This is a genomic window from Streptomyces sp. NPDC079141 (genome assembly GCF_040686775.1).
In the GTDB taxonomy this organism is placed as follows: Bacteria; Actinomycetota; Actinomycetes; order Streptomycetales; family Streptomycetaceae; genus Streptomyces.
In genome coordinates this window covers 444,104-559,446 of sequence record NZ_JBFBLP010000003.1, presented here as the reverse complement: position 1 = coordinate 559,446, position 115,343 = coordinate 444,104, and the positions used below count along the sequence as shown (strand labels likewise).

At 72.3% G+C, this 115,343-nt stretch carries 93 protein-coding genes and 1 tRNA gene (2 of these 94 running past the window's edge); 51 read left to right on the top strand and 43 right to left on the bottom strand.

The genetic code is table 11. The features are described from left to right. From AB0Q90_RS12220 to AB0Q90_RS12205, 4 genes are all read right to left on the bottom strand, one after another. Positions 1-2,270: the 5' portion of an ABC transporter permease gene (locus tag AB0Q90_RS12220; RefSeq protein WP_363160613.1), read on the bottom strand. The gene continues 292 nt to the left of window position 1, outside the view; only the first 2,270 of its 2,562 coding nucleotides appear in the window; the start codon lies at positions 2,268-2,270; its stop codon lies beyond the left edge, outside the window. Continuing rightward, on the bottom strand, positions 2,267-3,016 hold the full coding sequence (locus AB0Q90_RS12215) for an ABC transporter ATP-binding protein (RefSeq protein ID WP_363160612.1): 750 nt from the start codon (positions 3,014-3,016) through the stop codon (positions 2,267-2,269). The genes AB0Q90_RS12220 and AB0Q90_RS12215 overlap by 4 nt, the downstream gene beginning before the upstream one ends. After that, positions 3,013-3,294: an SHOCT domain-containing protein gene (locus AB0Q90_RS12210; RefSeq protein ID WP_363160611.1), complete on the bottom strand. Its 282-nt coding sequence runs from the start codon at positions 3,292-3,294 to the stop codon at positions 3,013-3,015. The genes AB0Q90_RS12215 and AB0Q90_RS12210 overlap by 4 nt, the downstream gene beginning before the upstream one ends. Positions 3,295-3,452: 158 nt before the next feature. Further along, positions 3,453-4,637: an MFS transporter gene (locus tag AB0Q90_RS12205; protein WP_363160610.1), complete on the bottom strand. Its 1,185-nt coding sequence runs from the start codon at positions 4,635-4,637 to the stop codon at positions 3,453-3,455. A gap of 99 nt (positions 4,638-4,736) precedes the next feature. On the opposite strand from AB0Q90_RS12205, the gene AB0Q90_RS12200 reads away from it, so the two are divergent. The 3 genes from AB0Q90_RS12200 (at position 4,737) to AB0Q90_RS12190 (ending at position 7,283) form a co-directional block, all read left to right on the top strand. Next, the gene (locus AB0Q90_RS12200; RefSeq protein WP_363160609.1) at positions 4,737-5,822 is read left to right on the top strand and encodes a DUF5937 family protein; all 1,086 of its coding nucleotides are present in this window, start codon (positions 4,737-4,739) and stop codon (positions 5,820-5,822) included. Between the two features lie 196 nt (positions 5,823-6,018). After that, positions 6,019-6,204: a DUF1272 domain-containing protein gene (locus AB0Q90_RS12195; RefSeq protein WP_363160608.1), complete on the top strand. Its 186-nt coding sequence runs from the start codon at positions 6,019-6,021 to the stop codon at positions 6,202-6,204. Further along, on the top strand, positions 6,201-7,283 hold the full coding sequence (locus AB0Q90_RS12190) for a DUF2332 domain-containing protein (RefSeq protein ID WP_363160607.1): 1,083 nt from the start codon (positions 6,201-6,203) through the stop codon (positions 7,281-7,283). The genes AB0Q90_RS12195 and AB0Q90_RS12190 overlap by 4 nt, the downstream gene beginning before the upstream one ends. A 30-nt stretch (positions 7,284-7,313) precedes the next feature. Here AB0Q90_RS12190 and AB0Q90_RS12185 read toward each other — a convergent pair whose 3' ends face one another. Further along, positions 7,314-8,546: a GNAT family N-acetyltransferase gene (locus AB0Q90_RS12185; protein ID WP_363160606.1), complete on the bottom strand. Its 1,233-nt coding sequence runs from the start codon at positions 8,544-8,546 to the stop codon at positions 7,314-7,316. A gap of 120 nt (positions 8,547-8,666) precedes the next feature. Continuing rightward, positions 8,667-10,139, bottom strand: a complete 1,473-nt coding sequence (locus AB0Q90_RS12180; RefSeq protein ID WP_363160605.1) for a ketol-acid reductoisomerase — start codon at positions 10,137-10,139, stop codon at positions 8,667-8,669. Between the two features lie 83 nt (positions 10,140-10,222). On the opposite strand from AB0Q90_RS12180, the gene ilvY reads away from it, so the two are divergent. Continuing rightward, complete coding sequence (gene ilvY, locus AB0Q90_RS12175) at positions 10,223-11,137, top strand: HTH-type transcriptional activator IlvY (protein WP_363160604.1); 915 nt, start codon at positions 10,223-10,225, stop codon at positions 11,135-11,137. On the opposite strand, the gene AB0Q90_RS12170 is transcribed toward ilvY, so the two are convergent. Then, the gene (locus AB0Q90_RS12170; protein ID WP_363160603.1) at positions 11,104-11,811 is read right to left on the bottom strand and encodes an SDR family NAD(P)-dependent oxidoreductase; all 708 of its coding nucleotides are present in this window, start codon (positions 11,809-11,811) and stop codon (positions 11,104-11,106) included. The genes ilvY and AB0Q90_RS12170 overlap by 34 nt on opposite strands. Positions 11,812-11,913: 102 nt before the next feature. Here AB0Q90_RS12170 and AB0Q90_RS12165 point away from each other — a divergent pair, with 102 nt between their 5' ends. After that, on the top strand, positions 11,914-12,762 hold the full coding sequence (locus AB0Q90_RS12165; protein ID WP_363160601.1) for a helix-turn-helix transcriptional regulator: 849 nt from the start codon (positions 11,914-11,916) through the stop codon (positions 12,760-12,762). Between the two features lie 7 nt (positions 12,763-12,769). On the opposite strand, the gene AB0Q90_RS12160 is transcribed toward AB0Q90_RS12165, so the two are convergent. The 6 genes from AB0Q90_RS12160 to AB0Q90_RS12135 are packed head-to-tail and all read right to left on the bottom strand — an operon-like array spanning position 12,770 to position 17,858. Further along, the gene (locus tag AB0Q90_RS12160; protein WP_363160600.1) at positions 12,770-14,014 is read right to left on the bottom strand and encodes an ROK family protein; all 1,245 of its coding nucleotides are present in this window, start codon (positions 14,012-14,014) and stop codon (positions 12,770-12,772) included. Between the two features lie 36 nt (positions 14,015-14,050). Beyond that, complete coding sequence (locus AB0Q90_RS12155) at positions 14,051-14,692, bottom strand: alpha-ketoglutarate-dependent dioxygenase AlkB (RefSeq protein WP_363160599.1); 642 nt, start codon at positions 14,690-14,692, stop codon at positions 14,051-14,053. Positions 14,693-14,709: 17 nt separating this feature from the next. Continuing rightward, positions 14,710-15,315, bottom strand: a complete 606-nt coding sequence (locus tag AB0Q90_RS12150; RefSeq protein ID WP_363160598.1) for a DUF6879 family protein — start codon at positions 15,313-15,315, stop codon at positions 14,710-14,712. 19 nt (positions 15,316-15,334) lie between these two features. Further along, a complete protein-coding gene (locus tag AB0Q90_RS12145; RefSeq protein ID WP_363160597.1) occupies positions 15,335-16,552 on the bottom strand; it encodes a site-2 protease family protein in 1,218 nt (405 codons plus the stop codon). Beyond that, positions 16,549-16,689 (bottom strand): hypothetical protein, encoded by a 141-nt coding sequence (locus AB0Q90_RS12140; RefSeq protein ID WP_363160596.1) that lies wholly within the window; start codon positions 16,687-16,689, stop codon positions 16,549-16,551. Before AB0Q90_RS12140 ends, AB0Q90_RS12145 begins: the two co-directional genes overlap by 4 nt. Beyond that, the gene (locus tag AB0Q90_RS12135; protein WP_363160595.1) at positions 16,686-17,858 is read right to left on the bottom strand and encodes a ThiF family adenylyltransferase; all 1,173 of its coding nucleotides are present in this window, start codon (positions 17,856-17,858) and stop codon (positions 16,686-16,688) included. The genes AB0Q90_RS12140 and AB0Q90_RS12135 overlap by 4 nt, the downstream gene beginning before the upstream one ends. A 282-nt stretch (positions 17,859-18,140) precedes the next feature. On the opposite strand from AB0Q90_RS12135, the gene AB0Q90_RS12130 reads away from it, so the two are divergent. After that, on the top strand, positions 18,141-19,274 hold the full coding sequence (locus AB0Q90_RS12130) for a methyltransferase (RefSeq protein WP_363160594.1): 1,134 nt from the start codon (positions 18,141-18,143) through the stop codon (positions 19,272-19,274). Positions 19,275-19,294: 20 nt separating this feature from the next. Here AB0Q90_RS12130 and AB0Q90_RS12125 read toward each other — a convergent pair whose 3' ends face one another. Further along, entirely contained in the window at positions 19,295-20,149 is an 855-nt protein-coding gene (locus tag AB0Q90_RS12125) for a class II fructose-bisphosphate aldolase (protein ID WP_363160593.1), read from the bottom strand. A 20-nt stretch (positions 20,150-20,169) separates the two neighbouring features. Beyond that, positions 20,170-21,051 carry an SIS domain-containing protein gene (locus AB0Q90_RS12120; protein ID WP_363160592.1) on the bottom strand — a complete coding sequence of 294 codons (882 nt, stop codon included), beginning with the start codon at positions 21,049-21,051 and terminating at the stop codon, positions 20,170-20,172. A gap of 123 nt (positions 21,052-21,174) precedes the next feature. On the opposite strand from AB0Q90_RS12120, the gene AB0Q90_RS12115 reads away from it, so the two are divergent. Next, positions 21,175-21,954: a DeoR/GlpR family DNA-binding transcription regulator gene (locus tag AB0Q90_RS12115; protein WP_363160591.1), complete on the top strand. Its 780-nt coding sequence runs from the start codon at positions 21,175-21,177 to the stop codon at positions 21,952-21,954. 79 nt (positions 21,955-22,033) lie between these two features. Further along, on the top strand, positions 22,034-23,869 hold the full coding sequence (locus AB0Q90_RS12110) for a glycoside hydrolase family 15 protein (RefSeq protein ID WP_363160590.1): 1,836 nt from the start codon (positions 22,034-22,036) through the stop codon (positions 23,867-23,869). Positions 23,870-23,926: 57 nt separating this feature from the next. Here the strand turns inward: AB0Q90_RS12110 and AB0Q90_RS12105 are convergent, their stop codons facing one another. After that, complete coding sequence (locus AB0Q90_RS12105; RefSeq protein WP_363160589.1) at positions 23,927-24,895, bottom strand: hypothetical protein; 969 nt, start codon at positions 24,893-24,895, stop codon at positions 23,927-23,929. A gap of 186 nt (positions 24,896-25,081) precedes the next feature. Between AB0Q90_RS12105 and AB0Q90_RS12100 the strand changes: the two genes are divergently transcribed. The 3 genes from AB0Q90_RS12100 to AB0Q90_RS12090 all read left to right on the top strand — a co-directional run bounded on the left by AB0Q90_RS12100 (position 25,082) and on the right by AB0Q90_RS12090 (position 28,965). Further along, positions 25,082-25,384, top strand: coding sequence for a heavy-metal-associated domain-containing protein (locus AB0Q90_RS12100; RefSeq protein WP_363160588.1), 303 nt, complete (start codon positions 25,082-25,084; stop codon positions 25,382-25,384). 72 nt (positions 25,385-25,456) lie between these two features. Next, a complete protein-coding gene (locus tag AB0Q90_RS12095) occupies positions 25,457-27,715 on the top strand; it encodes a heavy metal translocating P-type ATPase (RefSeq protein WP_363160587.1) in 2,259 nt (752 codons plus the stop codon). A gap of 194 nt (positions 27,716-27,909) precedes the next feature. Continuing rightward, positions 27,910-28,965, top strand: coding sequence for a glycerophosphodiester phosphodiesterase family protein (locus AB0Q90_RS12090; RefSeq protein ID WP_363160586.1), 1,056 nt, complete (start codon positions 27,910-27,912; stop codon positions 28,963-28,965). A gap of 15 nt (positions 28,966-28,980) precedes the next feature. Here AB0Q90_RS12090 and AB0Q90_RS12085 read toward each other — a convergent pair whose 3' ends face one another. The 5 genes from AB0Q90_RS12085 to AB0Q90_RS12065 form a co-directional block, all read right to left on the bottom strand. Continuing rightward, entirely contained in the window at positions 28,981-29,679 is a 699-nt protein-coding gene (locus AB0Q90_RS12085; RefSeq protein WP_363160657.1) for a cupin, read from the bottom strand. A gap of 95 nt (positions 29,680-29,774) precedes the next feature. Beyond that, entirely contained in the window at positions 29,775-30,686 is a 912-nt protein-coding gene (locus AB0Q90_RS12080; RefSeq protein ID WP_363160584.1) for a PmoA family protein, read from the bottom strand. After that, complete coding sequence (locus AB0Q90_RS12075) at positions 30,683-31,807, bottom strand: Gfo/Idh/MocA family oxidoreductase (RefSeq protein WP_363160583.1); 1,125 nt, start codon at positions 31,805-31,807, stop codon at positions 30,683-30,685. Before AB0Q90_RS12075 ends, AB0Q90_RS12080 begins: the two co-directional genes overlap by 4 nt. A 169-nt stretch (positions 31,808-31,976) precedes the next feature. Further along, positions 31,977-33,206 carry a DegT/DnrJ/EryC1/StrS family aminotransferase gene (locus AB0Q90_RS12070; protein WP_363160582.1) on the bottom strand — a complete coding sequence of 410 codons (1,230 nt, stop codon included), beginning with the start codon at positions 33,204-33,206 and terminating at the stop codon, positions 31,977-31,979. Between the two features lie 84 nt (positions 33,207-33,290). Further along, entirely contained in the window at positions 33,291-34,400 is a 1,110-nt protein-coding gene (locus tag AB0Q90_RS12065; protein ID WP_363160581.1) for a GNAT family N-acetyltransferase, read from the bottom strand. Between the two features lie 272 nt (positions 34,401-34,672). On the opposite strand from AB0Q90_RS12065, the gene AB0Q90_RS12060 reads away from it, so the two are divergent. Then, positions 34,673-36,892 (top strand): glycosyl hydrolase, encoded by a 2,220-nt coding sequence (locus tag AB0Q90_RS12060; RefSeq protein WP_363160580.1) that lies wholly within the window; start codon positions 34,673-34,675, stop codon positions 36,890-36,892. On the opposite strand, the gene AB0Q90_RS12055 is transcribed toward AB0Q90_RS12060, so the two are convergent. After that, positions 36,871-38,967 carry a glycoside hydrolase family 36 protein gene (locus tag AB0Q90_RS12055; protein ID WP_363160579.1) on the bottom strand — a complete coding sequence of 699 codons (2,097 nt, stop codon included), beginning with the start codon at positions 38,965-38,967 and terminating at the stop codon, positions 36,871-36,873. The two genes, AB0Q90_RS12060 and AB0Q90_RS12055, sit on opposite strands and share 22 nt — an antisense overlap. Before the next feature lie 70 nt (positions 38,968-39,037). Here AB0Q90_RS12055 and AB0Q90_RS12050 point away from each other — a divergent pair, with 70 nt between their 5' ends. The 5 genes from AB0Q90_RS12050 (at position 39,038) to AB0Q90_RS12030 (ending at position 45,756) form a co-directional block, all read left to right on the top strand. Next, on the top strand, positions 39,038-40,069 hold the full coding sequence (locus AB0Q90_RS12050; protein WP_363160578.1) for a LacI family DNA-binding transcriptional regulator: 1,032 nt from the start codon (positions 39,038-39,040) through the stop codon (positions 40,067-40,069). 54 nt (positions 40,070-40,123) lie between these two features. Further along, entirely contained in the window at positions 40,124-41,449 is a 1,326-nt protein-coding gene (locus AB0Q90_RS12045) for an ABC transporter substrate-binding protein (protein ID WP_363160577.1), read from the top strand. Positions 41,450-41,451: 2 nt separating this feature from the next. Next, on the top strand, positions 41,452-42,372 hold the full coding sequence (locus AB0Q90_RS12040) for a sugar ABC transporter permease (protein ID WP_363160576.1): 921 nt from the start codon (positions 41,452-41,454) through the stop codon (positions 42,370-42,372). Continuing rightward, positions 42,369-43,193 (top strand): carbohydrate ABC transporter permease, encoded by an 825-nt coding sequence (locus tag AB0Q90_RS12035; RefSeq protein WP_363160575.1) that lies wholly within the window; start codon positions 42,369-42,371, stop codon positions 43,191-43,193. Before AB0Q90_RS12040 ends, AB0Q90_RS12035 begins: the two co-directional genes overlap by 4 nt. A gap of 88 nt (positions 43,194-43,281) precedes the next feature. Continuing rightward, positions 43,282-45,756, top strand: coding sequence for a CBM35 domain-containing protein (locus AB0Q90_RS12030; protein ID WP_363160574.1), 2,475 nt, complete (start codon positions 43,282-43,284; stop codon positions 45,754-45,756). Positions 45,757-45,774: 18 nt separating this feature from the next. Here the strand turns inward: AB0Q90_RS12030 and AB0Q90_RS12025 are convergent, their stop codons facing one another. Both AB0Q90_RS12025 and AB0Q90_RS12020 read right to left on the bottom strand, forming a co-directional pair. Beyond that, the gene (locus AB0Q90_RS12025; RefSeq protein ID WP_363160573.1) at positions 45,775-47,403 is read right to left on the bottom strand and encodes a thiamine pyrophosphate-binding protein; all 1,629 of its coding nucleotides are present in this window, start codon (positions 47,401-47,403) and stop codon (positions 45,775-45,777) included. Further along, a complete protein-coding gene (locus tag AB0Q90_RS12020) occupies positions 47,400-48,185 on the bottom strand; it encodes a cyclase family protein (protein WP_363160572.1) in 786 nt (261 codons plus the stop codon). Before AB0Q90_RS12020 ends, AB0Q90_RS12025 begins: the two co-directional genes overlap by 4 nt. Before the next feature lie 98 nt (positions 48,186-48,283). Between AB0Q90_RS12020 and AB0Q90_RS12015 the strand changes: the two genes are divergently transcribed. Beyond that, complete coding sequence (locus AB0Q90_RS12015) at positions 48,284-48,817, top strand: hypothetical protein (protein WP_363160571.1); 534 nt, start codon at positions 48,284-48,286, stop codon at positions 48,815-48,817. 94 nt (positions 48,818-48,911) lie between these two features. Further along, complete coding sequence (locus AB0Q90_RS12010) at positions 48,912-49,421, top strand: hypothetical protein (protein WP_363160570.1); 510 nt, start codon at positions 48,912-48,914, stop codon at positions 49,419-49,421. Here the strand turns inward: AB0Q90_RS12010 and AB0Q90_RS12005 are convergent. From AB0Q90_RS12005 to AB0Q90_RS11980, 6 genes are all read right to left on the bottom strand, one after another. Further along, positions 49,418-50,017: a TetR family transcriptional regulator C-terminal domain-containing protein gene (locus tag AB0Q90_RS12005; RefSeq protein ID WP_363160569.1), complete on the bottom strand. Its 600-nt coding sequence runs from the start codon at positions 50,015-50,017 to the stop codon at positions 49,418-49,420. The two genes, AB0Q90_RS12010 and AB0Q90_RS12005, sit on opposite strands and share 4 nt — an antisense overlap. Positions 50,018-50,042: 25 nt before the next feature. Further along, the gene (locus tag AB0Q90_RS12000; RefSeq protein WP_363160568.1) at positions 50,043-52,100 is read right to left on the bottom strand and encodes a discoidin domain-containing protein; all 2,058 of its coding nucleotides are present in this window, start codon (positions 52,098-52,100) and stop codon (positions 50,043-50,045) included. 94 nt (positions 52,101-52,194) lie between these two features. Further along, positions 52,195-52,971 (bottom strand): class I SAM-dependent methyltransferase, encoded by a 777-nt coding sequence (locus tag AB0Q90_RS11995; RefSeq protein WP_363160567.1) that lies wholly within the window; start codon positions 52,969-52,971, stop codon positions 52,195-52,197. 25 nt (positions 52,972-52,996) lie between these two features. Continuing rightward, complete coding sequence (locus tag AB0Q90_RS11990; protein ID WP_363160566.1) at positions 52,997-56,116, bottom strand: amidohydrolase family protein; 3,120 nt, start codon at positions 56,114-56,116, stop codon at positions 52,997-52,999. Positions 56,117-56,226: 110 nt separating this feature from the next. After that, the gene (locus AB0Q90_RS11985) at positions 56,227-56,868 is read right to left on the bottom strand and encodes a Rid family hydrolase (RefSeq protein WP_363160565.1); all 642 of its coding nucleotides are present in this window, start codon (positions 56,866-56,868) and stop codon (positions 56,227-56,229) included. Continuing rightward, complete coding sequence (locus AB0Q90_RS11980; protein ID WP_363160564.1) at positions 56,865-58,475, bottom strand: flavin monoamine oxidase family protein; 1,611 nt, start codon at positions 58,473-58,475, stop codon at positions 56,865-56,867. The genes AB0Q90_RS11985 and AB0Q90_RS11980 overlap by 4 nt, the downstream gene beginning before the upstream one ends. A 176-nt stretch (positions 58,476-58,651) precedes the next feature. On the opposite strand from AB0Q90_RS11980, the gene AB0Q90_RS11975 reads away from it, so the two are divergent. From AB0Q90_RS11975 to AB0Q90_RS11945, 7 genes are all read left to right on the top strand, one after another. Continuing rightward, a complete protein-coding gene (locus AB0Q90_RS11975; protein WP_363160563.1) occupies positions 58,652-59,191 on the top strand; it encodes a hypothetical protein in 540 nt (179 codons plus the stop codon). 77 nt (positions 59,192-59,268) lie between these two features. Further along, positions 59,269-59,841, top strand: a complete 573-nt coding sequence (locus AB0Q90_RS11970; protein WP_363160562.1) for a hypothetical protein — start codon at positions 59,269-59,271, stop codon at positions 59,839-59,841. Positions 59,842-59,853: 12 nt separating this feature from the next. Continuing rightward, positions 59,854-62,283, top strand: a complete 2,430-nt coding sequence (gene fdnG, locus AB0Q90_RS11965; protein ID WP_363160561.1) for a formate dehydrogenase-N subunit alpha — start codon at positions 59,854-59,856, stop codon at positions 62,281-62,283. Further along, complete coding sequence (gene fdhE, locus AB0Q90_RS11960; protein WP_363160560.1) at positions 62,283-63,074, top strand: formate dehydrogenase accessory protein FdhE; 792 nt, start codon at positions 62,283-62,285, stop codon at positions 63,072-63,074. Before fdnG ends, fdhE begins: the two co-directional genes overlap by 1 nt. 1 nt (position 63,075) lies before the next feature. After that, positions 63,076-63,906, top strand: a complete 831-nt coding sequence (locus tag AB0Q90_RS11955) for a 4Fe-4S dicluster domain-containing protein (RefSeq protein WP_363160559.1) — start codon at positions 63,076-63,078, stop codon at positions 63,904-63,906. Then, positions 63,906-64,847, top strand: coding sequence for an NrfD/PsrC family molybdoenzyme membrane anchor subunit (nrfD, locus tag AB0Q90_RS11950; protein WP_363160656.1), 942 nt, complete (start codon positions 63,906-63,908; stop codon positions 64,845-64,847). Before AB0Q90_RS11955 ends, nrfD begins: the two co-directional genes overlap by 1 nt. Before the next feature lie 2 nt (positions 64,848-64,849). After that, a complete protein-coding gene (locus AB0Q90_RS11945; RefSeq protein WP_363160558.1) occupies positions 64,850-66,001 on the top strand; it encodes an Mrp/NBP35 family ATP-binding protein in 1,152 nt (383 codons plus the stop codon). Here the strand turns inward: AB0Q90_RS11945 and AB0Q90_RS11940 are convergent. Beyond that, positions 65,988-66,584: a TlpA disulfide reductase family protein gene (locus tag AB0Q90_RS11940; protein ID WP_363160557.1), complete on the bottom strand. Its 597-nt coding sequence runs from the start codon at positions 66,582-66,584 to the stop codon at positions 65,988-65,990. The genes AB0Q90_RS11945 and AB0Q90_RS11940 overlap by 14 nt on opposite strands. A gap of 109 nt (positions 66,585-66,693) precedes the next feature. Here AB0Q90_RS11940 and AB0Q90_RS11935 point away from each other — a divergent pair. From AB0Q90_RS11935 to AB0Q90_RS11875, 13 genes are all read left to right on the top strand, one after another. Next, positions 66,694-66,789: transfer RNA gene (locus AB0Q90_RS11935), tRNA-Sec, on the top strand. A 22-nt stretch (positions 66,790-66,811) separates the two neighbouring features. After that, positions 66,812-68,110 carry an L-seryl-tRNA(Sec) selenium transferase gene (selA, locus tag AB0Q90_RS11930; protein WP_363160556.1) on the top strand — a complete coding sequence of 433 codons (1,299 nt, stop codon included), beginning with the start codon at positions 66,812-66,814 and terminating at the stop codon, positions 68,108-68,110. A 1-nt stretch (position 68,111) separates the two neighbouring features. Then, positions 68,112-69,872 carry a selenocysteine-specific translation elongation factor gene (gene selB / locus AB0Q90_RS11925; protein ID WP_363160555.1) on the top strand — a complete coding sequence of 587 codons (1,761 nt, stop codon included), beginning with the start codon at positions 68,112-68,114 and terminating at the stop codon, positions 69,870-69,872. Beyond that, on the top strand, positions 69,869-70,858 hold the full coding sequence (selD, locus tag AB0Q90_RS11920; protein WP_363160554.1) for a selenide, water dikinase SelD: 990 nt from the start codon (positions 69,869-69,871) through the stop codon (positions 70,856-70,858). Before selB ends, selD begins: the two co-directional genes overlap by 4 nt. 180 nt (positions 70,859-71,038) lie before the next feature. After that, complete coding sequence (locus tag AB0Q90_RS11915) at positions 71,039-73,699, top strand: DUF6603 domain-containing protein (protein ID WP_363160553.1); 2,661 nt, start codon at positions 71,039-71,041, stop codon at positions 73,697-73,699. Then, complete coding sequence (locus AB0Q90_RS11910) at positions 73,696-77,169, top strand: hypothetical protein (protein WP_363160552.1); 3,474 nt, start codon at positions 73,696-73,698, stop codon at positions 77,167-77,169. The genes AB0Q90_RS11915 and AB0Q90_RS11910 overlap by 4 nt, the downstream gene beginning before the upstream one ends. 13 nt (positions 77,170-77,182) lie before the next feature. Next, complete coding sequence (locus AB0Q90_RS11905) at positions 77,183-81,733, top strand: hypothetical protein (protein ID WP_363160551.1); 4,551 nt, start codon at positions 77,183-77,185, stop codon at positions 81,731-81,733. 2 nt (positions 81,734-81,735) lie between these two features. Next, entirely contained in the window at positions 81,736-83,439 is a 1,704-nt protein-coding gene (locus AB0Q90_RS11900; RefSeq protein ID WP_363160550.1) for a hypothetical protein, read from the top strand. Next, positions 83,436-84,398 carry a WD40 repeat domain-containing protein gene (locus AB0Q90_RS11895; protein ID WP_363160549.1) on the top strand — a complete coding sequence of 321 codons (963 nt, stop codon included), beginning with the start codon at positions 83,436-83,438 and terminating at the stop codon, positions 84,396-84,398. Before AB0Q90_RS11900 ends, AB0Q90_RS11895 begins: the two co-directional genes overlap by 4 nt. Positions 84,399-84,426: 28 nt before the next feature. Beyond that, positions 84,427-86,646, top strand: a complete 2,220-nt coding sequence (locus AB0Q90_RS11890; protein ID WP_363160548.1) for a peptidoglycan-binding protein — start codon at positions 84,427-84,429, stop codon at positions 86,644-86,646. A gap of 15 nt (positions 86,647-86,661) precedes the next feature. Then, on the top strand, positions 86,662-88,518 hold the full coding sequence (locus tag AB0Q90_RS11885) for a M64 family metallopeptidase (RefSeq protein ID WP_363160547.1): 1,857 nt from the start codon (positions 86,662-86,664) through the stop codon (positions 88,516-88,518). 61 nt (positions 88,519-88,579) lie between these two features. Beyond that, entirely contained in the window at positions 88,580-88,879 is a 300-nt protein-coding gene (locus AB0Q90_RS11880) for a hypothetical protein (RefSeq protein ID WP_363160546.1), read from the top strand. A 14-nt stretch (positions 88,880-88,893) separates the two neighbouring features. Further along, positions 88,894-89,187 carry a hypothetical protein gene (locus tag AB0Q90_RS11875; RefSeq protein WP_363160545.1) on the top strand — a complete coding sequence of 98 codons (294 nt, stop codon included), beginning with the start codon at positions 88,894-88,896 and terminating at the stop codon, positions 89,185-89,187. Positions 89,188-89,414: 227 nt separating this feature from the next. Here AB0Q90_RS11875 and AB0Q90_RS11870 read toward each other — a convergent pair whose 3' ends face one another. Beyond that, entirely contained in the window at positions 89,415-89,978 is a 564-nt protein-coding gene (locus AB0Q90_RS11870) for a hypothetical protein (RefSeq protein ID WP_363160544.1), read from the bottom strand. Between the two features lie 4 nt (positions 89,979-89,982). Further along, on the bottom strand, positions 89,983-90,138 hold the full coding sequence (locus tag AB0Q90_RS11865) for a hypothetical protein (RefSeq protein WP_363160543.1): 156 nt from the start codon (positions 90,136-90,138) through the stop codon (positions 89,983-89,985). Positions 90,139-90,289: 151 nt separating this feature from the next. On the opposite strand from AB0Q90_RS11865, the gene AB0Q90_RS11860 reads away from it, so the two are divergent. The 3 genes from AB0Q90_RS11860 to AB0Q90_RS11850 all read left to right on the top strand — a co-directional run bounded on the left by AB0Q90_RS11860 (position 90,290) and on the right by AB0Q90_RS11850 (position 94,716). After that, a complete protein-coding gene (locus AB0Q90_RS11860; protein ID WP_363160542.1) occupies positions 90,290-91,462 on the top strand; it encodes a histidine kinase in 1,173 nt (390 codons plus the stop codon). Next, positions 91,459-92,061 (top strand): response regulator transcription factor, encoded by a 603-nt coding sequence (locus tag AB0Q90_RS11855; RefSeq protein WP_363160541.1) that lies wholly within the window; start codon positions 91,459-91,461, stop codon positions 92,059-92,061. The genes AB0Q90_RS11860 and AB0Q90_RS11855 overlap by 4 nt, the downstream gene beginning before the upstream one ends. 84 nt (positions 92,062-92,145) lie before the next feature. Next, positions 92,146-94,716: an NACHT domain-containing protein gene (locus AB0Q90_RS11850; protein WP_363160540.1), complete on the top strand. Its 2,571-nt coding sequence runs from the start codon at positions 92,146-92,148 to the stop codon at positions 94,714-94,716. Here the strand turns inward: AB0Q90_RS11850 and AB0Q90_RS11845 are convergent. The 5 genes from AB0Q90_RS11845 to AB0Q90_RS11825 form a co-directional block, all read right to left on the bottom strand. Beyond that, positions 94,655-98,065, bottom strand: a complete 3,411-nt coding sequence (locus AB0Q90_RS11845; protein WP_363160539.1) for an SAV_2336 N-terminal domain-related protein — start codon at positions 98,063-98,065, stop codon at positions 94,655-94,657. The two genes, AB0Q90_RS11850 and AB0Q90_RS11845, sit on opposite strands and share 62 nt — an antisense overlap. A gap of 4 nt (positions 98,066-98,069) precedes the next feature. Further along, entirely contained in the window at positions 98,070-99,170 is a 1,101-nt protein-coding gene (locus tag AB0Q90_RS11840) for a MoxR family ATPase (RefSeq protein WP_363160538.1), read from the bottom strand. Next, positions 99,167-100,789, bottom strand: coding sequence for a hypothetical protein (locus tag AB0Q90_RS11835; RefSeq protein WP_363160537.1), 1,623 nt, complete (start codon positions 100,787-100,789; stop codon positions 99,167-99,169). Before AB0Q90_RS11835 ends, AB0Q90_RS11840 begins: the two co-directional genes overlap by 4 nt. Then, positions 100,786-101,802 (bottom strand): alpha/beta fold hydrolase, encoded by a 1,017-nt coding sequence (locus AB0Q90_RS11830; RefSeq protein WP_363160536.1) that lies wholly within the window; start codon positions 101,800-101,802, stop codon positions 100,786-100,788. The genes AB0Q90_RS11835 and AB0Q90_RS11830 overlap by 4 nt, the downstream gene beginning before the upstream one ends. 90 nt (positions 101,803-101,892) lie before the next feature. Further along, positions 101,893-102,324: a helix-turn-helix domain-containing protein gene (locus tag AB0Q90_RS11825; protein ID WP_363160535.1), complete on the bottom strand. Its 432-nt coding sequence runs from the start codon at positions 102,322-102,324 to the stop codon at positions 101,893-101,895. A gap of 83 nt (positions 102,325-102,407) precedes the next feature. Here AB0Q90_RS11825 and AB0Q90_RS11820 point away from each other — a divergent pair, with 83 nt between their 5' ends. Then, on the top strand, positions 102,408-103,244 hold the full coding sequence (locus tag AB0Q90_RS11820; RefSeq protein ID WP_363160534.1) for a methyltransferase domain-containing protein: 837 nt from the start codon (positions 102,408-102,410) through the stop codon (positions 103,242-103,244). Between the two features lie 9 nt (positions 103,245-103,253). Here AB0Q90_RS11820 and AB0Q90_RS11815 read toward each other — a convergent pair whose 3' ends face one another. Next, positions 103,254-104,177 (bottom strand): expansin EXLX1 family cellulose-binding protein, encoded by a 924-nt coding sequence (locus AB0Q90_RS11815; protein ID WP_363160533.1) that lies wholly within the window; start codon positions 104,175-104,177, stop codon positions 103,254-103,256. Between the two features lie 113 nt (positions 104,178-104,290). Beyond that, the gene (locus AB0Q90_RS11810; protein ID WP_363160532.1) at positions 104,291-105,769 is read right to left on the bottom strand and encodes a glutamate--cysteine ligase; all 1,479 of its coding nucleotides are present in this window, start codon (positions 105,767-105,769) and stop codon (positions 104,291-104,293) included. Between the two features lie 280 nt (positions 105,770-106,049). Between AB0Q90_RS11810 and AB0Q90_RS11805 the strand changes: the two genes are divergently transcribed. The 5 genes from AB0Q90_RS11805 (at position 106,050) to AB0Q90_RS11785 (ending at position 109,613) form a co-directional block, all read left to right on the top strand. Beyond that, entirely contained in the window at positions 106,050-106,703 is a 654-nt protein-coding gene (locus AB0Q90_RS11805; RefSeq protein WP_363160531.1) for a RusA family crossover junction endodeoxyribonuclease, read from the top strand. Positions 106,704-106,930: 227 nt separating this feature from the next. Further along, positions 106,931-107,905, top strand: a complete 975-nt coding sequence (locus AB0Q90_RS11800) for a GNAT family N-acetyltransferase (RefSeq protein ID WP_363160530.1) — start codon at positions 106,931-106,933, stop codon at positions 107,903-107,905. 93 nt (positions 107,906-107,998) lie between these two features. Then, the gene (locus AB0Q90_RS11795) at positions 107,999-108,583 is read left to right on the top strand and encodes a hypothetical protein (protein ID WP_363160529.1); all 585 of its coding nucleotides are present in this window, start codon (positions 107,999-108,001) and stop codon (positions 108,581-108,583) included. Positions 108,584-108,780: 197 nt separating this feature from the next. Beyond that, complete coding sequence (locus tag AB0Q90_RS11790) at positions 108,781-109,248, top strand: hypothetical protein (protein ID WP_363160528.1); 468 nt, start codon at positions 108,781-108,783, stop codon at positions 109,246-109,248. A 98-nt stretch (positions 109,249-109,346) separates the two neighbouring features. Next, on the top strand, positions 109,347-109,613 hold the full coding sequence (locus AB0Q90_RS11785; protein WP_363160527.1) for a hypothetical protein: 267 nt from the start codon (positions 109,347-109,349) through the stop codon (positions 109,611-109,613). A gap of 122 nt (positions 109,614-109,735) precedes the next feature. Here the strand turns inward: AB0Q90_RS11785 and AB0Q90_RS11780 are convergent, their stop codons facing one another. After that, on the bottom strand, positions 109,736-110,674 hold the full coding sequence (locus AB0Q90_RS11780) for a MerR family transcriptional regulator (protein WP_363160526.1): 939 nt from the start codon (positions 110,672-110,674) through the stop codon (positions 109,736-109,738). 421 nt (positions 110,675-111,095) lie between these two features. Here AB0Q90_RS11780 and AB0Q90_RS11775 point away from each other — a divergent pair, with 421 nt between their 5' ends. Beyond that, on the top strand, positions 111,096-112,271 hold the full coding sequence (locus AB0Q90_RS11775) for an MFS transporter (RefSeq protein WP_363160525.1): 1,176 nt from the start codon (positions 111,096-111,098) through the stop codon (positions 112,269-112,271). A 49-nt stretch (positions 112,272-112,320) separates the two neighbouring features. Here AB0Q90_RS11775 and AB0Q90_RS11770 read toward each other — a convergent pair whose 3' ends face one another. Further along, complete coding sequence (locus tag AB0Q90_RS11770) at positions 112,321-112,866, bottom strand: DM13 domain-containing protein (protein ID WP_363160523.1); 546 nt, start codon at positions 112,864-112,866, stop codon at positions 112,321-112,323. Between the two features lie 137 nt (positions 112,867-113,003). Between AB0Q90_RS11770 and AB0Q90_RS11765 the strand changes: the two genes are divergently transcribed. After that, a complete protein-coding gene (locus AB0Q90_RS11765; RefSeq protein ID WP_363160522.1) occupies positions 113,004-113,738 on the top strand; it encodes a maleylpyruvate isomerase family mycothiol-dependent enzyme in 735 nt (244 codons plus the stop codon). Between the two features lie 39 nt (positions 113,739-113,777). On the opposite strand, the gene AB0Q90_RS11760 is transcribed toward AB0Q90_RS11765, so the two are convergent. Beyond that, the gene (locus tag AB0Q90_RS11760) at positions 113,778-114,155 is read right to left on the bottom strand and encodes a MarR family transcriptional regulator (RefSeq protein WP_363160521.1); all 378 of its coding nucleotides are present in this window, start codon (positions 114,153-114,155) and stop codon (positions 113,778-113,780) included. A gap of 85 nt (positions 114,156-114,240) precedes the next feature. Between AB0Q90_RS11760 and AB0Q90_RS11755 the strand changes: the two genes are divergently transcribed. Next, positions 114,241-115,343, top strand: partial view of an MFS transporter gene (locus tag AB0Q90_RS11755; protein ID WP_363160520.1) — the 5' portion only. The gene runs 388 nt beyond the window's last position; the window shows 1,103 of its 1,491 coding nt (coding positions 1-1,103); it begins with the start codon at positions 114,241-114,243; its stop codon lies off the right edge, out of view.

Below are 115,343 nucleotides of genomic sequence, written 5' to 3'. Positions count from 1 at the left end.
AGGCCGAGTTCTCGGGTGCGTTCGTGGATCGCCAGGGTCAGGGTGTTGGCGATGCCGAGGAGCGCGATGAGCACGGCGAGGGCGAGCAGGGCGTAGACGAGTGTGAGCATCATGTCGATGGCGCCGGCCGAGGACTCGGCGTACTCGTCGCGGGTCTGGACCTCGGGGTCTCCGTACTGCGCGGCCGTCTTTTCCACTGCGGCCTTGCCCGCGTCCGCGCTCACCCCGTCCTTGAAGGAGACGGCGACCAGGGTGTCGGCGTCCTGGGTGCGGTGGGGGGCCCAGGCGGCGCGGGTGATGACGTAGTCACCGGCGAGTTCCGACTGGCCGTAGACCGCGCGGACCGTGAAGGTCTGCTGCTCGCCGTCGGTGAAGGTGAGCCGGGTTCGGTCGCCTGTGGTCAGGCCTTGGTCCTCGGCTTCGTTCTCGGTGATGGCGATGCCGTCGGTGCCCAGGTCGCTCAGCGAACCCTGGACGGTGCCGAGATCGAAGGTGCGCTCCAGGGCGAGTGGGTCGGTGACGGTCAACGCCCGTCCCTTGCCGTCCACTTCGGCGACTCCGCGGCCGAGTCCTACGGCCGTGTCCACCTCGGGCAGTTGCTGGACCGCGTCGGCGAGCCGGGGGCTCAGTCCGCTGCCGCCCGCGCCGAAGGACGGTGCGCTCACGGCGACGTCGCCCGCGAAGGAGCGGGAGACGGTCTGGTCCATGGTGGCCTTGAGGGATGCGCCGAACACCGTGAACAGGGAGACCACGGCTACGCCGATCATCAGGGCGCTGGCGGTGGCCGCCGTGCGCTTCGGGCTGCGCAGGGCGTTACGGCGGGCGAGTCCTCCGGTGACGCCGCGCAGCCGGTCCAGGGGGCCGCCGAGGATTTGTACGGCCGTTGAGGAGGCGACCGGGCCGAGGACCACGAACGCGGCGAGGGCCAGGACGGCGCCGAAGCCCGCCATCCAGACGGACGGTGAGGCGAGGACGCCGGTGAGGGTCACCCCGATGGCGAGGGCGCCGAGGCCCAGGCCGGTGACGGCGCGGGCGCGGGAGGCGCCGGAGGTGTCGACGGCCGTTTCGCGCAGCGCGGCCAGGGGTGCGGTGCGGCCGGCGCGGACGGCGGGCAGCAGGGCGGAGCCGAGGCAGACCACGACGCCGACCGCGAGCGGCAGTGTCATCGACAGTGCGCTGATCACCAACTCGCCCTCGGGGAAGGGGAATCCGATCGCCGGGAACAGGGCCTGGAGGCCGGCCGCGATGCCGATGCCGCCGGCCAGGCCGGCCAGTGAGGCGAGGACGGCCACGGCGCTCGCCTCGACGAGGGTGGCGGCGGTGACCTGGCGGCGCGAGGCGCCGAGGGCACGCAACAGGGCGTTCTCGCGGGTGCGTTGGGCCACGACGATGGCGAAGGTGTTGTGGATGGAGAACGTGGCGACGAGCAGGGCGATGCCGGAGAAGACCAGGAGGAAGGTGGTGAACAGGGTCAGGAACTGGCCGGAGATCATCTCGGTGTTCTCCTCGGCCGACTCCTGGCCGGTGATGGCCTCGACGCCGCCGGGCAGGACGGATGCCAGGCTGTCGACCAGTTCCTGCTGACTGACTCCGGGTCCGGCCCGCACCTGGATGCTCGCGGCTTCGCCCGGGCGGGCGGTGAGGTACTTCTCGGCGTCGGCCTGGGTCATGCCGGTGAAGGTCACCTGCGCCATGCCGTCCTCGCCGCCGAAGGTCGCGAGGCCGACGATGGTCACCTGGACCGGGTCCGGGGTACGCAGGGTGGTCGTGTCGCCGATCTTCAGGTCGCCGAGTTCGGCGGTTCCGCGGTTGACGACGACCTCGCCGGACTTCTGCGGGGCGCGGCCCTCGGCCAGGCGGTAGGGGTTGAGTTCGGGGTCGCCGATCCAGTTGCCGGCGAGGGTGGGCGGGCCCTGGCCGCCGATGGGGTCGCCGTTCTTGCCGACGAGTTGGCCCGCGCCCTCGATGTTGGGAGCCGCGGCGGCGACGCCGGGGACCTGTTCGACGGTGCTCACCAGGTCCGTGTCGACCGGTTCGCGCACGCCCTCGCTCTCGCCGGGCGTGGTGATGGCGTCGGCGCTGCGGACGACGGCGTCCGTGCCGCTCGTCGCGTTGCCGAACATGGTGTCGAAGCTGGCGCGCAGGGTGTCGCCCATGACGAGCGTCCCGGCCAGGAACGCGACGCCGAGGAACACGGCGGCGAACGTGCCGGCGAACCGGCGCCGGTGGGCGCGCAGGGAGGACAGGCTGAGCCGTACGGAGGTGTTCATGACGACACCTCGAAGGCCTTCATCCGGTCCAGGACCTTGTCGGCGGTCGGGGCGGCCATACGGTCGACGAGGCGTCCGTCGGCGAGGAAGACGACCTCGTCGGCGTGGGCGGCGGCCACCGGGTCGTGGGTGACCATGACGACCGTACGGCCCGTGCGGCGCACCGTCCGGCCGAGCAGGCCGAGGACCTCCTCGCCGGAGCGGGAGTCGAGGTTGCCGGTCGGTTCGTCGGCGAAGACGACCTCCGGCCGGCCGGCGAACGCCCGTGCCACGGCGACGCGTTGCTGCTGTCCGCCGGAGAGTTCGGCGGGCCGGTGGTGGAGGCGGTCGCGCAGGCCTACGACGTCGATGAGGGCGTCGAGCCAGTCCTGGTCGCCCTTGCCGCCCGCCAGGTCCAGGGGCAGCGTGATGTTCTCCGCGACGGTGAGCGTCGGCACCAGGTTGAACGCCTGGAAGACGAAGCCCACGCGGTCGCGGCGCAGCAGGGTCAGTCGGCGGTCGTCGAGGGTGCTGAGGTCGGTGTCGCCGATGTGCGCGGCGCCCGAGCTGAGGGTGTCGAGGCCGGCCGCGCAGTGCATGAGGGTGGACTTGCCGGAGCCCGAGGGCCCCATGATCGCGGTGAAGCGGCCGGCCGGGAAGTCGACGCTCACCCCGTCCAGGGCCCGTACGGTGGTGTCTCCGGTGCCGTACACCTTCACGGCGTCGACGACCCGGGCGGCCGTCCGGGTGGTGGTCGTGACGGTCATGCCGCACCGCCCTTGCCCGTGCGGCCGAACTGCTCGTCCAGGACGGACAGTCGGCGCCAGTACTCGTCCTCGTCGATCTCGCCGGAGGCGAAGCGGTGGCCGAGGACGGAGATCGGCGAGTTGTCGTCGACGACGGGCCGGCGGGGGCCGCCGCGTCCGCGCCACACGGTGCGGCGCAGCAGCGTGACGCCGCCGATCACGACGGCTGCCCAGATCAGCGGGAAGAACAGGATCCACGGGCCGGGCCCGCCGTCGCCGAAGTGCGCGAGGGTCTGCATGTCGAGTCATCTCCCGAGACGGTTCGAAATTGCTCGTGCGGTGATGTCTCGACCTTCGCTCCGGAGGGGGGTCCGGGTCGTCGTACGGGCAGCGGCAGTGGGCGTACCTCCGCGGGAGTAGGTGGGTGGGTTTCGGGGTCTCCTTGTGCCGCAGAGTCCTAGTGGGCGACGGCGGCGGCAGCGAGGAGTGTCGCCGCGGCCAGGCTGCCCCAGAGGGCGGTCGGGCCGTGGGGGGCGAGAGAGGTGATGACCGCCGGGGAGACGGCGAGGCCGAAGCCGGTGGAGAGTTCGAAGCGGGCGAGGGCGCGGCCCAGGGCGTGGGCCGGGGCGAGGTGGGTGACGAGTGCGGTGGCGCTGCCGGCGTAGATGATCTCGCCGAGGGTGCAGACGACGGACACGGCTGCGACGGCCGGGGCGGCCCAGCCGTGTCCCAGTGAGGTGGCCGCGAGGAATCCGAGGTAGGACGCGGTGAGGACTGTGCCGGCGAGGGTCAGCACGGTGGGCCGGGAGTAGCGGGACATCAGGACGGTCACCGGGACCTGCAGGGTGACCACCAGCACGGTGTTGGCCACGAAGATGGCGGCCGACCACACCGGGGATGCGTGCAGTTGGGTCACCAGGACCAGGGGAAGCGCGATTTCGGGAACGTTGAGGCAGAAGACGTAGATCACGTTGGCGGCCAGCAGCGCGCCCATCCGCGGTGCGGGGCCGTCGTCCCCGTTCTTGGCCGGGGCAGCTGCCGGGTGGGCGCGGAGGTGGACGGACCACGCCAGGGCCGCGGCTGTGAGATAGGCGAGCCCGGTGACGGCCGCCAGTGCCTGCAGGGCGGTGGTGCCGCCGGCCAGGCATGCGGTGGCGATGAGCGCGCCCGTGCCCAGGCCCGCGTTGCGCAGGGCGCGGCCTGCCGCGAGAGCGGCGTCGCGTTCCCGGCCGTGGGCGACGGTGGCCACCAGTGCTGCGTGGGCGGCCGGCCATGCCTGGTTGCCGATGCCGAGGAAGAGTGCCGCCGTGGCGAACAGCCAGACGTGCCCCGTCGGGGTGGCCAGCAGCAGGGCCACGCCCAGTACCCGCACCAGCATCGACGCCGCGACGACCGTGCTGCGTGCGCCTCGGTCCAGCCATCGGCCCACCGCGGGCATGCACAGCAGGCCGGCGACGATGGCGACCGTCATGGCGATGCCGGTGACCGGCGCGGACAGGCTGAGCACGGTCACCCCGTAGAGCAGCAGGAAGGGCCGCAGCAGGCCGGTGCCGAGGGCGTCCACGGCCAGGGCGGCGGCATAGCGGGGGCCTCCGGAGGCACGGACTAGGGCACGCGGCCGGATCTTGGTGGTCGTCGTCATGGCTCAAACGGTGCGTTCGGCCGCCGGGCCGGCCACGTGGGTTGACGGATAACGTCAACCCACGCCTGGGGCGGCCGTCGGGTGGGTGATCATGACGGGATGACGTTGAGGATCGACATCAGCGGTCTGCCGTCCGGGCAACTGCGGTTCGCCGCCTCGCCGCTGGCCGAGCTGACCGCGATGCTGCACGTGCTGGCCGAGCCCGGGCATCATCCGCAGCTCGCCGGGTGGGCCGGGGACGTCTGGGCCGGGCTGCGGCCGGAGCTGGCCGAGCGGTTGCGGGAGGCGGATTTCCTCTGGCGTTCCTCGCAGGCCGACTTCCTGATCCCCGGCAGGCCCCGGCAGACCCTCGCCGAGGAGTTGGACGACGTGGACCGGATCGACGACGAGCGGTACGTGACCGCCGCGCTCGTCACCTCGTGCGGCAGCAACCGGGTCCGCTTCGCCGCGCCGTCGCCGTTGACGGACTCGACCGCGCGCGAGTGGGCGCTGGACCTGGCCCAGGCCCGCGGCGCGCGGCAAGAGGCCTTCGCGGAACGGCTGCTCGCCGACCCGGCCGCGGTCCGGGCGCGGGTGCGCGACACCCTCGAACAGTGCGCCGAGGCCTTCTTCGACGCCGCCTGGGCGGGTGTCGCCGGGGAGCTCGCCGCCGATCTGCGGCTGAAGAACGACCTGTTGAAGCGCCAGGGCATCGCGGCGGCGCTCGCCTCGGTCTCCGGGGCGGTCGAACTGGCGCCGGACGGCGACTTCATCATCGTGGACAAGCTGCAGGACAAGGCGGCCTCCGCCCGCGGCTCCGGGGTCACCTTCATCCCGAGTGTCTTCGGCCGCCCGCACCTGGTCGCGGTCCACACATCCGGGTGGCAGCCGGTGGTGCAGTACCCCGTGGCCGAACCGGGTCCGTCGGAACCGGTGTCGCTGGAGACGGTCACGCTGCGGCTGGAGGCCCTCGCGCATCCGGTACGGCTGCGGCTGCTGCGCACCCTGGCCCGCGGCCCGCACACCACCCGTGAGCTGGCCCACGCCTGGGAACTCTCGCCCCCGGAGGTCTCCCGCCACCTCGCTGTCCTGCGCCGCGCGGGCTTGCTCACAACGCGGCGGCACGGCCGTTACGTCCGCTACACCCTCAATCTGCCCGGCCTGACGGCGCTGGGCACCGATCTGCTGGCGGCCGTGCTGCGCTGAGGGGATGCGGTCTGCCGGAACGGAGCTGGGGGGATGCGGTCTGCCGGAACCGAGCTGAGCGGCTCCGGTCCGACGGAACGTGCCGTGGCCCGATCTTGCTGATCTTTGTCCCGCCCGCACGGTTTCGGCCGGGCCGGGCGCACGGAGGATGGAGAACGACAGGTCACGGCACCCGAGTTCGAGGAGAGACGAGGACATGGCACTGGAGATGCGCGACCGCTGCGAGCGCTGCGAGACGGCTACGCTGCCGATGGACGCACCGGCCCGCATCTGCTCCTACGAGTGCACCTTCTGCGTGCCGTGCAGCGACGCCATGAACGATGTCTGCCCCAACTGCGGCGGGGAGCTGGTCCCCAGGCCCCGGCGCACGGTGCAGGCGTGAGGGGAGTAACGATCGCACGCGGGGCCCGCACGCTCGCTCAGGTGTACCGCGACTTCGGCGAGACCGATGCCGCCGAGACGTCACCGTTGTACGCGCGTGTCGCCCTCGCCCTGAGTGAGTCCGGGGAGGCGCTGCGTGCCGTAGAGGCGGCGCCGGCGCGCAGGCGGCACCCCACCGTGATCCTCGCCGCGCTGCACGACCTCGCCCTGGCCGGACGCGCCCCGGAGCTTGCCGCGGCCTATGCCGCCGCGGACGGCGACGCCGCCGCCGGTGCGGCGATCGACACGCTGCTGCGCATGACCGACTCGGTCGTGGCCGTGGCCGCGCGCCGGCCGCCGCGGGCCGACGAGACCGGACGCTGCGCCGTGCTGTATCCGGCCGTCGCGGAGGCGGCGCGCCGGGTGGGCGCGGATACGGTCGGGTTGATCGACGTGGGCTGTTCGGCCGGGCTCAATCTCACTGTCGATCGCGTCGGTATCACGTACAGCAATGGGCAGTTGCTGGGCGACCCGTCCTCTCCCGTGCAGCTGACGGCTTCGATCGTGGGTGAACGGCCCGTCCCGGTGCGGGCGATGCCCGAGGTCGTCGCACGGATCGGTGTCGACGTCGCTCCGTTCGACGTGACCGACGCCGATGACGCCCGATGGCTGCGCGCCTGTCTGTGGCCGGAGCAGCGGGAGCGGATCGCGAGGCTCGAAGCGGAGATGGCGTTGGCGGCGACGGCCCCTCCCCTGCTGTTGCAGGGTGACGTCGTCGACGTGCTGCCCGACGCCTTCGCCCGGGTGCCCGCCGACGCCCTGCCTGTCGTCACCACGACATGGGCGCTGTCGCGGCTCTCTCCCGAGGGCCGGCTGCGCTTCCTGCACCGCCTCGGCGAAGCGGCGGCCGACCGGGCGGTGGCGTGGGTGTCGGCGGAGGGGGTCGGCGTCGCGCCGACGGTGCCGACGCTCGGCGACCGCCGAGCCTCCGGCCACAGCATCCTCGGCGTCACGGTGCTCGACGGGGTCACCGTGCACGCCGAGGCCGTTGGCCGCTGCTGGTCGCGGGGGCGTTTGCTTGCGTGGCTGGCCGGCTCCTAGTCCACCGGCAGGGCGTGGGAGCCTGCGCGGTCAGAACCAGTGCAGGCAGTGCGGGGAGCGCTCGGTGCGGAAGAGAGCGTCAGCGAGGGCGGCCGCGTCCGGGTGGTGGGCCCTGATGTGTCCGGCGCGCACGAGCGTGCTCGGGGTGGTGCCGCCGAGGTAGACCGAGCCCAGGTCGCGCACGTCCAGGGACAGGTCGGGCTCGCGGTCCGTGGGGACGCAGTCGGCCTTGCTGTCCCGGACGGTCAACAGGTAGCGGCCGTGCTCGCCGAGGAACGGGTCCTCGACATCGAGGACGAGCTCGCCGTCGGCGAACCAGCCGCGCGCGGTCAGCGCGCGCGGGACGTCCAGCAGCCGCACCCAGAGCCAGTCCGTCTCGTCGCCCACCTCGCCGGCCCGGAAGTCCGCGAGCTGCCAGCGCAGCGGGTGCCGGGGCGGGACGTGCTCGAACACGACCTTGGTGGCCAGGTCGTGTCCGAGCACGAACCGGGCCAGGGCCGTGAAGGCGGCGCCGTCGGTGGCGATGGTCTCGTCGACCTTCAAGGTCTGGCCCTCGCCCATCGAGTAGCTGGCGTACCCGTCCGGGACGCCGTCGGCGTCGCGGTGGACGGCGATGTAGCGCGGTGCGGGCGAGATCGGGGGCTGTCCCGCGCGCAGGGCCCACCAGCGGTGGGGCCGGGACAGCGCGCCGGGCTGGGCGCGGCGATACCGGTCGTAGATCTCTTCCAGGAGCTCGCCGCACTCGGCGCGCCGCAGCACCTCGACCGAGCCGTTGTCCGGGCCGGTTGCCGGTGCGTCGGCCGTTTCGCGCGCCCGGGGAGGCGTGAGGGCGGCCCGGTGGCGCTGCACCGTCAGCCGCTGGGTGTAGGTCGCCGGTCCGTAGCCGAACCTGCCGTAGATCGAGGCCTCGGTGCACAGCAGTACGGAGAGGAACTCCCCGCGGGCCCGCAGCTCGGCGAGCTGATGCCGCATCATCGCGCTGAGCACGCCCTGGCGCCGGTGCGAGGGCAGGACGCCGACGGCGGTCACCCCGGCGGCCGGGACGAGGGTTTCACCGGGCAGGGTGAGCTCGAAGGAGTGCGCGGCGGCGGTGCCGACGGGCCGCCCGTCCGCCGTCAGGGCGAGCAGGCCGCGGTCCATTTCGAGCGCCGACCACCACAGCCCGCCGCCCTCGACCGGGGTTTCCGGGAAGCGCCCGAACGCGGCATGGACCGTGTCGACGAAGACGTCGAGATCCTCTTCGGTCGTGGGACGGATCTCCATGGCCGGCGCTGCCTCCTCGGGATACCGGCACCACGCGACGTGGTGTCCGGCCACAGTGCAGCGTCGACCCGTTGCCCGGTCAAACGAATTACGGCCCGGGCCGCAGCCGGTCGCCCAGCCCTAGGCCACGGAGATGTCCACGGACGGCCTCAGCTTCGCCGCCGCGGCCAGGGCAGTGTGTGCGGGGTGGGTGTCGAAGGACGCCAACAGAGCTTTGTCCGCGGGGAGTTCGGAGGCGGGGTAGGCGATCTGCTCGTAGGCGGACTGGAAGCGCGGGCCCCAGCGGCGGGCGCCGAGGCGGGCCGTGCGGGAGCAGTTGTCGACCATGTGGGCCACGTCGCGTGCGTGCATGTACGGCAGCAGGGAGTCGACGGCCTCGATGACCGACTCGTTGACGATCTCCGACCAGGGGTGGCCGCGCTCGGCGAACTCGTCGATCTGTGCCGTCATCGTGGCGACGAAGACACCGGCGGTGAACGGCTCGACGGGCAGGGCGCGTTCGGAGCGCCGGGCGCGGACCCGGTCGCCGACGGACCACATCGGGGCACCGCCGATCCCGCTCATCGGGCGGCTGCCCAGGCGGCGTTCGGCCAGGATCACGCTGCGCAGCTCGGTGCCGTCGGCGACCTCGTCGTAGATCTCGGCGATGATCTCCCGGGCGGGCTCGTACGTGGCCGTGTACGCGCGGTCGAAGATCTCGCGCCCGGCCGGGTCGAGGCCTTCGCGGACCGCGCGCAGGCCGGCGCGCGAGATGGTGCGGGCGATGGGGCCGGTGATGTTCTCGCAGGACTTCTCGTACGCCGTCACCTCGTCGTCGCCTGCGAGCCGGTACCGCGTGAACAGGCTCTCCACGATGCCATGGACGGCGCCGAGCAGGATGGCGCGCTCGCCGACGATGTCGGAGCGGTACTCGCTGTCGAGGGTGGTGCGGAAGGTGTACGGCGAGCCGAGCGCGACCGACCAGCCGAGGGCGAGGTCGACGGCCCGGCCGTCGGGGTCGGCGTGTGCGGCGAAACTGCTGTTGATTCCGGCGCCGTTGATCTCGGCACCCTGCTCGTACAGGCGCCGCACCGAGTCGCCCATGCCCTTGGGGCACACCGCGATCACCGGGTGCCCGGCGGGGAAGTCGCCGCCGGTCTCCCGGAGATGGCCGAGCAGGAAGCCGTGCGAGAGGCCGATCGCGGCGCCGGGCTTGAGGGCCGCGAAGATCTCGCGGTGGTGGGCGGCGAGCGCGGCGTCGGCGATCAGCAGGATGACGAGGTCGCTCTCGGCCGCCACGGTCAGCCAGTCGCCGAGCGTGCCGTCGTCCTCCGTGAAGCCGTGGGCGCGGGCGTCGGCGGCCGACGGTGAGCCGGGGCGCAGTCCGACGGCCACCCGGATGCCGGTGCCGGCGAGGGAGTCACGGAGGTTGCGGGCCTGGGCGCGGCCCTGCGGGCCCCAGCCGAGCACGCCGATCCGGTGCACGCCGGCGAAGGCCTTCGGCAGCAGCGGGAAGAGGTGCCGGCCGCCGCGCAGGACGGTCTCCGTGCCGCCGGGCACGTCCATGGTTTCGAGCGGGAAGACGCGGGAGGTGTACACCGTGGTCGAGGTCATGGGTGAGTTGTAGGCTCCGCACGAGCATTGCAGCAAGCGCAACTTTCGCAGCGCACTGTTGCAGCTGGCGAAAGGTGCAGGTCATGCGGGACGATCACCGGGAGCTGCGGCTCTTCCTCCATCTCGCGCAGTCCCTGAACTTCGGGCGGACCAGTCTCGACTGCCATGTCAGTCCGGCGACCCTGACCCGAACCGTGCAGCGACTGGAGGCGGATCTGGGCCATCGGCTGTTCGACCGCGGGCCGCGCGGGGTGTCACTGACGGCCGAGGGGCATCGCTTCCGTGAATACGCCGTGCAGGCACTGGAGTTGTGGCGCGCCTACCGCGAGGAGCATCCCGATCCGGCCGAACTCACCGGCCGACTGGCCGTGTTCGCCACCGTGACGGCCTGCCAGGCGCTGCTGCCGGACCTGTTGGCGCCGTTCCGCGCCGCCCATCCGCAGGTACGGCTGGATCTACGCACCGGCGACGCGGCGGCGGCGCTGGCGCGGCTGGACGAGGGCGAGGTCGACGTGGCCGTCGCGGGGATCCCGGCGCGGTTGCCGGAGCCGTTGGTGAGCCGGACGGTCGCGGTGACGGAGCTGGCGTTCGTCACGGCCCGGGACCGGATGGATCCCGGACTGGACGGCCCGTTCGTGCTGCCGCACCGGGGGCTGGTCCGGGAGGCCGCTGATCGGTGGTTCCGCGGCCGTGGCACCGTGCCCGAGCTGGCGTGCGAGCCGGACGGGCACGAGGGGCTGCTGACCCTGGTGGCCCTGGGCTGCGGCACCGGTGTGGTGCCCCGGCTCGTGCTGGAGCACAGCGCCGTCCGGGACCGGTTGTCGGTGCTCCCGGTGGATCCGCCGCCGGAGCCGTTCCCGATCGGGTTGTGCGTCCGGCGGGCGGATCTGCGCCGCCCGCTGGTGGCGGCCCTGTGGAGCCTCACGGACCACCAGCGCGTCACCGGCCACGAGCGCCTCACGGGCTACCAGGGCAGCGCGCCGTCCGCCGAGAAGTAGCCGCCGGTCAGCCCCTCCGTCCCCACCTGCGCCATGCGGACGATGATCTCGGCGCCTTCCTCGACGGTCTGGGTGCCGGTGCGGCCGTTGAGGTCGGTCGCGGTGAAGCCGGGCTCGACGGCGTTGATCCGCATCCGCGGGAACGCCTTCGCGTACTGGACGGTGAGCATGTTGACGGCCGTCTTCGAGGCCGGATAGGCGAGGCCCGGGTAGAAGTGCGCCGGCGAGGCCGGGTCGGACAGTCCGGCGAGGGAGGCGAGGCCGCTGCTGACGTTCACCACGACGGGGGCGGCGGACCGCTGGAGCAGCGGCAGGAAGGCGTGGGTGACGCGGACGACGCCGTAGACGTTCGTCTCGAACACGGTCCGCAGGTCGGCGGCCGTGGTGTCCGCGGGGCCGAGGACGCTGTTGTTCTCGGCCCGGCCCTCGATGCCCGCGTTGTTGATCAGTACGTCCAGTCCGCCCTCGGCCTCGATCGTCCTGGCGGCCGCCGTCACGGACGTGTCGTCGGTGACGTCGATGCGGACGAACCGTGCGCCCAGTTGCTCGGCGGCCCGGCGTCCGCGTTCCTCGTCGCGGCTGCCGACGTAGACGGTGTGGCCCGCGGCGAGGAGGCGGCGGGCGGTCTCGTGGCCCAGGCCCTTGTTGGCTCCGGTGATGAGTGTGGTCGTCATGTCCTCAAGGCTGCGGCGCGGCGGCGCGGGCAGCCAGCAGCCTGTGCTTCCTGGGACTGCGGGTACCAGGCAGCGGCCCGGCGGACCGTGTTCACTGGGGGCATGACGGCAACGGAGCTCGGGCAGGCGCTGCGGCGCTGGCGCGACCGTGCCTCGCCCGGTGCGGCCGGACTGCCCGCGGGCGGGCAGCGGCGGGCGGCCGGGCTGCGCCGCGAGGAGCTGGCCCTGCTGGCCGGGATCTCCGTCGACTACGTCACCCGCCTCGAACAGGGCCGGGCGGTCAACCCGTCGGCGCAGGTCGTGGAGGCGCTGGCCCGGGCACTGCGGCTGTCGGGCGACGAGCGCGCGTATCTGTTCCGGCTGGCCGGACTGGTGCCGCCGGGGCCCGAGACCGTGCCCGCGTATCTCACACCCAGCGTGCAGCGGCTGCTGGACCGGCTCGCCGGGACTCCCGTCGCGGTGTACGACGCGGCCTGGACGCTGCTGATGGCCAACCCGATGTACGCGGCGCTGATGGGCGATCCGTCGGGGTGGCGGGGCTTCGAACGCAACGGTGTGTGGCGCAACTTCCTCGGTCCGGGCAGCCGGGCCCGGCAAACCCCAAAGGAGCGGCGGGAGTTCCGGGCAGCCCTGGTGGCCGATCTGCGCACGACCGCGGCCCGCTATCCGGCGGACCGGCAACTGCGGCTCCTGATCGCGGAGTTGCGGGCGAAGAGCGAGCGCTTCGCCGAGCTGTGGGACACGGGCGTGGTGGGGACGAACCCGGGCGGGCACAAGACGATCGAGCATCCGCAGGTGGGCCCGCTGACCCTGGACTGCGACATCCTCACCGTGATGGGCAGCGACCTGCGGATCATGGTCTACACGGCCGAGCCGGGCACACGGGACGCCGAACGGCTCGCGCTGCTCGGCGTCCTGGGCACGCAGTCTCTCGTCGACCAGAGCCCCTAGCGGGTCGTCATCCCCCGCCCAGCGCCCCCAGCGGATCGTCCAGCACCGGCTGCCATGCCAGTTCCGCCGCTCCGACCAGGCTGTTGTGGTCCAGGGTGCAGGCCAGGATGGGCACGCCGCCGCTCTGCCCCCACAGGCTGCGGTCCGCGACGACGGCGCGCAGCCGCTCCGGGTCGGCGTCCAGGAGGGTGCGGTGCAGTCCGCCGAGGATGATCCGGTCGGGGTTGAGGATGTTGACCAGACCGGCCAGGCCCAGGCCCAGGCGGTCGATCAAGGCCTCGGCCGCATGGCGCACGCCCGGGTCGGCGTAGTGGTTGCGGACGAGGTCGTTGGCCTGCTGGAGCAGGGAGACCTCCGGGCCGGGCTCGCGGCCCGCGGAGGTGAGCAGGGCCAGCGGGTCGGCCTCGACGTCGAGGCAGCCGCGGCTGCCGCAGTGGCAGGGGCGGCCCTCGGGGTTGACGGTGAGGTGGCCGACCTCCAGGGCCAGGCCCGAACTGCCGGTGTGCAGACGGCCGTCCAGTACCAGCGCGCCGCCCACGCCCCGGTGCCCGGTGGCCACGCACAGCAGGTCCCGCGCGCCGCGTCCGGCGCCGTGCCGGTGCTCGGCGAGCGCGGCGAGGTTGACGTCGTTGGCGGCGAACGCCGGTCCGGTGATCCCGGCCGCGCGCACGCACTCGGCGAAGATGCGGCGGACGGGCGCGCCCACCGGCCACGCCAGGTGCAGGGGGTTCAGGGCCAGCCCGTCGGGTTCGGCGACCGCGGACGGGACGGCGAGCCCGGCGCCGACGCAGCGCCGCCCGGTGCTGCGCAGCAGTTCGGCACCGGCTTCCACGACGGAGCCGAGGACCTTCGCCGGGTCGGCGTCGATGGTCTCGCAGCCCGGCGCGGTGGCGACGATCCGCCCGCCGAGGCCGACCAGCGCCGCCCGGAATCCGTCGGAGTGCACCTGGGCGGCGAGGACGACGGGTCCGTCCTCGGCGACCGACAGCCGGTGCGAGGGCCGGCCCTGGGATCCGGCCGCCGCGCCGGGCCGGGCGTCGACCCGGATCAGCCCGAGCGCCTCCAGCTCGGCGGCGACCGCGCCGGCCGTGGCCCGGGTCACGCCGAGCTCGGCCGTCAGCACGGCCCGCGTCGGGGCACGGCCGGTGTGCACGAGCTCCAACGCGGGCCCGAGCGCACCACGTCCCCGGTCCAACCGCGTCCTTGAGGTGGTCCCTTCCCCCGCCGGCCGGGGGTCAGCCTTGCCGCTCATGTGGGCGAGTCTCCCATGATCCGCTGGTGGACCGGTCTACAGGCCGCTCACCCGGAGCGTGATGTTCAGCCGCCCGGTGAGCCGCAACTCGGGCGGGGCGGTGCCCGGATGCACCCGGGGCACCCCGTGGTAGGCGAGTCTGGACGGTCCGCCGAACACGAACAGGTCGCCGCTGCGCAGCTCGACATCGGTCCAGGGGCGGGTGCGGGTCTCGCTGTTGCCGAACCGGAAGACACAGGTGTCGCCCAGGCTCAGCGACACCACCGGCGCGTCCGACTTCTCGTCGCTGTCGCGGTGCATGCCCATGCGGGCGTCGCCGTCGTAGAAGTTGATCAGTGCGATGTCGTACGGCGGTGTCGTCGTCCCCAGCGCGTCGCGCACCGCGCGCCGGCCCAGCTCCCCCAGCCAGTCGGGGAACGGCTTGACCGGGGCGCCGTCGCCGTCGACGACGGTGCGGGCGTAGGCGTACGGGTACCAGTGCCAGCCGAGGCAGACCTGGCGGGCGGTCATGGTGCCGCCGCCGGGGGTGCGGACCGTACGCAGTCCGGCGGGCGGGCGTGCCCACTGCCGACAGGCCTCCACCAGCTTGCGCTGCCGTTCCGCGTCGAGCCAGTCCGGCACATGGACGGCGCCCGGCGCGAACTCGGTACGGGTTCTGGGGAACAGCTCGGCGGCCATGGGGCCATGCTGCCCGACTACCGGGGAACGGGCAGGCCCGCGACCTCGCGGGGGAAGTAGGTCTCCAGGTCCTCACCGGCCGAGTGCAGGCGGCGGACCAGATCGCGGGCCCGGGTCACGGTGGCCGCGTCGGTGTGGCGGACCGCGCCGTTCGGCACGCCGGACGGGCTGTAGTCGAGGACGTACACCGCCTCGTCGCCCAGGACGCACAGTTCCGGCAGCCGGTCCCGCTCCTCGTGACGCGCGGCCTCCTCGGCGTCGAGCACCGAGACCCGCTCCCCGTAGGCGCGCTTGAGCCGCAGGAGGTTCAGCTCCCACTGGATGTACGGCACGAGCGGCCGCTCCACGACACGGACCCGGTGCAGCACGAACCCCGCGGCGTCGATCTTGCCGTAGTACTCCTGGAACTCGGGGCGCAAGCCCTCGATCAGCCGCAGGGACTCCTCCCACTCACCCCTGCGCAGCGCCTGCCAGCTCGGGAAGTCGCCCTCGTCGTAGCTCTGCATCCGTTCCAGCTTCCAGAAGCCCTCGTCGCCGATGTGCCAGAACCTCCGGTCGAAGTCGGCGATGTAGGCGTCCTGGTCGAGGCGCGTCCCCGCGTCGCCGGGGAACAGGTCTGTCATACGTCGAACACCTTCCGGTTCAGCTTCGGCGGCGGGACTGGCGGTTGCGCCAGCGGGTGGTGAACCACAGTGCGTGGACCGTGGCGAGTGAGGCAAGGGTCAGCAGGGCGTCGGCGAGGTCGAGGCCGGTGGGTGCCGTGCGCAGGTCTCCTACGGCGGTGGCGACCAGGCGGAGTTCGGCCGGGACGGTGTAGGCGGCCAGTGCGGCCAGGCACAGCGTGGTGCCGACGACCAGGATCAGACTGTAGATCCGCACCGCGCGCCGCTCGGTCGGCGGCAGCGCCAGGCTCGGGTCGGCGGCGCCGGTGTGCCGGCGCAGCAGGCGCGCGGCCAGGTGGCGGGCGTAGGCGCGGCCGTCGCCGTACAGGTCACGGCAGCCGGTGAGGTCCTGGAGGACGAAGTACACGTCCGTGCGCATGAACATCATCAGCTGGAAGGTGAGCGGCAGCACCGCCCACAGGACCGTCGCCGCGAGCAGCCGGTGTGGCGCCGAGCCGGGCGCTGTGACCGTGAGGAGCAGGAAGGCCGTGGCGCCCACGCAGAGGTTGACGCCGATCCCGGCGAGGTAGGCCGTCAGCCGGTGTCTGCGGGGTGCGAGTTCGATGCCGCTGATGTCGGTCTGGGCGACCAGGAACTGCAGCCGGGTGCCGAACCCGATCCGTCCGGGGACGCCTGCCGCGCGGGCCACGGCGAGGTGCGCCAGCTCGTGCAGCAGGACGATGGACCACCCCACCACGGCGCCGGAGACGATCACCACGCTGCCCCGCTCGCTCCACAGCATGCTGCGGTACGTGGGGACGAGGTCGGGGCGCAGGACGAGCGCGACCAGCGCGCCGGCGACCAGGACGGCCGGGAGCAGCGGCAGCAGCGGGCTCAGCAGGAAGCGGACGTGTTCCGGCCGCAGCCGCGGCAGCGTGGGCGGCCGTACCGGGCCCGACTCCACCGGGCGGCCTTCCGCCCGGGCCACGAAGCCCAGGTCCATGAGGTCGTGGACGAACTCGGCCAGGTCGAGTTCCTCGCCGGTCTCGGCCAGCAGGCGTTTCTCGGCCTCCGCCACGCTCAGGCCCTGGTCGAGGAGCCGGATGGCCGTGATGCCCGCCTCGGGCATCGCGACGAAGGTCCGCGACTCCGGGCGGCCGACGATCCACTCGGCGCCGTCCTCCCGCCAGGTCAGGCCGTGCAGCTGGACCCGGGAGGCCGGCCCGACCGTGACCGTCGCCCGGTCGGTGCCGGTCACGGGGCGACTCCGGCGCAGGCCGGGCACGTGTCCCGGCGGGGGTAGCGGTTCAGGTCCGGCTCGCCCGGTGTCATCAGGTTGATGCCGTGCCGGTAGCCCAGCTCGACCGTGACCGTCGCCCGGTCGGTGCCGGTCACGGGGCGAGTCCGGCGCAGGCCGGGCACGTGTCCCGGCGGGGGTAGCGGTTCAGGTCCGGCTCGCCCGGTGTCATCAGGTTGATGCCGTGCCGGTAGCCCGGCTCGACCGGCGGGACCCCCGTCAGTGCGCTGATCGCGGCATGCACGAGCAGCCCTGCGGAGAGGGTGGCGGTGGCGGCGTTGACCGGCCCCCACTCCATCCGTGGCGACACGGACTCCTCGTCCTGGCCCGGCGCGAGCCGCAGGTCCCGGGCCGCGGCGTCCTGGTCCCGGTGGCATTCGAAGCAGGCACCGCGGCCCGGGACGTAGACGCCGACCGTGATGTGCGGTCCCCGGTAGCCGCCCTCGACCCAGGGGGTGCGGGTGGCGAGGCAGGCCCGGTTGGCCCAGCGGCGCAGGGCGGCCGGACGGTCCGCGCTCAGCACGAGCAGGTCGTGGGCGGCGTCCTGCTCCTGTGCCGGCGTCCGTCGCAGGAGCCGCTCCAGATCCTCGGGGCCGCGGATCTCCTGGCGCGCGCCGGTGACTTCCACGTCGGTGTTCAGGGCCCGCAGCGATTCCAGCGCGGCGTCGACCTTCGGCCGGCCGATGTCCTGCTCCCGGTAGAGGAGCTGCCGGTTGAGGTTGGACAGTTCCACCACGTCGGGATCCACGCAGTGCAGCCGGCCGACTCCGGAGGCGACGAGGCCCTGCGCGGCGATGCCTCCGGCGCCGCCCAGGCCGATCAGGAGCACACGGGCCTTCGCGAGCCTCAGTTGCAGCTCCCAGCTGTCCGCCCGGGGCGAGCGGTCCATCCAGCGCAGCAGGGCGACTCCGCGGCCGTAGCGTTCCGTCTCGCGCTCGGTGAACGCCTCGGGCACCGTGGCGGCCGCGTCCTCCAGGAACCCGGCCTCGGCGAGATCGGCCATCGCCCGCAGGACGTCGGCGGCGGTGAGCTCGGGGTGCGCGGCGGCGATCTCCCCGGCGGTCCGGGTCGGGGTGCGGGTGCCGTCCAGTGCCTGGACGAGGGCCCAGACCCAGCCGTCGGGGTCCTCGATCTCGGCGCCGATGCCGTGGATGACGCTCCCGATACGCACATGGCCGTCGACGGTCAGATACGGACGATGCTCGGGCTTGACCCTGGGACGGCGCAGCGGCACCGCGCCCCGGTCCCGGACAGCAGGATCCCCCACCTCATCAACTCCCGTTACTCAGAGACCACTTGACATCCTGAACAACTGCTGAATCCTTGGCAAGGCCGTATCCGTTGTCCACCCGGAGGCACCGATGATGAAGAAGATCACCATTCGGCCGCTCGACAAGAAGGAAACGACGAGCGACAGCGCGGGAACGAGCAACTGACACAGCTCCGTCGTACGCACCTCTCCGTGAGGGGGGCGGGGACGCCTGGCGTCCCCGCCCCGACACGGCATGACCTGCGGCTCCGCTAGCCTTGACGCACGATGAACGACCGTATGACGACTCCCTGGGGCAAGCTCGCGCTGGCCCGTTTTCCCGCGGACCCGCGTGACAGGCTGCGCGCCTGGGACGCCTCCGACGAATACCTCCTGAGGTATCTCGCGGAGGAGGGGACCCCGCTGTCCGGCACGGTCGTGGTCGTCGGGGACCGCTGGGGCGCGCTGGTCACGGCGCTGGCCGCGCACCGGCCGGTGCAGATCACCGACTCCCACCTCTCGCAGGAGGCGACCCGCGCGAACCTGGAGCGGGCGGGTGTGGAGCCGGGTGCCGTGCGGCTGCTGACCACCCAGGATCCGCCGCCCGCCCGGATCGACGTCCTGCTGGTGCGGATCCCGAAGAGCCTGGCCCTGCTGGAGGACCAGCTGCTGCGCCTTGCGCCCGCCGTGCACGCGGACACGGTCGTCGTCGGCACGGGCATGGTGAAGGAGATCCACACCTCGACGCTGAAGCTGTTCGAGCGGATCATCGGGCCGACGCGGACCTCGCTGGCCGAGAAGAAGGCGCGGCTGGTCTTCTGCACGCCGGATCCCGCGCTCAAGCGCGAGGACAACCCCTGGCCCTACCGGTATGCGCTGCCCGAGGGCGTGGGTGCGGTGTCGGGGCGTACGGTCGTCAATCACGCGGGGGTGTTCTGCGCCGACCGGCTGGACATCGGCACCCGGTTCTTCCTGGAGCATCTGCCGGGCAGCCGGGGCGCTCAGCGGGTGGTGGACCTCGGCTGCGGCAACGGCGTGGTGGGTACGGCCGTGGCGCTGGCCAATCCGCAGGCCGAGGTGCTGTTCGTCGACGAGTCGTTCCAGGCGGTGGCCTCGGCGGAGGCGACCTACCGGGCGAACGGGGTGCCGGGGCATGCCGAGTTCCGGGTCGGGGACGGGCTGGCCGGGGTGCCGGCCGGCAGTGTGGACCTGGTGCTGAACAATCCGCCGTTCCACTCGCACCAGGCGACGACCGACGCCACCGCGTGGCGGATGTTCACCGGGGCCAAGCGGGCGCTGAAGCCGGGCGGTGAGCTGTGGGTGATCGGCAACCGTCATCTGGGCTACCACGTGAAGCTGCGGCGGCTGTTCGGCAACAGCCGCCTGGTGGCCAGTGATCCGAAGTTCGTGGTGCTGAAGGCCGTCAAGCGGTAGGTCAGGGTTGGGGCCGGCGGTCAGGGAGCGCCGAGGACGCGGATGATCGCGGCGACCGCGTGCACCATCGCCTCGCGGCCGACGCTGAGGTACTTGCGTGAGTCGACCGCTTCCGGGTGGGCGGCGAGGAAGGTGCGGATCGCGCCGGTCATGGCGATGTTGAGGGCGGTGCCGACGTTGACCTTGGCGATGCCGCCGGTGACCGCCGCGCTGAGTTCGTCGTCCGGCACGCCGGAGGAGCCGTGCAGGACGAGCGGTACGTCCAGGGTGGCGGACAGCCGTTTGAGGCGCTCGTGGTCGAGGGCGGCGGTGCGGGTGGTCATGGCGTGGGTGCTGCCGATGGCGACGGCGAGGGCGTCCACGCCGGAGTCGGTGACGAAGGCGCGGGCCTGGGCGGGGTCGGTGCGGGCGCCGGGGGCGTGGGCGTCGAGGGCCTGTTGTCCGGCCTTGCCGCCGATCTGGCCCAACTCGGCCTCGATCCAAAGACCTTGGGCGTGGGCCCAGTCGGCGGCGGCCTTGGTGGCGGCGAGGTTCTGGTGGTACGGCAGGCGGGCGGCGTCGTACATCACGGAGCTGAAGCCGGCGCCGGCCGCCTGGCGCAGCAGGTCGTCGCTCTGGACGTGGTCGAGGTGCAGGGCCACGGGCACGTCGGCGCGTTCGGCGGAGGCGACGGCGGCGCGGGCGAGCGGGAGCAGGCGGCCGTAGCGGAACTTGACGGCGTTCTCACTGACTTGGAGGACGACGGCCGTGCGCACGGACTCGGCGCCCGCGATGACGGCCTCGATGTGTTCCAGCGTGATGATGTTGAAGGCGGCTACGGCGGAGTGCTGTGCGGCGGCGCGGGTGACGAGCTCGCCGGTGGTGACGAGGGGCACGGCGGGTCCTTCCGTGGGCGTCAGTCGGCGAGGATGACCGAGCGGGTGAGGTGGCGCGGCCGGTCCGGGTCGAGGCCGCGGGCCCGGGCGACGGCGACCGCGAGGCGCTGGGCGCGGACGAGGTCGGCGAGCGGGTCGAGGGTGCCCGCCACCCAGGTGCCGCCGGTGGCGAGGACCTGCTCGGCCAGGCCTTCGGGCGCCTCGCCGAGCATCCAGGTGGCGGTGTTGCGGGTGGTGATGCTGATGGGGCCGTGCCGGTACTCCATCGCCGGGTAGGACTCGGTCCAGGCCTGTGCGGCCTCCCGCATCTTCAGCGCGGCCTCGTGGGCGAGCCCGACCGTCCAGCCGCGCCCGAGGAAGGTGAACTGGGCGTGCTCGACGAGGTCTTGGGGCAGCGGGGCGTGCAGGGCGGTGCGGGCGTCGGCGAGGACGGCGTCGGTGTGCAGGCCGAGGTGGGCGCGGAGCAGGGTGAGCGCGGTGGTCGCGAACCGGGTCTGCACCACGGAGCGTTCGTCGGCGTAGTCGAGGACGACGACGTCGTCGGCGGCGGCCATCACGGGGGTGGCCGGGTCGGCGGTGACGGCGGTGGTGCGGGTGCGGCCGCGCAACTCCCCCAGCAGGGCGAGCACTTCGGTCGTGGTGCCGGAGCGGCTGAGGGCGACGACCCGGTCGTAGGCGCGGCCGCGGGGGAACTCCGAGGCGGCGAAGGCGTCCGTCTCCCCCTGGCCTGCGGCCTCGCGCAGCGCTGCGGCGGACTGCGCCATGAAGTACGAGGTGCCGCAGCCGACGATCGCGACCCGCTCCCCCGGCGCCGGCAGGACCTCGCCGTGCGCGGTCGCCTCCGTCGCGGCCCGCGCCCAGCACTCGGGCTGTGCGGCCAGTTCCTCTTCGACGTGGGTCATGCCCACCCCTCCCCTGGTTTGATTTTTCTTGCAAGATACTGCGAGCTTTCGAGCAGAATCAAGCATTCGAGGAGAGAGGTGGGTGCGCTAAGGTCGCGGAAGATCGAGGAACGGAGGGTGCGGATGTCGCGCGACGCCCGCTGGAAGACGCTGCTGGAGCTGCTCGTCGAGCGCGGCCGGCTGGACGTCGAGGAGGCGGCCGCCGAGCTGGCGGTCTCGGCCGCCACGATCCGGCGTGACTTCGACCAGCTGGCCGAGCAGCAGATGCTGGTGCGCACCCGGGGCGGCGCGGTCGTGCACGGGGTCTCCTACGAACTGCCGCTGCGCTACAAGACGGCCCGGCACGCCTCGGAGAAGGAACGCATCGCCAAGGCGGTGGCGGCGCTGGTCGCGCCCGGCGAGGCGGTGGGGCTGACCGGCGGCACCACGACGACCGAGGTGGCCCGCGCGCTGGCCGTGCGCGGCGATCTGTCGTCCGGCTCGCCCGCGCTGACCGTCGTCACCAACGCGCTGAACATCGCCAACGAGCTCGCCGTACGCCCCCAGTTCAAGATCGTGGTGACCGGCGGGGTCGCCCGCCCGCAGTCCTACGAACTCATCGGGCCGCTCGCGGACGGTGTGCTGGGGCAGATCACGCTCGATGTCGCGGTGCTCGGCGTCGTCGCCTTCGACGTCACGCACGGCGCGGCGGCCAACGACGAGGCGGAGGCGGCGATCAACCGGCTGCTGTGCGAGCGCGCCGGGCGCGTGGTCGTGGCGGCGGACTCCAGCAAGCTGGGCCGGCGGGCGTTCGCCCGGATCTGCGCGGCCGAGACGGTGGACACGCTCGTCACCGACACCGCCGCCGGCCCGGAGACGGTCCGGCGCTTCGAGGAGGCGGGCATCGAGGTCGTCACGGTCTGAGGCGGTTCCCGGCCCGGGGGTGTCCGTTCCGGCCTAGTCTGGGATTCCAGGCGCATGTCGGGGGCCACGGGAGGCTGCGATGAGCACAGCACCGAGCGACCGGGAGATTCCGGGGGATACGCGGTATCTGCCGATCGCGGAGCACGGACTGATCGGCGATCTGCGCAGCGTGGCCCTGGTGGGCACCGACGGCACGATCGACTGGTACTGCTGCCCGTCCTTCGACGCGCCGAGCGTCTTCGCCGCGATCCTGGACGCCGAGCGCGGCGGCTGCTTCGAGCTGGCCGCCGCCGTCCCGGCCCGCACGAAGCAGTTCTACTTTCCCGACACCAACGTTCTGATCACCCGGTTCTTCACCGAGGACGGCGTCGGCGAGGTGCAGGACTTCATGCCGGTCGACGGCAACCCGGTGGAGAGCGAACGCCATCGGCTGATCCGGCGGGTGCTGTGCGTACGCGGCTCCATCCCGTTCCGCACCCGGGTCGCCCCGCGCTTCGAGTACGGCAGCCAGCGGCACAGCGTCCGGATGGTCGGCGACGTCGCCGTGTTCGAGTCCGCCAAGCTGTCGCTCGGGCTGACGGCGACCGTGCCGCTGGAGGTCGACGGCCCGGACGTACGGGCCGAGTTCAAGCTCGCCGAGGGCGAGTCCGCGGTGTTCGCGCTCGACCAGGTGGGCGGCGAGGTGTCGCCGCGCCGCTGCCCGAGGGCGGAGGCCGAGGAGCAGTTCAACTCCACGGTGGCGTACTGGCGGCGCTGGCTGTCCGCCTCCAAGTACCGAGGCCGCTGGCGGGAGATGGTGCACCGCTCGGCACTCACCCTGAAGCTGCTGACGTACGCGCCCACCGGGGCGATCGTCGCCGCGCCGACGACCAGCCTGCCCGAGGAGCTCGGCGGCGAACGCAACTGGGACTACCGGTACGTGTGGGTGCGCGACGCCGCCTTCTGCGTGTACGCGCTGCTGCGGCTGGGGTTCACCGGCGAGGCCGAGGCGTTCATGAAGTTCGTGACCCGGCACATCAGCCCCGGCGACGGCAAGCCCTCGGGGCCCCTGCAGATCATGTACGGCATCGACGGCCGCACCGATCTGACCGAGCGCGAACTCGACCACCTGGAGGGCCACCACGGCTCCGCGCCGGTACGCATCGGCAACGCCGCCGCCGACCAGCTCCAACTCGACATCTACGGCGCCCTGATCGACTCGATCTACCTCTACGACAAGTGGGCGCAGCCCATCTCCAGCGACCAGTGGGACGACGTGTGCGCGCTGGTCGACTGGGTCTGCGAGCACTGGGACCAGCCGGACGAGGGCATCTGGGAGACCCGGGGCGGGCGCAAGAACTTCCTGTACTCGCGGCTGATGTGCTGGGTGGCGATCGAGCGGGCCATCCGCATGGCCAACCGGCGCGGACTGCCGGCCGACATCGTGCGCTGGCGCAACTGCCGGGACACCATCTACCGGCGGATCATGAGCAAGGGCTGGTCCGAGACGCGTCAGGCGTTCGTCCAGCACGAGGACGACGACGTGCTCGACGCGGCCGTACTGATGATGCCGCTGACGAAGTTCGTCGCGCCCACCGACCCCAAGTGGCTGTCCACACTGGACGCCCTGACCGCCGACCTGGTCTCCGACTCGCTGGTCTACCGCTACGACCCGCAGGCGAGCCCCGACGGGCTGCACGGCGACGAGGGCACGTTCTCGATCTGCTCGTTCTGGTACGTCGAGGCCATGGTGCACGCCGGACGCGTCGACGAAGCCCGGCTGGCCTTCGAGAAGATGCTCACCTACGCCAACCATCTCGGCCTCTACGCCGAGGAGATCAGCCACACCGGTGAGCAACAGGGCAACTTCCCACAGGCGTTCACCCATCTGGCCCTGATCAGCGCCGCGTTCAACCTGGACCGGGCGCTGGGCTGAGAGACCGGGCCGGCAGGGGCTGCCTGCCGGCCCGTCGGGTCGCCCGGGGGCGGGCCATCAGTGCCCGTGGCCCGAGTCGTGCGTGGCCTCCTGCGACGGGGCGGAGGGTGCCGGCGCCGCCGTCCCGGCCCGGACCGTGAAGGCCGCCGTGTGGACCTCGCCATCGTGCTTGAAGTCGAGGAAGAGCCGGTAGCTGCCGCCGCTCGGCGCGGTGGCGCCGAAGGAGACGTCCGGACCGGGCTTCGTCCTGCCGTCGCCGGGTTCGCCGTTGGGGTGGACGTGCAGGTAGGCGAGGTCGCCGGAGCGCAGGGCGACGAGGTGGCCGTAGGCGCCGAGGTAGGGCTGGAGGTCGGTGACGGGCTTGCCGTCGCGCGAGACCCTCAGCTTTACCTCGCTCTCCGCGCCGGGGCGCAGAGCGCCGTCCAGGCTGACCTGGTAGCCGTCGACCTCGGCGGTGGCCTCCTGCTTGGGCAGTCGCTGCGGCTCGTACCGTCCGGATACGGCGAGGTCGGCACCGAGGGTGAGGTTCTCGGCGCCCTTCTTCGCCGGGGTGAAGTCGGCGAAGACCCGGTAGCCGCCCGCGCGGGGCAGGTCGACGGGGGTGCTCCAGGTTCCGTCGGCGGCGCGGGTGGGGTGCAGATGCCGGTAGGTGACCAGGTCGCGTGAGGCGACGATGAGGTGGAGCTCCTTGTCGTGCTCGCGCTCGTAGGCGGTGACCGCGCGGCCCTTTGCGTCGCGTATGACGAAGCTCAGGTCGCTGCGCTCGCGGGCCGTGACGGCCTGGGTGCGCAGGTCGAGGGTGTAGCCGCCCTCGGAGATCTGGAGCCCGCCGGCCGGGGACTGTGCAGCGGCGGCCGGGGCCCGCTCGCTCCCCTCGGCCGCCGGTGAGGCCTCGCCGTGGCTCTCGTGGCGGGCGGGCGCGGGGTCATCCGCGACCGGTCCCACGCCCTGGCCGACTCCGTAGGCGGTGCCGAATGTGGCGGCCAGGCCGGCGGCGAACGCGGTGATCTTCAGTCCGGCATGCATGGCGGTCTCCCGGGTGTCAGGGCCTCCCTACGAGGCCTTCCATGCCGCTCACCATACCCCTAGGGGGTATAAAGTCAACTCGAATCCGGGCTTGCCTTCGTTACCCCCCAGGGGTATACATGAACTCGGCAAGGATACCCCCGACGGGTATCCAGGCCCTATCGACCCACACTCGGGAGGAACCCCATGTCCACGTCCACGTCCGCACCCACGTCCTGCTGCTCCCCCTCCGGCACCTGCTCGACCACGTCCGCCGCCCCCGCGCAGACCACCGCCGGCATCACCACGACCTACGCCGTCGCCGGCATGACCTGCGGCCACTGCAAGGCCACGCTCACCAAGGTCATCGGCGAGCTGGACGGCGTGACCGGTGTCGACGTCGACCTCGACACCGGCCTGGTCACGGTCACCAGCGCCACGGAACCGAACGACGTCCTCGTGGCCGGGGTCGTCGACGAGGCCGGCTACGAGCTGACCGGCCGGGCCTGACCGCACTTCCCGCACCCGCCGGGACCCGGCTCACCCCGGGTCCCGGCCTCCCGTCCCGTATGAGGAGCAGACATGACCACCGCGACTACCGCATCCACCGCGTCCGCCGATATAGAGCTCGCCATCGGGGGCATGACCTGCGCCTCGTGCGCCGCGCGTATCGAGAAGAAGCTGAACCGGATGGAGGGGGTCGAGGCCACCGTCAACTACGCCACGGAGAAGGCGAAGGTCACCTACGGCGCGGACGTTGATGTCCAGGACCTCATCGCGACGGTGGAGGCGACCGGGTACACGGCACAGGCGCCCTCGCCGGAGCCGGAGGCCGAGGCGGCCGTCGAGACGTCCGACGAACTGCGGCCGCTGCGGGAGCGGTTGGTCACGGCGGTGGTGCTGGCGGTGCCCGTCATCGCGATGGCGATGGTGCCGGCGCTGCAGTTCGAGTACTGGCAGTGGCTGTCGCTGACGCTGGCGGCGCCGGTGGTGACGTATGCGGCCTGGCCCTTCCACAAGGCGGCCGTCACCAACGCCCGGCACGGCGCGGCCACCATGGACACGCTGATCTCGGTGGGCACTGCGGCGGCGTTCCTGTGGTCGCTGTGGGCGCTGTTCTTCGGCACGGCCGGTGAGCCGGGGATGACGCACCCCTTCGAGTTGACCATCGCCCGCACTGACGGGGCCGGGAACATCTATCTGGAGGCCGCCGCCGGAGTCACCGCGTTCATCCTGGCCGGGCGCTACTTCGAGGCGCGCTCCAAGCGCAAGGCCGGGGCGGCGCTGAAGGCGCTGCTGGAGCTGGGCGCGAAGGACGTCACCGTACTGCGGGACGGCCGTGAAGTGCGCATCGCGGTGAGCGAGTTGGCGGTGGGCGACCGGTTCCTGGTGCGGCCCGGCGAGAAGATCGCCACCGACGGTGTGGTGGTGGAGGGTTCGTCCGCGGTGGACGCCTCCATGCTCACCGGCGAGTCCGTGCCGGTCGAGGTCGGCGTCGGGGACACCGTCACCGGCGCCACCCTCAACGCCGGCGGCCGCCTGGTCGTCGAGGCCACCCGGATCGGCGCCGACACCCAACTCTCCCGCATGGCGAAGCTGGTGGAGGACGCGCAGAACGGCAAGGCAGCCGCCCAGCGGCTCGCCGACAGGATCTCCGCGGTGTTCGTGCCGGTGGTGATCGCCCTCGCGCTGGGCACCCTGGGCTTCTGGCTCGGCAACGGCGCCGGCCTGACGGCCGCGTTCACCGCCGCGGTCGCGGTGCTGATCATCGCCTGCCCGTGCGCCCTGGGTCTGGCCACCCCGACCGCGCTGCTGGTCGGCACCGGTCGCGGCGCCCAGCTCGGCATCCTCATCAAGGGCCCGGAAGTCCTGGAGTCCACCCGCCGCGTCGACACCATCGTGCTGGACAAGACCGGCACCGTCACCACCGGCCGCATGACCCTCCTGGCCGTGCACACCACCGACAACGCCGAGGAGGCGGAGGTGCTGCGGCTGGCCGGCGCGCTGGAGCACGCCTCCGAGCACCCCATCGCCCGCGCCGTCGCCGACGCCGCCCTGACCAAGCTCACCACCCTGCCCACCCCGGAGGACTTCGCGAACATCACCGGGCTCGGCGTGCAGGGCATCGTCGACGGCCACGCGGTCCTCGTCGGCCGCGAGCAGCTGCTCGACGAGTGGGCGATCCAGCTGCCCGTGGAGCTGGCCCGCGCCAAGGCCGACGCCGAGGCGGCCGGGCGTACCGCCATCGCGGTGGCCTGGGACGGCGAGGCACGGGCGGTCCTGGAGGTCGCCGACGCGGTGAAGGACACCAGCCCCGAGGCGATCAAGAGGCTGCGCGCGCTCGGTCTGACCCCGATCCTGCTCACCGGCGACAACCAGGCCGTGGCCGAGTCCGTGGCCCGCCAGGTCGGCATCGCGCCCGAGCACGTCATCGCCGAGGTCCTGCCCCAGGACAAGGTCGACGTCATCAAGCGCCTGCAGGGCGAGGGCCGTTCGGTCGCCATGGTCGGCGACGGCGTCAACGACGCCGCCGCCCTCGCCCAGGCCGACCTCGGCCTGGCCATGGGCACCGGCACCGACGCCGCCATCGAAGCCGGCGACCTCACCCTGGTCCGCGGCGACCTGCGCGCCGCGGCCGACGCCATCCGCCTGGCCCGCCGCACCCTGTCAACCATCCGCTCCAACCTGTTCTGGGCCTTCGCCTACAACATCGCCGCCCTCCCCCTGGCCGCCGCCGGACTCCTCAACCCCATGCTCGCCGGAGCGGCCATGGCCTTCTCCTCCGTCTTCGTCGTCGGCAACAGCCTCCGACTGCGCGGATTCCAGCCCATCGACCGGTGAAGACACCGACACAGAGCGGCTGGCTCCGTCAGCCCCCTTCGCGGGCGGCCGACGGGGTCGGCCGCCGGGCTTCTGCCGTGAACGAGCGGGCGTTCGCCCGGCGTTCACGGCTCCCTCATGTCGGAGGGGGTTGATCGCGACCGCCGCGGGACTAACGTCTTGTGGTCGCCCCAACCCACACGATCGAGGTTGCGATGTCCTCACGACATGTCCTCGCCGGCCTGGCGCTGGTGCCGCTGCTCCTGTCGCCGGTGGCCGCCCATGCCACGACCGGCACGCTGCCGCAGAAGACCCAGTTCGACCTCCAGGCCCACCGCGGCGGGCTCGGGATGACCACCGAGTCGTCCCTGGAGGGCTTCGCCAAGGCCCTGCGCCTCGGCGTGTCCACGCTGGAGCTGGACACGCAGATCACCAAGGACGAGAAGGTCGTCGTCACCCACGACCGGCAGGTCAGCGCCGCCAAGTGCCGGGACACCGCGCCCCTCGTGCCGGGCGACCCGATGTACCCGTACGTCGGCAAGTTCATCAAGGATCTGACGCTGGCCCAGATCAGAACCATGAACTGCGGCTACCAGCAGCTGCCCGGCCACCCCGAGCAGGAGCAGATCGACGGCCTGCGGATGATCGAGCTGACGGACGTGCTGAACCTGGTCAAGCGCTACAAGGCGCGCCAGGTCACCCTCAACGTCGAGACGAAGGTCGAGGCGGGCGCGCCCGAACAGACCGCGCCGCGCGAGCTGTTCGTGCGCCGGGTCTACGAGGAGATCCACGCCTCCGGGATCGAGAAGCAGGTCACCATCCAGTCCTTCGACTGGGGCGCGCTGAAGGCGATGCACCAACTGGCGCCCCGCTGGCCGCTGGTGGCGCTCACCAACTACGACTTCCTCCAGGTCGGCAAGCCCGGCGCCTCCCCGTGGCTCGGCGGCATCGACGCCGACGACTACGACGGCGACTTCGTGAAGGCGGCCGCCGCCCTCCCCGGCGTCACCACCCTCTCCCCCAACTACGGCTTCCCGCAGAACGGCAAGGTCGGCGACCCCGGCTTCCGGTTCTACGCCGACGCGGCCATGGTGGAGGCGGCACACGCCCGCGGCCTGAAGGTCGTCCCGTGGACCTGCGACGACCCGGCGACCGTGGCGGCGCTGATGGACGCGGGCGTCGACGGCATCATCACCAACTACCCCGACCGGGTGCGGCAGATCATGGCCGACCGCGGGATGCGCCTGCCCAAGGCGTACGAGCCGCGCTGATCGGCAGCGGCGCTCCTACGGCAGGCTGTACTCGTCGCGTCGGCCGCACATGCCGTAGCCGCCGATCCGGGTGGGCGTGGTCCGGTGAGCGGTCGCCTCTTCGAGATACGAGGGCTCTCCGGCGGCCAGGGCGTCGAGCTGGGAGCCGGTGCGCTCGGCGGCGGCCAGCGCACCGGCGCGCCACAGCTCGCGCCAGGCCGGGACCTTGTCCCGCACCAGCCGGGCCGCGGCGCGCTGGAACTCCCGGTACGGCCCGTCGTCGCCCGCGACGAGGGCCTCGCGCAGGGCGAGGTAGCCCTCGACGGCGAGGTCCCTGCGGCGCCGGGCGGCCGCGGCCGTGTCGGCGCCCGTGCCGGGCGGCAGGGTGGCCGCGGCCGCGTACCGCTCGGGGTCGGCCAGCACCTCGGGCGGGAACGTGAACACCGCGTCCCCGGCCTCGGGCAGGCCGCTGTTCTGCATCAGGACGGTGATGCGCAGACCGCCGTCCTGCACCATGCGGTGCACGGTGCCGGGCGTGAACCAGGCCACCGAGCCCGCCTCCAGCGGGATGTCCCGGTAGCCGTCGGGGCTCAGGGTCTGCACGGCGCCCCGGCCACCGGTGACGACGTACGCCTCGGTGCACACCAGATGCAGATGTGGGCTGCCACCGCACACGCCGTCGGCGGCCTCCCAGTCGTAGGCGCTGAGGTGGGACAGACCGACGGCGCCGGGCAGCGGGTGGAGCGGGCCGCCGGGCGTCACCGCCGCGGGCTCTGCGGGTGCATCCCCACCCGACACCGCCGCGGGCTCCGCGGGCACATCCCCACCCGTCACCACGCCAGCCCCGCCAGATGCGCGTCCACCCGCTCCTGGTCCCACGCCCCGTCGGCGATCACCACCCGGTAGCGGTAGTCGAAGGACTCGCCCGGCGGCAGCGCGAACTCCTCGAAGAAGGCCCAGGAGAACGCGACCGTCGGGAACGGCTCGGAGCGCACGAACCAGTGGGATTCGTGAATCGCCTTCTCGTTCTCCGGCGCATGTGCGAACACGACCGTGGAGTGCGCGTCGACGTCGTCGTGCTCGGCGGTGAAAGCGAGCCAGGGGCTCTGCGAACCCATCAGCTTCTCGGCGTCGGTGCCGGGCGCGAAGACCGTGCCGCCGGTGAAGTCGCGCGGGCCGCGCCACTGCAAGCCCGTGTACCCGGCCATCTCCCGGCCGGCGGTGGTCGGGGAGCCGAACGCCAGCGGCTCGTCGCGGATGTTGGTGAGCCGGATCGACCAGTCCAGGGCCCAGGCGCCGGCCTCCTCGTCGACCGAGTGGACGGTGATGCCGCGCTCTTCGCGGGCCCATTCCCGGCCGTCGTTGGCGACCCAGGTGAGGTCCTCCGCGACGGTGAGACGGTCCTCGTCCGCGGCGACCAGCGGGAAGCCGTCGTGCCGCATCGAGCCGACCCGTTCGGGCAGGCGCAGATAGCCCTGGCCGTGGACGTAGCAGTTGCCGCCCCAGAAGTTCTGGCCGGACAGATGGCTCGCGGTCATCTGCAGGCCCTTGTGCCAGCGGTGGTCGTTGGGGCGGTATCCGGTCACCGTGCGCCCTCCGAGGGTGCGCAGCGGGTGGGCGTAGGGCTTGCGGGACTCGAAGGCGTCCGGGTCGGGGCGGTAGACGTAGCGGAGGATCTCCGTGCCGTCGGCCGTCGCGACCGCGATGTGCTCGCCGTGCGCATGGCTGACTCGGATGCTCATGCGCGCTCCTTGGGGGCCCAGTCGGGGTGGTCGCCGTGCATCGCCGCATAGAAAGGATCACCCGGGCGGATCTCGCCGGAGCGGACCGGCAGGCCGGTGAACGCCGACTTGTACAGGGCGGCCGCGAATTCGAGCGTGGCGCGGGCCTCCGGGCCGCTGCCGGGCGGCCGTACGCCGGCGTCGTACGCGTCGAGCAGGGCGCCGAGCTGGGCGGTGTGCGAGCTGGGCACGTCGGTGGCGGGGATGCCCCAGGAGGCGGCGCGGGCGGCGGCGACGTGCGGGGCCGGGGTGTAGACCCAGTCGGTGTTGCGGTGGCCGTACAGGTGGGTCAGCTCGACCGTCGCGTCGGCGCAGTCGATGCGGATGCGGCTGACCTCGTCCGGGGACAGGACGCTGTTGACGACGGTGGCGAGGGCGCCGTTCGCGAACCGCACCAGGGCGGTGGAGACGTCCTCGCTCTCGGTGTCGTGGACCAGGCGCCCGGCCATGGCGCGGATCTCGTCCCACTCGCCGAGCAGGTGCAGCAGCAGGTCGTACTGGTGGATGCCGTGTCCCATGGTCGGCCCGCCGCCCTCGCTGGCCCACCGGCCGCGCCACGGCACCGCGTAGTACGCGGCGTCGCGGTGCCAGGTGGTCTGGCAGTGCGCGACCAGCGGGGCGCCCAGCTCGCCGCCCGTGATCAGCTCGCGGGCGTGCACGGCCCCGGAGCCGTACCGGTGCTGGAAGATCACGGACGCGTACCCGCCGGATGCCTGCTCGGCCGCCGCGATCTCGTCGTACTCGGCGAGGGACAGCGTGAGCGGCTTCTCGCACAGCACCCAGGCGCCCGCCTTGAGCGCGGCCACCGTCTGCTCCCGGTGCAGGGACGGCGGGGTGCCGATGAGCACCAGGTCGGGGCGTACGGCGTCGAGCATGGACTCGACGGAGGTGTACCCGGTCACGTGCTCGCCCGCGAGCTCCCGGAAGGCGTCGAGGCGCTCCTGGTCGACATCGACGGCGGCGACCAGTTCCGTCCGGTCGGCGTGCGCGGTGAGCGCGGACAGGTGGCTGCCGCTGACGATGGCGCCGGTGCCGACGACGGCGACGCGGCGGCGGACGGGGGGCCCAGGGGGCAGGGACATGCGGCGCTCCTCGAACGGCCGTCGGACATGCCAGCAGAAAGCGCTTGCCTTCGAAGGCTGACCCTAAGGCGCCGAAGAATGTCCGAACAACCCCCCGCAGGGACATTGACGAGGCTTTTTTCTCACGTCAGGGGCCCTGAGGGGGGTTACGAGGGCTGCTTGCCCGTCGCTACTGGCCCAGCGGCGCCGGAGGCGCGGTGTCCCGGACGGGGGCCGGGAACGCGGGGCGCGCGGTCGCCACCCGTTCCTTCGTCAGGGCGGCGACGACCCGGCGGGCGAGCAGCGGGTCGGCCGGCAGGACGTGGGAGGCGAACCAGCGGGCGGGCGCCGGATCGGGGGACGGTTCGACGAACTCGGCGCCCGCGTAGTCGTCGAGCGGGGGGTCGTAGACATAGCCGCACACCATGCCGTGGTCGACCAGGCGGTCCAGGAGGGCGTCGCGGCCGTGGACCAGGAGCGGGACCCGGAAGAGCGGGAGCGGTCCGTGGTGGACCGTGCGCTCGTGCAGCGGCGCGGAGGCCCAGGCGGTGCCCGACAGCAGCAGCACGCCGGCCCGGCGCCGGGCGAGGTCCTCGTCGAGGCGGGCCATCCGCAGGCCCAGCTGTCCGCGGACGAAGGAGCCGTGGCGGCTGCGGAAGCCGTGCAGATCGACGCGGACCCACGGCTCGTAGGCGGTCAGGCTGGGGGCCGAGCGGGCGCAGCCGGACAGACGCGGCGCATGCAGCTCCATGCGGAAGTCGTCGCGCTCCAGCAGCCCGAGGCGCTGCATCGTGCGCCACACGGGGCGCACCAGGCGCAGGGTGCGGACGGTGGAGCGGGCGAGGGGGCGCAGGGTGACGGTCAGGTCCTCGCGCAGCCGGCGCGGGGCCAGCAGGTCGTCGCGCAGCAGCTCCAGCTCGCGGCGGGTGCGCGCGTCCTCGACCGCGAGGAAGCCGCCGGCCATCGCCGCCACATGCTTGGAGAGGCTGAACGCGGCCGCCGTCCCGAAGGTCCCGATGGGCTGCCCGTCGACATGGGTGCCGATGGCGTGCGCGGCGTCCTCGATGAGCGGGATGCCCAGCTGGTCGCAGCGGTGGCGCAGTTCCACCACACGGTCGGGTATGCCGTAGAGGTTGGTGGTCAGGACGGCGTCGACCTCGCGCCAGGTGGAGTCGGGGACGGCGGCCGGGTCGATGTTGCCGTCCCACACGGAGACGGGGGCCATGACCGGGCGCAGTCCGGCGGCCAGGACCACGAAGAGGATCACGTCGTCGTTCACCGGCGACATCAAGACGCGTGCGCCCGGCCGGCACCAGCGCCGCAGGGCGAGGTACAGGGCCAGGCGCGCCGAGGGGGTGTAGACGCATTCGCGTCCGAGCCGCTTTGTCATCGTCGCGGCCAGCCGCGATCCGTACGGCATCGTCAGTTCTTCCGTTCTTCCGGCGAGGAGTGGGACGGACACGGCGCGGTGGAGCACGCCGAGGGGAGCCGTGCGGCTGTCTGCTCAGGCCCGGCGCGCGGAGCGCAGCGTGCCGACCGTCCTCAGTAACCGGTCGGCCGGCTCCCGCAGGGCGGGATGGGCCAGCACCGTGTTCCGCAGCCCGCGGACGGGTCTGCGCCACATGCGGTGTGCCGCGGCCACCGGGTGGGGGCGGACCGCGAACCCCTCGCCCACGCGCAGTTCGCGCGTCTTGAGCCAGTCCTTGTACTCCTTGTCGCCGCGCCCGAGGTCCACGACCCGCACGCCGTTGCGGGCCGCCGCCTCCGCGGTGCGCAGGTGCATCATCAGCCCGGGCGAGTAGTAGTGGAACGCGGGGTCGTAGGCGGTGAACCAGGCCGCGAGCACGGTGCGGGAGCGGGGCCCGAAGTGCGCGGCGACCGGGCGGTCCCCGGCGTAGAGGACGGAGAGCACGCCGGTGAAGTGCTCCTCCTGGAGCCGGAAGAGGTCCTCCACCAGGTGGACGATCCAGGGCCGGGCGAACCGGTCCATGCGTCCGGTCCTGCGGTACTGGGCGGACTTCCACTCCATGAGGCGGCGCAGCACCTGCGGGTCGCGTTCGTCGAAGACGAACCGCACCTCGCCGAAGTCGCGGGCGAGCCGGCGTTCCTTCTTCAGCGTCGTCTTGGCCTGGCCGGGGTAGGTGGCGCGCAGCCAGGTCGCGTAGTCGCCGTCGCCGGGCCTGAGGTCGATCACCGGTGAGGCGAACATCCCGGTGACATGGCGGCCGAACGGTTTCTGCTCCTCGACGAGATGGTCGAACTCGAAGCTGGCGAGCCCGCAGGCGCGCAGCAGTTCCTCGGTGTCCCAGATGATCCCGGGCCGGTGCACGAGGGCCTGGCAGTCGGAGAGTCCGAGGCCGACGGCCCGGCCGATGCCGAGGAGGTTGCGTTCGTAGGGCAGGAAGCCGACGGCCTCGCCGTGTTCGCGCAGGACCGCGATCTGCACGCCGCCGCGGTGTCTGCCGACGCCGGCGGCGAACTCCGGCGACAGGAACGGGTTGGCGTATTCGGGCGATTCGTCCATCGCCCGGTGCCAGGCCGCGCGCTGTGCGGGGCTCAGGTCGTCGGGTCTGTGGATGCTGATGTCCGTTCCGGTGCTGCTCATGGATCGCATGGGCGATCGCTCCCCCCAGTTCCCCCCGTGACGCCGTACCGCGTCACGCCCCTCTTCCGTCGGCTCGGATGTGTGAACACGGGCCGCCATCCGAACAGTTCGGCAGGGATCAAACGTGGCGAAAGGTCACGCACACTGTCAAGGGTGCCGGTCGTAACGGAAGCGCAGGTTTCGGATATCCACCCCCGGCATCGGACGCACCCTTCTGCTCAACTCACCTCTCCCGTACCGTCGTTGCGGATTGTCGCGGCCATGACTACGAAGGGGTTCTCATGGGCAGAGGTCTGCTGTCGCTGGTGCTCGCCACGGTCACCGGAGCCGCGCTGCTCGCGGCGCCGGCGTCCGCGGCGCCGCCGCCTCCGCCGTCGGACGTGTACCGGCCGGTGCGCGGGCCGGCCGCGCCGGCGGAGTACCGCTATCTGCAGAAGACCCTGCCGGGCGAGTCGATACCCCGGCACGCCCATGACCTCGCCGCGGCCGAGGCACGGGAACTGCCCACCGTGGGCAACCGCTGGAAGAGCGTCGGCCCCACCAACATCGGCGGCCGGATCGTGTCGCTCGCGCTCGACCCGAAGCGCGCCGACACCCTGTACGCGGCGGCGGCCAGCGGCGGCCTGTGGCGCAGCACCGACGCCGGGTCGACCTTCCACTCGGTGTGGCCCGACAGCTGGACCCAGGCCATGGGCGCGGTGGCCACCGCCCCGGACGGCACCCTGTACGTCGGCACCGGCGAGCCCAATCCGGGCGGCGGCAGCATCACCTACGAGGGGACGGGCCTGTACCGCAGCAAGGACGGCGGCAGGAGCTGGCAGCCGCTCGGACTGCGCGACTCGGGCGCGATCAGCGCGATCACCATCGACCCGGCCGACCCCCGCCGCATCTATGTGGCGGCGTCAGGTTCGCTCTACAACGGCGGCGGCGACCGCGGTGTCTACCGCACCGAGGACGGCGGAGCCACCTGGGAGCGGATCCTCACCGGCGCCAATGAGTTCACCGGCGCCACCGAGATCATCAAGGACGGCGACCGGCTGTACGCCGTCATGTGGGACCACCGCCGACGGCCCGACCTGAGGACCTACGGCGGTGTCGGCTCGGGCGTCTTCCGCAGCGACGACGACGGCGAGACCTGGCAGCGGCTGGGCGGCGGACTGCCCGCCCAGGGCCCGGACGTGGGCCGGATCGGGCTGGCCGTGGCGGGCGACAGGCTCTATGCGATCGTCAACAAGACCAGCGGCCCCTTCGAGGGCTTCTACGCCTCCTCCGACGGCGGCGACAGCTGGACCCGCTCGCCGGACAACGCCGCGCTCACCTCCTCCCAGTCCAGCTTCGGCTGGTGGTTCGGCAAGGTGTGGATCGACCCCCGCGACTCCGACCATGTGCATGTGGCCGGCGTCGCCCTGCTGACCACGAAGGACGGCGGAGGGACCTGGTCGGCGGACGACACCAGCATCCACGTCGACCACCACGCCATGGTGTGGGACCCACGGCACCCGGGCCGGGTCTACCTCGGCAACGACGGCGGCGTCTACCGCTCCGACGCCGACGGTGACGGCGGCTGGGTCAAGGCCCGCCACGAGCCCTACACCCAGCTCTACAGCGCCGCCATCAGCCCGCAGGACGTCACCCGGATCTCCGGCGGCGCCCAGGACAACGGCTCGCTGCGCTCCTGGGGCGGGGACGGGTTCAACGAGTACCTCGGCGGCGACGGCGAGGAGAACCTGATCAACCCGACCGACGTGAACAACGTCTTCGCCTGCTACCAGTACGGCAACTGCTTCCGCTCCACCGACGGCGGCGACACGCTCACGTACTTCGCGAACGCCACGACGTTCAAGCGCCGCAACTGGTTCACCCCGGTGGCCTTCGACCCGCGCGACCCGAAGATCCTCTACTACGGCTCCGAGGTCCTCAACCGCTCCACGGACGGCGGCGTGACCTGGCAGTCCATCAGCCCCGACCTGACCGGCGGCCCGGGCGCCGACCCGATCTACACCAACTTCGGCACGATCACCTCGATCGCCCCGGCCTCCGACGGACGCACCGTGTACGTCGGCACGGACGACGGCCGCGTCTGGGTCACCAAGGACCTCGGCGCGACCTGGACCAAACTCGCCGAGGGCCGCCCCTGGGTCACCCGCGTGGTCGTCGACCCGAAGAACCCCGACCGGGTCTGGACGACCCACTCCGCCTACCGCGCCGGCTCCCCGCTGCCCCACGTCTACGGCAGCACCGACGGCGGCGCCCACTGGCGCGACCTGTCGGGCAACCTCCCCTCGGCCCCCGTCAACGACCTGGTCGTCGCCCGCGGCGGCGCCCTCCATGTCGCCACCGACCAGGGCGTGTTCACCAGCCTCACCGGCGGCCGCCACTGGCTCCGCCTCGGCCGCGGCATGCCTGCCGTCCCGGTCGACGACATCGAGTACGACGCGGGCCACCAGCGGCTGGTGGCGGCGACGTTCGGGAGGGGGTTCTACGAGCTGACGGTGAGCTGAATCAGCAGCACCCCGGGCGTGTGCGGCACGGACACCCGCAGCCCCTCCCCGTCCCAGGCGACCGAACCGGCGTCGGGGCGGGAGGGGTGCAGGATCTCCGGCCGCACCGTGCGGCCTGCCAGATGAGGGACGAGCAGCCGGATGTCGGCCGGGCCACCCCGGCGCCAGACGGAGAGGTAGGCGGTGGCGTCGGTGCGAAGCCCCAGCGCCAGCCACTCGTCCGTCCAGCCGGGCAGGCCGAGCGGCCAGAAGGGCACTGACCGGGCCAGGTCGCCGCGGATCGTCCGGTAGGTCGCCACGGCCTCGCGAACCAGGGCGAGTTGGGGCTCCGTCATCCGGTCGAGGTGCCCGGAGAGGTGGATACGGCCCAGCAGTGCGCTGCCCAGCGTGAAGGCGATCAGGTCGTCGTCGTACTCGGGCTGCGGGTAGGCCCACACCGCACCCTGTTCCGGCGGCACCGCCGTCGGTGCGGCGGCGGCGATCGGCGGGTAGCGCAGGGGGTCCTGCTGGTCGCTGGTGGACTGGAGCTGGGCGACGGCGAGCGTGGCGCCGTCCATGCGCAGGCCGCCCGAGGCGCAGTTCTCGATCACCAGCCCCGGGTGGCGGTCCAGTACGTCGGACAGCCAGTCCAGGTAGGCGTGGGCGTGGCCGAGCAGTCCGGCGCCCGGGGCGAGGTCGTCCGGGGCGCAGGTGCCGGGGTCGACGGCGATGTTGTAGTCCAGCTTGAGATAGCCCACGCCCCAGTCGCCGACGATCCGGTCCACCGTCTTGTCGAGGTGGGCGCGGGCCGCGGGGTGCCGCAAGTCCAGCTGGTGGCGGCCCTGTTCGGTGAGGCGGACGCCGTCGCGCCGGAAGAAGGCCTCCGGCGGCAGGGCGGCGGCGACGGGGCTGCGCACGCCGACCACCTCCGGTTCCAGCCACAGTCCGGGCACCATGCCGCGCTCCCGGATCCGGTCCAGGACAGCCCGGATCCCGCCGTCGGGAAAGCGCCGCGCGGACGGCTGCCACTCGCCGACACTGTCCCACCAGCCCTCGGTGTCGTCGTCGTACCAGCCCGAGTCGATACAGAAGTACTCCGCCCCCGCCTTGGCGGCGGCGTCGATCAGGGGCAGCAGCTTCGCGGTGGTCGGGTCGCCCATCAGCGTGTTCATGTAGTCGTTGAAGACGACCGGCAGCCGCGTGTGGTCCGGGTGCGGGCGGCGCACCGCCCGGCGGTACGAGGTCATCGCGCCGAGCGCCTCGTCGAACCCGGAGCCGAGCGCGAGCGCCGCCGGCACGGTGGTGAACTCCTCGCCCGGCGCCAGCCGGACCCGCCACTGGTGCTCGGCGTCCGTGGGGCCGTTCAGCGCGAGACACGTGCCGTGCGCCCGCTCGCCGAGGTCCCAGCGCCAGCCGGCCGGGGACTCGATCTGCCACAGCCAAGTCGCCCCGCTCGTACGGTCGGTGACCGCCCCCATGGCCAGATGGCCGTCGGTGGGCCAGCTGCCGCGCCCGGTGAGGGCGAGGGCGGCCCGACTGTCGTGCTGGTGGGCGTCGACGTTGATGTCGGCGACGGTGGAGCGCAGCGGCTCGGTCCACCAACGGCACTCCGCCAGCCAGTCGTTGCGCGCCCGGTGGACGTCGAGGGCGTCCGGGGAGGGCAGGCCGGCCAGCAGCAGGCTGGTGACGGACTGGACGACGAGGGGCTCGTCGCCGTCGTTGCGCAGCCGTACCCGGGAACGCAGGACGGCGGTCCCGACCGGGGAGGACAGCTCGGCGAACGCCGTCAACCGGGTGGCCGGGTCGTGGAGTTCGGCCGTCAGCCACGCCCAGTCGCCGCGTCTGCCGGTGCGGTGGCCACGGTATTTCAGGCGTGCGCCGAGGGCCGTGCCGGTGAAGCGCGGGCCGGACCATCCGCTGCCGTGACCGAGGGCGGTGAGCTCCACGAGGGGCAAGGCACCCTCCGGGTCCGCGGGCGCGGTGTCGCCCAGCCGGACCAGCCGCAGCGTCCCGTCCGAGGCCACGGCGAACTCGGCGTGACCCCAAGTGAACGTCCCCTGCGTGTCGTTGAGATCCGCGTCCGCGCTACCGGCCAAGGTGCTCCCCCTCGTGAATCCCTCGTTACGGTCTCTTGACGACCCCTGTGTGACCGGTCACAATCCTGGCATGAATGTGACCGGTCACACAAGGCGCCCGGCGAGCATCAGGGACGTCGCCACCGCTGCCGGCGTCTCCTACCAGACCGTCTCCCGGGTGATCAACGGCCACCCCAGCGTCAAGCCGTCCACCCGGGAACGCGTCCTCGCCGCCATCGACGAGCTGGGCTTCCGGCGCAACGCCACCGCGCTCGCCCTGGCCAGCGGGCGCAGCCGGGCCGTGACCGTGCTCACCGCCAACACCACCCACTACGGCTACGCCTCCATCCTCCAGGGCATCGAGGAGGCCGCCCGTGCCGCGTCCTACGCGGTCGGGATCGGTGTGCTGGAGTCGGCCGATCAGGCGGCCGTCACCGCCGAGGTGCAGCGCGCGGCGGACGCCGGCGGCGGACTGATCGTGATCGCCTACGACCCGGCCGGAGTACGGGCGTTGGCCTCCGTACCCGCCGAACTGCCGGTCGTGGGCGTGGTGGAGACGCCCGCGAGCCCGCCCGGCGGCGACCGCCCGTGGGTGTGGACCGACGACCGCCAGGCCGCCTACGAGGCGACCCGCCATCTGCTCTCCCTCGGCCACGAGACCGTGCACTACGTCGCCATCCCCTCCAGCACCCGCCGGACCAGCGCCCGCACCAGCGGCTGGCGCCAGGCCCTCAAAGAGGCCGGAGCCCCCGAACCCCGCCCGGTACAGGGCAGTTGGGGTCCGGCGGGCGGTCACGCGGCGGGCCGCAGGCTCGCCAAGGACCCGGCGGTCACCGCGATCCTGTGCGGCAACGACGATCTCGCGCTCGGTGTGCTCCGCGCCCTGCACGAGGCCGGCCGCACGGTGCCGGGCGAGGTCAGCGTGGCCGGCTTCGACGACGCCCCGCACGCCGCCTATCTCACCCCGTCCCTGACGACCGTACGCCTGGACTTCACCGGCCTCGGCCGCGCCGCGTTCGCCCTGCTGCACGGGGCGGTGGAGGAGTCGGCGCAGGTCGCCCCGCACCCGGTCTCCGTGCCGGAGCTGGTGGTGCGGGAGAGCTCGGGGCCGTCCCCTTCGTGAGCACAGCCGTTCCGCGTCCTGCCCCCTGAACTCCCGTTCTGCGAAAGGCACGTGATGAAGACAAGCGCTCTGCCCGCCCTGGCCCTGATCTGCGCCCTGGGCCTCGCCGCCACCGCGTGCAGCGACCCCACCGCCGACGACTCCGGTGCGGACACCGGACAGGGTGCGCCGGTCGATCCGAACGCCCGGCTGGACGGCGTGAAGCTGACCATGTGGACGGCGCAGAACACGGTGAACGCGCCGAAGCAGGTCATCGACGCCTTCGAGAAGGCCACCGGCGCCGAGGTGGAGACCCAGGCGATCCCGGACCTCTACGAACAGAACGTGCCCACCAAGCTGGCCTCGGGCGACCGGCCCGACCTGATGTTCTGGCAGCCCTCCGTCTCCACGCTGCCGTTCGTCCAGCCGCGGCAGAACCTCCTCACTCTTGACGACGAGGAGTGGGTCGGCAGACTCGGCGACACCGAGAAGTCGCTCGGCGTCATCGACGGCAAGCGGTACGCGGCGATCGTCACCAGCCCGGCCATGCTCGGCGTCTACTACAACAAGGACGTCTTCAAGAAGGCGGGCCTGAGCGAGAAGGACTTCCCCAAGTCCTACGACGACCTCCTGGCCCTGGGCCACAAGGTCGTCGACGGTAGCGACGCCGCCGGCTTCTACGAGGCCGGCGGCGACAAGTGGCCATTGCAGTGGCAGATGCAGGTCCAGCTCACCGATCTCGACCAGCAGTGGTGGGACGGGCTCAACGAGAACAAGGAGAAGTGGACCGACCCGGTCGTGGTCGCCGCGGTCAAGAAGTACAAGGAGAAGCTGCTCGACGCGGGGCTGGCCCAGAAGAACTACCGGACGGGCACGTTCACCGGGCAGGCCGACGCGCTGTGGAAGGGCGAGGTCGGCATGGTCCTCAACGTCACCTCCTTCCAGAGCCAGTTGCAGGCCAAGTACTCCACCGCCGAGATCGACGAGAGGATCGGCTGGTTCCCGGTCGCCAACTCCTCGGCCGCGGGCCTGTACTCCCCCGACCAGACCAACGGCGTGGTCGCCTTCAAGACCGGTGACGAGAAGCGGCAGAACGCGGCCCGGCAGTTCCTCGCCTTCTGGCTCGGCCCGGACTACGCCGACTACATCAAGACGATGAAGATCCCGTCCGTGCAGCCGTCCGTGCCCACCCCCGACGGTCTGCCGCAGACGTCCAAGGACCAGGTGGCGGCCCTGCCCAAGGCCATCGGCGTCTTCCAGGCCAAGGCGATCGTCGCCCCGGACACCCACCTCTACCTCGCCGACATGATCTTCGGCAAGAAGGATCCGCAGCAGGTCGCGCAGGCCATCCAGGACCAGTTCGCCCAGGTCGCCAAGGCGCAGGGCGCGCCCGGGTTCTGACGATGGCGGACACGGTCGTACGTACCCAGCCCGCGCCCGTGACGGGCGCGCCGAAGCGAGTGGGGCGGCTGCCGCGCGCGGCCGTGCACCATCCGTGGTGGTTCGCGCTGCCCGCGATCGCCGTCTTCGCGGGCTTCTTCCTGGTCCCCAACCTGCTCAACTTCTACTACCCGTTCACCAATTGGTCCTCCTACCACCCCGACATCGCCTTCACCGGCCTGGACAACTTCCGCACGATCGCCGACGACGGCTCGCTGCTGCGGGCGATCCGCACGACCTTGCTGTACGCGCTGCTGGCGGCCCTGTTCCAGAACGGCTTCGGGCTGGGGCTGGCGCTGCTGCTGGAGGCCGACACCCGTTTCAACCGGTTCTTCCGCGCGGTCTTCTTCCTGCCGGTGCTGATCTCGGCGCTCGCCACGGGCTACGTCTTCCAGGCCCTGCTCGACCAGGACGGTGCCGTCAACTCCCTTCTGGGGACGGACGTTCCCTGGCTGGGCTCGACGACGTGGACGCTGGTCGTGGTGACCGTGATCCACGGCTGGAAGTGGATGGGCCTGGCCATGCTGATCTATCTGGCAGGGCTGAAGGGCGTGCCCGGCGACATGCTGGAGGCCGCCCGGATGGACGGCGCGGGACCCTGGCGGACCTTCTGGTCGGTGCGCTGGCCGATGCTGGCGCCGGCCGTCACCTTCAACGTCACCACGGCGCTGATCGGCTCGATGAACACCTTCGACATCGTGCAGGCCACCACCGGCGGCGGGCCGGCGGCCTCCACCGAGGTCTTCAACATCTATATGTTCCGGATCTTCGGACAGGGCCTGTACGCCCAGGCCTCCGCGATGAGCCTGGTCCTGTTCCTGGTCGTGGTCGCCGTGGCGATTCCCCTGGTCGTCGGGCTCAGGCGCAGGGAGCAGCTGCTGTGACCGCGGCATGGCGGTACGGCCGCCCGACCCTCGTCGTCCTGCTCGCCGGGCTCGCCGTCGGCGTCCCGCTGTGGCTGGTCGCCGTCACCTCGGCCAAGCCGCAGGCGGAGGCGGTCAGGCCCAATCTCGACCTGCCCCGGCACTGGCAGCCCGGCGGCAACTACGCCGACGCCGTCAGCGAGGGCGAGATGCTGCGCGGGTTCGTCAACTCCCTGCTCGTCGTGGTGCCTTCGGTGGTCCTGGTCCTGCTCCTCGGGGCAGGAGCGGCCTGGGTCTTCGCCCGCCGAAAGTCCAGGCTGGTCTCGGCGGCGTACGCGCTGTGCATCAGCGGGCTGCTGCTGCCGCCCGCCGTCATCACCATCGTGATGGAGCTGCGGCAGCTGGGCCTGGCGAACTCCCGGCCCGGAATGATCGCCGTGTACACCGGCATGTACCTCTCGACGTCGATCTTCTTCATGACCGGTTTCATCCGCGCCATCCCCATGGAGCTGGAGGAGGCGGCCCGGATCGACGGGGCGCCGCCGTGGCGGATCTTCGCGCGGATCGTCCTGCCCCTGCTCCGGCCGGTGATCGCCACCGCGACGATCATGGTGATGCTCTACGCCTGGAGCGACATCTTCTACGCCTTCTTCGTCCTCGGCGGCGGGGATCGGGCGACCCTGCCGCTGAACCTCTACCAGGTGGCCAGTGCCCAGCTCTACCTCAACAACTGGCATCTCGTCTTCGCGTACGTCGTGGTGATGAGCCTGCCGATGGTGGCCGTGTTCCTCGTCGGCCAGCGAAAGATCGTGTCCGGAATCACCAGTGGAGCCGTCAAATGACCGGAGGTCCAACAGCGTGATCGCCCTCACCCGCACGAGGTCCCGTTTCAGAACCGCCCTGCTCACCGCCGCACTTGGAGTAGCCGCCATGGCAGCCACCCTGCCCGCCGCCGGACCGGCGACCGCCGCCGATCCGCAGCGCCTCACCGTCGACCTCGCCGCCTCCGAAGGCCCGGTGATGCTCGGCGCCAACGGCGCGCTGTACGGCCTCGGCGACGACGGCGTGCCCGGCGACGCCGCCCTGGAACCGCTGAAGATCACCAGCATCTCGCAGAAGCCGGACGGCGGCGCCCAGCACCCCAACGGCGACGCGATCGCGGTCTCCAAGTCGTTCTTCCGCAACGGCGGCGGCGAGATCAACGTGATGATGCAGGACATCTACGCCAAGTGGCCGTACGAGAACCTCGGCATCGACGACTACCTCCCCAAGGTCGACAAGATCGTCAAGGAGATATCGGCGGACCCGAACAGCGACCGCTTCGTCTACATCCCGTTCAACGAGCCGGACTTCATCTGGTACAAGCTCAACGGCCCCCAGGCGGAGTACGAGGTCGAACGCGACCGGTTCCTGGCGCACTGGAAGCTGGCCTACGAACGGATCCGGGCCATCGACCCGGACGCGGTCATCGCCGGCCCCAACGAGACCGGCTACTACCCGCGCTTCCTGCGGGACTTCCTCACCTTCGCCAAGCGCGAGAACGTCCTCCCCCAGATCATGACCTGGCACGAGCTGGGCTCCGGCTCACTGCGCGACTTCCAGGGACACTACGACAACTACCGTGCTCTGGAGCGCGAGTTGGGCATCGGCCCGCTGAAGATCAACATCGACGAGTACGCCAACCGCCGCGATCTGTCGGTGCCGGGGCAGCTCGTGCAGTGGGTCTCGATGTTCGAGCGGAACAAGGTGTACGCGAACATGGCGTACTGGGACGCCGCCGGCAACTTCAGCGGCCATGTCGTACGCACCGGCATCCCCAACGGCGGCTGGTGGTTCTTCCGCTGGTACGCGGGCATGACCGGTGACACCGTGCAGGTGACCCCGGCGCAGCCGAACACCATCGACACCCTCCAGGGCCTCGCCTCCCTGGACACCTCCCGCCGCCAGGCCCAGGTGCTGCTCGGCGGCTCCGCGGGCGACTCCGACGTCGTGGTGAAGAACGTGTCCCGGTCCGTCTTCGGCCGTACGGTCACGGCGACGGTCGCCGAGGCGGAGTGGTCCGGCTACGAGGGCCGGCACGCGGCGCCGCGCGTCCTGGCGCGCACCAAGGTCACCGTGGCGGACGACGGCTCGGTGACGGTCCCGCTGCGCGGCATGGACAAGATGTCCGCGTACCGCATCGTCCTCACGCCCGGCGGCGCGGGCACGCCGTCCGCCGCGCACGTCCCGTGGACGGCGTCGTACGAGGCCGAGGAGGCGGCCGTCACCGACGGCAAGGTCTACACCCAGGGCACGGTGACCAACGCCAACGGCTACGCGGCCTCCGGCACCAAGGACGTCGGCTCGCTCAACCAGCCCACCAGCAAGGTCGACTTCACGGTGACGGTCCCGAAGGACGGCACATACGACCTGGCGGTCCTGTACGGCAACCAGTCCGGCGCCCCCGCGACACAGAAGCTGTCGGTCGACGGCGGCGACCCGGTCACGGTCTCCTACCCCTCCACGGAGAACTGGACCTACCGCGCGAAGAAGGACCTGTCCGTCGAACTCACGGCAGGCACCCACGTGTTGACCCTGTCGAAGGGCGACGCGGAGGTCACCCTCGACCGCATCGACCTCACCGCCCGTACCGGCACGCCGTCCGCGTCGTACGAGGCCACGCTCGCGGACGTCGGCGGCAGCCCGTCGTACGACTACACCTCGTCGGCCGGAGTGGGCACGGGCGCGCTGGTGCTGCGCTCGGGCGACAAGGCCGTCTTCGACGTGTACGCCCCGCGCGACGGCTACTACACGGTGGTGCCGCGGGCCTCGGTGGCGGTGAAGCTCGCGCTGCACGGCGAGACGGTGTGGGCCGCTCCCGGCCGTCCCCAGCGCCTGTACCTCGCGGCGGGCAACAACCGCGTCACGATGACCGCCGCGCACGCCACCGTGCGTTCCCTGGACGTCTCGGGGACCGGTTCGGCCACCGGTGCGCTGTCCTACGAGGCCGCGTCGGCGGCGCTCGCGGGCGGCGCCGAGCTCGTCGACTCCGCGCACGCCTCGGCCGGTTCCTACATCGGCCGGCTCGGCAACAGCCCCTCCAGCACGGCCGAGTTCACGGTGAACGCGCCCGCGGCGGGCCGCTACCTGCTGGTCGTGCACTACGCGCACAACGAGCGGCGCGACAACGGCCACGCCTACAACACCGACATCATGTCCCGCACCGCGGACATCACGGTCGACGGCGGTGCGCCGCAGAAGGCCACCTTCAAGAACACCTGGAGCTGGGACGACTACTGGACACTGGCCGTCCCGGTCGACCTGAAGGAGGGCACGAACAAGGTGACGTTCGGCAACGCGACCGCGTGGGCGCCGAACATCGACCGGATCGAGCTGGGCCGGGTGGTGGGCCACCCCGCCAAGTGAGCCGTCCCTGACGCCGGTTCAGTGACCGCGGAACGCCTCCTCCAGCCACCAGGCCCCGCGGTCACTGACCACTTTCGCGTCCACCAGCAGGGGTGCCGAGCGCGGTCCGGCCACCCAGTCCGCCACCGCCTTCAGATCGGCCCGTGTGCGCACGGTCACCGCCTCGAAGCCGTACCCGCGCCCCACGGCGGCGAGGTCCGTCGCGGGGAAGCGAACCGTGTCCAGCGGGTGTCCGCCGGGGCCGAAGTGGTGGACCTCCGCTCCGTAGGCCTCGTCGTTGTAGACGACGACCAGCATGGGCAGGCCGAGGCGGCGCACGGTGTCGAGTTCCGCGGCGCCCATGAGTGCGCCGCCGTCGCCCAGGGCGGCCACCGGGAGGCGGTCCGGCCGGGCCAGGGCGGCGCCGATCGCCGTGGCCAGGCCGAGGCCGATCGACTGGAAGGCCTGGGTGAAGCACAGGCCGTCCTCGTCCGGCACCGACAGATACATGCTCGGGTAGCCCATGAAGTTGCCCGAGTCCACGCCGATGACACGCTGGGCCGGGAGGATGTCGTCGAGGGCGATGGTCAGGGTGCGCGGGTCGATCCGTTCGCGGGTGCTCGTGTCGTCGTAGGGGACGTCCCGCCAGTGCACGCGTCCGGTGATGTCGGCCGTCCGGTAGCCCGTCCGTGGTTCGCCGGAAGCCTCCAGCACGCTCCTCGCCGTCAGCTCCACGTCGCCGGTGACCCCGAGCCGCACCGCCCGGTGCGCGCCGAGCGCCGAGGTGTCGTCGTCGACCTGCACGACGGTCGTGCCGTGGCCGATCAGGCGGCCGTGCCGTGTCGTCCACATGTTCAGGGCGCAGCCCCAGCCCACGACGGTGTCCGCGCCGCTGATCAGTTCGGCGGCCAGGGGCGAGGCGAACCCTCCGGAGACGTCGAGCGACCAAGGGTTGCCGTGGAAGAGGCCGCGTGCCACGGCCGACGTCGCCAGCAGGGCGCCGCAGCGTTCGGCGAGGGCTTCGAGGGCGTCCCGGGCTCCGGGTGAGCGCGCGCCGCGGCCCGCGATGAACACCGGCCGCCGTGAGCGTCGTAGCACCGCCGCCAGGGCCGCCGCCTCGGCCGGGGCCGGTTCGACCGCGGGCCGTTGCGGTGGGGGCGCGGCCCGGTCCAGGGCGCCGGCCGGGGCCTCCAGAGTCTGTACCGCCAAGGGGAGGTTGAGCAGGATGGTGCGTCGTTCGTGCAGTGCCCGTCGCACCGCGGCGCAGGCTGTCGCCACCGCGTCCTCGGCGGAGGTGACCCGCATGGGGACCGCGCCCACCGCTGTGGCCAACGCGGCTTGGTCGACATGGAAGTTGGAGCGCGGCTCGGTCGCCTCGGCGGCCAACACCAGCAGTGGGGTACGGCTCTTGGCCGACTCGGCGATGCCGGTCAGGGCGTTCGTCAGACCGGGGCCCTGGTGCACGGTCACGGCGGCGACCGTGCCGCTGGTGCGCGCGTAGGCGTCGGCCATCGTCGCCGCCCCGGCTTCGTGGCGGGCGGCGACGAAGCGTGCCCCGGCCGCGACCATGGCGTTGGCGGTATGGAAGTTGCCGGATCCGACGACGCCGAAGACCTGGCCGATCCCGGCCGTGGTCAGGGCCCGTCCGACGGCCTCCGCGACCTTCATGAGCGTTCCACCAGGGCGAGCACCCGGGCGGGGGAACCGGAGCCCGTGACGATGGGCAGCGGCCCGGCGATCACGACGCAGCCGGTGGCCGGCAGGAGGGCCAGGTTCTGCAGCTGGGTCAGGCCGTACTTGTCGCTGCCCATGAGGTACGCGTGGCAGGGGAAGGCCGGGTCGAAGGCGTGCGCGCGTCCGGCGTCCGTGCCGACCGTCTCGACGCCCAGCCCGAGCACCGGGGATTCCTGCGCCAGCCACCGGGCGCAGTCCGGTGACAGGCCGGGGGTGTGCGGGCCGTTGTCGTCGGTGTTCAGGAACTCGGCCTGTGAGCCGGCGCGGGCGTCCCAGCCGGTGCGCAGCAGCAGCCAACCGCCCTCGGGCAGCGGGCCGTTCTCCGCCTCCCAGGCCTTCACATGGTCCACTTCGACGAGGAAGTCCGGGTCCCGCTCCACCTCGGCGCTGAAGTCCAGCACGGCCGCGGGTGCGATCAGCCGGCTCGCGGGCACCGAGGCCACATCGGCGAGGTCCTTGCCGGTCACCCAGTGGTTCGGGGCGTCGAAGTGGGTGCCGGTGTGCTCGCCGGTGCGGAAGTTGTTCCAGTACCAGGCCGGTCCCCGGTGGTCGTACCGGCTGATCTCCTCCAGCTCGAACGTGGCCGTCTGCCCGAACCCGGGCGGCAGTTGGATCAGCGGTGTCGCCGCCGACAGCGGCGCGGTGAGGTCGACCACTTCGATCGCCCCCTCCCGCAGGGCGGACACCAGCGAGGCGAGGACGGACGGCTCGGGCATGACGGCCTCCAGACACCATTCGGAACTCCCAGGATGGAGCGATTCCGTGGTATGCACCATGGTGGTTGTGACGATCGACGGGCCGGGGGGGGCGCGCGATGATCGCAAGACGTACGGCCTTGACGGCCGCGGTGGTGTGCGCGGGGCTGGCCGGCTGCTCCTTCGAGGTGGGCGACGGACCCGCGGCCGGGCCGGGGACTACGGTCACCGTCACTGCGACGGCCGCCTCGCCCAGCCCCTCGCCGTCGCCCTCCCCCTCGCCTTCCAGGACGCCGTCCCCGGTTCCCACCACGGGCACGGACCCGAAACTCGTCTCCATGACCGTCACCGGCGGCTTCGCGGGCGTCCACCAGACGGTGATCCTCCGCACCGACGGCACCGTCTACACCAGCGAGGACGGGCAGCCCGAGGTGCGGCGGCTGAGCGCGGAGCGGTTCACACAGCTGCGCACGCTCCTCGGCGACCCGGCGCTCGACGACGTCCCGGACTTCACGATGGACGTGGGGGCGATGGACAAGTTCCAGTACACGCTGCGCCTCAACGGCCGTACCGTCATCACGGACCTGCCGACCGACGAACCGGCCCTCGACCGCCTGATCGGCGCCCTGAGCGAGTGGCTGCCGGACCGCTGACCCCGCCGTTGTGCAACCGACGCCCCGCAACGGCCGTCTCTCCCAACGAGAGAGGGGGAACGATCTTCCCCCGGTAGGGCAGCAGGAGGCACGCATGGCCATGGTCGGCCTGTTCTGGATCACCGAGGACTCGGTGTACGTGGGCGCCGAGCCCGTCGGCACGGCCGCGGGGGTGCGCCTTTCCCCCGACGGTGTCGAGGTGCTCGGGGCCGAGCGGGACTGCGGCTTCTGGGGCTGGGCCGAGGTGCTCCGGATCGAGGCCGGTGACGTGGCGGTACGGCCCGCCGTCCGCCGCTGGGTCTCCAGGGCCGTCGACGCGGTGGCCGTCGCGGTGACCGGCGACGGGGACCTGCCGCCCGGGTTCACCGTGCGCGTCGCCACCGCGGACGGGGTGTCCGAGGTCGGCGTGTTCACGGCCGTCGCCGGGGGGATCTACGGCCCGGTGGAGTACGAGCTCTCCCGCACCCTGCTCAACCGGCTCGTCGACGGCCGCGCCGGCCTCGACGACCTCCTCGCCTGGCGTCGCGACCGTGCCGACGACTCCACCCCGGGCCGGGAGGAACGCGAGTCGCTGCTGCTGAAGTGGACGGCTGATCGCGGCTAGTCCTGGCTGTGCACCAGACCGGCGATATGCGCGGTCACCATGTCGAGGATGCCGTTCCAGGCCGTTTCGTCCCCCAGCACCAGGTAGTTGAGGGTGAGCCCGTCGGTCATGGCCGCCAGATAGCGGGCCAACTCCGGTACCGGCACCCGGAGTCGGAGGTCCATGGTCCGGCTCAGCTGCTCGATGAGCTCGGTGTAGGCCTCGCCGTACAGCTCGTACTGGCGGCGCGCGAGATGCTCGAACCCGGGCTGACGCAGGGCGTACTGGGTCAGTTCGTAGGTGAGCATGTGTTCGTCGGGGCGGGCGCGGACGTGGTCCCAGTACGCCTCAAGACCGGCCCGCACGGCCTCCTGGAGGGTGGCCCTGGGCCGGATGGCCTCCTGCACCAGGGTCACGTAGTGGTCGGTGATGGTGGTGATGACGGACTCGATCAGGGCCTGCTTCGAGTCGAAGCAGTAGTGGACGACGCTCAATGAGACGCCCGCCTCGGCGGCGATGGACCGGGTGGTCGTCTTGGCGACGCCGTCCCGGGCCATCGCCCTGATCGCGGCTTCCGTGAGCTGTCGTCGCCGTTCGGCCGACGGCATCCGTGCCATGTGCGCTGGTGCTCCTGCCTGCCCGTCAGCTGCTGTGGACGCCGACCTCGTACAGCGAGTATCCCCAGTCGGTGCCGCGTTGCAGGCCGTGGATACGGACGTACCGGGCCGGTGTTCCGTCGAAGCGTGCGGTGTCCAGGCCGCCGTCGCCGGAGGTCGTGGTCCACGCGGTGTGCCAGGTCGCCCCGTCGGTGGAGAGGTCGATGCGGTACGACCTGCCGTAGGCGCGTTCCCAGTCGAGCGTGACCCGGCCGACCCGGTGGCTGGCGCCGAGGTCGATCCGCAGCCACTGGTCGTCGCTCCAGTCGCTGGCCCAGCGGGTGCCGGTGTCGCCGTCCACGGCGCGGCCCGGCGCATAGCTGGTGAACGGGTTCCACTCGGCCGAACTGGCCGTGGCCGGGGCGCTCCTGGCGAGGTTGACCGAGGACTGGTGCCGTTCGGAGGCGCCCCAGGTGTCGAGGTAGGACTCGGCGCCGCGGAAGAGGTCGTCGACCACGTCCTGGCCGCCGACCTTGCGGATGTCCTCGACCCAGTCCGGGACGAGGCCGTAGTGCGCGGCTCCGTCGGTGTTGAGGTCCCAAGTGCGTTGCCCGGTGGTCTGCTTGTCGATGACGGAGCCGCCGTCGACACTCTTGAAGGGGTACGTCACCTTGTTCGGGGCGTCGGCTCCGCGCGGGCCGGGCCAGCCGCCGACGCCGTTCATGTCGGTGCCGTAGCCGTAGCCGACGCCGTACTTGTCGCGCAGGGCGTCGGTGCGCTTGGCCTCGGCGCTGAAGCCCTCGGAGCCGTGCATGTACTGGGCGATGAACCCGCCGAGCCCGTAGACCCGTTCGGTCCAGTTCAGGTCCATCCAGCTGTGCGAGGAGAGCACGCCGGGGTAGGAGGCGGCCTCGAAGATGTCGAGCACCCGGCCGGTGGCCTTGACGCTCATGTGGTCGATCTCCAGCATCATCTTGCGTTTCATCATGCCGCGCACGGCGTACTCACCGAGGTCGGTGAGCCCGCGGACGTTGCACTGCGCGTCGGCGTCGTAGGAGGGGACCTCGACCCCGGCGGGGAGTTCCTTCTCGGCCTCGGTCGCCGAGGCCAGGCCGATGGGGTTGTCGTGCTGCGGGCCCGTGCACTGCTCCGTCTTCCAGAAGGTGCCGGTCGACAGGAACTGGCCGACGTTGATGGCGGTGCCGAGCGCGCCCTCGTCGAAGCGGACCCCGCACAGGGCGTTGTCGAACTTGTGGCACAGGAACATGCTGCGCACGCCCAGCGCGTACAGCTCGTCGAGCCCCTTGTCGATGTCCTCCTTGCTGCACTGCGGGATGTCCAGCACCTGCTTGCAGCCGAAGGGCTCGGAGGTCTCCACACCCAGGATGACCGCCAGCTTGCCCTGTTCGACGACCTGTCGGGCCTGTGCGCTGTCGGTGACGATCCGGAACCAGCCCTTGCCGGTGCCGCCGTACATCTTGTCGACGTAGGCCTGGAGGTCGTACGTCAGCTTCGCCTGGAGGCGGATCGACGTCATCTCGTCGCAGGGGCGGTCCTTGAAGAAGTACACCGAGCAGATCACGCCGTTGGTGACGAGGTCGTTGACGAGGACGCGCTGGCCGCCGCGCCAGGCGCGCTCGACCCAGGCGTAGTAGTTCTGCTGGTGGGTCAGCGAGTCGTGGGCGGGCCAGTCCTTGAAGGTGGGCCAGCCGACCGGGTCGTGGCGGCCGTCACCGCCGTTGGTGATGAAGTCGAAGATCGCGAGCGAGCCGTCGGGGTAGTGCTCGGGGCAGTCCTTCAGCGCGTCGGCGATGCCGGCCTCGGAGAAGGGCTTGCCGCAGATGAGCCGCCCGCCGAACGCCTCGTTGGAGAACAGGTGGTTGTGGGCGTCGACGAAGCCGCGCACCTCGCCCGCGGCGTTGGTGCCGGTGAACGGCTCGCCGGTGACGTTGATCTGGGAGTCCGGCGTGGGGCGTGCGGTCGGCAGCCACCAGTCGGTGCCGGCCGCCGAGCTCGGCGCGGGGCCGAGGGTCAGGGTCAGGACCAGGAGGAGCAGCGAGACGACGGTGAGGTTGGTGCGTCTGCGGTACGGGAGCCGAGCCATGGGCCACCTCTCCTGGATTGTCATGACCTCCGCAAGGTAGGGAGAGGATGGCCACTGCCGCTCAATGAGTCAAGAGTCCGGGACAAGCGACCTGTTACTCGGCATGGGTGACTCTGATCTTGGACTGGCCGTGCGGGAGCTTCTCCCAGTCCTCCATGAACCGGGCGTGCAGGCCGTGGCGCGCGGCCAGCGCCACGAGGGTCTCGGTGCGGTAGTAGAAGTCCTCCCACAGCACGTGGTGTTCGGCGCCCTCGGTGCGGTCGAAGGTGAAGTCGAACCAGCCCTCCGGCGCCAGCACCCGGCCGACGTTGGCCAGGCACTCGTCGATGACCGGGAGCGGCGAGTGCGAGAAGACGCTGTGCGCGTGCACCACGTCGAAGTGGGCGTCGGGCAGGAAGCGCAGGGTCAGGTCGCGCACCGGGGTCAGCGTGGGCAGCCGCGGCTGGAGGCCCATCTCGGCCACGGTGTCCTGCGCCGCGAAGAGGATGTCGGGCGAGATGTCGATGCCGTAGTAGTGGCCGGGTTCCAGATGGCGGATGAACCGCCAGCCTCCTCTCAGGTTGCCGCAGCCGATCTCCAGCATGCGGTGTCCGGGGCGCAGGCCGTGGCCGAGCAGGTAGTCGAACTGCATCTGCCCGAGTGCCAGCCACCGCTCGCGGCTGTGGCTGCCCACTGCGCCGTCCGGGTCGGTCCGGGTGTCGGAGCGCATGACGGCCCGGTAGTAGGAGACGTGGTCCGGATGGCGGCGGCGCAGCCACAGGTCGCGGGCGGTGCGGGCCAGGTGGCGGGGTACGCGGTCGGGGTGGCGCAGGGCGTAGGAGACGCGGTGGCCGAGGGCGGCGCGGTTGGCGGTGAGGTTCTTGGCCGGCATGGGGTCCTCCCCTTTCTCGGTCTGCTCACCCCGCCTCCGTATCGCAGCACCCCTCGCGCCGCAACCGCCGGCTCACCTCCATCCAGTCCCCCTCGGGCAGCGCCTCGCCGAAGGCGTCCACCAGTGCCGTCCGCTCGAAGAGCGTGCCGCCACGCAGGACCGCCGTGGTCCGGATCAGGCTGTCGAAGTCGGTGAACGGGTCTCCGTCCACGATGGTGAGGTCGGCGAGCTTGCCCTGCTCCAGCGTGCCCAGGTCGGCGTCCGCACCGAAGACGCGGGCGGGCAGCAGCGTGGCGGTGCGCAGCGCCTCGGCCGGTGACAGGCCGGCGCGGTGCAGTGCGCGCAGCGCCAGGTGCAGATGGAGTCCGACGGGGACGAGCGGTTGGTCGGTGCCCAGGGCGATGAGTCCGCCGCCCGCGAGGATCCGCCGGTAGACGGCGAACTCGCGGTCCAGGGTGGCCAGTTGCGCGGCCGTCGGCGGCTGGGCCGCCTGCTGGCGGACGAGCGCGAGGTCCCAGGGCGGCATCAGCGCGGTGACCCGCGGGTCGTCGGCGAGCGCCGGATCGGCGCCCAGCAGGGCGAACGCCGTGAACGGGGTGGCGACGAGGTGGAAGCCGGCCTCGGTGTAGATCTCCTCGACATCCTGGTACGCGCGGCCCGTGGCGGTGGTCGCGTGCCCGAACTCCAGGCGCTGGGTGGCCTGCAGATGGGTCGTCAGGTCCTGGCCGAGCTGCACGCCGGGGGTGCACAGGTGGCTGCCGCTGCGCACGCCGAGCCGGTCGTGGGCGAAGTCGGCGGCCTCCTTCATCACCCAGCCGGGGGCGCGCACGTACGTCTTCACGAAGTCCCAGTCCAGCGCCGCCGCGCGGGCCAGCGTGCGGTGCAGGCCCTCGCGGGTGCGGTGGGCGCGGCCCATGCTGTAGGCGACGCGGGCCCCGTCGAGCAGTTCGCCGGTGGCCAGCAGCCGGGGCCCGGCCAGCGCGCCCGCGAGGACCGCCTCCCGGATGCGGGCCTGCTCGTAGGCGAAGCCGCCCAGCGAGACGGCGGTCGTGATGCCGTAGGCGAGCTGGAGCACGGTCTGGCGTCCGCCATAGGTGGACTGCCACGGGTGGGTGTGCGCGTCCCACAGGCCCGGGAGCACGGTGCGCGCGGAGGCGTCGACGTGGCGTGCGGCGGGGCGGCCGGCGCGGTGCGCGCTCACCTCGGCGATACGGCCGTCGCGGACGACGAGGTCTACGTCCTCGCGTACCTCGGCTCCGGTGCCGTCCCAGAACCGGCCCGCGTGGACGACCGTGTCGGCGGGGCGCGGTCTGCGGTACTCCAGCGGGACGCGGACGGTACGGGGCTCGCCGCCGCGGACGTCGATCAGGCGCAGGGTGCCGGCGGAGAGGTAGAGCAGGGTGCGGGCGTCGGCGGACCAGGAGGGGTGGTCGGCGGGCTCGGTGGTGAGGCGGACCGGGTCCCCGTCGGGGGTGCCGTCGGCGCGGACCGGGAGCAGCCACAGCGCCGACTCGGCGACGACGGCCATCCAGCGGCCGTCCGGGGACCAGACCGGGCCGGAGTCGTAGCGGTCGGAGAGCGAGGTGTGCGGGGCGAGGGCGTGCAGGGCGGAGCCGGCGTCGGCGGTGTCGACGACGCGGATGAGGTTGTAGCCCTCACGGAAGCGCTGGTTGAGGCGGTTGCGGTCGCACAGGGCCACATAGCGGCCGTCGGGCGACCAACTGGGGCGGCCGGGCAGCCCGCCGCCGCCGAGGGGTGCGGCCAGGACCCGTTCGGTGCCGTCGGGCAGTTCGCGCACCACCAGGTTGCCGGACATGTCCAGGCAGGCCAGCCGGGTGCCGTCGGGCGAGAGGGCGGGGAAGACGCGGCCGCCCTCGGCGAGCACGGTCTCCGCGCCGGAGTCCAGGTCTCGGCGCCGCACCGCGAACAGGCCGTCGCGGTCGTCGGCGTACAGCAGGGCCGTGCCGTCGGGGGTCCAGCTCGGCGCCAGCACATAGCGGGTGGGCGGGACCTGGAGGACCTTCCGCGGCGGACGTCCGCCCTCCGTGTCGGCGGTCCACAGCGCGTTGAGCGCGGCGAAGGCCACGCTGCGGCCGTCGGGCGCGAGGGCGGGCAGGTGCAGGGCGCGCACGGGCCGGGCGCCGGCGCCGTCGAACTCGTAGGACTTGCCGCGGTAGCGGGGCCGGTCCAGCGGCATCGTCGCGGTGAACGGGATCTCCTCGGCCGTGGCGGGGGTCTGCGGGTCGAGGAGTCGGAAGCGGCCGTCGACCGCGAGCAGCAGGCGTCCGGCGTCGGTCCAGCGCGGCGGGGCGGGCAGGACGTCGCCCTCGACCGCGACCGGTTCGCCGTCGACGACGAGGGTGCAGGACGCGGCGGGCGAGGGCGTGGTGCGCAGGTAGGCGAGCCGGCCGTCGGGCGACACGGCCGGGGTCATCAGCTGGGCGCCGGAGGCGTCGGTGTGCTCGGTGGTGACCTGGCCCGAGCCGTCGGCGGGCACGGAGGCGACGGTGTCCGCGCGCAGGGCGCCCGTGGGGGTGACGGCGGCCCGTACGAACAGGACCCGCTCGCCGTCGGGCGACCACGTGGGATCGAAGTCCTCCCAGGCGCCCTCGCGGCCGGTGAGCCGGGTCAGCTCGCCGGTGCCCACGTCGAGCACCCAGATGCGGTACGGGCTGCCCGTCACGGTGTCGCCGCCGCGCTCGGAGGAGAACGCGATCCGGGTGCCGTCCGGCGACCAGGCCGGGCCCCGGTCGTCCCAGGGGCCGTCGGTGAGCTGCCGTAACTCGCTACCGTCGGGGCGCAGGGACCACAGGTGGAAGCCGCCGCCGCGGTAGGCGCACACGACGAGGCGGCTGCCGTCGGGGGAGAACTGCGGGCGGGTGGGTTCGAGGCCGGGCACGGTCAGCGCGACGGCGGGGCCTCCGGCGCGCGGCACGGACCACAGCACGTTCTGGACCTCGGCGACGAGCCGGTCCCCGGCGGGCGCCAGGGTCGCGGAGCCGCCGGTGGCCGCGGTGAGCGTGAGGTCGGTGGAACGGGGTGCGGCGGCGACGGCCGGTGCGCCGACGGCACCCAGGGCGGCGGCGCCGGCGGTGGCCTGGAGCAGTCTGCGGCGGGTGAGGGGGCTGGCGAAGAAGGCGTCCAAGAGAGCTCCCTGTGCACGAAGTTGGCGGAGGGATCAATGAGGGGAAACGTACGGGGCGGGGCCCGTTCGGCGGACCCCGCCCCGTCGCTTCTCGGCCGGTCGCTCGCCGGTCAGCGCTTCTTGTACGCCGCGGTGACCTCGACCTCGACCAGCCAGCCCTTGACGGCCAGGGAGGCGACCTCCATGGTGGCGCGCGCGGGCCGGGCCTTGTTGGCGACCAGCGGGGCCTTGGGCGCGGAGGTGCCCATGGGCACCGGCACAACCTCATGGCTGGCCAGGTCGATGTTGGCGAAATACTGACGGTAGGCGCGGTTCCAGCCCGCGTAGTCGGCGGTCTCGGCGCCGGGCGGCTTCATCAGATAGCACTTCATCGTGATGACGTCGGCCGGAGTGACCCCCGCGGCCTCCAGGTTGGTCTTGATGTTGCGCAGCACGACGAGCGCCTGCGCCTCGGTGATGCTGACGCCTTCGGCGCCCTCGGTCAGCGACGGGTCGGTGTAGCGCTCCGGACTGCCTTCCGGCGCCGAGGGGTTGAGCGCGGTGGGCCCGAGGCCGCTGCTCTGGTAGATGGCGACCTCGCCGCCCGTCGCCACGCCGCTGGCGATGTTCGGGTTGGACTGGCCCTCGGGCAGCATGACGCGCACTTCCTTCGGCGCGGGCCACCAGCCCCTGCCGTCGGCGAGCGCGGTGCCGCCCGCGAGGAGGGACGCGGTCAGGGCCGTACCGAGGACGACCTTCGTACGCCGGTTCATGCGGCCATCACTTTCTCGTGGATGTCGGTCGCGACCTTGCGGGCCGAGGTGAATGCGCCGTGCTGCCAGGCGATGACGTGGCTGAGCCAGTCGCCGGCGAAGTGGACGTGCCCGGCAGGCTCGTTGAGGAGCTTGTACTCCGGGCCGCTCTGCGAGGGCCAGCTCACCCAGCCGCCCTCGATGTACGGGGTGCGGTGCCAGGCGACGCTGAAGGAGTGGTCGAGTTCGGTGCGGTACTTCTCGCCGTGGATCCGCACTCCGCGGCTCAGCGCCCGCTTCAGGCGCTCCTCGTGCGGCAGGGCGCTGTAGGCGAGGGCGTTGGCGCCGAAGTTGTAGTAGCCGATGAGGGTGCCGCGGCGGCCGAAGTAGCCGTAGGACGGGTACCAGACGGTGGCGAGGTCGGTGTCGGTGGGCGTGATCCCGCCGTAGATGTGCTCGTCGGTCTCCCAGAAGCGGCTGCGGTACTCCAGGCCGATCTTTCCGACGGGTGTCGCGGCGGGGTACTTCAGGGCGGCGGTGACGTCCGTGCCGAGGTTGTGCTTGATGCGGGCCATGACCATCGGGGGTATGGCCGCGACGACGAAGTCGGCGTGGGAGGTGCGGGTGCGGCCCCGGGAGTCCTTGTACGTGACCTCCGCGCCGTCCGGCAGGTCCTTGACCTCCTGGACCTCGGCGCCGTAGGTGATCCGGTCGCGGCCGACGGCCTCGGCCAGGGCGTGGGGAATGGCGTCCATGCCGCCTACCGGCTGGAACATGAGCATGGCTTGATCGTAACCAAGCTCGAAGGAGAATCTCTGTCCGACACCGCTGGCCAGGACGTCGGACAACGTTGGCACCGGACCGAGCACGGTGCCCTCCTCGAAGGCGGCGCCGGGCTCCACGGAGTAGCCGCGCCGGTCGGTGCCGGTGTAGGCGTAGCCGTCCGCCTTGCCCTTGATGGCGCCGAAGTTCTGCAGGAAGGCGATCAGCCGCTCCTTGTCGGCGGCGGTCAGCTCGGCGTCCAGGGCGCCCTGGTCGGTGGCCTTGGCGAGCAGCTCGGAGACATAGCCGTAGACGTCGGCCTTCGCGGTGCGCCAGCGCATGGGCTTGCCGGCGAGGGCGGCGCTGTTCTCGTGGTGGATGTAGGCGTTGGCGTTCTGGTTGGTGAACACCTCGACGGGGACGCCGAGTTCGCGGCAGTACTCCAGGGTGACGTGCGACTGGGGCAGCCGGGCGGGCCCGGCGTTCATGTACTGGCCCTTGGTGAACGAGGCGGTCTGCTCGCGCCCGTCGAGATCGGTCAGGGTCGTGCCGCCGCGTACCGTCCAGTTGCGGCCGCCGGGCCGGTCCTTGGCCTCCAGGATCCGGCAGTCGTAGCCGGCCTTGCCGAGTTCGTAGGCGGTGGCCAGGCCCGCTATGCCGGCGCCGAGCACCAGGACCTTCTTGGCGCTGCGCCCGCTGAGCGTGAAGTCGCTCGCGCGCGGCGCCCGGTAGTCGGCGGCTCGTACCTCGGGCACCGGGGCGAGGCCCAGTGCGCCCATCGCCGAGTAGAGCACTCCCGCGCCGCCCGCGACACCGACGTTGCGCAGGAAGTCACGACGGGATCCGGTCGCTCTGTTCGCAGCCATCCACTCCTCCTCACCCGCGCCCGCGGCGGGGCGCGCTGTGCGATCAACCCGGTCACGTGGGGGGTGAGTTGTTGATGAGACCGGAGGTGCGCAATGAGCCTCCGTCAGGAGTGTTACGGGCCTATGCCGATGACGTATCCGTGTCATGAGCGCGGAAGTCCCCTACGCTGACCGGCATGGAACCCCTGGCGGTCCAAGTCGGCGTGCGCCTCCCCCGGGAGCCGGAGGCGATGGGTGAGTGGCTCGCGGACGCGGCGTCCTTCGACGCTGCGGGGGCCGATGCGCTGTGGGTCGACGGCGGGCCACGCTGGGATGTGCTCGCGTTGACGGCGGCACTCGCGGTGACCACCTACCGGTCGCTGCTCGTCGTGGCACTCCCGGACACGCGCTCCGCGGAACTCTCCCGCACGCTCGACACGTTGGAGCGGCTGAGCCAGGGCCGCCTGGCTCTGCTCGCCGACGGGCCCCGGGCGGTCGTACCCACCCGGACGAGGGTCTTCCGGCGGCTTCCCGACGGCGTCGTCGAGGCCGAGGTGGGCCGCTGGGTCCCGGTCCCGGCCCCTGAGGGCCGCGCGGCCTGGCGCGACACATGCGCCGGCGCGGCGGAGTCCGGGGTGCGGGGTGTGGTCGTACCCGCCGGTCCGCTGCTGCTGGACCTTCTCCGCAACCCCGAGGACCCCACCGGTCGCGGCGACCTCCATCTCGCCCAGGGCTGACCTTGGTTGAAGCATTGACGGTCACCTGACACGGTTCGAGAATGGGGCCTCTACGGACATCGCGGGAGGGACCGGCGATGCAGGACAGCACACGACGTGAGTTCCTGGGCCTGAGCACGGGCGCCCTCGGGGTGTCCTCGCTCGGCTTCGACCTGGCCCCCGCCACGGCCGTGCGGCGGAAGCTGCGCATCGAGGGCGCCACCGTCTCCCGGTCCGTCTGCCCGTACTGCGCGGTGGGCTGCTCCCTGCTCGCGTACACGAAGAAGGCGCACGGCAGGACCGAGCTGCTCCAGATCGAGGGCGACCCGGACAGCCCGGTCAACGAAGGCACCCTCTGCCCGAAGGGCGCGACCTCGCTCCAGCTCGCCGTCTCCCGGCGCCGGGTGCCGAGCCCCCTGTACCGGGCGCCCGGCGCCACCGAGTGGAAGCGCGTCTCCTGGGACTTCGCGCTCACCAAGCTGGCCCGGAACATCAAGGAGTCCCGGGACCGCACCCTGGTCACCCGGGACGCCGACGGCAACACCGTCAACCGCTGCGAGGGCGTCGCCTTCGCCGGAGGGGCGGCCTTCAGCTCCGAAGAGGGCTATCTGGCCACCAAGTTGATGCGCGGCCTGGGGCTGGTGCATCTCGAACAACAGGCCCGTGTTTGACACGGTCCCACGGTGGTCAGTTTGGCCGCCACGTTCGGCCGAGGGGCCATGACCAACCACTGGCGTGACATCCGGCATGCCGATCTGATCCTGGTCAACGGCGCGAACCCCGCCGAGGCGCACCCGGTCGGCTTCCGCTGGCTGATGCGCGCCAAGCTGGACCGCGGCGCGAAGATCGTCCACGCGGATCCCCGCTTCACCCGCACCTCCGCGGTCGCCGACCTGCACTTGCGCATCCGCACCGGCACCGACGTGGCGTACTTCGGCGGGCTGATCAACCATGTGCTCCGCAACAACCTGTTCCACCGGGAGTACGTCGAGTTCGCGACCAACGCCGGCTTCGTGGTGAAGGACACCTACGCGTTCACCGACGGCCTGTTCAACGGCTTCGACGAGGCGACCGGCGCCTACGACCCGAAGGCCTGGGCGTACGAGGTGGACGACGAGGGCAACGCCAGGGTCGACATCGACCACCCGCGCTCCGTACTGAACCTGATGCGCCGTCACTACAGCCGCTACACACCGGAGATGGTCGAGCGCATCACCGGCATCCCGCGCGCCCGGTTCCTGGAGGTGGCGGGGCTGGTCGGCGAGACGGGCAGGCCGGAGAAGGTCATGACGATCGTCTACGCGGTCGGCCTCACCCACCACACCACCGGCGTCCAGCTCATCCGCTCCGCCGCGGTGCTCCAGCTGCTGCTCGGCAACATGGGCCGGCCCGGCGGCGGCATGAACGCCGAGCGCGGGCACGCCAACATCCAGGGCAACACCGACCACGCGATCTCCTGGGACATCCTGCCCGGCTATCTGCGCATCCCGGCCCCCGGCCAGCGCACCCTCGACGACTACGTCGCACAGAGCGCCAGCAAGAAGCTGCGCCCGAACTCGGTGAACTACTTCGGCACGAACTACCGCAAGTTCATGGTGAGCCTGCTGAAGGCCTGGTACGGCGAAGCGGCCACGAAGGACAACGAGTTCGCGTTCGACCATCTGCCCAAGCCCGCCGCGAACGCCTCCTGGATCTCCATCTTCGACCAGGCGCTGCGCGGCAGGATGGAAGGCCTGATCCTGTCCGGGATGACCGCGACGAGCATCGGACCCGACTCCAACCAGGTCCTCCAGGCGCTGTCGAACCTGAAGTGGCTGTGCGTCATGGACCCGTTCCGCACGACCAGTTCGGAGTTCTGGGACGCGCCCGGCATCGACCCCGCCGAGGTGCGCACCGAGGTGTTCATGCTCCCCTGCACCCACTGGATCGAGAAGGACGGCTCGTTCACCAACAGCGGCCGCTGGGTGCAGTGGAAGGACCAGGTCCTGCCGCCCGAGGGCGAGGCCCGGCACGACCACTGGATCCTCGCCGACCTCTTCCTGCGGGTCAGAGAGCTCTACGAGACCCAGGGCGGCCGCTATCCCGATCCGGTCCGCGAGCTGACCATGCCCTACCGGGATCCGCGCAGGCCCCAACTCGACGAGATCGCCCGGGAGATCAACGGCAGCAGCCTGACGACCGGCAGGCGTCTTGACACCTTCGCCGCCCTCACCGACGACGGCTCCACGGCGGCCGGGGACTGGATCTACACCGGCCACTACCCGGAGAGCGGCAACCTGGCCAAACGCCGTGACGGCATCCAGGACCCGGCGAAGAACGACCCCACCGGGATGGGCTTCTACCCGAACTGGGCGTGGAGCTGGCCCGCCAACCGGCGCGTCCTGTACAACCGGGCCTCCGCCGACCCACGCGGCCGCCCGTGGGACCCCGAGCGCCCCGGCATCGCCTGGGACGCCTCCGCCCGCAAGTGGGTGGGCGACGTCCCCGACTACCCGCCCGACGCCGCACCCGGCGCCGACGCGCCCCTGCCGTTCATCATGACCGGGGAGGGCCTGGGCCGGCTGTTCAGCAACGGGGTGGCGGACGGGCCGTTCCCCGAGCACTACGAGCCGATCGAGTCGCCGGTCCGCAACCCGCTGCACCCGGAGGTGTCGACGACCCCCGCCGCCTACCTCTACGACAAGAAGGCGGGCCGCCCGAACCGCTTCGGCACCCCGGCCGACTATCCGTACGTCGCCACGTCCTACCGCCTGACCGAGCACGAGCACTACGTCACCCAGAACGTCGAGCACCTGGTGCAGCTCCAGCCGGAGGCCTTCGTCGAGGTGCCCGCCGAACTCGCCCGGGAGAAGGGCATCAAGACCGGCGACCGGGTCCGGGTCTCCTCCAAGCGCGGCAAGCTCGAAGTGCGCGCGGTGGTGACCGGACGCCTCGGCCCGCTCACCATCGACGGCAAGAAGGTGTACCAGATCGGCATCCCGATCCACTGGGGCTTCGTCGGCATCAACACCGGGCAGCACTGGCTGGCCAACGCGCTCACGCCGTTCGTCGGCGACGCCAGCGCGCGCACCCCCGAGTTCAAGTCGTTCCTCGTGAACATCGAGAAGATGTGATGGCCGTGCCGTGGGCGGAGCACCGGGAGCGCGCGGAGTTCCTGCGCGCCCGGCACGCCCACGCCGCCGAGGTGCTCACCCTCTATCTGGCGCTGCTCGACGTGTGGGAGGAGACATGGGCGGCCGTACGGTCGCGGCCGCCCGAGTCGCTCGCGCGGTGGGCAGCACGGTGCGCGCTCCCCCGGGTCGTCGCGGTGACGGTGGCGCACGGCCCGGCACCGCTCGCCGGAAGCCTGGCGCGGGCCCTGGACGAGGAGGCCGCCGAGAAGCTGCTGGCCGCCTGGCTCGACGGGGTCGAACTCGCCCCCGTGAAACGGTACTTGGCGCGCGCCTCGCTGTGCGGCGCCTTGGCGGCGGACTCCGCTGATGACCCGCCCTCCGATGACGACAGGCACTGCCCCCGCTGCGCCGGTCCGCCGCAGCTCAGCTTCCGCGCGGACACCGGGGACCGGCTGGTCAGCGGGGGCCGCCGGCTGCTCTGCGCCCGGTGCGGGCACAGCTGGAGCTACTCCGGCAGCGCCTGCGCCGGCTGCGGGGAGTCGGCGGGTCGGACCGTCCACTCCGAGCGGCAGGAGGGCCCCCGGGTGGGGCGCGTCGACAGCGACGGCGCGGTCTTTCCGCACCTGCGCGTCGAGGCCTGCACCGGCTGCCGCCGGTACCTGATCGACGTGGACCTCGGGCGCGATCCACGGGCCGTGCCCGAGGTCGACGAACTGACGGCGCTCCCCCTGGACCTGTACGCGGCCGAGCACGGCCTGACCAAGATCACGCCCAATGTGATGGGGTTCTGAGATGGCGAAGATCACGCCTGGCCGGGCCTACGGGTTCTTCACCGACACCAGTGTGTGCATCGGCTGCAAGGCCTGCGAGGTGGCCTGCAAGGAGTGGAACGAACTGCCGGGCAACGAACCGGTCTTCGGCGACGGCTTCGACAACACGTCGAGCCTGGACGCGCAGAACTGGCGGCACGTGCAGTTCATCGACAACGTGCCGGACGAGACGAGCGGCACCGGCCAGGGCAAGGCCTGGCTGATGATGTCCGACGTCTGCAAGCACTGCAAGGAGGCGAGCTGTCTGGAGGTCTGCCCGACCGGCGCGATCATCCGCACCGAGTTCGACAGCGTCTTCATCCAGCCCGACGTGTGCAACGGCTGCCGCGACTGCATCGCCGCCTGCCCCTACGGCGTGATCGAGCAGGACGAGCACAAGGGCGTCGCCCAGAAGTGCACGCTCTGCTACGACCGCCTCCAGGGCGACCTGGAACCGGCCTGCGCCAAGGCCTGCCCGACTGACTCCATCCAGTTCGGCCCCGTGGAGGAACTCCGGCGGGCCGCCCGCATGCGCGTCGACGACCTGCACGACCAGGGCGTCACCGAGGCGCGCCTGTACGGCGAGGACGACTCGGTCTACGGCGGCCTCAACGCGTTCTTCCTGCTCATGGACGAGCCGGAGGCCTACCGCCTGCCCAACGCGGAGAACGCCGTGCTGCCGCGGCGCAACAACCTGGGCGGCTACCTCGGCATGCTCGGCACCGCCGTGCTGGCGGTGTTCGGGGGGCTGATCGCGCTGCGGCGGCGCCGGGAGCCGGAGGCTCAGACGGAGGCCGAGGGAGGTGACGAGTGATGCTCCTCGCCGGCGAGGTCCAGCACTTCGTCCGCTCCCCCGACTGGGCCTGGTACATCCTTTTCTACTTCTTCTTCGCCGGCCTGTCGGGCGGCGCGTACGTCATCGCCACCCTGTTCCGGCTGCGCGGTGAGCCGGCCGACGAACCGGCGGCCCGGCTCGGCTACTACGCCGCGTTCCCGCCGCTGCTGGTCTGCCCGGTCATGCTCGTCCTCGACCTCGGCAGCCCGCTGCGCTTCTGGCACATGCTGTGGAACACGACCCCGGGCGAGGAGGGCCTCAACTTCAAGTACTGGTCCCCGATGTCGGTCGGGGTGTGGGGCCTGCTGGTGTTCAGCGCCTTCGTCACGGTGTCGTTCGTGGAGACGCTGGTGCGCGACGGCCGGATCCGCTGGGGCTTCGTACGCCGGGCGGTGGGACTGGCCGGTGGGGTCTTCGTCGCCGTGGGGGCTCTGTTCGGGCTGTTCATCGCCGGGTACACGGGTGTGCTGCTGTCGGTGTCCAACCAGCCGGTGTGGAGCGACACCTGGGCGCTCGGCGGGCTCTTCCTGGCCTCCGGGATGTCGGCCTCGGCGGCGCTGCTGCACCTGCTGCTGCGCTACCGGCCCGCGGCCCGGGTGAGTGCGGGCAAGCTCGTTGTCTCCGAGCGGCTGTACGCGCTGCTGGAACTGGCGCTGATCGTGGTCTTCCTGCTGACGCTGATCCCGGCGGACGCGGTGGAGCCCGTCTTCGGCTACCCGTGGCTGCTGCTGTGGCTGGTCGTGCTCGCCGGGATCGCGCCGGGCATCGGCGGACTGCTCACCTCGCGGCTCGCGGTCACCGGCGAAGGGGTGACCGTGCCGGTTCAATCGGCTTCCGCCGTACGGTCGTTGGTAGTGCCCGTACTGGTCCTGCTGGGCGTGCTGGCACTGCGCGCGGCCGTGCTCTTCAGCATCCAGTAGCCGTGCCCCCGACCCGCGAGCAGGTCACCGAGGCGCTGGCCACGGTCCAGGACCCCGAGATCCACCGGCCGCTCACCGAGCTCGGCATGGTGGGCCACGTCGATATCGCCCCCGACGGGGTCGTACGCGTCGGAGTGCTGCTCACCACGCGCGGCTGCCCCCTGCACGAGACGATCACCCGCGACGTGCGGCGGGCGGTCTCGCGGCTGCCGGGCGTGTCCCGGGTCGACGTGGGGTTCGGGGTGATGAGTGACGCGCAGCGCAAGGCCCTGCGGCAACGGCTGATGGGGAGCACGAGGCAAATCCCCTTCGCCCGGCCGGAGTCGCTGACCCGGGTCTACGCGGTCGCCAGCGGCAAGGGCGGGGTGGGCAAGTCGTCCGTGACCGTGAACCTGGCGGCGGCCTTCGCGGCGGCAGGGCGCCGGGTGGGGATCGTGGACGCCGACATCTACGGGCACTCCGTCCCCCGGATGCTGGGGGTGACCGGCAGGCCCGTCCAGGTGGACGGCATGATCGTGCCACCGACGGCACAGGACATCCGGGTCGTGTCGATCGGGATGTTCACCGAAGGGAACACCCCGGTCGTGTGGCGCGGACCGATGCTGCACCGGGCGCTGCAACAGTTCCTGGCCGACGTGTACTGGGGCGACCTGGACGTCCTGCTGCTCGACCTGCCGCCCGGCACGGGTGATGTCGCCCTGTCCGTCGGCCAGTTGGTGCCCTCGGCGGAGATCGTCGTCGTGACGACTCCGCAACACGCCGCGGCGGAGGTGGCCGAGCGGGCGGGCGCGATCGCCGTACAGACCCGTCAGCGGATCGCGGGCGTCGTGGAGAACATGGCCTGGCTGGCCTGCCCGGGCTGCGAGGAACGGCTGGAGGTGTTCGGCTCGGGCGGCGGGCAACGGGTGGCGGAGGCGCTGACCCGCACGGTGGGCACACCCGTTCCGCTGCTCGGACGGGTGCCGCTGGACGTACGGCTGCGGGAGGCGGGCGATGCCGGGGAGCCGCTGGTGACGAGCGCTCCGGAGGCCCCGGCGGCCCGGGTGCTTCGGTCCGTCGCCGAGCAACTCTCCGCGCGGGGACTGGGGTTGGCGGGGCGCAGGCTCGGGCTGACGCCGGTCGCTCCCGGGAAGGCTCGGTTCAGCTCTCCTTGACCAGCGGGTCGATCATCTTGTGCAGTCTGTTGTCGTCGAGGGCACCGAATGCCCTGGCCGCTATGTTCCCCTTGCGGTCCAGAGCGATGGTGGCCGGCAGTCCCTGAAGGTTCACCGTGCCCTTGGGAAATCCCGACAGCAGCAGCTTTCCGGTCGGGTCGTACAGGCTCGGGTACGAGATGTCGAAGTCGTCCTCGAACGCCTTGGGCCGCAGCCTGTCGCCGTCGCGGGTGTTGATGCCGACGAACTCGACACCCTCCGTCTTCACTTCCTTGGCGACCTTGTTGAGGTAGGGGGCCTCGGCCCGGCACGGCGGGCACCAGGAACCCCAGACATTGATCACGACGACCTTGCCGCGGAAGTCGGCGAGGTCGAGTTGCTTGCTCTGAAGGGTCTCGCCCTTGATCCGGCCGACGGGATTCCGCTCTCCCTCGGCGACCGTTTCGATGCCGTCCGCGCCCATGACGTAGTTCGTTGCCCCGCTTCCCCCGGACTTGCCGCTGCCACAGGCGGACAGCGAAAGCGAGCCAAGAGTGACGACCGCGGTCAGTGCGACCGCACGGGTGACGGGTCTGGAGATCATGTGCTGAGCCTCCCATGAGCCCGTGGTGACGGAGTCACCCCCTCGGCTCGAAGCAGCTTTCTCTGCCGCGCCGGTTGACAGTTCCGCCCGTTGGGCCAAGGTGGGCTGCGGAGGCGTCTAGGCGGCTGGTGCCCCTCCCGGTCTTCAAAACCGGTGTGGTCCGGAATCCGGGCCTGGCGGGTTCGATTCCCGTCCGCCTCCGCCAAGCAGCGGACGGGGTGGGTGACGTGGGCACTGACCAGCGGCGCGGGGTGCCACGCACGGATGCCGTGCTCCGGGACCCCCGGTTGGTCTCGGCCGTCTCCTCGCTGGGCCGGACGTTGGTGAAGGACGTCGTCGCGCTGGCGCAGGAGCGGGCGCGGCGCGGTGAGATCCCGCCGGAGTCCGTGGTCGATGTCGCGGTGGCCTCCCTGCCGTGCCGCGCCACCGCCCTGCGGCCGGTGATCAACGCCACCGGAGTCGTCCTGCACACCAACCTCGGCCGCGCCCCGCTTTCGGCCGCGGCGGTCGACGCGGTGCGGGCGGCGGCCGGAGTGACGGACATCGAGTTCGATCTGAGCACGGGCCGGCGGGCCCGACGCGGCCGGTCCGCGCTGGACGCGCTGGCGGCCGCCGTTGCGGGGGCGGAGGCGGTGCACGTGGTCAACAACGGCGCCGCAGCCCTCGTTCTGGCCGCCACCGCTCTTGCGGCCGGCCGGGAGATCGTGATCAGCCGCGGTGAACTGATCGAGATCGGGGACGGGTTCCGGCTGCCCGACCTGCTGGTGTCCACCGGGGCCCGGCTGCGCGAGGTCGGCACCACGAACCGTACGTCCCTGCGGGACTACGAGGCCGCGATCGGCCCGGAGACGGGCTTCGTACTCAAGGTCCATCCGTCGAACTTCGTCGTACGGGGCTTCACTTCGGCCGTGTCGGCGCGCGAGCTGGCGCGGCTGGGGCCGCCGGTCGTGGTCGACATCGGCTCCGGGCTGCTGGCCCCCGAGCCGCTGCTGCCGGACGAGCCCGACGCGGCCACCGTGTTGGGCATGGGTGCCGCACTCGTCACCGCGAGCGGCGACAAGCTGCTCGGGGGGCCGCAGGCGGGGCTGCTCCTCGGCCGTGCCGAACTCGTGGAGCGGCTGCGGCGGCATCCACTGGCGCGGGCGCTGCGAGTCGACAAACTGACCCTGGCGGCGCTGGAGGCCACCGTGCGGGGTCCGAAGTCCCCCACCTGGCGGGCCCTTCATGCCGCGGTACCCGAACTGCGTGCGCGCGGCGAGCAGTTGGCCGACTCCCTGCGGGCGCACGGGATCGCGGCCGAGGCCGTCGAGGCCACCGCGGTGGTGGGCGGGGGCGGGGCGCCGGACGTCGGCCTTCCGTCCTGGGCCGTCGCCCTCGACGCGGACTTCGCCGTACCGCTGCGGACGGGTGAGCCGCCGGTGGTGGGGCGGGTGGAACGCGGGCGGCTGCTGCTCGACCTGCGGTGTGTCCCGCCCGAGGAGGACGCGGCGATCCACAAGGCGGTCGTCTCCGTGCGGCAGGCGTGACATGTACGTCATCGCGACCGCCGGCCATGTCGACCACGGCAAGTCGACCCTCGTCCGGGCGCTGACCGGCATGCAGCCCGACCGGTGGGCCGAGGAGCGGCGCCGCGGGCTGACGATCGATCTCGGGTTCGCGTGGGCGGAGTTGGGGCCCGGCACCACGGTGGCGTTCGTCGACGTACCCGGGCACGAGCGGTTCGTGCCGAACATGCTCGCCGGTGTCGGTCCCGTCCCGGCCGCGCTGTTCGTCGTGGCCGCGGACGAGGGCTGGATGCCGCAGTCGGCCGAGCACCTCGCGGCGCTGCACGCCCTCGGCGTACGGCACGCTCTGCTCGCCGTCACCCGCAGCGACCTGGCCGACCCCGGGCCCGCGACCGGCGAGGCGCTGGCCGAGATCGGCCGTACGTCGCTGGGCGCGGTCGAGGCCGTCGCCGTCAGCGCTCCGACCGGCGCGGGACTGCCCGAACTGCGAGCGGCGCTTCGGCGGTTGGTCGCGCGGCTGCCCTCGCCGGACCTGGCGGCGCCGGTACGGCTGTGGATCGACCGGTCGTTCTCCGTGCGGGGCAGCGGGACGGTGGTGACGGGCACCCTGGCCGCCGGACGGATGTGCGTCGGCGAGGAGTTGGAGGTCGCCCCGCTCGGCCGTACCGTGCGGGTTCGGGCCCTTCAGTCGCTGGGACGTGCGGTGACCTCGGCGGACGCCGTCGCCCGGGTCGCCGTGAACGTGCGCGGCGTCGAGCCCCACGAGGTGCGGCGCGGCGGCACCCTTCTCGCGCCCGGCCGGTTCCGTCTCGGGGACCTGGTCGACGTCCGGGTGCACGGGGATCCCGTCGCCTCCCTGCCGCGCCAGGTGATGCTGCACATCGGCTCGGCGGCGGTGCCCGCGCAGGTGCGTCCGCTCGGCGCCGACACCGCCCGGCTGACTCTCGCGCGCCCGTTGCCGCTGCGGATCGGCGACCACGCTCTGCTGCGCAATCCGGGGCTGCATCACGTCAGCGGGGGCGTCACCGTCCTCGACGTCGTACCGCCCCCGCTGGTGCGGCGCGGGGCGGCCGGCGCCCGTGCGAAGGTCCTCGACACGGTGGACGGGCGGGCCGACCAGTACGCGGAACTGCGGCGGCGCGGTCTCGTGCGGCGGGCGGACCTCGAACGGATGGGGGTGGCCGTGACCGTCCGGCCGGTGGCCGGTGACTGGCTGGCCGACGACGGGCTGTGGGCCCGGCTCCGGTCGCATCTCGTCGGGTTCGTGGCCCACTGGCAGCGGGGACATCCGCTGGAGCCGGGGCCGCCGCTCGACGTGGCCCGCCGCGCGCTGCGGCTGCCCGACCGCGCCCTCGTGCACGCCCTGCTCGCCCCGCCGCTGGCCGTACGCGACGGCCGTGTCGTCCGGGCCGACCAGCGGCCGGCGCTCCCGCCCCGGGTGGCCCTGGCCGTGGAGCAGGTTCGTGCCGAACTCGCCACGGCGCCCTTCGCCGCGCCGCAGGCCGAGCGGCTCGCCGAACTCGGGCTTGGGCCACGGGAGTTGGCGGCGGCCGTGCGGACCGGCGCGCTGGTGCGGCTGGCGGAGGGTGTCGTACTGCTGCCTTCCGGGGTCCGGGACGCGGCGCTGGCGCTCGGCGCGCTGCCGCAGCCGTTCACGGTGGGGGCGGCGCGCGTGGCGCTCGGCACGACGCGCCGGGTCGCCGTACCGCTACTGGAGCTGCTGGACCGGCAGGGCGTCACCCAGCGGCTTCCCGACGACCGGCGACGCATACGGGGGCGATGACGGTGTTCCGGCTCACGCAGTACGCGCACGGCGGCGGTTGTGCCTGCAAGATCCCGCCGGGCGAGCTGGAGGAGATGGTCCGCGGGCTGGCCGACGCGGCGCCGGTCGGCGGCGATCTGCTGGTCGGTCTCGACACCGGCGACGATGCCGCGGTCGTCCGTGTCGACGACGGGCTGGCGGTGGTGGCGACCACGGACTTCTTCACGCCGGTGGTGGACGACGCCTACGACTGGGGCCGGATCGCGGCCGCGAACGCGCTGTCCGACGTGTACGCGATGGGCGGCCGGCCGCTGGCCGCGGTCAATCTGCTGGGCTGGCCGCGGGAGGTGCTGCCGTTCGAGCTGGCCGGCGAGGTCCTGCGCGGTGGCCTGGCCGTCACCAGGGAGGCCGGTTGCCATCTCGCGGGCGGGCACAGCATCGACGACCCCGAGCCCAAGTACGGTCTGGCCGTCACCGGGATCGCCGACCCCGGCCGGCTGCTGCGCAATGACGCCGGGCGCCCCGGACAGCCCCTCACCCTCACCAAGCCGCTCGGCATCGGGGTGCTGAACAGCCGGCACAAGGCGACCGGCGAGGTCTTCCCGGAGGCGGTGGCCACGATGACCCGGCTCAACCGCGACGCCGCGCAGGCCGCCCTCGCCACCGGGATCCGCTGTGCGACCGACGTCACCGGCTTCGGTCTGCTCGGCCACCTCTACAAGCTGGCCCGGGCGAGCGACGTCACCGCCGTGGTGGACGCCGCGGCCGTGCCCTTCCTGGCGGGTGCCCGGGAGGCGCTGCGGGACGGCTACGTCAGTGGCGGGACGCGTCGCAACCTGGAGTGGGTGGCCCCGCACACCGATCTGTCGGCGGTGGGCGAGGAGGCGGCGCTGCTGCTCGCCGACGCCCAGACCTCCGGCGGGCTGCTCGTCGCGGGCGAGCTGCCCGGGTGGCCGGTCGTGGGTGAACTCCTACCGCGCGGGGAGCACGTGGTCGTCGTGCGCTGAAGTCCCTCCGTGCACACCCGCAACACCCGCCCCCACCTGGTCTTTTGTCGAACTCGATAGCGATTGTCAGAAGGATTCCGCCAAGGCTCGCGGCCGCCCTACACTCGGGCCTCCGCAGCGGTCGGGGGACACGCGCCGGGCAAGGCGATGCCGTCCCCGGCCGGGAGGGGGTGCCGCGTCATGAGCGGAACGGTCGCCGATCTCGCCGCCAGACTGCGCACCCAACTGGCCGGAGCCATCGGCACCCTCGGCTCCCTCGACCCCGCCCAGCGGCGCGCGAAACTGGCCGAGGCCCTCGGACTCCCCGACGCCCGGCTGACGCCCGCGACACTGCTGTCCGGCCTCGGCGCCCCGGACGCCGACCGGGCGGGCGACCTGTGGCCCCGGCTGCTGGCGCTGCTGGGACGCGCGGCGGACGACGTGGTCCCGGCCTGGAGCCTGACCGTGCCGGACGTCGTCACGGCCACGGCGGACGACGTCCGCGTGCTGGCCACCACGCTGCCGCCCGAGCTGTCGTTCGTGGTGAACCTCGGCACGCTCCGCCTCGCGGACATCCTGCGGGTACGGCAGGACATCACCCTCACCCTCACCGTGCCGCCGGACCCGGCCGCGGCCTTCCTGCGGCTGTCCGTGCGCGGGGTGCAACTCACCCTGCCCGGCGACGAGTTGCTCGCCCTCCTCGCGCCGGGCGGGCTGATGCTGGAGGGCGACCTGCAGGCGCGCTTCGACGCTCAGGGCGTGCGCTTCGAGGGCGGCGGACGCAACGGCATCGCCCTGCCGCTGCGCGGCGCCCCGCCCGGGCTGCGCGCGCCCGCCCTGTATCTGTCCCCGGCCGGCGCCGCGTTGAGGTTCACCGCCTCCTTCGGCGCCACCCTCCTCGGGCTGGCCGACGCCACCCTGGACGGCATCGGCAGCGAGGTGACCCCGGGAGCCGCCGCGACGCCGGTCGCCCCGCACGGACTGGGTCTGAGCATGGCGGTGGGCCCGGCCAGGGGCGGCGGCTTCCTGGAGCGGCGTGCGGGCGAATACCGCGGCGCCCTGGCCCTGAGCCTGGGGGTCGTGGAGGTGCGGGCGTTCGGCATCCTGCGCCCGCGGGAGGGGTCGTTGCTGGTCGCGCTGAGCGCCCGCTTCACCCCGCCCGTCGAGTTGGGGCTCGCGTTCACGCTCAACGCCGTCGGCGGGATCGTCGGCATCGGGCACGCCATCGACCGGGCCGGGCTGGCCTCGGCGGTCCAGTCGGGCCATCTGGACCGGATCCTGTTCCCCGACGACGCCGCCCGGGCGGCCCCGCAGATCCTGGACACCCTCGCCGCCGTGTTCCGCACCCAGCGCGGCAGCGTGGTCGTCGGACCGACGTTCCGGCTGGGCTGGGGCCGTCCGGTGTCGTTCCTCACCGCCGATGTCGGGCTCGTACTGGAGCTGCCCAGCGGTGTCGTGGCGCTGCTCGGCCGGCTCAGGATCGCCCTGCCCGCACCCGAGGCGCCGATCCTGGACCTGCGGGCGTCCGTGGCGGGCGTCGTCGACACGGCGGCGGGCCTGGTGGAGGTCATCGCCGATCTCGCGGGCTCGCGGCTGCTGAGCGCCGGGATCGACGGCGGGATCGCGCTGCGGATCAAGACAGGTTCGGACGCCGCGTTCGTGCTCAGCGCCGGCGGGTTCCATCCCGCCTTCCCGGCGCCCGCCGGATTCCCGGTGCCGCGGCGGCTGTCGATCGCGATCGCCGACTCGCCCGGCCTGAGCATCGTCTTCTCCGGCTACTTCGCCATCACCCCGGGCACCGTGCAGGCCGGCGCCCGGCTGACCGCCGTCATCGGCAGCTCCGACACCGGGGTCAGCGGCCAGCTCGGCTTCGACGCGCTGCTGCGCTGGGAGCCCAGCTTCGGCGTCGTCCTCGATCTGTACGGCTCCTTCCACCTCCGCTTCGCCGGGCGCAGCCTGTGCTCCGTCGACCTGCGGGTGCGGGTCGAGGGGCCCACGCCCTGCTGGCACGTGGCCGGGCGGGCCACCCTCTCGCTGTTCTTCCTCGACATCAGCTTCCCCTTCGACGAACACTGGGCCTGCACCCGGCAGATCGGCGCCCCGCCGCCGCCCGACGTCGTCCAGCGTCTGGAGCGGGAGCTCGGCGACGCACGCACCTGGGAGCCGCTGCTGCCGGACGGGGCCGTGGCCACCCTGCGCCCCGACGGCGCGGACACCGCCCGGCTGCTGCACCCCGTCGGCCGGTTGCGCTTCAGCCAGCGGGTGGTGCCCCTCGGTGTCACCGTGACCCGGTTCGGCCCGGGCCGGCTGCCGGCTCCCGCACGGTTCGACGTCGCCGTGCGCTTCACCGGCGGCACCTCGGCGGTGGAGTCCGTCAGGGAGCAGTTCGCCCGCGCGGACTTCTTCGACCTCAGCGACGAGGCGAAGCTCACCCAGCCCGCCTTCGAACTCCTGCGTTCCGGCAGCCAGTTGACCCCGCCCACCCCCGGCAGCAGCGCACCCCGGCGCAGCGTCCAGGTGCGCTACGAGACCAAGTGGATCGGCGCACGCGGCGCGCCGCCCGAGCCGCGCGCCGTCTGGCCACTGGGCGAGACGCACCTGGCCGCCGCGCTGGCGCACGGTGCCGTGGCCCGCAGCAGCGTGCACGCCGACCGAATCCGCTACGCCGCCCCGCCGGCGCCCACGACCCTCAAGGCGCCCTCGTACGCCGTCGCCCGCGTCGACACGCTCACCGAGGCCACCGGCCTGCCCCGCACCACCACCTTCACGGAGGCAGCCGCGTCGTTCGGCTCCCCGGCGGGCCGTACGGCGCTGCTGCACGTCGTCCGCGCCCACGAGCTGAAGGCAGTGACCCCGCCATGACCGAGTACACCTTCGCCTCGTGGGACCGGTCGGGAGCCGCGGCGTCCCTGACCGACCTCGACGACCTCGCACGCACCACCCCCGTCCGCGGCACGCTCGCCGCCGCCGCGTCCGTCAACGGCCGCCCCGAACGGCCCGTCCCGGTCCAGCTCTACGGCCCCGGGGACGTACGGGTCCTGGATCCGCGCCAGATCGTGCGGGTGTATCCGCTGCCGGGCACCCCGGACGCGGAGACCACCAAGTTCCCCATGGTCGAGTTCGACCGCACGGACCTGCCCTGGATGTTCACGCCGCTGGCCCCCGTGCCCGGCGGCGCGCTGCGGCCGTGGCTGGCCCTGGTGTGCGTACCCGCCGAACGCGCCCGGCCCCGGCGGGAGCCGGGCCGGCCGCTGCCGGTGCTGCGGGTGCCCGGCACCGAACTGCCCGACCCGGAGCGGCTGCACCTGTGGGCGCACGTGCAGACGCTCACCGGCCACGAGCACGACCCGCGCGCCTCCGTCTCCCGCCTGCTCGCCCCCCGCAAGCTGCTCGCGCACACCGCCTATGTCGCCTGCCTGGTCCCCGCGTTCGAGGCGGGACGGCGGGCCGGGCACAGCGAGACCGGCGGGGACCTCGCCCCCGCCTGGCGCCCGGACGCGGACGCCGACCTGCCCGTGTACCACTCGTGGACGTTCTCGACCGGGGAGGCGGGGGACTTCGAGACCCTCGCCGACCGGCTGCGGAACCGGCCGATCGACGGCGCGGGCCGCCGGCCGATGGACATCAGCAGGCCGAGCCCGCAGGACCCGGGGCCCGGACCGGTGGTCCAGCAGGTCGAGAGCGCCCTGTGCAGCCCCACCCTCGCGCCCCGGGAAGCGTGGCCCGTGGACGAGCGGAGCACCCGCTGGCAGCGCACGCTCGCCGCCTCGCTCGACAGCGCGCACGCCGACGACGGAGACGACGACCCGGAGATCGGCCCCCCGCTCTACGGCCGTTTCCACGCCCTGGCCACGGGCGCCGCCCCCGGTTCGGCGGGCTGGCTGGACGCCCTCAACCTGGACCCGCGCTGGCGGGTCGCCGCCGGCCTCGGCACCCGGTCCGTGCAGCGCGAGCAGGAGCCGCTGATGGCGTCGGCCTGGAGCCAACTGGCCGACGTGCAGGCGGCCAACCGCTTCCTGGATCTCGCCCGGCTGGCCCGGCTGGTCGGCGCCCGGCTGCACGAACGGCACGTCAAGCCCCTCACCACCGACGAGTTCCTCCACCTCGCGACACCGCTGCGCACCCGTACGGCGCTCGGCACCGCCACGCTGGCGGGCGCGGTGCACGCCAGCATCCTTCCCACGGCCATGGCGACGACCACGTTCCGGCGCGCGGTCAGACCCATGGGGCTGCTCAGCCGGCGGGTGGCCCGGGTGTCGGCGCAGCACGAAACGGCCGCCGTGGAGCGTCCGTTCGCGTCCACGCTGACCGCGCTGGCCGCCTCCGGTGCGGGGCTTGCCGTCGCACCGCGCAGCCCCGACGGCACGGTCGCCTTCGGGTTTGCTCCCGAACGCGTCGTCAGCGCCGACCGGTTGTCCCTCGTGCAGTCCGTGCTCGGGGTGTCCACCGTCGCCGCGCCCGCCTGGAAGGCGCTGTCCGTCGAGGCGCTGCGCCGCGCGGACGCCCGCGACCTGACCACCGAGCAGCTCGCCGCCGCCCCACGGCTTCAATTGGCCGCGCTCGACGGCGCGTTCCGGCTGAGCACGGTCCGGGAGATCGACGTACCCACGACGTTCCTGGCGGCCACCCGGCTCACCCCGCAGGGCAGCCTTGTCTTCCCGTCCGGGCGGGAGGCGCCCACCGGACTGCTGACCGGCGCGGGCGGCACCACCACCGGAACCCTCAAGGGCATGTGGATCGGCCGCTGGGAGCCGCTGCCCGGCGGCAGCTGGAAGGGCAAGGCCCACGGCACGTTCGGCGGGGCCGGAACCGGCACCTGGCGGGGCGAGTTCACCGGCGTGTGGGATGTCCGGCCCGTCGGCGCCCACGAAGGCGGCTGGCGGCTGGTGTTCACCGGCACCTGGGAGTCCGGCACCGACCACGGCACCTGGCAGGGCGTCGCGGCCGGAGGCTGGGACGATCCCCAGGGCGAGTCCGAGGGCAGCTTCAACGGCACCTGGCAGTCGGCCACCGCGCACGGCACGCTGCACGGCAGCGCCCCCGGTACCTGGGACTGGGACGAGACCGGCACGGCGGGAGACTGGCGGGTCGACTGCGCCGGCGGCTGGGAACGCGCCGCCGACGCCCCGAGCACCGGCGGCGAGGTGTGGACTCCGGAGCGCCTCGACGAGATCCTGAGCGGCTGGCAGACCGAGGGCGGCCTGACCCTGGGCGGCCTGTTCGGCTCCGGGAGCCTGCCGGACCTCACCGGCGCGCTGCCCGCGCCCTCCGTCCTCGGCATCACCCCGGACGACACGCACGGCATGGCCACCGGCGCCCACGAGCAGGTGTTCCGCCCCGCCGACGTGCCGCCCGTCCCGCCCCGCGACCCGTTCCCGGCGCCGCAGGCGCAGAGCGCCGTGACCGACGAGGTCCACCCGCACAAGGCGGTGGACGCCGTGATCGCCTCCCGGATCGAGCACCCCGACGGCACGGCCCCCGTCCAGTGGGCGCCCACGTTCCCCGACGCCATGTGGCGGCCGCTGGCCGCGCAGTCCACGGAGTGGCTGCTCGCCGGGCTGGGCAAGGTGCCGCCCGACAGCGCCGCACTCGCCGTCACCAACCCCGCGTTCGTCGCCGCGTACATGGTGGGCCTCAACCACGAGTTCGGCCGCGAACTGCGGTGGCGCGAGTACCCCACCGACCAGCGCGGCACCTACTTCGCGTCGTTCTGGGGCGCGGGCTCCGACCTGCCGCCCCTGCACCAGTGGCAGGCCGGCGCCGCGCTCGGCACCCACCTGACGGCCCCGCCCGACCGCGTCGTCCTCGTCCTGCGCACCGCCCTGCTGCGCCGCTACCCCGGCGCCCTGATCTACGCGGCGCCGCTGCTGCCGGGTGTGCAGGAGCCCGACGACGCGCGCGCCCGGCACCCGGTCTTCCGCGGCGGCCTCGACCCCGACACCGCCTTCCTCGGCTTCGACCTCAGGCTCGGCGAGATCCTCGGCCAGAACTGGTGCTTCGTCATCGCCGAACAGCCCACCGAACCGCGCTTCGGCCTGGACGACCCGCCGGAGGGTGCCGTGTTCGGGCGCCCTTACGAACCACCGGCCGAGCCGGACCCGCCGACCACCGCCGACGACTGGAACAACCTCGACTGGACGCATCTGTTCGACTCGCCGGAGCAGTTCCGCGACGCGACCCACGCGCCGGGCGTCCGGCGCCCCACCGTCGCCGTCGGCGACCTCGTCTGGGGCGACAGCGCCGCCGGTATCGCCCGGCAGTGCTTCCAGCAGCCCGTCAGGGTGGTCCTGCCCGCCGAGCGGCTGCTGAGCCCCGTACCGCCCCAGCCCTAGGGAGGCAGACCGGATGACGGATCTCGGCCCGCTGCGCGCGGCCGTCGCCGAGGCGGAGCGAGTCCGCGCCGGTCTCGGTCCGGACGCCACGCCCGAACAACGCCGCGCCGCCTACCAGGCCCTCCAGGCGGCCCGCGAGGCGCTGCACCGTGCGCTGCAGGAGTTCACCTCCGTGGCCGATCCCGACATGCTGCCCGCCCGGCTGGACCCGGAGGTGCCGCTGCTGCTCACGCCCGTGCGGCTGGAGACCCGGCTGCGTCCGGACGGCGACCGGCCCGACACCCTGCTGGTGCGGATCTTCCCCGACGACATCCACGTCGAGAGCCATGAGCCGCTGCCCACCGACGGCGAGATCCAGCAGGGCAAGCGCTACTGGCGCACCGTCTTCCGGGCCGGGCGCGCCGAGAACCCGGCCGGGGACCGGGCCCGCCTCCGGCTCGGCGCCTGGGAGCAGCTGCGCGGCACGCTGGGCGCGGCACGCGGCCGCTGGATCGTCACCGTGCTGACGCCCACCGCGGACGACCGCCCCGAACTGCCCCTGGCCGACGACGCACCCGGCCCCGAGCCCGTCTGGCCGGCCGACCTGCCGACCCGCTCGCGCGGCTGGAACCGGCCCGCGACCGCCTCCACCCTGCCCGACCTGTTCGTCGTGCAGGCCTTCCAGCGAACCGCCGGCGGGGAGATCCTGGTCGGACAGCAGCGCGGCACCGCCGTACCGGACACCGTGCAGCTCACCCCCGACCCCGACGCCCCCGCCGAGGACCGGGGCCTGCGCTGGCTGACCGATTACGAGGCGGCCCGCGCCGACGGACTCGCCGTCACCGTCCGCCTCGACGGCCCCGGTTACGACCCCGGGCGCCGGCCCCTGCTCTCGCGCGTCGTCGCCTTCGGGGTATCGGCCTCGCTGGACGCGCAGGCGTCCGCGGACCGCGTCGCCGGGCTGCTGACCGCGCGCGCACGCGACGGCGAAGCCGCCTACGTCCCCCTGGACACCCCCACCAACAACACCCCCCGGGCCGGGCAGCCGCAGGACGAACCACCGGACGTCGACGCCCTGTTGAGCACGGCGGCACCGCCGGCCGCCCCGGACCCCTGGGCCAACTCCACCCGCGTGGCCGACGCGCTCGGCATCCCGGCGGACGCGGCCGCCGCCCTTCCCGGCGGCGCCGAACCCGAACAGGCCGACGCGCGCGCCCTGCAACTGGCCCTGTGGAGCACGACCGGTGACTTCTTCCTCGACCAACTCCTGGAGAGCGACCGGCACAACGAGGAGACCGGCGTCGACCTGGAGTGGCTGCGCCTGCACCACGCGGACACCGTGCGCGCCCGCGGCCCGCTGCCCACCCTGCGCTTCGGCAAGCAGCCGTACGGGCTGCTGCCCGTCACCGTCATGCGCCGCTGGAGCGCCGACCCGCAGGGCGAACGGTCCCAACTGGCCGGGCTGCACCGCGTCCTGACGACACTGCGCCCCTTCTGGGAGGTCGGCGTGCCGGGCCTGCCGCGCGTCGGCGGCCCCGACCAGCCCGGGGACACCCTCGACCTGCCCAAGCCCGAACGCGATGTGCTGCGCGCCCTCGGTATGGCCCCGGTGTCCCGGGCGGCCGAGGTCCGCGGTGTGCGGGGAGCCCTCAACGGCTCCTACACCGACCAGGTGGCGGGCCTGGGCGCGTCCGGCCCCGAGGAACGCCTGTCCACGGCGTTGAACCGGGCCCTGGGCATCGACTACCGGCCCGTCATCTCCCACCACCGCAACGAGGCGCGGGCCAGTCGGCTGTGGCTGCCCCACACGCGGCCGCTGAACCCGCCCGCGGACGCGGACCCGGCCGAGCAGCTCGCCCGGTTCCTGGACGACGTGGTCGACCGGTTCGAACCGGCCCACGTCCTGGTGGGCCCCACCCGGGCGAGGACCCTGCTGGAGGCGCTGCTGCGGCATGCCGCCAACCTCGAATACGGGCACGCCGCGTCCTGGGCCGCGCACGCAAGCGAGCTGATCGCGGTCAAGCGACTGCGCTTCGCCGAGGTCCTCCTCGCACCGTCCGTGGCCGGCACCCTCGCCTCCCAGGCGGGCCTCGGGCTCCGGCCGTTCACACTCAAGGCGACCCTCGGGCTGAACCTGCCCGGCGCCGGTGACACCGATGCCGTACCGACCGTGCACGACGCCGTCATCGACGGCCGGACCCAGCTCGCCGCCGCCGTCGACGTCGCCGTACTGCGCCACCGCGGCGTGCTCAAGCTCGGGGTCGTCGAACGGCCCTGGAGTGTGCGGCTGGCCCAGATCGACGCCGCTCTGCGCTATCTGGCGGGCCGGGTGCGCGGCTGGCGCGACGCCGGACGGGACCCGTTCGCCGCGGTCGAACGGCTCCTGGGGGAATGCCTGGACCTCGTCTCCCACCGGCTCGACGCCTGGATCACCTCGCTGGCCACGGCCCGCCTGCAGGCCATGCGCTCCCCCACCCGCCGCCCCACCGGCCTGCACCTCGGCGCCTACGGCTGGGTGGAGGACCTCTCCCCGCAGGAGGGCCGCCGCAGCGAGGGATACGTCCTGGCCCCCTCCCTCGCGCAGGCCACGACCGCCGCCGTCCTGCACAGCGGGACCCTGTCCCACCCCACGGACCCGGGCGCGTTCGCGGTGAACCTCTCCTCCAGCCGGATGCGGGCCGCCCTGGCCACCCTGGACGGCGTGCGCCGGGGCCAGCCACTGGGCGCGCTGCTCGGCTACCGGCTCGAACGGCGGCTGCACGAGGCCCGCGAGAGCGCCACGCAGCCGCTCGAACTGGACCGCGTCATCGCTCCCCTGCGCCGGCGGTGGCCGCTGCGGGCCGTCCACCACCCGGCGCCCGGCGCCCAGGAGTTCGTCGCCCCGCACGACGTGACCGACGGCGCCACCGTCGGCACGCTGACCGTGGACGACGCCCTGGGACAGCTGCGGCCCGACGTCCGGCCGCCCCTGGACCCGGTGCGCGAGGTGCCGGCGGTGCGTGCCGCGCTGGAGGCCCTGCACGACGACATCGACGCGATCGGCGACCTGCTGCTGGCCGAAAGCGTGCACCAGCTCGCCAACGGCAATCCGGACCGGGCGGGCGCCACCCTCGACAGCCTCGCCGCGGGCGGGCATCCGCCGCCCCGCCCGGAGATCCTGGACACCCCCGTCCAGGGCACCTCGGTCAGCCACCGGGTGCTGGTCGTCGTCCCCAAGGACGCCGATCCGTCGCACGGTTGGGACGGGCCCGCCCAGCGCGCCCGGCCCCGGGCGGTGGCGGAGCCGCGGCTCGACGCGTGGGCGGGCCACCAGCTGGGGCGCACCGACCGGATCCGGCTCAAGGTCCACTGGCGCAGGCCCGGCCAGACGACACCGGCCGCGACGCGCGAGCATCCCTGGCCGCTGGGCGACCACTGCGCCCTCGACGTGGTCGCCCTCACCGCCACGGGAGAACTGCGCGCGGCACTGAGCCGGGCCCTCGATCGACCGCCGGACGTACCCGCCGACTCCGTGGCCGGTCTCGTCGACGGCCGTGACCCGAACTGGCCGCGCTCCACAGTGTCGTTGCAGGAGATCGAGGCCCTGGCCGGGGCCGTCGCGGCAGTCCTCGCCGCGGGCCGCCCGGGCACCCCCGCCGACCTGGCCCCCGCCGCGGTCCCCCCGGCGCAGGGCGTGGACGAGGCCGAGCTGCGCGACCGTGCGCAGCGCGCCCGCGACGGGCTGCGGGCCGCCAAGGAGGCCGCGGACGCAGGCCTGTTGTCGCAGTACGGCATCACCGCGGACGGCGCCGTCCAGGAGGCGGCCGCACGCCTCGACCGTGCGGCCGAGGCGCTCGCCGGGCAGGGGCCGGAGGCGGCGGTGGCCGCCCTTCAGGCGGTGTTCGGGCCGGCGTTCCGCGCCTTCGGCCTGACCACCGCACCCGCCCCGGCCGCGCTCACGGCGTCGTTCGGCCCCGGGCTGGACCGGGGCGGCCCCGCGGACACCGTGTCCCGCGACTGGCTGGAGCGGGCGGCGGCCGTACGGCCGGGCGCCGCCGCGCTGGCGGACCTGCTGCTGTACGCCGAAGCGGCCGGTACGGGCGGCGACTTCGGGCTGCTCGTCGGGCAGACCCCCTTCGCCGCCGGGGACCGCTGGGTGGGCGCGGCCCGCACCGCCGACCTCGCACCGGCGACCGGCCTGGCCGTCCACGCCCCCGCCGAACCCGACCTCACCGCGCCCGTGGCCGTGCTGACGGTGGACGAGTGGCCGGAGCTGATCCCGGCAGGGCGGCACACCGCCGGGGTCGCCTTCCACTACGACGCGCCGGGCGCCCGGGCACCCCAGGCCGTGCTGCTGGCCGTACCGCCGGTGATCGGCATGCCCTGGACGCAGCAGCTGCTGAGCGAGACCGTGCGCGAGGCGCAGGACCTCGCCGCGCTGCGGCTGGTGGACCTGCCGGCGCTCGGCTGGCTGGGCCGCTATCTGCCGGCCGTCTATCTGCCGCAGGACGCGCTCGGCTCGTTCCCCGGCATCGCGATCAAGGAGCTCGTGCGGACGAGCATCGCCCAGGGCGTCATCGCCAAGCTCAAAGACCTGGAGGCCTGAGCATGGCCGACAAGGCGGCTTTCGCGCACTTCCACCGCATCGAGCCCAGCGTCAGGCCGAGCGGGTCCGGAGGGCAGCTGGACGAGGCCCTCCAGGCCCGGGTCGCCGACCCGCTGTTCCTGCTGGCCCGCCAGCGCCAACTCGCCGAGTTCCACGGCGAGGACGGCGGCTCGCCGGTCAGCTGCGCGCTCGGCACGGCGGCGGCCACCGTGGACCGGTTCCGTCCCGGGGACGCCGGGCCGTCGGTGCCCTACCCGCCGGGCGTGCCCGTGGAGTTCCTCGCCGAGGCAGGCAGCACCCCGGACGCGGCGTCCCGCGCGCTGCCGTTGCGCACGGCGGCGCGGGCGGGGCTGCGGTTCCTCGGCGGGCTCGACGCGCTGCCAGCGGGGGTGCGCAACTCCGTCACGGACCAGGCCCTGGAGGAGTTCCCGCTGGTGGACGGCGCTCCCCCGGCGGACCCCGATCCGGCGGGCGGCGCGCTCGCGCAGGTGCTGGTGGCGCGCGCCCCGCACGGCGGGAAGCTCGCCCGCGGACTGGCCACCGGGTGGCGTCCGACCGGCCTGAGCGCCACTCAACTGACCGCCTTCCAGCAGGCGGCCGCAGCCTGGCAGGAGTGGTTCGCGGCCGAGCACGCTCCACCGGCCGGAGCGAGCTGGGTGCGCGAGCGCCTGGAGCACCACTTCGCCGTCGAAGCCTCGCTGGGCGGGCGCCGGATCACCCTGACCGCGCCCGAATACCCCGGTGGGGCCGCCGAGATCCACCAGTTCGACATCGACGCCGCGGCGACCGCCTTCGAGACACCGACCGCGCCCGCGCGCACCGTGCTGCCGACCCGCGCCACCTACCCCGGCATGCCGGCCGAACGCTGGTGGGAGTTCGAGGACACCGCCGTCAACCTGCCCTCGATCGAGGCCGGTCCCGTCGACCTCGCCCGGCTGCTGCTGGTGGAGTTCGCCAACGTCTACGGCAACGACCACTGGGTGGTGCCCCTGGAGCTGGAGGTGGGGCAGGTCCACGGCATCACCGGCCTCACCGTCGAGGACACCTTCGGCGACCGGCTGACGATCGCTCCCGCGGGCGACGAGCACTGGTCCCTGTTCCGGCTCGGCGTGGCCGGTTCGGGCAGTCCCGGGCCCGCGCTGCTGCCGCTGCTGCCGCGGGCCGCGGGCCGCCTCGAAGGACCGCCCGTCGAGGAAGTGCTGTTCGTCCGCGACGAGATGGCCAACCTCGCCTGGGCCGTCGAGCGCACCGTCCAGAGCGCGACCGGCAGACCCCGCCAGCGCGTCGACGAGCGGCCCGATCTCACCCCGCCCGGCCCGTCGGACATCCCCGGCGCGCTCGCCTACCGGCTGCTGTCGACAGTGCCGTACCACTGGATCCCCCTGGTGCCGGTCCCGCTCGCGCCCGGGGCGGACGCCATCCGGTTCCGGCGCGGCCGGGTCACCCTCCCCACCGCGCACGGCCCCCTGCACACCAAGGCGGCCGGACGCCTCCTGGAACCGGAGGTGAACCGCGTGTACTTCCGCGACGAGGAAATCCCCCGCTCCGGCGTGACCGCCACCCGGGTCCCGGTCACCACACGCGGCCACGACGGCCGTACGTACCGGTGGACGGGCCGCCGCGTGCGAGCGGGGCAGGGGGAGGCCGCGTCCGGGCTGGCCTTCGACGGGGTGGAGCCGGCGAAAGAGGGGACCACGACGCCATGAACCACGGCATCGGCGCGGTCAGCGCCGTGACCCTCACCCGGGACGGAGCCGAGATCGTCAGTGCGGATGCCGTGGGGCGGGTGCAGCGCTGGCGGCGGGAGACCGGTGAGGCGCTGGCGCCGATGCTCGTGGCGCATCGGCGCAGTGTGTGGGCCATGCTGCTGACGCCGGACGACGCCGAGATCGTGACGGCCGGCAGTGACGGCAGTCTGCGGCGGTGGGACAGGACGACGGCCGCGTCGGCGGCGCCGCCGGTGGAGGAGGCCCACGGCGACTGGATCCTGGCGCTGCGCGAGACATTGGACGGGGCGGAACTGCTGACCGCCGCCTACGACGGCACGGTACGCCGCTGGAGCCGGGCCGACGGACGTCCGGTCGGCAGCCCGATCAACGCCCACGACGGGGCCGTACGGGCCATGGCGCTCAGCCCCGACGACGCGGAGGTGGTCACCGTCGGCAACGACGGCGCCGTCCGCCGCTGGGACCGCGCCACCGGCACCCAGCTCGCCGCGCTCGGCGGTCACAGCGGACCCGTGATCGCCGTGACCGTCACCGCCGACGGCAGCGAGATCGTCACCGGCGGCCGGGACGGGACCGTACGGCGCTGGGATCGGGGCACCAACTCCCCGCTCGGCGCGCCCTGGAACGTCGGCGCCGCGGTCCGCGTCCTGGTCGGCACCGCCGACGGGGAGATCCTCGCGGGCAGCGACGACGGTGCCCTGCGCCGGTTCAGCCGCGCCACCGGACAGGCCGTGGGGACGCCCCTGGAGACCGGCCATCTCAGTGTCTGGGCGCTCACCGTCACCCCGGACGGGCGGGAGGTCGTCAGCGCGGGCTGGGACGGCTTCATCCGCCGCTGGGCCCGCGAGGCGCCCGACGTCGCCCTGCGCCCGGTCCGCAGCCGGACGCGGATCGACACGGCGCCGCGCCTGGACATCCGCGGCAGCACACCGTTCTGACAGGTGCCCGAACCCGGGGGAGCAACCGATGCCCGACGTCGAGATCGACACCTCGCGCCTCACCGTCGCGTCGTTCACCGTGCCCGAGGCCGGTATCGGGCCGGTCGACGGCTCCGTGAGCCCGCCGCCCACGGTGTCGCTCCCGGCCCCCGGCACCTACCACCTGCTCCAGGGCGACGGTCCGGTGTCCGACCTCGCCTTCACGGTGGCCGCCGACGGCACCTTGGACTTCGACGCCGCCCTGGACGCCGTGGCCGAGGGCCGCGGCACCCGTCGGCTGACGGTGCGCGGACTGCCCGTGCGGCTGGACGGCACCGCCCTGGACCACGGTCTGATCCTGCCCGGTTCGGACACGGTCCTGGCCGGGGACCGGCCGCACGACCTGTCCCTGCTGCCGTGCGCCGGGCACCGGCTGGACGGCGGCACGGGCACGCTCGTCTTCGCACTGCGCATCGACGGCGTCGTCCAACTCCCAGAGGGAACGGCCGACTTCGTCACGGCGAGCGGCAACTCACTGACGGTACGCGGCCGTACCGTCCGTATCGACGGCACCGCGCTCTCGCACGATCTGCTGCCGCTGGGCCTCGCCGGGCCGCAACAGGCCCTGCCCCGCGCCACGGTGAACGTCCTGACGGTGCTCCCCGGCGACGGGTACGGCTTCGCGGCGGGGCCGGACCTGGTCACCGATGTCCGCTTCGGCGTGGAGGCGGACGGGCAGGTCACCGTCGGCTTCGAGTACTCCGGCTTCGCCTCCGCCGAGGGAGACACCGTCATCCTGCGCGGCTACCCGGTCGTCCTCGACACGAGCGCCGCGGACAGCGATCTCGTCGGCCTGGGCAACATCGCCACGGACACGCCCGGCCCCCCGCCACTGCGCCGTGGCCCGCGCGAAATGCTGTTCGTCCTGCTGCCCGCCCGCCGCTATCTCCCGCAGACGGCGAACGGCGTCCTCGAAACCGGCTTCGCCGTGGAGCGGGACGGCACCCTCACCTTCCCGTCCCTGGTGGCCGGCCGCTACGGCGTGGTGTCCCCCACGGTGCCCAACCCCTCCCAGGAGGGAGAGGAGTTCACCGTCGAGGCCGTCGTACGCCCCACCGACGCGGATGCCGGCGCACCCGGCGGCACGGTGACGTTCTCGCTCGTGGACGGGCAGGTCCTGGGCACGGCTCCGCTGGACGACCGGGGCCGGGCCCGCCTCACGACGGCCGCGCTGCCGCCCGGGGACCACGTCATCGTCGTCGACTACGCGGGCGGCGACGTCTTCGCACCCGGCGTGGCGACGATCCGGCACCGGGTCGAGGCCCGCCGCAGCCTGCCCGCGGCGGACGCGTCGCTGCCGGAGGTCCTGGAGTGGGCGCTGCTGCCCACGCTGGCCTTCATGACGGACCCGCAGGCGGTCGACGGGCATGTGAAGTTGGCGCAGGCACTGCTCAATGCCGCCGGGGCCGCGCTGCCGCCCCTGGTCGTCGACGGCAACTTCGGTGTCCTGACCCAGGCGGCGGTACGCGGCTTCCGCACCGGCGCGCTCCTGCCCCCGGGAGAAGTCGTCGACACGCCCGCCTGGTTCGCGCTCGCCCTGGCCGCCCCCTTCCCGCTGCTGGAGCCCGGGCCCCGCACCCCTCCCATGACCGGACCGCCGGTGGCCCTGGTGCAGGGGCTGCTCAACCGCGCGGGCGCGATGCCGCCCCTCGACACCGACGGCAAGTACGGGCCGCTGACGGGGTCGGCGGTCCGGGCCTTCCAGTCGTCCCGGGCCCTGACGGTGACCGGAACCGTCACCCCCGAGACCTGGGCCGCACTCGCCGTATCGCCGCCCACCCCGGTCCCGGCCCGCGCCGCCACCATGCGCCTGACGTTCTCCTACGACAGCGCCGACTGGGCCGAAGGCGGCCCGCTGGTGCGATTCGTCTCCCGGGAGGACCTGGACGCGACACCCCCGCTCGCCGACGACCCGGACGACTCGCCCCAGGGACGCTCCGGGTTCTGGTACGAGGTCCGGGACGGGCGGGGCCAGGTGCTGTACCGGCGCAGCCGTTACCGGCCGATCGAGATCCTCCCGGAGGTCAGGGGCGAAGGCGGCGAGGGGATGCCGGGCAGGGTGCCGGTCGACGCCCCGCACGGCACCTTCGAGTTGCTGGCCCCGGTGCTGCCCGGCGCCACGGTCGTCGTCCTGTTCAGCAGCCCACCGGATCCCGCCCGGCTGAACGAACCGGCCGCCGAGATCTTCTCCCTTCCCCTCGCCCAGTAACGCCCGGAGGTTGCCGTGAAGGTCGTCGACTTCGTCCTGGGGGACGCGAAGAAGGCCGCCAGGGGCTGGACCCTCGCCGTGGTCCCGGAGGGCTACACCCAGGCGGAACTCGATGCCGGGCTGTTCGACAGGGACGTCGCGAAGGTCGTGGAACAACTGCTGAGGACAGCGCCGTTCAACCATCCCGAACTCAAGCCGCTGATCAACGTGGTGATGGTCCGTCGGGCATCCGCACGGACCGGGAACACCATCACGCTCCTGACGCCGACGCCCACGTCGTCCCCCTTCATGACGGCGTGGGGCGCCATGTTCGGCCGGTACGAATTCCACGGGCAGCAGGTCGTCCGCACCGCCTACGGCAACAGCCAAGCCGTGCGGGATTTCGTGCGCGGCCAGCCGGGCCTGGCTTCCGTGGGCCACTTCCTCGTCCTGATCAACAACACCCTGATCGACGGCGGGTACATGGACAACGGAGTCGGCTGGAGCACCAAGTTCCGCCCGGCCTGGCCCGCCACGGCCGTCCACGAACTCGGCCACCAGGCCTTCGACCTCGCCGACGAATATCCGTACCTCAACAAAGAGACCGACCCCGTGTCGAGGTTCAACGGATCGGAGCCCCAACAGCCCAACGCCACGACGGTCACGGACGTCGATCTGATCAAGTGGTCGGACCTCATCACCGTGGCGCGGACACAGGTCCCCACCACCGAAGTGCGGCCCGATGCATGCGTCCGGAACCACCCCGTGGTCTCGGCCAACCCGCCGATACCGGCAGACGCCGTGGGTGCCTACGAAGGCGCCCTGCACGCGGACTGCGGCGTCTTCCGGCCGTCGCTGGACTGCCTGATGCGGGACGAAACCCGCCCCTTCTGCAAGGTCTGCGAGTTGAGGGCACGCACGGGCATCGGCCACTACATGCTCGACATGAGCACCCTGCCGCTGACGCCGAGCCCCGCCGGAGCGTGGACCCACATGCTGAGCTTCGACTTCGGCGGGAAACCGCCGCGCATGCTGGCCTACAACGCGTTCAACGGCACGTACGCCATTTCCAACGTCGTCGGCTACTACCTGCGCGACCGCCGCCCCGACGGCTCACCGCCGGTCAACTTCACCAACCCTGCCGAGGGCACCGGATCCATCGGCCCGGACTGGACCTGGCTGGTCCCCTTCGTCCTGGGCCGCGACCTGCACTACTTCGGCCATCAATTCGGCTCGGGAGCCCAGGGCATCTTCACGATGAACCGCGCCGGCACCTCGCTGACGGCCACCCACACCACACCGCCCGGTCAGGCGTCCCACACCCACGTCGTCTCCCTGAACCTCGACGGGGCCCCGCACTACATCGGCTACAACACCTTCACCGGCGACGCCGCGCTGTTCCGCATCAACAGCGACACCGCCGCCCCGGTCCACGTCACCACGATGCAGTGGGGACCCGGCCACACCGCAGTCGTCGCGACGACCGTCGACGGCAGGCCCTTCGCCCTCACCTACAAGATGGCCACCGGTGAGGTGCTCGTCCGCCACCTCACGCCGCCCGGCTTCACCATGACGTTCGCCTCGCCGTCCGGGTTCTGGAAGCGCAACATCACCCATGTCGCCCTTCTGGACATGGGCGGACGGCCGTACCTGGTCCGATACTCCGGGCTCGACGGCCGCGCCGCGATCCATCACCTGCGCAGGGACGGCAAGGGTGTCGACTTCGTCTGCTCCGTGCCTGCCCCCGGCCTGGGCGGTCTCTCCCTGCTCGGGGTGGGTGCCCCGGCGGTGGGCCTGGCGGCGCAGCTCGCCGGCGACACCAAACTCGACCAACTGTATGTCTACAACGCCCTGCACAGCACGTTGACGCTGACCACCCTGACCGTGCGCTGACGCTGGCGCCTCGGAGAGGTTCGGGGGCTGCGAGCTCTGGTTCCCCTCCACCGGCGGCAAGTTGGACTTCTTCGACGTCAACGTGGGCCTGCACCGCTGCGCGAACATGGCGGACTACCTCAAGTTCCACAATCCGCACGTCAACCGGCAGGCGCTCGTGGACCAGTGCCTGGCCAGCAGCCCCAAGCTCATGGACGTCAAGGTCCCCGACATCATCTCCCACCGGGTCAGCCGGGCCGAGTTCTACGAGATCAAGCCCGACTCGGACAGCGGACGGGCCAAGGGCCGGGACAAGATCGGGACGTTCTGTACATCCAGATCCTCCTCAACGACTGGCGCGGGCGCCAGGATCTGGCACTGATCTCGGAGGACGGGTTGTTCGGTCCGCAGACCGACGGCGCGATCATCAAGTTCCAGCAGGACGTCACGGGGTTCCCCGACGGCCGTGTCGATGTGGGCGGTCCGGCCGCCACGGCGCTCGAACAGGGCCATCTCCGGGTCGCCTTCACCCCGGGCATGCTCCCCGACGACCAGCTTCCGTCCCTGACCCTGCACGGCGACCCGATCCATACCGACTGGGACGGCGAGGGGAACCCGGCCGACTTGGCCGACGAGATCACGTTCCAGACGCTGCTGGCCGCCCTGCGTCGGGAGGTCGGGGCTATCTGAGCCTGCTGTACGGCTGAGGTCCCGACGCCTAAGCGCTCCGCTCGAAGTGCGGCGCTGTGCCGTCGGTCGGCCGCGGCGCCGTCGTGGCTGGTCGCTCCCCCACGCACGGCTTCGCTCGCGCGGGGGACCCCCACCGCGGCGGAGCCGCATATCGATACAGCCCCGCGCCCCTTCGGGGCGCTGCCGAACCGCAGCCGACTTCGCCCGACCCGGCTTACCCGACCCGCTCAGACGAGGAACAGCAGTTGGACGGCGACCAGCACGTCCACCACGCCGCACCACTCCGCGAACGTACGGGCCACGACCTTGTCGAGCCACAGGTGCACGAAGTCCCAGACGCCGTGCAGGAACCAGCCTGCCGCCACCACGTACCGGCCCAGGTCCGGGTCCACGGCCAGTCCGGCCAGCGCCAGCCCTCCGAAGACGACCGCACCGGCCGCCTGGACGCCAAAGCCGGCCGGGCCGTGCGGAGTTCCGCGGACCGCGCCCCACAGCAGGAGGACGAGCGCGAGGGCGACGAGGACGGTGGACGGGGCGACCGCGTCCTGCAACGGAAGCACGAACACCGTCACCAGCCCCACCCCGAGTACCGGCCAGGTGGCCCGGGGCGTGCCGATCTGGTTGACGGTCAGGTAGATCAGCGGAAGCAGCGGCAGGACCTCCCCGAAGCCGTCGACGGCGTCGGCCACGTCCTGCGAGCCGGATGCCGCCAGGTTGAGTGCCGCGACCGCGAGGGCCAGTGCCGTCGGCCAGCGGCGCGTCAAGTGCCTCTCCGGCGCTGAGATGCTCATGGGATCAGCCCCCGTACTCGGCGCGACGGCGGAGCATCACGACGAGCATCAGCGGGAGCATCGCCAGGTGTTCGAGGACCATCGCGACCACCATCTCCAGGTAGTGGCGGGCGAAGGACCATCGGCCGCGTGTGCCCTCCACGAGTGGTGTCTGCTGCATGCCGGTCTCTCCTTCGGTACGGGGGCGGGGTATTGCCCGGTACCTTCAGCCTGGTGCGGGGAGAGATCCGCCAGTAGTGCCGAATCCCCACGTGCGCGCGTGGAGTTGTCACGCCCTCACATGACATCTGTCACTGAGCCAGAATGACCGCATGGGGCACGAGGCGGTCGAACGCGGAGCGGGGCTCACGGGCCTGCGCCGCTACACGTGGTGGACCGTGCCCGGCATGGCCGCGTGCGTTCTCATCGCCTTCGTCGGCGAGTGGCTCCTCGACGGCGATGTCACGCGATGGGCCCGCATACCCGCCGCTGCCGCCCTGGCGGTCGAGGCCGTCGCGTGTGTGGTGCTGCTGAGCAGGCGGCTGGCGGCGGCCGACACCCACCCGCCCGCGGGCTGGCTGACCACCGCCGCCGCGGCCGGTCTCGTCCTCGCGGCGCTGCCCCTGGCCGTGCGCGACTACGGGCTGTGGGCCGTCGCGCCGGCCCTGGTCGTGGCGATCACGGCGACCTACCTGCCAACGCCCCGCAGACGACCACTGATCGCGGGCGCCGTCGCCCTCGCTCCCCTGCCCGGGGGCGCCGTCAGCCTCGTGGCGGAGGACGGGGAGTTCCTGTTCGCCGCGCTGTTCCCGGCCGGGCTCGTCGCCTTCACCGCCTGGGTGACCCTCGGCCCCCTGTGGGCCTGGGACACCGCACGGCGGCTGGACGAGGCGCGGCGGCTGGAGGCGGACCTGGCGGTCCGGGAAGAGCGGCTGCGGTTCGCCGCCGAGCTGCACGACATCCAGGGCCACCACCTCCAAGTCATCGCTCTGAAGAGCGAGTTGGCGGAGCGGCTCGTCGCGGTGGACCCGGCGCGCGCCGCCACGGAGATGAAAGAGGTACGGCAACTCGCGGCCGATGCCCTCAGCGACACCCGTGCCGTGGTGCAGGGCTACCGTCGTACGACCCTGGACGACGAGATCACCAACGCGACCCGGGTGCTGGCCGCGGCCGGTATCGACGCGAAGACCTCCCTCGCCCCCGCCGCCGAACTCACCGACCGCGCCCGTCATCTCCTCGGCCTGGTGATGCGGGAGGCGACCACGAACGTGCTCCGGCACAGCCGGGCAAGGTACGCGTCCGTCGACTACCGGATCACGGACGGTTCCGCCCGCCTGCGCGTGACCAACGACGGCGCCGAGCCGCACCCCGCCACCCCGGAGGGGACGGGCCTGCGTTCCCTCGCCGAGCGGCTGACGGCAGCCGGCGGCCAACTCACCTGGCAGCACACCGACGGCCGGTTCGCGGTCACGGCCGAACTACCGGCGAACGGAGCCGCCCGATGATCCGCCTGCTCATCGCCGACGACGAGGACCTGCTCCGCAGCGCCCTGGCCGCCCTGCTCGCGCTGGAGCAGGACTTCACCGTGGTCGCCGAGGCGTCCACGTCCACCGAGGCGGTACGGCTGGCCCGCGAGCACCGCCCCGACATCGCCGTCCTCGACCTGGAGATGCCGCCCACCGACGGACTGCGCGCCGCCGAGGAGATCCGGGCCGAACTCCCCACCCAGATCGTTCTGGTCACCCGGCACGCCCGGCCCGCCGTACTGCGCCGGGCCCTCACCGCGGGCGTACGCGGCTTCGTCCCCAAGACAACCCCGGCGACCCGACTCGCCGACATCATCCGCGACATCGCCGAGGGCCGCCGCTACGTCGATCCGCACATCGCCGCCTCCGCGCTGACCGAGGACGACTGCCCCCTCACCGACCGCGAACTGGAGATCCTGCGCGCCGCCCGCACCGGCGCGTCGATCACTCAGATCGCCACCGAGGTCCGCCTGGCCTCCGGCACGGTCCGCAACTACCTCTCCTCCGCCATGTCCAAGCTGGGCGCCCCGACCCGGCACGCGGCCGCGCACCACGCCTGGGAGCAGGGCTGGATCTGACTTCCCCGGCCCGCTGTCACTCATCCGTGGGGCGCGGCCGCCGTTCCAGCTCATCGGGCGTTTCCGGGCCCCGAAAATCCGGCCATGGGGACTGGTGGGCGGACACGGCGGATCGGTGTGCTCTATCTCGTGCTGTCGGTCGGCGGCATGGCCGGGGCGTTGTGCATCGCGGTCCGTTTCGACCTGCGGATGGCCGAGACGGTGGCCGCGCTGCTGCCGTCCGTGGGCGGCATGTATCTGTCCTGGGCGACGTTGCGCGTCGACCGCGGCGATACGTCCGACGGTGACGAACTCGCCCGCCTCGCCGACCGCCTGGCGATCGCCGTACGGCAGCAGTGGGAGTCGGAGGCGCGGGTGCGCCGTCTGAACGACCCCTACCCCCTCCCCGTCTCCTGGCAGGCGGCCGACCCCCGCTTCGGCGAATCCTGGGCGCTGTTGCGGGAGTTGGCCGACGACCGGTCGGGCCGGTCCGCGGCTCCCGCCGACCTCGCCGGGACGGGCGGGGAGATCACCGAGGTGTTCCTGGAGCGGGTACCCACCCGCCGTCTGCTGATCCTGGGCGGACCGGGCAGCGGAAAGACGATGCTGCTGATCCGCCTGCTGCTGGCCCTCACCACCGAGCGCACCCAAGGCGCCCCCGTCCCGGTGCTGTTCTCCCTCGCCTCGTGGAATCCCGAGGAACAGACCCTGGATTCCTGGATGGTGGAACGGCTCGCACGGGACTACGCCGGTCTCGGCGAGCCGCGGACGGCCCTCGCCCTGCTGGAGCACCGGCTGATCCTGCCCGTCCTGGACGGCTTCGACGAGATTCCGCCGCCCTGCCGCGCGACGGCCCTGGACGCGATCAACACGGCGCTGCCGCCCGGCCACCCCCTCGTGCTGACCAGCCGCCTGACGGAGTACGGCGCCACCCTCGCCCCGACCCACGGCGTCCCGGTCAAGCTCAGCGGCGCCGCCGCCGTCGAACTGTGCCCCCTGCAAACCCAGGACATCGCCGACTACCTGCGCCGGGACGCGGGAGGTCAGGACAGCGCGGCCACCCGCTGGGCCCCGGTGATCCGCCTGCTCGGCACGGACGCCCCCGTCGCCCGCACGCTCACCACACCGCTGATGCTGTTCCTGGCCCGGACCGTGTACAACCCACGCCCGGGAGAACCGCACACCGAGTTGCCCGACCCCGCGGACCTGTGCGACCCGGTCCGCTTCCCCGACACCGCGGCCGTACGCTCCCATCTCTTCGACGCGTACGTGCCCGCCGCCTACCGCCCGCATCCGCGCTACCCGTGCCGTTGGTCCGCCCAGCAGGCCGAGCACACCCTGCGCCACCTGGCACGGCACCTGGGCAGCGGCACCGACCTCGCCTGGTGGCAGCTGCGCCGCCAACTGCCGCCGAGATACGCCCAGGTGGTGACGGGGGCTGTCCTCGGCGCCGTCGCCTGGGCCACCGCCACCGGCACCGGCAGACTCACGGCACTGATCGCCGGCCTCGACTCCGGCTGGCTGACGGGCCCGCCCGCGGCCATCGTCGCGGGCCTGGCCGGAGGGATCGCGGGCGGCATCGGCTGCGGCCTGGTGGCGGGCGTGACCGGAGGCGCCGCCGAGGGCCTGACGCACCTGCTGGCCACCGGCCAACTCCACTGGCCCGCGGCCACGACCGCCAACGGGCTCGCGTACGGCTTCGTCGGCGGCATCGTCGGCGCGCTGGCCGGCAGACTCGCGGCCCCCGAACCACGTAACCGCTGGACCTGGGACCGCCGCATGTGCGCCCTCGGACTGACCACCGGGACCGCCCTCTTCCTCTCCTACCGCCTCAACCACGATCCGACGGCCGCCGCCGTGGGCGCCCTGGTCTCCGGCGCGGTGTACGCGCTGGCGGGCGGAGCGCTCGGCGGCCGGGCCGGCCGGCTGTCCGCACGCCGCCCGGGCGCCATCCCGACCGTCCGCACCCGATGGGCCTGGGACTGGCGGGGCTTCTCGACAGGCCTCGCCGGCGGCTCCGCGATCGGCGTGACCCACTGGGCCGTCCTCCGGCTCCAGTCGCTCCTGGGCGGCACGTCCGCCTACCCGGTGAGCACGATGATCACCTTCTCGTGCGCCTTCGGCCTCACGGTCGGCATCGCCCACGGCCTCACCGGCAAACCGGCCGACCTCACCGCCCCCACCGGACCGGTCACCCTCCTCCACCAGGACCGCAGAATCCTCACCCGCCTGTGGCTCGCCGTCGGCCTGGCCTCCGCCACCGCCTTCACCATCTGCTACGGCATCGACTACGTCGCCCAGGGCGGCCTCTCCTACGGCCTGGGCCGCGGCACGACCGACGGACAGCCCATCGCGATGACCCCGGCACACATCCTCAACCGGGGCCTGGCCTACGGCGTCACCGTCGGCCTGGCCGCGGCACTCGGCCAGAACGCCTGGTGGTACTACACCCTCACCCGCCACCACCTGGCGACGCGCCGCCGTCTCCCCCGGGACCTGACGGCCTTCCTCACCGACGCGCACGAGCGACGCGGGGTGCTGCGGCAGACGGGAGCGGTCCATCAGTTCCGACACATCGACCTTCAACGTCATCTGGCGGCCCCGGAGGCGGCCCTCAGGGGGCTTCCAGGAAGACGTCGTAGCCAGGAATCGGAGAGGTCGGGTCGTCGTACATGAGGGTCAGACCGTGGGACCAATAGGCTTCCGGGTTGTGTGCCGCCAGGTCCCTGCGCAGCGCGAGCACCGTGCTCGGCAGGTCGGCGGCGGTGGCCAGGCCGTCGAGCATGCTGCGCACTCCTCTGCGAAAGGGGCCGGGCAACTCCCTGAAAGGCTCCTCCTTACGCCGCCACAGGGCGATGGGGTGGCCTGCCCGGAGCACAGCCTGGAGCGCAATGTCGTCGCTGGTGCACAGCACAGGAACCGCATCCGGACGCAGGGCACGCAGCACGGACTCGTCGGGCAGACGCCTGTCGAACACCGTTGGCACCGGCGGATGGCTGTGGAGGGTGGCCCAGCGCTGTCGGCTGTCGGCCTCCCACTGACGGTCCGCGTACCGGACGACGACCGGGCGGGCGGCGCCCAGCGCGGTCGTCCCACCGGCTTCCAGCCGCCAGGCGTCGATGTCCAGGGACAGCAGGTTCGCGGGGAGGGCGACCTCCAGGGTGGCCGGCCGACCCGGTTCGTCGCACCGGCGGAACGCTTCCGCCAGCGGGGCTGCGAGGTGGGCGGGCAGGTCGGCCAGGGGGACGCCGTCGGCTTCGGCGAGCCGTTCCGGTCCACCCGTCCAGCCCAGTGAGATCGACCAGTCGTAGCGGTCGGGCTCCCAGCCCCGGGCTTGGACATCGGCCAGGACGGTTCGCTGGAGTCTCGGCACGCGCAGCAGCGGTCGGGACTCCTCCGCCAGCATCCGTCGAAAGGCCGGGGGCAGTCCCGTCCGATCAGCGATGCTCAAGGCCCATTGCCGGAGTGCTTGTTCGGCTTCGCCGTTCGAGACTGCCTCTCGGTCCTCGTTCGCAACGCACACGGCGTAGCGGAGCACGGCTTCGAGCCCGCCGACGCCCGGAATGTCGTACAGCAGACCGGCCCCGTCACGCCAGGCCCGCGGGGCCAGCGTGTACCAACGCGTCCCGCCCAGCCACCGGAGCAGGCGCTCCAGGCTTGCGGTGCTCTCCGGCGGCGGGAGTTGGGCCAGCAGGCCGAGGAGTTCGATGCGCTGGTCGGGGGTGAGGACCCGGCCGGCGTTCCCGATGTCGCTGAGAGCGCCGCCCCAGGCGGCCTCGCGGGGGCGCTCGGCGTGATGGCTGTCGTGGGCCCGGACGACACGCTGATAGAGATCACCGGATTCACGGCGCAGTTCCGCGACGGGCACCATCAGCATCTCGTCCCGGCCGCGGGCGCTGAGGACGCCGATCACCTCGCCCCTGGCCATGTCGATGACAGGACCTCCGACGATCCCCGGGGCCGGCGCGCCGTCGCCCAGGCGCAGCACGCCGCCACTGCCGACCCGGCCGCTGACCGCGCTGCGCCCGGTCACCTCCGCCTCTTCGTTCAGCCGGAGGATGCGGCCCACGTACGTCACGGTGTCCAGAACGGCCTCGGGAGTCCGTTCGCTGAGCCAGACACAGGTGTGTGCGGTCGGCTCCGACAGCCGGACGAGTGCGAGACCGGGGACAGACATGCTGCCGTACCGGGCGTGGGGCTGAACCCATTCCACGATCCCCTCGCACATCCGGCCGACATGACGGATCCATACCCGGGGCTCCGGCCCTTTCGGCACGAGCTCGGCAGACGTGAGCACCCAGCCCGGGGCGACGAAGAAGCCACTGCCGAACGGCGGCACGCCACGCCAGTCCCGGTACACGCTCACCGTGGCCGCACGAGCAAGGTCAAGAATGAGCGCCCTGCTGCGCCCCTCCCCGGCACCGCCGCTCGCCGGCACCACCGGCGCGACAACCGCCCCCGTCAACGCCTCCGCAAGCGCCTTGTGCTCCCCGCCGAAGCTCGCCAGCACCCCGGCCGCCACGCGGGCGAACGGGGCGCTGCCGACCGGGATGCGCCAGCCGCCGTCCGCGCCGGTCGAGGGGACGAGGGCGCGGAAGCTGAGGCTGCCGCCGAAGCGCTGGGCGACCTTGCCGGAGACTCGGCCGATCACGTCCAGGACGCGCAGCGACTCGCGTCTGGTGAGCGTGCCGAGGAGCAACTCGCGTACGCCGGGCCGGAAGTCGTACAGCAGCAGGTCGGGATCGTCGGCGGGGCCGGAGTCGTCGTGCGCGGGGACGATCAGTCCGGAGAGGAAGACCTCGGCCAGGTGTGCGGCTCTGGAGCCGGGCATCATGGCGCGCTGGACCAGGTGCATGACGGGCGGTACGAGGGGTGCGGCGGCGAGGTAGCCGGCCAGCTCGTAGGCGCTCGCCGATGCTTCGCCGCGGAAGCGCTCGACCAGTTTCTCGGGGCTGTCCGACGGCTCGGGGTCCTGTGTGTCCTGTCGCTCGCCCACTCCGTGTCCGACCGGGAGCGCGAGCAAGGGGGTCCATCCGTCGGCCGTGCCCGCGACCGTCTTCGCCCAGGGTTCCACCCAGTCGGGGGCCAGTTCGAGGACGGGGACCCAGCCGAGTGTCTGGCGGCCGCGCAGGTGCGACTTGAAGAGGGCGTTGCCCTGTGCGCCCGGGCGGGCGGACACGGATTCCGTGGTGAGGCGGGTGCGGTGCCAGAGCCGGTGGGGCAGGACCTGGAGGACGGCCACCGGCTGGATCCGCGACCAGTGATGGAGCGCCGCGTCGAGTGCGGGGCTGCTCCAGTGCGGCCCCATGCCGTCGGTGAGCAGCAGGATGATCCGGCGGCCGGTCGGATCGGCGAGGAGGTCCGGGGCGAGGCTTCGCGGTGGCCCCGACCGGGACCAGGAGAGCCTGGGTGAGCCGTCGGCGGTGTCGAGCGACAGCGTGCGCACCACCCGGAAGGCACCCTGCCTCTTGAGCAACGACTCCACATCCGAGGCCAGTTGACGCCAGAGCACCATCGAGGGCCCGGTGTCGATGACGAGGTCGACCTCGAAGTGGCGGTCCTTGCCCGACGTCCACACCGGCAGCAGCAGGGACGTCTCCCCCGTGGCCCGTGCGGTCGCCTCCTCGTCCAACTCCCGATCGGCGGAGCTGCGTACGCGGCGTTTGAGCGGGCGCAGGGCGCGGGCCAGGGCCCGCAGGTCGGCCGACGACGACTCACGGTTCAACCGCACCGGTGCCGCAGGGAGGTCGGGGAGGCGTCGGCCCGCGAGCGGTGAAGGGGCGTCCCGCCGCGGAGGCAGGGCCGCATGCAGGGGTGTGCCTTCTGGGCCGGGCCCGGCCGCGGGAGCGGTGACGGGTGGCTGCTGTTGCCTCTCGGGCCCGTCCGCGGGACGGGATACGTCGGTGGTGGGCTGTGCCCGTCCGGCGAACCGTGCGACCCACAGCAGGTCGGCCAAGTCCTCGGCGGAGGCGTCGGATTCGTCCACCAGGAGGTGTCTGAGGCTCTTGGCCAGTTCCTCGTCCACCCGGTCAGCCTTCGTTGAGCGGGCGCAGGAGGTGGTCGACGACCAGTTGCCGCTCCTCCGGGTCGTTCCAGACCTGCTGTGCGACGCTCACGGCGTTGAGAAGCTGGTCGTTGGCGAGTTCGGAGCCGTCCCGTTCCTGGCGGCGCAGGAACTCGTCGATGAGTTCGGCGCGTGCGGACGGCGAAGGGCCGTCGGGCAGGTGGGCGGCCAGCAGCCGGGCGAGTTTGGTCCGGTCCGGGCGGCGGATCTCCAGGCGGATGCAGCGCCGGAGGAATGCGGGCGGGAACTCGCGCTCGCCGTTGCTGGTCATCACCACCACGGGGAAGTCGTTGCACTGCACCTGACCGTGCGTCAACTCAACCCAGCCGCCCGGGTCGGCGGTCATCACCGTGGCCGTGTGCTGCTGGAGCCGGGCGAGTTCGAGGACGGTGAACTCGCCTTCCTCGAAGACATGGAGGAGGTCGTTGGGAAAGTCGACGTCGCTCTTGTCGATCTCGTCGATGAGCAGCACCCGCGGTCGGCGCCACGGGAGCAGGGCGGTGCCGAGGGGGCCGAGGCGCAGGTACTTTCCGACGTCGGGCGGCGGGGCGGCCTCGTCGGCCTGCGGCTGCGGGTCCGCGAAACGACCGCCGCGAAGTCCGACATCCTGCAGGCGCCCGATCGCGTCGTACTCGTACTGCCCTTCCCGCAGTGTGGTCCGGCTGCTGACGGACCAGCGCAGCACGGGGCCGAGGCGGAGCTCCCGGGCGATGCTGTAGGCCAGCGTGGTCTTGCCGACGCCGGGCGGGCCGGTCACCAGGAGCGGGCGGCGCAGCAGGAGCGCCATGTTGACGAGATGGATCTCCTCGCGTTCCGCCTGGTAGAGGGCGGCACTGCGATTCCGGCCCGACCGGGCGCGCTCGCCGGGCGTCGCTTCCTTGTCCGGCGGCTCCAGGAGGGCGTCGGCGTCGGCCGTGTCGGTGAAGGAGCGCCACGGCGGTGGCGGCGGCAGTCGTCGTATGCCGTCGTGGGGTTCGGCCGTGCAGCGGTAGATCCACCAGTCGGGTGCCGGGTCCGGCGGCACCTGTGCCGCCTCGAAGCGGCCTGTTGTGCCCTCCGTGGTCATGTCCGTGTCCCCCTCGTCCGCGGCCCGGCGGCCGGTGACACCGCGTGGGACCCCTCTGTTCCGGGCACGCTCAGCGGCCCCTCGCGGTGGACGCAGTCCGGGTCGTCCCAGAACAGCGTCAGGTGGTTGTGCATGTCCGCCTCGTCGTCCCGCGGGACGCCGCGCCGCCACTGTCGTAGGCGGGCGGGCAGGTCGGCGAAGCGGTCGTGGGCGGATTCCCGCAGTCGTTCGGCGAGTTCGGCGGGGTCTCCGTCGTCGCGCCGCCACACCATGAACGCCACTCCCTCGCACACGGCCTCCCGAAGGGCGAGCGAGCTGCGCGGGTCGCGGTGGTCGTAGGCGAAGGCGAGGGCGATGCCCGCGCTGTCCGGGTGGTCGTCGAGCCAGGCCCTGACCTCGCCGTCCCGCCCGCGCAGATAGAGCACGTCGCCGTGCTCCTCCAGGGCGGAGGGTGCGTTGAGGGCCAGCCAGGCGAGCAGGCGGTCCGGCTCGCCGGAGTCCTGGAGCACGGCCCATCGGCGTCTCCAGTCCCGGTGCCAGGAACGCCGTCGTATCCGGTCCAGGGAGCGTACGACCACCGGGTACTTGTGGCCGAGCAGGTACCCCTGGTCGTCGGTCAGCCAGCGTTCGACCGGGTGGGCGAGCAGCGACCAGGGAAGCAGGAATTCCACGTGGGCGTGGTCCGCGGCGTCCAGTCCGATGACGAGGTCCTCCCATTCCACGAGGCAGGTTCTGCCGCACTGCTGGAGTTCGCGCACGGTGTAGACCCGGTCGCCGCCCCGTCTCAGGGGCCGGCACAGTCCGTCGTCGGTCCAGTCGAACAGGGCGGCCTCCAGGGTGTACTGCTGGGTTCCTGGCGCGTGCTCGTCGAGGCGGATCTGGAGCACCCGGCGGTCGGCCTGTGCGGGCACCGCGTCGGGCCGGCCGATCAGCGTGGCGCGGGCGTCGGGCGGGAGGCCGAGTTCGTGGGCCGTGAGCAGGAGGTGGCTGCGCAGGACCTCCGCCGTGTCCTTGGGTGCGGCAGCCGCCAGCTCGGCCAGGAAGCGGAGGACGAGCGGCTCGGCCGGACCGAACGCGGTCGCGGGCTCCTTGGCGTCGTTCAGCCGGTGCACCATGCCGGGCAGGTCTTCCGTTCCGCGCAGCCCGGAGGGCTCGCCCGGCAGCAGGGCGCGGTGCAGTGCGGCATGCGCCACGACCAGCGGCATCGTGGCCTTCATCGTGTCGAGATACTCGGTGATCTCCTGGAGTCTCGGTGCGGAGAGCCGGCTTTCGGGGGCCAACTCGGCGACGATGTCCTCCAGTTCCGTCATGGCCGCTTCGTCGCCGCGGAGAAAGCGCAGGGTGTCCGCGAGGGCCCGCACCGCTCGCTCCCGCTCCTGGGCGCGGTCGATCGCCACGGCCAGCGCGAGGATCCGGCTGCGGGGGTCGGCGTGGTACGGCACGGCGAACCGCCCGAGCCGCTTGCCCATGAGGTAGCAGACCTGCCGGAAGAACTGCGGATCGTCCAGATCGGAGAAGGCGCCCAGTGCCCCGCACAGCCGTTCCACGTCCTGCGCGGTCCAGCCGTGCGGTTGCCGCCGTCCGTCGTCGCCGGACACCCCCGCCCGCGCCCTCTTCACGGGCGGTCCCCGATGAGTGCGCGCAGCTCCTCGGTGGCCGCCTCGTCAGGGCGCAGGGCGGCGACCGCGTCGCGGAAGGCCGCGAGGGCGCCTCGGGCGTCGCGGTGCGAACGGCAGCGTTCGACGATCTCCACCAGGTGGTCCCGGGCGTGGTCCTTGTACGCGGCCGAGAAGCCGCTGTCGGGCGCCAGGGACCGGCGCATCAGGCTGACGATCATGCGTCGGAAGGCCGCGTCCTCCATGTCCGGGATCCGCTCGGCGACCGCCACCAGGGCGAAGGTGTCCGGGAAGGCGTGGGCGGGTTCGGCCGGCTCGGTGCTCAGCAGGATCAGGCGCCGCAGTGTCGTGTACGTGCGGTGGTCGTGGCTGTCGGGGCGGGCGATGCCGGAGTGGTCGCCGGGCAGGACGGCGGCGTCGGGGAAGACGCCGCGCGCGGAGGCCGGGGTGACGATGTTGTCTGTCTCGCCCGCGTACACCGAGAAGGGAATCGGGCAGGTGTGTGCCGTCACCTCGCGCGCGTGGACGAGGTCGCGCAGGACGGCGCGCTGGGTGTCGGCCACCCGTTCGTCGAGCGGGCGCAGTTCGCGCTCCTGGGGGTTGCCTCCGAGCAGTCGGCGGCGCAGGGACAGGGCGATCTGCGAGCCGTTGTTCGGGCAGGCCAGCATCACGACCCGGTCGATGCGGGCCAGCTCGGCGGCGCGCCCCTCGGCGGCCATTCGGGTCAGGCAGCGCTGCACGACGAGCCCGCCCTGGCTGTGCGAGATCAGCAGCAGTCGGGGGAACGGGCGTGCCTCGGTGTCGAGGAACTCCTTGAGGCTGTCCGCGACCGTGTCGTAGCCCGGTATTCGGCGGCGCGGGTCGACCGTCCACAGGTGCGTGGAGTAGGCGAAGGGCAGTGTCTCGACGAAGCCGAGGCCGGCGTCCGAGTCGATCAGCCGGCGCAGCGGCTCCCACATCTCCGAGGAGGAGTTGAACCCGTGGACGAGCACAACCCCCAGCCGAGCTGCCCGCACTCCTGCTCCTTGTCCGCGTGAGCTCCGTGCTGCCAAGCTACCCAGTTCGACCAGCGGACGTGCGGGATTCACGGACGTCGTCGGGCGCGATCACCTTGGTCGCGGAGCCCGCCTCCTCGGCACCGCCACCACGCCGGACAGGGCCGCCTTCAGGAGGCGGCGGAACGTGGAGCACTCCATGTGGCTCGGCGCCGGGCAGGCGGCGGCGTGCCGAAGGGAGTCCCGCAGGACGCCCAGTTCGCGGATCCTGCGGTCCAGCTCGTCCGCCTTGGCCGCGAGCATCTGCCGGTCGAGGTCCGGCCGCCCGTCGGGGGCGAACATGTGCGCGATCTCGTCGAGCGAGAACCCGGCCGTGCGCCCCAGCGCGATCAGCGCCAGGCGTTCCAGTACGCCGGGATCGTACTGGCGGCGCAGACCCCGCCTGCCGGTCGGGGCGATCAGCCCCTTCTCCTCGTAGAACCGCAGGGTCGAGGCGGGGACCCCGGCGCGGCGCGCCACTTCGGCGATGTCCAGATCCGTCATCTTCTTGACCTCAAGTCGACTTGAAGTAGCACGCTGTCATCTCCGCTCGACGACGGCAAGCACGGGAGGCGATGATGGACCTGATGCGCGAGACCTCTGACGAACAGGCGGCCCGCTGGAAGGGCCGCGGCGGCCATGTCTGGGTCGAGACCCAGGCGCTGCTGGACGGGATGTTCCAGCCCTTGGAGGACCTTCTCCTCGAAGCACTGCCCGCCGGACCCGGCGACCGCGTGCTCGATGTCGGCTGCGGCACCGGCGGGATCACGCTGGCCGTCGCCCGGCGGCTGGGTCCGGCGGGCCGCTGCGTCGGGGTCGACATCTCGGAGCCGATGCTCGACGCCGCCCGGGCACGCGCCGAGCGGGAGGGCACACCGGCGTCCTTCGTCCTGGCCGACGCCGCCGACCACGCGTTCGAACCCGCCGACTTCGACGCCGTCGTCTCCCGCAACGGCGTGATGTTCTTCAGCGACTCCGTGCGGGCCTTCGCCAACCTGCGGCGCGCCGCCAGGGACGGCGCCGGGCTGCGGTTCGTCTGCTGGCGCGGCGCCGAGGAGAACCCGTACATGACGACGGCCGAACGCGCCGCGGCCCCCCTCCTGCCGAACCTGCCCGCCCGACGGCCGGACGAGCCGGGGCAGTTCGCGTTCGCCGACTCGGACCGGATCCACCGGATCCTGGCGGAGAGCGGATGGACGGACATCGACATCCGCCCGGTCGACGTGCCCCTGACCCTGCCCGAGAGCGAACTGGTGGGCTACTTCACCCGGCTCGGCCCGCTGGGCCAGGTGCTTCCCGAGGTGGACGAGGAGACCCGGGAGCGGGTGATCGCGAGGGTCCGGCCCGCCTTCGAGCCCTTCGTGCACGGCACGGACGTCCGCTTCACCGCCGCCTGCTGGCTGGTCGTCGCCCGGGCGGCCTGACCCCGGCCCTCAGCGCGCGGCGAACTGAACCCCGGTCGGCTGCACGACGTTCGGCCGTACGGCGATCCCCTGGACGGTGAGCTGTTCGCCGTAGATGTCGGTGATCCGGATCGCACCACCGCACCCGGCGCCGTCCTCGGACAGGAAGTAGTTGTACTCGGCGCGCGGCAGCGCCCGCCAGCCGCTGCCCGCACGGACCTCCAGTCGCGCCACCGGATTGCGGTGGCCGATCGCCTGGATGCCGCACCAGTACTGGCTGGACCCGGTCTTGTACCGGATCGACAGCGGGTCCGCGCCGCCCGGGCTCACCAGCTGCCAGGTGACCGGGATCCGGCCGGCCGAGGGCGTGGCGAGTTCGGCGAACGCCTGGGCACTGAGGTCGATATGGCCGGGCGCGCACTCCGGGCACTCGTTGGTGACGCGCACCGTGACGGAGGTGCCGTCGGCCGCGCGGACCAGCACATACGCGCCGCACGCCTTGGCCGACTCGTAGTCGGTGTGGTTCATCGCCGCGGTCATGACGTCACTGCTCGCGTCGTAGAGGCAGGCGCCCGTGCCGTCGGCGTCGTAGAAGGTGGCGATCCCCTGGTAGGTGGCGCCGGGCCGGATCCGTCCGGCCAACGGGGCGGCGGCGGAGGCTGGTTGGGGCGCGCGGGTCGCCGACGGCTGCGGCGCGGTGGTCCTGCGGGGCGTGCGTTCGGCGGACGGCTTCGAGGACGCAGTGGCCGAAGGGGTCGTACGGGCCGTATGGGTCGTACGGGGTGAGGTGGTCGGGGAGTCCGGCGCGTGCGGCAGGTCCATCTGCGCACTGGCGTCGGGGGTGGCCGCGGCGCGACGGTCGGCGTCGGAGTCTGCGTCGGAAAACAGCACGACGGTCAGGGAGATGACGATGAGCGCCACGGCCGCCGATATGAACAGCCACCGTCTGTGCACCGGACCTCCTTGACGGCAGCCTTCCGGTGCCGTGAGGGACAGGAGGAGCGATCGTGCCAGACGTGGGGGTACGGCAACAAGCACGATTCCGGGCCGCTGTTGGGGTCCGGCACTCAGTCCACGGGCCAGGTGTGCGCGGGTGCGTTGAGATGCATGTAGTCCATGTACGTCGTGGTCATCCGCCGCAGTGCCTCGTCCCGGTCGGCGGTGGCGGACTTCTCCAGATGGTGGACCGACTCCGCCTGCCAGACGGCTCCGTTGCGGGCGGTGACGCAGCGCTGCTCGATGACGCCGAGCAGGGGTTCACGCCACTCCACGTCCATGCCGACCAGTTCCAGACCCCGGTGGGCGAGGGGCAGCAGCCGTCGCAACACCAGCTCTGTGACCGGTACTTCGCCCGTGCCGGGCCAGTACAGACGGGCGTCGATGCCGTCGCGGGCGGCGGTGTGGAGGTTCTCCTCGGCGACCGAGAAGGACATCCGGCTCCAGACCGGGCGGTCCTCGTCGACCAGGGCGCGGGTGAGGCCGTAGTAGAAAGCGCCGTTGGCGATGATGTCGGCGACGGTGGGGCCGGCGGGCAGGACCCGGTTCTCGATGCGCAGGTGCGGCCCGCTCTCGGTGACGGCGTAGACGGGGCGGTTCCACCGATAGATCGTGCCGTTGTGCAGGGTCAGTTCACCGAGGTTCGGGACGGCGCCGCGGTCCAGCGCCTCCTGCGGGTCCTCGTCGTCGCACAGGGGCAGCAGCGCCGGGTAGTAGCGCACGTTCTCTTCGAAGAGGTCGAACACGCTGGTGATCCAGCGCTCACCGAACCACACCCGGGGCCGCACCCCTTGAGCCTTGATCTCCTGCGGCCGGGTGTCGGTGGCCTGCTCGAACAGCGGAATACGGGTCTCGCGCCACAGTTCCCTGCCGAAGAGGAACGGCGAGTTCGCCGCGAGGGCGATCTGGACGCCCGCGACGGCCTGGGCTGCGTTCCAGTAGTCCGCGAACTCCCGCGGAGAGACCTGGAGATGAAACTGGGTGCTGGTGCAGGCGGCCTCAGGGGTGATGGTGTCGGCGTACGTCGAGAGGGCCTCCACCCCATCCACCCTGATCCGCAGATCCTCGCCCCGCGCCGCGAAGATCTGCTCGTTGAGCAGCCGGTAGCGCGGATCACCGGACAGCGCGGCCTCGCCCACGTCCGCTTCCCCAAGGGTCGGCAGAATCCCGATCATGATCAGATGCGCGCCCACGGCCGAGGCACGTTCCTCGGCATGGTTGAGCGCGTCACGGATCTCCTGCTCCCAGGCACCGGGGCCGCCGGTCGTCAGCTGCCGGGGCGGAATATTGATCTCCAGATTGAACCGACCCAGCTCGCTCGCCCATGCAGGATCGGCAATCGCCTGCAACACCTCGGTGTTCCGCATCGCCGGAAGCCCGCGCTCGTCCACCAGATTGAGCTCGATCTCCAGCCCCACTTGAGGCCGCTCACTCTCGAACCCCGACTCACGCAGCATCTGCGCCAGCACGTCGAGACAGGTGTGCATCTTCTCCCGGTACCGGCGGCGGTCCTCCCGCGTAAACACCAGGGCCGGCACGTCACGTCCCATCGCACCCTCCCGAGTCCCCTCGGCGGATACCTCTCGCTCACCCAGCGTCCCACTTCGGGCGGGGCTCGCCCAGCCCGTGGTCTTGTCGTCGGGTTCGGGCGCACCTGAAGCTGCTTTGTGCCGCCAATGAACAAAGCCTGAGCGCATGCCACCCACGGCGGGATCAACGTGAATCCGAGCCTCATTTGGCAAATTCATTCACCGGCCGGGGTTAGCGGCCTCCGCTGCCCGCAGTCCTCGGCGCTTGTGACGATCGCCCGGTGTTGAGAAGATGCCGTCCATGTCCAGTTCAGTGGTGACCCAGGGCGACTTCGATGTGCAGGAGTTTCACGATTATGGCCGGGTCGAAATACGCAGCACGGTAGACCCCATTTCACTCCAGGCTGATCCTGCCCGGAAGGCCAGCTTCAAGAATGCACTCGCTTCAGCTGTCCAGAAGGCCACAATAGGCGTATTTACTCACGACGTTGAAGTGTCCCTGGAGTGGTTCATCGAGGAGTCTCGTCGCCACCAGACCCATCTAGTGGCTGACCTCGACAACGTTCTGAAGCCGATTCTTGACGCAGTCACGGGGATCGACGGCATCATGATCGATGACAATCAGATTCAATCGATCCACGCATCCTGGATGACCCCTGGGCCGCAAACAGGCTTTGAGTTGAAATTCGCAGGATTGATGGGAGACAACTACATATCTCGCGAAGGGCTGACTTTTGTAGAGTTCAGCGCAGACCGCTGCTACATTTTGCCGCAGGCAGCAAGGTCGGTTCAGGTGGATCTGGTGCGAGGGTATCGAGCGGCACTCGCGACCTACCAACAACTGCTCCATGAGGGGATCTCCGAGAGCGCCGCACGGAGCGTACTCCCGTTGGTGCGTCCGTTTCCGCGTGCGCGTCTGGGAAAGTTCGAAGTGCTTCATCACGCGAATTTCTGATGGTCTCGGTCGTGACATACGTCGCTGACATCAACAGCACAGACAGCGGCATACCGAGGCAGCCGCACACGGATTCGGCCGTGAAGCGCGCTCAACGATGACCAACACGGACCGATCACTGCCGTCCGACGCGGCCGCTCGATCCTTGAGGTACCGCCGGACCTGTCGCTTCGCCCGCGGCGCACGTCCGTGGTGCGATGGAACCGGGGGCGGAAAGGAGAGCGATCATGCCCGCAGCGAAGCGAACGAATGTCGCCGCCTCGGTGTCGGTCCGCCCGCTGGTTGAGCCTGACCTGGATCGGGCCGATGAGATCTTCAGGGTCGCCTTCGGGACCTTCCTCGGGGTCCCTGAGCCGGAGACGTTCTTCGGGACCGCCGACTATGTCCGCACCCGCTGGGCGGCAGATCCACACGCGGCCTTCGCAGCGACCGTCGAGGGCGAGGTCGTCGGATCGAACTTCGCCGCCAACTGGGGCAGCGTCGGGTTCTTCGGCCCGCTGACCGTACGTCCGGACCTGTGGGACCAGGGCATCGGCAGGCGCCTCATGGAACCGGTCATGGCCTGCTTCGACACCTGGGACAGCCGCCACATCGGCCTGTTCACCTTCTCGCACAGTCCCAAGCACCTGGAGCTCTACCGCCGGTACGGTTTCTGGCCCCGATTCCTTACCGCCATCATGAAGAAACAGGTCGCCGTCAGTGCCGCAGTCCCCGGCCGAGTGCTGTACGGCGAACTGACCGCCGCTGAGCGGCCCGACGCACTGAGCCGCAGTCGCGCACTGACGGAGGCCGTGCACGAGGGCCTGAACTTGGAGCGCGAGATCGTGGCCACACAGGCGCAGGGGCTCGGTGACACCATCCTCCTCAACGGCGCCGACTCCGACCTCGACGGTCTGGCTGTCTGCCACTGCGGAGCGGGGTCGGAGGCCGGAGAGGACGTGTGCTTCGTCAAATTCGGCGCCGTACGCCCTGGCCCGGATGCCGCGGACCGGTTCGAACGACTGCTGAACGCGTGCGAGCAGCTGGCCGCCGAGAAGGGGCTCGGGCAACTGGACGCCGGAGTGAACCTGGCCCGCCAGGATGCCTACCGGCGCCTGGTCGACCGCGGTTTCCATACCTGGCTGCAAGGCGTGACCATGCACAAGCCCAACGAACCTGGCTACAGCCACCCAGACGCCTACGTCATCGACGACTGGCGCTGAGTCCACCGCACACCGTTCCTACTGAAGGTCAGTAGTGCTGCTCAGCACTGAAAGTGGGTGTCGGAGGGCAGAGCCGTGCCTCATGATCGCCTCATGTCGAATCCTGCCTCCTTCCGCGATCAGAGCAACTGGACCGATGGCTTCTACGAACTGGCCATCGAGGTTGGATCAACCGATGACGCTCGGGTGCAGGAAATTCTGGGCGCTGTGTGGTCCGCAGCGGATGTGCAGGGATGCTTTGCGTTCCGAGACCGGGAGCCCGAGGAACAAGCGACCGTGTCGTGCACGGTTGCCTCACTGGCCGAGTACGGACACGTTCGCGGTCAGGTGCGCCTGCCGACCGGTCGGCTGGCGGTTTGCGGGTGCGTGGCGATCCGCGGGGGCGATGAGAGCAGCGACTGGCTGGACTTCTATGTGCCCGTCGGAGCGCTGAGCAAGGCCGGCATCGCCTACTGGGACGGCCGGCCGTTCTTCAGGTCCGCCGTCCTGGACGACTGGCTTGCGGGCGTTGGGGCGGAGGTGTTCCGCCGCGCACCTTTCAGCCTCGCCGTGATCGGCTATGAAGTCTCCGGATGCACCGACGCGGCAACGCTGGCAGGCAGGCTTCCGGGCTCCCGCGCGATTGGCTATCTGCTTCCGCAGGAAGGAGTCCTGCACTACGGAGCGGCCAACGACTGAGCGGCAACGACAGCGGTCTTCCCCGGCGTGGGCTTCCGGGAACACTGCAGTGCGCCACAGGTCGCCAACCATGACGCCCAGGCGGACCTCGACCTCAACCTGCGTACGACATCACGCCCTCACCCCACCCGACGGACCCCTTCAGTACCATCACGCCGCCCGAACACCCTGCACCCGCCGAATCGAGTCCCCCCCCCATGAGCGACGACGTCCTCTCCGTCATCCCGACCGATCCGCACTGGCAACCGGACCAGGCCGCGGCCGATCGCACGGCGTCGGTCGTGGAGGGCCTGGCCCCCGGGCTCCCGGACGGCGTCGACGTCGAGATCGACGTCACGTGGCACGACACCCTCACGGTCGTCGACTGCGGTGAGAATCTGGAGCGCATCGGCTGCCCGCACTGCGGTGCGTCGATCGACACCGAGTGGTGGGCCGACCTCCTCGAAGCACATTGCGACGACGGCTTCGAGACCCTGGCGACGCAAGTCCCGTGCTGCGGAGCCGCGACCTCCCTGGACACGCTGCACTACGACTGGCCGTGCGGCTTCGCCCGCTTCGAGATCGCCGTCTGGAACCCCGAGCGCATCTGGTTCAGCGACGAGGAACTGGCCGTCATCGGGAAAGCCCTCGGCCATCCCGTACGGCAGGTCCGGGCGCACATCTGATGTTCGAGACGGTCCGCTGGCGCTGCTACGCACACACGAATGACCGAGCCGGTGCGGAACGCGTCGTCAATCGCCTGAGAGCGTGGTCGCCCCTCCCCATGGAGATCGACCACTACGACCGTTACTGGAAGTTCCCCGAACTCGCCGAACTGCGACTGCTCTCCCCGCTGACGTGCGCCTCTCCGGAGACCGCACTGCTCACCACCCTCGACTGCGCCTGGAAGTTGGCGTCCCCGTGGATCCTGAGCGACCCGGGTCCGGACGGACACCGCGAGTTCACGGGCATCGCGTCCGCCAACACCGGCGCCCGCTTCAGCGTTCCGGGCATCGAGTGGATGGAGTTCTTCCTCACCGATCAGCAGTGACGGCCCACCAGTTGGAGACGCAGCACGCGAGTCTGTATTTGGTGTGCGTCATGCGGGCACCATTCGCGCAGGGGCGATGACACCTGACTTCCGTCGTCAGCTCCAGAGACGATCCAGGCCCACTACCGCTCCATTCGGACGCGGACGGCCTGGACGGACCAGTTGAGCACCGGCGCCAGGCTCTGCGGGGCGGGCCAGCCGTTGATGACTGCGAGCAACTGGAGGTACCGATCCCGGCGCGGGTCGCTCACGCTCTCCAGCCGGGCCAGCAGCAGGCGGCGCAGTTCGGCGTCGTCGGGGCGGCCGAGGACGTGGGCATAGTGAGCCGCAAGCGCCGCAACGATCGGATCGGCCTGGAGCGAGGCCGGGTCGATGCCTGCCGCCAGGGCGGGGCCGGCCTGGTCACGGACGACTGCAGCGAGGTCGCGGCGCAGGCCCACGGTGTCACTTTGTGCCCGTTCGGCCGCGAGGTCCTCGGCCATCCGCCGCATGCCGGCGCGGAAATCCGGGTCCAGGGCCAGTTCGGCCCACTCCACCCACGCCCGGACCTGCTCCACCTCAGGGTTGTCGGGCAGCTCGGGCGTCATCGAACGTCTGACCCCCGCGAACGCAGAGTCGGCACCGAGGCCGCCGAAGGCGCCATCGAGGAAATCCCCGATCAGACGTCGGCGTTCGTCCTCGGAGAGCTGGGCCAGCTTGTGCATGAGATCCGTCTCCTCAGCAGTGAGCCCGCGCTCTGCTACCGCCGTCAGCACCGCATGACGCAGGCGCAGGACGCGGATCTGCACGGCCAGGGCTCCGGCGTGCGTGGCAGCGACCTCGGGAAGCGAGAGTTCCCGGTCCACGACCCTGCGGATCGTGAGCAGGTCCAGCCCCAGATCCCGCAGGGTTCGCACCAGGTCCAGGCGTGCGACAGCGTCGATGTTGTAGAGGCGGTAGCCGGCCGGGCTGCGGTCCGTCGGCGCCACGATCCCGCGATCGGAGTAGAACCGAATGGTCTTGACCGTCAGACCGGTCCGCCGGGCCAGTTCGCCGATCGAGTAGAGCGTGTCGCCGTCCATGCCCCCACCTTGGCGTCTCCCCCTACGGGAGACTCAAGCCCATCCGCCTGCCGACGGCCGATCACTCCACAAGTCCTGACAATACCGGCCAGCACCTTCGTCCCTCTGACTCGGCTCATGACCACCGTTTCTGCGAAGGCACCGGGTCAGCACGATCGGCGAGATACCGCTCGAAAATCTCCCGGCTGTCGGGAGTATCCGTCCTCTCTCCCGGCCTCGGTGACGAGATCCGCTCACTCCCCGACGCCGGATCGGCATCGCCCCCTGAACCGCGCGAAGATCGCCTCGCACCGTACCCAGGGCCACTGACAACACCCGGCCGACACAGACCTCGGAGCCAAGCCACACCCTTGCCCGATCGCATCCCCACACCTAGCCTGACTTTGTGCCGCTAATAAACAAAGTCCGAACGCACAACGCCGTGCCCGACCACTCCCTCACCCGACTCCGCCTCGCCCTCACCGCCTTCTTCGCCCTCGACGGCTTCGTCTTCGCGGGCTGGGTCGTCCGGATCCCCGCCATCAAGGACCAGGTCAACGCCTCCGCCGGCACCCTGGGCCTCGCTCTCCTCGGCGTCTCCGCGGGGGCGGTCGTCACCATGACGCTGACCGGGCGCCTCTGCCGCCACTACGGCAACCACCAGGTCACCGTCGTCTGCGCCGTCCTGCTCTCCCTCAGCGTCGCCCTGCCCCCGCTCACCCACTCCGTGCCCGCCCTCACCGCCGTACTGCTGCTGTTCGGCGCCGCCTACGGCGGGATCAACGTCGCCTTCAACAGCGCGGCCGTCGACCTGGTCGCCGCGCTCCGGCGGCCGATCATGCCCAGCTTCCACGCCGCCTTCAGCCTGGGCGGGATGATCGGCGCAGGGCTCGGCGGCCTGGTCGCCGGCGCCGTCTCCCCGACGCAGCATCTGCTGGGCCTCACCGTCGTCGGACTGGTGGTCACCGCCGTCGCGGGCCGCACGCTCCTGCGGCAGGAGCCGCCACGACCGCCGGACCGCACCGACAGCGACGGGGGCGGCCAGCCGCGCCGCCCGGACCGGCGCACGCGCGGGCTGGTCGTCGTATTCGGGCTGATCGCGCTGTGCACGGCCTACGGCGAGGGCGCCATGGCCGACTGGGGCGCGCTGCATCTCGAACAGGACCTGGACGCCTCACCGGGTCTCGCGGCGGTGGGGTATTCGTGCTTCGCGCTCGCCATGACGCTCGGCCGGCTGACGGGCTCGACCCTGCTCGAACGGCTCGGCCGCACCCGTACGGTGGTCGTCGGCGGCGCCACCGCGGCCGCCGGGATGCTCCTCGGTTCCCTCTCCCCCGCCGTGTGGGCGACGCTGGTCGGGTTCGCCGTCACCGGGCTCGGACTGGCCAACCTCTTCCCGGTCGCCATCGAGCGCGCCGGCGCGCTCGCCGGGCCGAGCGGTGTCGCGACCGCCTCCACACTGGGCTACGGCGGCATGCTCCTCGGGCCGCCCGCCATCGGGTTCATGGCCGAGTGGTTCTCCCTGCCCGCCGCGCTGACCAGCGTCGCCGTACTGGCCGCCGTGGCCGCGGCCATCGGAGTCGCGACCCGGCACTCGGCACACTCGCCCACGGGCTGACCCGCGCACTCCGCTCCCCGCAAGCAAGGAGCTCACCGCCCGATACGCCTCACGCCTGCGTGAGTTCCGCCGCTCCGAAGGAGACGTCGAACCGGTCGCACCAGATGCTGACGCTGCCGTAGCGGGTCAGGTCCACGTCGGCCGGTACGACGTAGTTCTGGCTGCCCTTGTTGCCCTTGAGCTTGCCGAGGCTGACGTACTTGCCGTCGTCGAAGACGTGCCAGCCGGCCGAGCCCTCCTTCACGGGCGCGTCGGTCAGCCAGACGCGCAGGTCGGGGCCGTTGCTGGTGTCGAGGTTCTCCAGCCGGACGAGGTGGGAGCCGTCGGCGAGCCGGATGAGCTTCACGCTGCCGGAGGTGGCGTGCTCGTGGCTGATCAGTTCGCCACTGGCAAGGGTCTGCGGCCCGGGCGTCTCGGAAGGAGCGGCCGTCTCAGTCACGGTCGGCGCGGACGTCTCCACCGCCGCAGGCAGCGCCTCGTCCACGGTCTCGTCCTGCCACAGCTTCCACGGCTGGAACCAGTACAGCCCGAATCCGATCCCGGCGATGGCCACCACCAGGACCCCGACGATCAGCGACTTCCGCACGCGCCCCATGACCCGCCCCGTTCCTTGAGAGTTTGCGTCGACCCCCATTCCAGCCGATCACCGGCTCCTGCGGCAGTCCTGAACCAGTGACGAAACCCTTACGGCCGTTGCCCTTCGACCGCAGGTCATCAGGCACAATCGGCCGCATGAAGACTGCCGAGTTCATCGACGTCCTGGATCGGGAGGGCCGACTGCTGGCCGCGGCCGCCGAGCAGGCCGGGACCGACGCCAAGGTACCGACCTGCCCGGGGTGGCAGGTGCGCGACCTGCTGCAGCACACGGGGGCCGTGCATCGCTGGGCGACCGAGTTCGTCACCGTGGGCCACACGTCCTTCCAGCCCATGGCCGATCCGCCGGCTCTCGACGGCGCCGAGCTGACGGACTGGTACCGGTCGAGTCACCGTCGTCTCGTCGACGCCCTCACCGCCGCCCCGCCCTCCGTCGAGTGCTGGCACTTCCTGCCCGCCCCGTCGCCGCTCGCCTTCTGGGCCCGCCGGCAGGCGCACGAGACGGCTGTGCACCGGATCGACGCGGAGGCGGCACGCGGTGGGACGCCAAGCGAGGTCGGGGCGGAGTTCGCGGCCGACGGCATCGACGAGCTGCTGTTCGGCTTCCACGCCCGCGCCAAGAGCCGCGCCCGCAGCGCCGAGCCACGGGTGCTGCGGGTGCGGGCGACCGACCTGGACGGCGCGGTGTGGACCGTGGGGCTGTCGCAGGAGCCGCCCGTGGCGACGCGAGGCGACGCCGGAAAGGCGGACTGCGAAGTGTCCGGGCCCGCCGTGCAGTTGTATCTGTCGCTGTGGAACCGGGAGCCGTTCCCGGCGGTGACCGGTGACGGTTCGGTGGCCGTGCTGTGGCGGGAGAAGTCCGGCGTCGGCTAGAGCTGTCCGCGCAGGGTGAGAACCACCCGCGCGCGTACGTCAATTCGCGAGCATCTTCGTCAGCACCGCGCGCTGCACCGGCAGTACCTCGCCGTGCAGCGCGCGCCCCTGGCCGGTGAGCGCTACCTTCACTCCGCGCCGGTCCTCGGGGCACATCCGGCGCTCGACGAGTCCGTCCTTCTCCAGGCGCGCGATCAGCCGCGACAGCGCGCTCTGGCTCAAGTGGACGTGCTCGGCGATCTCCTGCACGCGCAGCGCGCACTCGCCGCCCGCGAGCACGTCGAGTACTTCGAAGTCGCTGCCGCACAAGCCGTGTTGATGCAGTGCACGGTCGAGTTCGCACTGCGTGCGGGCGTGCAGCGCCAGGATGTCCCGCCACTGGTCCACGAGCGCCTGCTCGGCCTTCTTCGCCGCCATGGCCGCACCGTAGCAGAGAAACAAGTTTGTTGCATCGGAATTAAATGCATTTGCATTCGATGCATGCGCATGTAGTGTCTTCGCCATGACCTCTCCGCTCTCCACCCCCGCGGCCTCCTCCTCGGAAGTCCGCTGGACCCCCCGGCTGTGGGGCACCCTCCTGGTGCTCTGCGCCGCGATGTTCCTCGACGCCCTGGACGTGTCGATGGTCGGCGTCGCCCTGCCCTCCATCGGCTCCGACCTGGGCCTGTCCACCTCGACCCTGCAATGGATCGTCAGCGGCTACATCCTCGGCTACGGCGGACTGCTGCTCCTCGGCGGACGCACCGCCGACCTGCTGGGCCGGCGCCAGGTGTTCCTGGTCGCCCTCGGTGTCTTCGCCCTCGCCTCGCTGCTCGGCGGGCTCGTCGACTCCGGGCCGCTGCTGATCGCCAGCCGCTTCATCAAGGGCCTGAGCGCGGCCTTCACCGCGCCCGCCGGTCTGTCCATCATCACCACGACCTTCGCCGAGGGCCCGGTCCGCAACCGCGCCCTGGCCATCTACACCACCTGCGCCGCCACCGGCTTCTCCATGGGCCTGGTCCTCTCCGGCCTGCTCACCGAGGCCAGTTGGCGCCTGACCATGCTGCTGCCCGCGCCCATCGCCCTGCTCGCCCTGCTGGCGGGCCTGAAGCTCCTGCCGCGCAGCACCCGCGAGCAGAACCACAACGGCTACGACATCCCCGGCGCCGTCCTTGGCACCGCGTCGATGCTGCTGCTGGTCTTCACCGTCGTGCAGGCCCCCGAGGTCGGCTGGGCCACCGCACGCACGCTGCTGTCCTTCCTCGCCGTAGCCGTCCTGCTGACGGCCTTCGTGCTGGTCGAACGGCGCTCGCCGGGGCCGCTGGTCCGGCTCGGCGTGCTGCGCTCGGGCAACCAGATCCGCGCCCAGCTCGGCGCCATCGCCTTCTTCGGCTCCTACGTCGGCTTCCAGTTCCTGACCACCCTGTACATGCAGTCGCTGCTCGGCTGGTCCGCGCTGCACACGGCGCTCGCCTTCCTGCCCGCGGGCGCGCTGGTGGCGCTCTCCTCGACCAAGGTCGGCGCGATCGTCGACCGGTTCGGCACCCAGCGGCTGATCGCGGCGGGCTTCGCGCTCATGGTCGTCGGCTACGCGCTGTTCCTCCAGATCGACCTCGACCCGGTGTA

Bases quoted from the DNA above. Each gene is read 5' to 3' on its own strand.
- AB0Q90_RS12215 (WP_363160612.1), bottom strand. From the start codon at position 3,016: ATGACCGTCACGACCACCACCCGGACGGCCGCCCGGGTCGTCGACGCC.
- AB0Q90_RS12210 (WP_363160611.1), bottom strand. From the start codon at position 3,294: ATGCAGACCCTCGCGCACTTCGGCGACGGCGGGCCCGGCCCGTGGATC.
- AB0Q90_RS12205 (WP_363160610.1), bottom strand. From the start codon at position 4,637: ATGACGACGACCACCAAGATCCGGCCGCGTGCCCTAGTCCGTGCCTCC.
- AB0Q90_RS12200 (WP_363160609.1), top strand. From the start codon at position 4,737: ATGACGTTGAGGATCGACATCAGCGGTCTGCCGTCCGGGCAACTGCGG.
- AB0Q90_RS12195 (WP_363160608.1), top strand. From the start codon at position 6,019: ATGGCACTGGAGATGCGCGACCGCTGCGAGCGCTGCGAGACGGCTACG.
- AB0Q90_RS12185 (WP_363160606.1), bottom strand. From the start codon at position 8,546: ATGGAGATCCGTCCCACGACCGAAGAGGATCTCGACGTCTTCGTCGAC.
- AB0Q90_RS12180 (WP_363160605.1), bottom strand. From the start codon at position 10,139: ATGACCTCGACCACGGTGTACACCTCCCGCGTCTTCCCGCTCGAAACC.
- ilvY (WP_363160604.1), top strand. From the start codon at position 10,223: ATGCGGGACGATCACCGGGAGCTGCGGCTCTTCCTCCATCTCGCGCAG.
- AB0Q90_RS12170 (WP_363160603.1), bottom strand. From the start codon at position 11,811: ATGACGACCACACTCATCACCGGAGCCAACAAGGGCCTGGGCCACGAG.
- AB0Q90_RS12165 (WP_363160601.1), top strand. From the start codon at position 11,914: ATGACGGCAACGGAGCTCGGGCAGGCGCTGCGGCGCTGGCGCGACCGT.
- AB0Q90_RS12160 (WP_363160600.1), bottom strand. From the start codon at position 14,014: ATGAGCGGCAAGGCTGACCCCCGGCCGGCGGGGGAAGGGACCACCTCA.
- AB0Q90_RS12155 (WP_363160599.1), bottom strand. From the start codon at position 14,692: ATGGCCGCCGAGCTGTTCCCCAGAACCCGTACCGAGTTCGCGCCGGGC.
- AB0Q90_RS12150 (WP_363160598.1), bottom strand. From the start codon at position 15,315: ATGACAGACCTGTTCCCCGGCGACGCGGGGACGCGCCTCGACCAGGAC.
- AB0Q90_RS12130 (WP_363160594.1), top strand. From the start codon at position 18,141: ATGACGACTCCCTGGGGCAAGCTCGCGCTGGCCCGTTTTCCCGCGGAC.
- AB0Q90_RS12120 (WP_363160592.1), bottom strand. From the start codon at position 21,051: ATGACCCACGTCGAAGAGGAACTGGCCGCACAGCCCGAGTGCTGGGCG.
- AB0Q90_RS12115 (WP_363160591.1), top strand. From the start codon at position 21,175: ATGTCGCGCGACGCCCGCTGGAAGACGCTGCTGGAGCTGCTCGTCGAG.
- AB0Q90_RS12110 (WP_363160590.1), top strand. From the start codon at position 22,034: ATGAGCACAGCACCGAGCGACCGGGAGATTCCGGGGGATACGCGGTAT.
- AB0Q90_RS12105 (WP_363160589.1), bottom strand. From the start codon at position 24,895: ATGCATGCCGGACTGAAGATCACCGCGTTCGCCGCCGGCCTGGCCGCC.
- AB0Q90_RS12100 (WP_363160588.1), top strand. From the start codon at position 25,082: ATGTCCACGTCCACGTCCGCACCCACGTCCTGCTGCTCCCCCTCCGGC.
- AB0Q90_RS12095 (WP_363160587.1), top strand. From the start codon at position 25,457: ATGACCACCGCGACTACCGCATCCACCGCGTCCGCCGATATAGAGCTC.
- AB0Q90_RS12090 (WP_363160586.1), top strand. From the start codon at position 27,910: ATGTCCTCACGACATGTCCTCGCCGGCCTGGCGCTGGTGCCGCTGCTC.
- AB0Q90_RS12080 (WP_363160584.1), bottom strand. From the start codon at position 30,686: ATGAGCATCCGAGTCAGCCATGCGCACGGCGAGCACATCGCGGTCGCG.
- AB0Q90_RS12075 (WP_363160583.1), bottom strand. From the start codon at position 31,807: ATGTCCCTGCCCCCTGGGCCCCCCGTCCGCCGCCGCGTCGCCGTCGTC.
- AB0Q90_RS12070 (WP_363160582.1), bottom strand. From the start codon at position 33,206: ATGCCGTACGGATCGCGGCTGGCCGCGACGATGACAAAGCGGCTCGGA.
- AB0Q90_RS12065 (WP_363160581.1), bottom strand. From the start codon at position 34,400: ATGCGATCCATGAGCAGCACCGGAACGGACATCAGCATCCACAGACCC.
- AB0Q90_RS12060 (WP_363160580.1), top strand. From the start codon at position 34,673: ATGGGCAGAGGTCTGCTGTCGCTGGTGCTCGCCACGGTCACCGGAGCC.
- AB0Q90_RS12050 (WP_363160578.1), top strand. From the start codon at position 39,038: ATGAATGTGACCGGTCACACAAGGCGCCCGGCGAGCATCAGGGACGTC.
- AB0Q90_RS12045 (WP_363160577.1), top strand. From the start codon at position 40,124: ATGAAGACAAGCGCTCTGCCCGCCCTGGCCCTGATCTGCGCCCTGGGC.
- AB0Q90_RS12040 (WP_363160576.1), top strand. From the start codon at position 41,452: ATGGCGGACACGGTCGTACGTACCCAGCCCGCGCCCGTGACGGGCGCG.
- AB0Q90_RS12030 (WP_363160574.1), top strand. From the start codon at position 43,282: ATGGCAGCCACCCTGCCCGCCGCCGGACCGGCGACCGCCGCCGATCCG.
- AB0Q90_RS12025 (WP_363160573.1), bottom strand. From the start codon at position 47,403: ATGAAGGTCGCGGAGGCCGTCGGACGGGCCCTGACCACGGCCGGGATC.
- AB0Q90_RS12020 (WP_363160572.1), bottom strand. From the start codon at position 48,185: ATGCCCGAGCCGTCCGTCCTCGCCTCGCTGGTGTCCGCCCTGCGGGAG.
- AB0Q90_RS12015 (WP_363160571.1), top strand. From the start codon at position 48,284: ATGATCGCAAGACGTACGGCCTTGACGGCCGCGGTGGTGTGCGCGGGG.
- AB0Q90_RS12010 (WP_363160570.1), top strand. From the start codon at position 48,912: ATGGCCATGGTCGGCCTGTTCTGGATCACCGAGGACTCGGTGTACGTG.
- AB0Q90_RS12005 (WP_363160569.1), bottom strand. From the start codon at position 50,017: ATGGCACGGATGCCGTCGGCCGAACGGCGACGACAGCTCACGGAAGCC.
- AB0Q90_RS12000 (WP_363160568.1), bottom strand. From the start codon at position 52,100: ATGGCTCGGCTCCCGTACCGCAGACGCACCAACCTCACCGTCGTCTCG.
- AB0Q90_RS11995 (WP_363160567.1), bottom strand. From the start codon at position 52,971: ATGCCGGCCAAGAACCTCACCGCCAACCGCGCCGCCCTCGGCCACCGC.
- AB0Q90_RS11985 (WP_363160565.1), bottom strand. From the start codon at position 56,868: ATGAACCGGCGTACGAAGGTCGTCCTCGGTACGGCCCTGACCGCGTCC.
- AB0Q90_RS11980 (WP_363160564.1), bottom strand. From the start codon at position 58,475: ATGGCTGCGAACAGAGCGACCGGATCCCGTCGTGACTTCCTGCGCAAC.
- AB0Q90_RS11975 (WP_363160563.1), top strand. From the start codon at position 58,652: ATGGAACCCCTGGCGGTCCAAGTCGGCGTGCGCCTCCCCCGGGAGCCG.
- AB0Q90_RS11970 (WP_363160562.1), top strand. From the start codon at position 59,269: ATGCAGGACAGCACACGACGTGAGTTCCTGGGCCTGAGCACGGGCGCC.
- fdhE (WP_363160560.1), top strand. From the start codon at position 62,283: ATGGCCGTGCCGTGGGCGGAGCACCGGGAGCGCGCGGAGTTCCTGCGC.
- AB0Q90_RS11955 (WP_363160559.1), top strand. From the start codon at position 63,076: ATGGCGAAGATCACGCCTGGCCGGGCCTACGGGTTCTTCACCGACACC.
- nrfD (WP_363160656.1), top strand. From the start codon at position 63,906: ATGCTCCTCGCCGGCGAGGTCCAGCACTTCGTCCGCTCCCCCGACTGG.
- AB0Q90_RS11940 (WP_363160557.1), bottom strand. From the start codon at position 66,584: ATGATCTCCAGACCCGTCACCCGTGCGGTCGCACTGACCGCGGTCGTC.
- selB (WP_363160555.1), top strand. From the start codon at position 68,112: ATGTACGTCATCGCGACCGCCGGCCATGTCGACCACGGCAAGTCGACC.
- selD (WP_363160554.1), top strand. From the start codon at position 69,869: ATGACGGTGTTCCGGCTCACGCAGTACGCGCACGGCGGCGGTTGTGCC.
- AB0Q90_RS11915 (WP_363160553.1), top strand. From the start codon at position 71,039: ATGAGCGGAACGGTCGCCGATCTCGCCGCCAGACTGCGCACCCAACTG.
- AB0Q90_RS11910 (WP_363160552.1), top strand. From the start codon at position 73,696: ATGACCGAGTACACCTTCGCCTCGTGGGACCGGTCGGGAGCCGCGGCG.
- AB0Q90_RS11905 (WP_363160551.1), top strand. From the start codon at position 77,183: ATGACGGATCTCGGCCCGCTGCGCGCGGCCGTCGCCGAGGCGGAGCGA.
- AB0Q90_RS11900 (WP_363160550.1), top strand. From the start codon at position 81,736: ATGGCCGACAAGGCGGCTTTCGCGCACTTCCACCGCATCGAGCCCAGC.
- AB0Q90_RS11895 (WP_363160549.1), top strand. From the start codon at position 83,436: ATGAACCACGGCATCGGCGCGGTCAGCGCCGTGACCCTCACCCGGGAC.
- AB0Q90_RS11890 (WP_363160548.1), top strand. From the start codon at position 84,427: ATGCCCGACGTCGAGATCGACACCTCGCGCCTCACCGTCGCGTCGTTC.
- AB0Q90_RS11870 (WP_363160544.1), bottom strand. From the start codon at position 89,978: ATGAGCATCTCAGCGCCGGAGAGGCACTTGACGCGCCGCTGGCCGACG.
- AB0Q90_RS11865 (WP_363160543.1), bottom strand. From the start codon at position 90,138: ATGCAGCAGACACCACTCGTGGAGGGCACACGCGGCCGATGGTCCTTC.
- AB0Q90_RS11860 (WP_363160542.1), top strand. From the start codon at position 90,290: ATGGGGCACGAGGCGGTCGAACGCGGAGCGGGGCTCACGGGCCTGCGC.
- AB0Q90_RS11855 (WP_363160541.1), top strand. From the start codon at position 91,459: ATGATCCGCCTGCTCATCGCCGACGACGAGGACCTGCTCCGCAGCGCC.
- AB0Q90_RS11850 (WP_363160540.1), top strand. From the start codon at position 92,146: ATGGGGACTGGTGGGCGGACACGGCGGATCGGTGTGCTCTATCTCGTG.
- AB0Q90_RS11840 (WP_363160538.1), bottom strand. From the start codon at position 99,170: ATGACCACGGAGGGCACAACAGGCCGCTTCGAGGCGGCACAGGTGCCG.
- AB0Q90_RS11825 (WP_363160535.1), bottom strand. From the start codon at position 102,324: ATGACGGATCTGGACATCGCCGAAGTGGCGCGCCGCGCCGGGGTCCCC.
- AB0Q90_RS11820 (WP_363160534.1), top strand. From the start codon at position 102,408: ATGCGCGAGACCTCTGACGAACAGGCGGCCCGCTGGAAGGGCCGCGGC.
- AB0Q90_RS11810 (WP_363160532.1), bottom strand. From the start codon at position 105,769: ATGGGACGTGACGTGCCGGCCCTGGTGTTTACGCGGGAGGACCGCCGC.
- AB0Q90_RS11805 (WP_363160531.1), top strand. From the start codon at position 106,050: ATGTCCAGTTCAGTGGTGACCCAGGGCGACTTCGATGTGCAGGAGTTT.
- AB0Q90_RS11800 (WP_363160530.1), top strand. From the start codon at position 106,931: ATGCCCGCAGCGAAGCGAACGAATGTCGCCGCCTCGGTGTCGGTCCGC.
- AB0Q90_RS11795 (WP_363160529.1), top strand. From the start codon at position 107,999: ATGTCGAATCCTGCCTCCTTCCGCGATCAGAGCAACTGGACCGATGGC.
- AB0Q90_RS11790 (WP_363160528.1), top strand. From the start codon at position 108,781: ATGAGCGACGACGTCCTCTCCGTCATCCCGACCGATCCGCACTGGCAA.
- AB0Q90_RS11785 (WP_363160527.1), top strand. From the start codon at position 109,347: ATGGAGATCGACCACTACGACCGTTACTGGAAGTTCCCCGAACTCGCC.
- AB0Q90_RS11780 (WP_363160526.1), bottom strand. From the start codon at position 110,674: ATGGACGGCGACACGCTCTACTCGATCGGCGAACTGGCCCGGCGGACC.
- AB0Q90_RS11770 (WP_363160523.1), bottom strand. From the start codon at position 112,866: ATGGGGCGCGTGCGGAAGTCGCTGATCGTCGGGGTCCTGGTGGTGGCC.
- AB0Q90_RS11765 (WP_363160522.1), top strand. From the start codon at position 113,004: ATGAAGACTGCCGAGTTCATCGACGTCCTGGATCGGGAGGGCCGACTG.
- AB0Q90_RS11760 (WP_363160521.1), bottom strand. From the start codon at position 114,155: ATGGCGGCGAAGAAGGCCGAGCAGGCGCTCGTGGACCAGTGGCGGGAC.